Origin of the sequence: Pseudoalteromonas sp. S4492 (assembly GCF_005886115.1) — a bacterium.
In the GTDB taxonomy this organism is placed as follows: domain Bacteria; phylum Pseudomonadota; class Gammaproteobacteria; order Enterobacterales; family Alteromonadaceae; genus Pseudoalteromonas; species Pseudoalteromonas gelatinilytica.
In genome coordinates this window covers 1-83436 of sequence record NZ_PNCP01000026.1, presented here as the reverse complement: position 1 = coordinate 83436, position 83436 = coordinate 1, and the positions used below count along the sequence as shown (strand labels likewise).

Below are 83436 nucleotides of genomic sequence, written 5' to 3'. Positions count from 1 at the left end.
TTTATATTGTTAAAGAACGTTTGAGATACTTTTGCGTCTCAAGGGCTGTGCATTCTACGCAAGCCGTTGTTTTTGTCAACACTTAATTTTGAGAAAAGTTTATTTTTTCAAAACCCAGTCTTACTTGACTCAACTAACTCGTCGTTTTGCTTTTTTGTAAGCAGTCCGCCGTGTCGGTGGATGCGCATTATAGGGAGATCCGAATTGAGATCAACTGTTTTTTGAAGTTTTTATGAAAAAAATGACTGTTCGCGCAAAATACGAACGAAACGCGCAAAAATAGCACTAAAAAAGGCCCTAAAGGGCCTTTTAACGTTATTTTACTATGAGCTTCCAACCTACTTTTGCTTGTAACTTGGACTCTAGTTGCAGTTCACTGGCCATTAATGGGTGATATTTTAACCAATCGCCATCAAATGTCAGTGTGAGGGTGTTTTCATTAACACTAAGATCTATCGCTGGCAGTACATCATCTTGGCGACGCATTGATAAGATCACGGCGATCCGCACAACTCTTGTTAAACATTCTGCGAGTACTTGATGACAACCTAAGTGAGCAAAGCTGTTTTTAACAAGATCAGCACGATGTTCATTAGCAACAGCTGTGATCAGTTTATGCTCAGATTGTGAGAATCCTGGCATATCTGTGTTTTCTATAATGTAAGCTGTGTGCTTATGATAAAGCTTATACTCTATCAGTAAGCCAATCTCGTGCAGTTTTGCAACCGTTCTTAATAATGCGATTGCGTTATCATCGATTGACTGCCATTGCCCCATGACGCTTTTTGCCAATTGCTCTGCTAGTTGCGCCACACGGCACGCTTGTTTTTGATCAACATGATAGCGATTCATTAAGCCATCAACAGTTCGTTTTCGAATGTCGTGGTTATGAAGCTCTGGCACCATGCTGTATAAAACACCTTCGCGTAATGCGCCGCGAGCAAGACCCATTTGTTTTATATCTAACGATTCAAACAATGCGATCAAAATAGCGAGGCCAGAAACAAACACTAGACGGCGCTCTTCGCTCAAGCCTGCAAGCTCAAGATCAGCAATAGTGTCAAATTGTACTGATTGTTCTTTAATGGCGAGGAGCTTATCGAGCGTTAAAAGCTCATCTTGGTTTTGTGCAACCATGATCTCTTGAATAGCTTGCACAGTACCCGATGCACCGCTCGCTATTTGCCAGCCCGTTGCTTTGTATTCATCAACAATTTCAGCAACCACATCACTAGCCGCTTTAATTGCTGCAGCAAAATTTTCGTTACTGAGTTTTTGATCTTTAAAGTAGCGTTCTAGGAAGGTAACACACCCCATATGCAGACTTTTGTAGTGCAGTGCATCAAAACCTTGGCCGATCACGACTTCAGTACTCGCGCCGCCAATATCGATCACCAGTTGTTTGCCGCTACAAGCTGAGGTATGCGCCACACCTTTATAGATTGTCTTTGCTTCTAACTCACCGCTGATGACATTGATTTTATGACCAAGGATCTGTTCAGCTTTTTGCTTGAATACATCAGCGTTAGTAGCAAGACGTAAGGTTGCGGTCGCAACAATTGTGATGTTTTTCTTTGGTATGTCTTGTAGACGTTCAGCGAACAATGCTAGGCATTCCCAGCCTCGTTGCATAGCTTCTGTACTTAGGACGTTGTTTTCATCAAGTCCTGCAGCAAGCCTTACTTTACGTTTGACTCGACCGATCGTTTGCAGACCGCCAGCAATCGATTTAGCGATCAGCATATGAAAGCTATTTGATCCTAAGTCGATTACTGCATACACATTTTTTTGCGGTTGAAGTTGCCCCACCGTTCAAAAACCTCTAGTTACTACTAAGTCTTCAACAACGGTCGCTTATTACGACCGTGATTTCTGGTAACTATTATTTGGTCGACGTCCGTTGTTATTACGACTACGTGGGCCTGTAGAATAGTTCCGCTTTTTCTGAATAGTAGGCTTAGTTAAATCATCAAGCAATGCACTTTTATCATAATGTGATAATGGAATGCTGTGTTCTATATATTGCTCAATTTCGTGGAGATTATAGGCATACTGTTCACAGGCAAAGCTAATAGCGTGTCCTGAAGCACCAGCACGTCCTGTACGGCCAATACGGTGTACATAGTCTTCACAATCATCTGGCAAATCAAAATTAAATACATGACTTACTTCTGGAATATGCAAACCACGGGCAGCAACGTCGGTTGCTACTAAAAAGTCTAAATCGCCTTTGGTAAATTGAGCCAAAATTGATTGACGTTTTTTCTGATTTACATCACCGGTTAATAACCCAACTCGATGACCATCCGCTTTCATCCATGCATAGACATTCTCACAACTGTGTTTCGTATTTGCAAACACAATTGCTTTCTCTGGCCATTCTTCTTCAATTAAAGTTAACAGTAACTTAATTTTGTCATCTTGTGATGGATGGAACAGCTCTTCCTGAATACGCTTACCTGTTTTTACATCAGGCTCGACTTGTACATGCTCAGGGTTAGTCATATGTTCAAACGCTAATTCCTGCACGCGATAAGACAAGGTTGCAGAAAATAATAGGTTTAAACGCTCAGACGTTTCTGGCATACGTCTAAACATATAACGAATATCTTTTATGAAGCCTAAATCGAACATACGATCTGCTTCATCAAGTACCACAACTTCAATTTCATTCAGGGTGTAACAGCCCTGTTTATAAAGATCGATAAGGCGTCCGGTGGTCCCAATTAAAATATCCACGCCTTTTTCTAGTTGTGCACGTTGTTTTTCGTAATCTTCGCCACCATATACTAAACCTAAGTTAAGATTACAGTGTGGCGCTAAAATTTTTGCATCTTTGTGTATCTGAATCGCCAGCTCCCTTGTTGGGGCCATGATCAGGGCTCTTGGATGTTTACTAGGTGCTTTGCTAGATTGTAATAACCGATGGCACGTGGCAGTTAAAAACGCCAACGTTTTGCCCGTACCCGTTTGTGCTTGGCCCGCAATATCGCGGCCTTCACAAATAAAAGGTAGGCATTTCGCTTGAATGGGTGTGCAATATTCAAACCCATTTTCGGTTAAACCGGCAACCACTTCCGGTGCGATAGCAAAGTCTGAAAACTTTTTATCGGTCAAATGTGTCTTAGTCATAGCGTTTAAGCATAACGTTTAAACTTGCAATAAGAAACAAGAGTGTTTAAATACGCATTAAATATTTCGCCTAACTAATCGGAGATCGCAATGAGCGAGAAAATTATTCAATTAACTGACGATAGCTTTGAAGCTGACGTACTACAATCAGACAAACCTGTACTTGTTGATTTTTGGGCTGAATGGTGCGGACCTTGTAAAATGATCGCCCCTATTCTTGACGAAGTAGCTGGCGAGTTTGATGGCCGTGTTACAGTTGCAAAACTTAACATCGACCAAAACGCGGGCACACCACCTAAGTTTGGTATCCGTGGTATCCCTACATTACTTCTTTTCAAAGATGGCCAAGTTGCAGCAACTAAAGTTGGTGCTCTTTCTAAGACTCAATTAGTAGAGTTTTTAGAAAACAACATCTAATGAAAATATAAAAAAAGGGCTTTTTGCCCTTTTTTTAGCTTTATTTTGTTTAAAGACTGGACGCCTTGCTAGTGACCTGCTAGTTTATAAAGCCAACTAATCCTTAGTTATACCAACAAACCTCACTCATGTATCTAACGATGATTTTGAGTATGACAATTGTAATAAAGAACCCACCAATATGCATTTACGCGAATTAAAAGACAAGTCTATCAAAGAGCTTGTAAACTTAGCTGAGTCCATGGGGCTCGAAAACGTAGCCCGTTTAAGAAAACAAGACATTATTTTCGCCATTTTGAAAGCGCACGCTAAAAGCGGTGAAAACATCTATGGCGGCGGTGTTTTAGAAATCTTACAAGATGGTTTTGGTTTCTTAAGATCATCAGAAGCATCTTACTTAGCCGGTCCAGATGATATTTATGTATCACCGAGTCAAATCCGTCGATTCAGCATGCGTACTGGTGACTCTATTTCAGGTCTTATTCGTCCACCTAAAGACGGTGAACGTTACTTCGCATTATTAAAAGTAAATGAAGTAAACTTCGACAAACCTGAAAACTCTCGCACAAAAATTCTTTTTGAAAACCTTACCCCACTTCACGCAAACGAACGTTTACGTATGGAACGTGGTAACGGTAGTACTGAAGATATCACAGCACGTGTACTTGATTTAGCCTCACCAATTGGTAAAGGCCAACGTGCGCTAATCGTTGCTCCGCCAAAAGCGGGTAAAACGATGCTACTGCAAAACATTGCACAATCAATTAGCTACAACCAGCCTGATTGTGAGCTTATGGTTCTTCTTATCGACGAGCGTCCAGAAGAAGTAACAGAGATGCAGCGTCTTGTTAAAGGTGAAGTAATTGCTTCAACATTTGATGAGCCAGCGAGTCGTCACGTTCAAGTTGCTGAAATGGTAATTGAAAAAGCGAAGCGCCTTGTTGAGCACAAAAAAGATGTGGTTATCTTACTTGATTCAATCACGCGTCTTGCTCGTGCTTACAATACCGTTATCCCTTCATCAGGTAAGGTACTAACTGGTGGTGTTGATGCAAACGCTTTACACAAACCAAAACGTTTCTTTGGTGCGGCGCGTAACGTAGAAGAAGGCGGTAGCTTAACAATTATTGCAACAGCCCTAATCGATACGGGTTCGAAGATGGACGAAGTTATCTACGAAGAGTTCAAAGGTACTGGTAACATGGAATTACACTTAAATCGTAAGATTGCTGAAAAGCGTGTATTCCCAGCGATTGATTTTAACCGCTCAGGTACGCGTCGCGAAGAGTTACTCACTAAACCTGATGAACTTCAGAAGATGTGGATCTTACGTAAGATCGTTCATGAGATGTCAGAAATTGATGCCATGGAATTCTTAATTGATAAGCTTTCAATGAGCAAAACCAATGATGAATTCTTTGACTCAATGAAACGTCAGTAACTATTACTAGTTTTTAAAAAATGCCTGTTTAATACAGGCATTTTTTTTGCGTAAAACTAAGGACATAACACCTTAATAGTTATACTTTTACAGAATAAGTTTATTGGTAATAAATAGAAATTTGTTCTATACATTATAGGATTAAAAGGTAAGGATCCCCTCAATGACTCGCATTAAAGTAGCTGTAGCTCTATTCTTAATAAGCTTACTTAGTTGTATTGCTAGTTTTACCGTATTTGAATTATCTGCAACAGCAATGGCTGTATTTGCGCTTATTGTTGTCGTTCCTTGGCTTACTATTATTGCTTACGTTTATACTACTGAGCATAAGCAACAGGATCACTTAAGTTATTTTGTTTCTAATATTACTTCTGAGCAAGGCATCGATTTCACTTTTCGTTTTGACGAAAATGATCGTCAATTACCGCAAGCTTGTCATGCCCTCAATGCCAGTTTGACGATGGTTGAACACATGCTTGGCGAAATATATTCGTCATCTGCCCGCTTATTACCTATGGCCGATGCACTGCGTGACACGTATGCATCAATGACTCAAAAAGCCACCATACAAGATGCTCATGGTATTGATTTAGCGGATACCATTACCCGTACGATTGAAGTATCGAAAGAGTTAGATAGAAGCCTTGAACAAATTTTTAATTCAGTATCTGATGCCACCCGTTCTGTACAACAAACCCGTTTAGACACAGATAAAAGCCAGGCGAGTCTTATCAAGCTTGCCGATAATATCAATCTAACGAGTGAGCAGATTATTTTACTTAAACAAGATAGTGATGCGATTGGCTCCGTCATTGATGTCATAAATAGTATTGCCGAACAAACTAACTTACTTGCGCTAAATGCTGCCATTGAAGCTGCACGAGCTGGCGAGCAAGGGCGTGGCTTTGCGGTAGTCGCTGATGAAGTAAGAAATCTGGCTGCCCGCACCAGTAAATCAACACAAGAAGTGCGTGAGATGGTAGCTAAAATCCAGCACAGTACTGAACAAGCATATCAATTAATGCAAACGGCACTAAAAGAAACCGAGCGTACGGTTGAGTTGTCTGAGGCTTCAACCAAAGAAACCAATAAAATTGAACAAGCAATGCTTGAAATTAATGCGTTTTCTGAGAGTGTTCATGAGCAGGTGGCGATGCAAAGCCAAATGTCGGATGAAGCCCAAGCAAGTATTGATGCGATGGTGGAGCTCAACTCTGATGCACTTTCAAGTTCACAAATACAGGCTGTATCGAGTAAAGACTTGGTTCGCCTTGCCCACACCATAGACGATAAGCTGTCGATGTTTCATATCACGCCACCCGAAACCGATCACGAACAGCGAATTGACCGCTCTCGTTTCGATACCAATCAAGAAATTGAAAAAATTCAAGACGGTGATATTGAACTGTTTTGATCAACCGAAGCATTATGTAGTTGCTCAAGTAGTTGAGCAACTAAACCTGTTAAATCGGTAAGTTTGTCTTGCTTTAACGCCGACTCAAGCGCCATAGCACTCATTGCAACATCATCTAGTGCAAACATTTTAGCCGCACCGCCAATTCGGTGAGCATCTTGCTGTAAGTTAAACAACTCATGAGCTGCAAAGTGCTGTTGTATCAATACGCTTTCATGCTCGAAGCTATTAATAAAGCTTGCCACTAAGTCGCTCATATCATGCTGAGACTTAGTTGTTGCCCCATCCTTTTTACAATGCTTAGCTAGTTGCGTGTAAAATACTTTTTTATCAATCGGTTTGGCTAAATATCCTGTAAAGCCGGCTTCGAGGTAGCTGTCAATTTCATGGCTAATTGCATTAGCTGTTAATGCATAGACAGGCTGAGTAAAGCCACATTCTTGTAATAGCTTGAGCGCCTGTAAGCCATCCAATACTGGCATTTGAATATCCAGCAGCACCACATCTGGGAATTCCTTGAGGCACTGCTCAACAGCTTGCTCACCATTTTCAACCGCAATCACCTCAAGGCCCATCGACTCTAAATAACGAGAAATTAAACGGCGGTTATCTGGGTGATCTTCAGCAAGTAACACTTTACCTGATAAACCTTTTGTCACTGGCTGCACATACTTTGTAAGCTCAACAGTTTCAGAGCTTGGCGTATGCTCTTTACACGGCAAGTAAAACGAAAATATGCTGCCTTTATTTAGTTCACTTTCAACACTAATATAGCCACCCATCATCATCGCAAGTTGTTGTGATAGGCTTAAGCCAAGCCCGGTCCCACCAAAGCGACGGCTGATGCTGTTGTCGCCTTGCCTAAAACATTCAAATATTTGCTTAAGCTGCTCGGCGTTCATACCAATGCCCGTATCAGCGACACGAAACCAGACGCCTTGCTCTACTTGAGAGACTTTTAACTCTACTTCACCTTGATTGGTAAATTTAATTGCATTAGCACATAGGTTGATAAGTATTTGTTTAATGCGGGTAAAGTCGAGTTGACTGTAAAACTGCTCACCCAACTCATTGTGAAAAGCAAAGTTCAGCCCTTTATCTTTAGCCTGACCACTGAGCATGGAGTGGACGTCAGTAAGTAATCGAACTAGATCACCTTCTTTTAGGCTTAACTCAAGCTTATTAGCCTCAATTTTACTAATATCGAGTACATCGTTAATCAGTTCTTTCAAGTGATCACTTTGTTTTTGAATAACCGCAAGCTCATCGTTTAACTGCTCTGGTTTATAAAAACCATTCATTAAATTATCGGTTTGCCCCAAAATTGCGGTTAAAGGTGTACGGATTTCATGGCTGATATTTGCTAAAAACTGACTTTTAATTTCGTTAGCACTACGTAATTGCTCTGCGGTTTCTTCAAGCTCTTTGGTGCGTTTCGCGACCATTAACGAAAGTTGCTCTTTGGCACCTTTTTCTATACTACGGCGATAAATAGTAATCCCCGTTACCACTATCATCACAAACAAAATAAATAACATAATGCCCAACTGGCGCTGTTTAGACATTTCGAGCTCTTGCACATGTTGTAGCTGCTTTAGCTCAACAATTTCTTGATTAAGCTGACTTGCTTGAATTTGACTTTGCAGCTCACCCATCGACTTTAATAATTGTAAGCTTTGCTCGCTTTTGAATGAACGTACAAACTGATCAAAACTAGCAACGGCCCCTGCATAATCTCCTTTGCCAGATTTAATTAAGGCCATCATTCCTGCGCCGTCTTGTACTCTCAAATCATCTTTATATTGTTTAGCCATAAAGACCGACGTAGTCAGAGTTGCTTCAGCTTCAGCGAGCTTTCCTTGTAATAACTCGATTTTTGCTTGCGATAATAAACCGGCAAGCTCTAACGTTTTATTATCAATTTGTTTTGCAAATTCAACAGCTTTCTCTGCGTGGCTTAAGGCAAGTTCTAAATCACCAGTGCGCAGATAAACATTGGCTATGTTTGCGTGGCGCGACGAAAGAAAATAAGCATTATTTGTCTCTTGGTAGTATCGCAAAGCTCGCTGATAGTAATGCAAAGACAGCTGATATTGACCAAGCTCAGAGTACGCAACGCCAATATTGCCATAGGATTGAGCAACGCCGTCTTCATCCCCTAATTTTTGGAAAATCTCTAGCGTTTCTCTATACATATCAAGCGCAATGTCATAGCTCGACAAACGAATATAAATACCCGCTATGTTGTGTAAGATATCTGCTTTATCTTGTTCACTGCCATGCTCTTCGTATATGTCTTTCGCTTCTTTGTAATACTTAAGCGCTTGATCCATATTGAACATATCAAAATAAGCAAGGCCAATATTACTAAGTAAGTTCGCTTCGGCAATTGGCTCTGGTAGCTTTTTCGCAACGCTTAATGCCTCACTGTAAGCAAGCACAGCTTGTTGCATCAAACCTTGATAATAGTAAGTAACCCCTTGCATTTTTAAACTACGAAAATACCGTTTTGGGGTTGCAGCAAAGCTTGTCGATTGCTCTGCCAATTGGTAGTTCTTTACAGCCGCCGAAAAATTGCCCTTATCAAGCGCAAAATCCGCAAGTTGCAGGTATATATCGAGCCTTTGTTCTTGGTTAGTTGAATCTTGCTTAAGCAGTTTTTTGGCAAGCTGTTGCTTTTCTTGCCACTGCTCGGATTCACTAAATTGTTTGAATAATGAAGAAATAGCAAAACTTGGCTGCGAAAAGAGTACACTGCAGCCGATCAGGATGGCTGTAAGCAAGCTAATACGCAGTGATGTGAACATATGACGAAATCCCTTAATATCAACTTAGCCTGAAGATGCAGTTAGTAAGCTTGGCTAAAAGTATTCCCTAGTATCTAAAAAACAATAGCGTAGTTTCATAAAAGCAGCTGTGATAGCGTATACCACTGTAGATTACACTAAAGATAGGCTTACGAACAATGGTTAACCCACTGATTGATGAGATTTTTTACCTTCTTTTGGAACAACCAACGTGGAAGGTTCATACGCTTGCCAGCGCTCTCAGTGAATCAGGAAAAATTGAACCATTAGACGCTGACCCACAAAAAGATCTGTTTAAACGCAACTTTTTAGTTATGAATGGCCTTTATCAGCTGCAAACACAACTCGCACCAGAGCAACAACTACAAATTGCCTCATTACATATTGAGCTTGTTAATGAGCAAATAAGTAATGCATTAGAAAGTCACGATCCGCTACGGGATTACTATTTAGATTGGCAAAACTTTGATACAAGCAGCGAAGAAATTGATGCGTTATTAACTGATTTTTGGCAGCGTTTTTCGTCATTTAGCCAAAAAAAGGGCATTCACCCGTTATCTCAGCAACAGCTATTAGACTTACAGCAGGCGTGGCAACTACCGGTGGGGTTTTCTTTAAAAGAGTTACAGAAACGCTGGCGGCAGCTCGCATTAAAACATCACCCAGACCGCCAAGGCTGTGCAATTGAGTTTAAGAAAATACAACTCGAATATGAGCAACTTAAAGCAAGCTGCTCATAATTTACCAATTTATCTGCTCAAACGTCGTGCGCGAATCTTACGCTTTTTAATATTACCTTCAGTTAATTTACGTAGCGCAGGTTTTGCAGCAGCTCGCTCTACAGCAATAAAGGCAACATTATCAAGCACATTAATTTTACCTACTTGATGACCAGCAATACCTTCTTTACCCGTTAATGCGCCTAAAATATCACCAGCACGAATTTTTTGCTTCTTGCCAGCATCAATCATAATGGTTGCCATGGTTGGCTTATAAGCGGGCTTTTCTAGCAAGCTAAATGGCGGAATTGGTTCCGGGTCAAAGTCACGCTCGTAGTGGTCGCCAATTTGTGCCACTTTAAATTGCTCAGCTTCACCATAAATAGAGCATGCAATACCCTTTTTACCTGCTCGACCGGTACGACCAACACGATGTACATGGGTTTGTGGGTCATGTGCAAGGTGATAGTTCACTACCATGTCCATATCGTTGATATCTAAGCCGCGTGCGGCAACATCCGTTGCAACCAGAATACAGGCGCTTTTATTAGCAAAGCGAATTAAAGTGCGCTCACGTTCACGCTGATCTAAATCACCGTGTAAGGCAACTGCACTAAAACCCTCAGCATAAAGATCATCACAAATCTGTTGTGTTTCAACTTTGGTGTTACAAAAAACCACACAGCTTTCTGGTTGGAACTTCAGTAGCAACAGCTTCAATGTATTAAAGCGCTGTTTGTTGTTATCAAGCTTGTAAAAGTATTGTTTGATTGTGCTCTTTGTTTGTTCTTCTTCAACCTTAATCATTTCTGGATTGCTAAGCACTCGCTCTGCAATCGCTGCAATTGATTTTGGATAAGTCGCACTGAACAATAATGTTTGGCGTTGGTTAGGAATGCACTCAACAATAGCATCAAGGGTATCCTGAAAACCCATGTCTAGCATTTGATCAGCTTCGTCTAACACTAAAGTCTCGACATCATCTAAGCGCAATGTGCCTTTGCGAATATGGTCATCAACACGACCAGGCGTGCCAACAATGATATGCGCACCATGTTCTAGTGAGCCAATTTGTGGACCAATAGACACCCCTCCACATAAGGTTAAAACTTTAATATTGTGAATGCCACGGGCAAGCTTACGAACTTCTTCAGCAACTTGCTCTGCTAACTCTCGGGTTGGACATAAAATGAGAGACTGAATACGAAACCTTTTCACATTTAACTTAGCCAATACACCTAGACTAAACGCAGCCGTTTTACCCGACCCGGTTTTGGCTTGGGCAATAATATCTTTGCCTTGCAAGATCACTGGCAAACTTTGCGCTTGCACAGGCGTCATTTGCGTATAACCTAAAGTTGATAAGTTATCGGTTAACTCTTGCGGCAAAGCCAAAGATGAAAAAGCAGTAGCAGTCACAGTAATATTCCAAACTTGATAATTGAGGGACATCCTCGAAGATGTTGTGGATCATAGCAGAGAATGTACTGTTTCTCTAAACGAAAACACTGTTCGACTCGTTTAATTCATATTTAGTTACAGTTTGACGCTTTCTAACTCTCTGCATTTGTTCTAGTTTATTGATAGCAATATTCAGGAAGAAACGATGCTTCTATTTAATACCGCACCCGCTGATGTTTTTTATAAAAAACAAAAAACGTGTCCACATTGTCATAGTGAACATTATTCTTTAAGCAATCACAGTAGAGTGTTGCGCTTTACCATTTTGCCCATCATGCCACTCTCTATTAATTATCAAAGGCAATGCGATGACTGTGGCTATGTTACTCCTGCACCTTGGTATTCCCTGCCAGCTCTAGAATTAGCCTCATTTATAAAATACTTTATTGGTCTATTCATCATCGTTTACCTATTCACAAAGGCATTACTTGGTGCGAATGAACAAACTGAGAACGAGCAAACTTACCTAAGCGAGCCTAAGTTATTTGATACCTATTTTGTGTATTCAGATAAATTCACTGGTAAGCCAAAACGTATTAACAATTTGAAAGTGGCACAACTCGTTGAGTTTGACGATAAGAGCATGACATTTAGAATTGCTAACTACACATACAAATACAACAAAGACATCGAGATTGCGATGCGCACCAGTCTGTTAGTGCAAGATGATTACTTTTCTAGTAAAACTCTAACCTTCAGTAAACAACAAATTAAACAGCTGTATGATGACGGCAGCATATATAAAATCATGCGACCTGAGCTTTATAGCTTATTCGGTGGTTTTGTGATGCACCCACCAAGACCCAAACCCTTATACGCAGGTGTGAAGTTAGATAAGTACAATCAACAAGGCATTACTTACTTCAAAGATGGCTTATACAAAGAAGCACTGAATAGCTTTACGCTGTCAGCTGAAGGTGGCTATTCATGGGGACAATTAAACTTAGGTCAGATGTATCGTGACGGCCAAGGCACAGAAATCAATAACGAAAAAGCAGCTTATTGGCTTAACAAAGCCACCTTACAAGGGAATCCGAAAGCGAAGATTGAACTTGCAGAGCTATGTTTGAGTTACGATTGTAGTAAATTAGACACTCAATAACCAATTATCCATAAACATCACTCAGAAGAAACCAAGCTAATAATATGACTCTCGCTATTTACTTTACTTTTGTTATGTTATAACATTTTTACGTGGCGCAGTATTTATATTATTTTGTTGGTTTTATAAATGCGTGTTAGCAAAAGCAGAGTCACTCTCCCTACTCTGTTTTAAATTGCAACTGGGCTGCATTGCTTAATGAACGAATCGTCTTTTGAGTTTGTATAACTTGAAGGAAGACCTTGCACACTAGCACGCTTACGTTCCCGTGCTAAATCTTTGCCGGCGAGGTATCTCGCCGGCATTTTTCTTTTAAAGTTTTAAATGGTCTTCTAAGAAAGCCAGTACTTTTTTATAGTAAAGAGTGCGGTGCTCTTCTTTATAAAAACCGTGGCCTTCATCATCTAGAATAGTAATTTCATATGGGTGCTTAGCTTTTTTCAACGCAGCTTCTAATGATTCTGCTTGCTCAATTGGGGCACGTTCGTCTTCACCACCATGCACAATAAGTACAGGCGCTTTTAGCTTATCAATGTTGTAAACCGGCGAGAATGCTTTTAACTCAGCCTCATCAGTACCAATCACTGTTTTTAGGTAATTAACTCCATAGCTTCGGGCTTGCGTGTCACCCTCTTCATACATAAGAGGCAAGTCGTAAACCCCCATCAGACCTATTGCACACTTGAACATATCCGGCTCGATAATCGCGCTTTGTAATGCAGAGTAACCACCGAAGCTGGCTCCCATAATACAAATATTATCTTTATCAACTGTGCCGTCATTAATTAACAGTTTTACACCATCAATAATATCGTGCTGAATATTTTGTCCCCACTGGCGATAGCCAGCTTCTCTAAAATTCTGTCCAAAACCTGGTGAACCACGAAAATTCACCTTAAGCACTGCCATACCTCTATTAGCTAGCATTTGCGCTTCTGGATCGTAACCCCAATAATCTCTTGCTTGGTAAGGACCACCATGTGGCATAACAACGAGTGGTAAGTTTTTCTCAGCTTTGCCATTTGGCACAGTTAAATAAGCAAGAATTGTTAATCCATCGCGGCTTTTAAAACGCAGTGGTGTGGTTTGCGCCATATCATCTTGGTTTATCCAACCACGCGCAGAAAATAGCACTCTTAACTTATTCTTCTTTGCGTCATACAGATAATATTGCCCAGGGTTTATATCACTTGATGCAAAAATAATATTTTTTGAATCGTCTTCGGTACTGCTGACTAGCTGCACTTGACTACCAGGTAATGCACCTAACATATCTTTAAGACGCTGAGACTTTACTGAGCTACTATCTACAAAAGAGTAGCTTGGATAGTCAGCCTCCGTTTCTATTGCAAATAACTCTTTAGTAACTTCATCAACCCAAATATGTGATGGTGACACATGCTTATCTTGGAAGATTTTCGTTACTTCTTTGGTTTTTAGGTTAATTTTAATCAGGCTTTCTGCTTCGCCACCCTTTGATGCGGTGGCATATACAGACTCACCTGATTTATCAAATGCCTTTAATGAAATATCGGTGTAATCAATACCTTCTAAATCAAGCTCTTTCCAAAAACCGCCCTCAGGCTCTCGAACATGAAGTGTCGCATTGAGGTAATCGTCACTTGATACAGCGATACGAACGTTACCATCATGGTCTGTTAGAAATTCACCCATTGGTGCAGGTGATCGCGTAATTAAAGTGCGCAGACCGCGATATACATCGACTTCATAAACAACGGTAGTTGGCTCATTGGTTGCAGTCCATGGGTAAGTGACAACCAAAACTTTTTTATCATCATGAAGTAAGGGATCTAAAAGATATGAAGTCCCCTCTACAGGTGTTTGTTTTTTTAACCGAGTACCTGTTTGCTGTTCACCATGATAACCAATTACGTATGCGCCACGGCTACCATCAGCGTTAACAGCAAATAACTCACCATAATAAATAGGAGTATCTTGCCAGCCTTTTAAATACTCTTTTTCAAGAATAACACGTTCGTTGTTAACCCAGTGGTATTCGCCAACCTGTGCATTACCCGGAAAAGCAACCGCATGGGTTACGGCAAACTTGGTTGTATCAACAATAATGAGTGAATTTTTACCTTCGTGCTTTTTAATAGCAGCAACGTAATTGCCATCAGGAGAGATGGTTACACGACTAAAGTCATTGCCTTTACTAAAATCTTCTACCGATAATTTTGCAGATTTAGCGAAACTGGTAAATGACAGCGTAAATAACGCTAGCCCCAGCATAAAAGTGAGGTATCGAGACATGATTAACTCCATTTAACGATTTAATTGTTATTTTTAGCTGAGCAATAATAAAGCAAAGACCCTATTTAAGCTACAATAAATTAACAAACCCGAGTTAACAAATGCTATTTATCGACGAATTTTATGCCAAAGTTCAACCACTAATACGACGATCACGCCGGCAACAACGCCCAATAAACCATCAAATATAATTGGCGTAGCCAGCTCACCGGTTTTACCAAGTAAACCCGTTACAAACTCAGTGCTAACCTGCTGGGCGTGATGCAAAACAGGGATCCCATGTACCAATATACCTCCGCCAACTAAGAACATAGCAACCGTTCCTGCAAAGGCTAAAAAGCGCATTAACTTAGGCGCTGCAGCAAGTAAAAACTTACCTACGAGCTCTTTAAACTTACCGCCACTTTGCTGCGCTTTTTGCAGTAAATACAAACCAGCATCATCAAGTTTAACAATCCCTGCAACTAACCCATACACGCCAATGGTCATAATAATTGCGATTACACTGAGCACTAAAGCTTGATTAACCAGCGTTGCGCCAGCAACCGTGCCTAGCGTTATCACGATGATTTCTGCTGAGAGGATAAAATCAGTGCGGATCGCCCCTTTCACTTTTTGCTTTTCGTATTCTTGTAAGTCTTGTTGTTCAACCACACTTTCATCTTCTTGTTGAGCGTGACCAAACAGTTTTTCGATAATTTTCTCTGCACCTTCAAAGCACAAAAACAGGCCGCCAACCATTAACAGCGGAGTGATTAACCAAGGCAACCAAACACTAATCAATAACGCTGCGGGCACTAAGATGGCTTTGTTAATAAACGAGCCTTTTGCTACAGCCCAAACCACTGGTAACTCTCTATCGGCAGTTACCCCTGTGACTTGCTGGGCATTGAGAGCGAGGTCATCACCTAATACCCCTGCTGTTTTTTTTGTTGCGACTTTACTCATCGTCGCAATGTCGTCTAAAAGTGTTGTAATATCATCAAGTAAGGTTAGTAAATTTGTGCCTGCCATGGTGGTTCCTTGCCCATTAAATACACTATCAACATAACTTATCCTGCCATTTTCACCAACGGTTAATTTTTCTTTGTTAGGCTTATAGCTCATTCAAAAATAGAGGTGTTTCTATGATTAAACCACTTCTCTCGGGACTCGCTTTAGTTACCTTGTGCGCGTGTGCTGAGCAAAGTGCACCGAGCAATTATCTGTGCGATGAGACCCTTAGCGCCAGTATCGTTGAATACAGTGATGATGAAGCCAGACTGACATTTAAGGACGCTGAATTTTCACTCAATCGCCAAGTAAGCGGCTCAGGGGTTAAATACAGTGCAGATAATGTACTGTTTTGGTCAAAAGGCGATGAGGCCATGCTGATTTTAAAAGGTAAAAAGTACCAATGTAGCTTAACAAAGTAAGAGTAAATGCTTTCGTGGCTAAATTAGCTTAATCAGTGGTTTTGAGTATAATAGCGACAGTTTATTCAGCGTTTAAGCGGCTATAATGAAATACAAAGATCTTCGCGAATTTATCGAGTTATTAGAACAAAAAGGTGAATTAAAACGGATCAAACAAGAAATTGATCCTTACCTTGAAATGACCGAAATTGCCGACCGCACGTTACGTGCCGAAGGCCCTGCTCTGTTATTCGAAAACCCTAAAGGTCACACCATTCCCGTTCTTGCTAACCTTTTTGGTACGCCCAAACGTGTAGCTATGGGTATGGGCCAAGATGATGTCAGTGAACTGCGCGAAGTCGGTAAGTTATTAGCTTTTCTAAAAGAGCCTGAGCCACCAAAAGGTATTAAAGAGGCACTAGGGCAAATCCCAGTATTCAAGCAAGTATTGAATATGCCTGCAAAAGAAGTAAAAAAAGCACCTTGTCAGCAAGTGATACTTGAAGGCGATGATGTTGACTTAACGAAGTTACCTATCCAACATTGCTGGCCGGGTGATGCAGCTCCTTTGATTACATGGGGCCTAACGGTTACTAAAGGGCCTTATAAAAAGCGCCAAAACTTAGGTATTTACCGTCAGCAGCTACTGGGTAAAAACAAAATTATTATGCGTTGGTTATCGCATCGCGGTGGCGCATTAGATTTTCGTGAATGGTGTAAAGAGCACCCAGGTGAACCCTACCCTGTATCAGTGGCATTAGGTGCTGATCCTGCGACAATCTTAGGCGCTGTAACACCCGTCCCTGATACCCTAAGCGAATATGCGTTTGCTGGTTTACTACGCGGTAGTAAAACTGAAGTCGTAAAATCGATTTCAAATGACCTACAAGTGCCTGCTACTGCTGAGTTCGTGCTTGAAGGTTATATTATGCCGGATGAAACAGCACCAGAAGGCCCTTATGGCGATCACACCGGTTACTACAACGAAGTAGACGAGTTTCCGGTGATGACGGTGACTCATATTACACATCGTGAAAACCCAATTTATCACAGCACTTATACTGGCCGTCCACCAGATGAGCCAGCAGTACTCGGGGTTGCATTGAACGAAGTGTTCGTACCAATTCTGCAAAAGCAATTCCCTGAAATTGTAGATTTTTATCTGCCACCTGAAGGCTGTTCTTATCGTATGGCTGTGGTCACCATGAAAAAACAATACCCGGGTCATGCTAAGCGCGTAATGATGGGGGTGTGGTCTTTCTTGCGCCAATTCATGTATACCAAGTTCGTGATTGTTTGCGATGATGATGTAAACGCACGCGACTGGAACGACGTAATTTGGGCCATTACCACACGTATGGACCCTGCTCGCGATACGACGATGATCGAAAACACGCCAATTGATTATTTAGATTTTGCATCGCCAGTTTCTGGCCTTGGTTCAAAAATGGGCATGGATGCGACTAATAAATGGCCTGGCGAAACAGATCGTGAATGGGGTGAGCCCATTGTCATGGATCCAAAAATCAAAGAACGTGTTGATGAATTATGGGACAGCTTAGATATTCTCTAGGCTGTGACTATGTTAAACTGCTCAAAATTTAACGGTTATGAGTGCGATTCATAACCGAATTTGCTTCTGTGCTTATAAAGGTAAACTATGCAAACATTACTCGCTGACGTTGTTGCGATCAGCCCGCTTACAGACCACGTACATAAGGTCATTTTGAAACCACAGCAACCTGTGTCATTCGAGGCAGGCCAATATATGCAACTTGTATTAGGCGAAAAAGATAAGCGCGCCTTTTCTATTGCAAGCCGCCCATCACAAACTGAGCAAATTGAACTACACATTGGTGCCGCGGGTGCTGATTCGTATGCGATGCAAGCGCTTGATCATTTACGTCAAGCACATACAGAGCAACAGCAAGTTAATGTTGAAGTAGGTTTAGGCGTATCACAGCTGCGAGTTGAGGGTGAGCGCCCAATTATTCTACTCGCTGGCGGTACTGGCTTCTCTTACGCTAAATCAATGGCTGATCACCTTGCTGAAATTGGCTGTGAGCGTCCTGTATTATTTTACTGGGGTGTACGTGAGCAAGCTGCACTTTATGCTCATGATGAAATGCAAGCATGGGCAAACAGCAACCCACATTTCCAATATATTCCTGTGGTTGAAAATGCACCGCAAAGCTGGACTGGCAAAACCGGTTACGTCCACAAAGCCGTTATGGAAGATATCGTGTCTTTAGAACCATACGATATTTACATGGCAGGCCGCTTCGACATGATTGGCGTGGTTCGCGATGATTTTATTAATCATGGTGCGGTACGTGAGAACATGTACGCCGATGCATTTGCATTCATTAAATAACTTACTCATACAGGTTATTTTTAAGGCATCCAATTGGATGCCTTTTTTATTTGTTTTACCTATCGCCTTAATCCATCTAAACGATTTCACAAACTGCATTTCCTTGACCATACTCTGATTAGAATAACGATGGGGAGAGACCCAAATGCTAAATACAAAAGTACAAGATTTTATGCAACGTAAGTTGCCACACATTACGCCTGAAACTGAAATGACCACCGCAATTAGCGAGCTACAAAAGTTTAAATTATTGGGCGCACCGGTATTTGATGATAACAAAAGCCTAGTCGGCTTTATTTCTGAACAAGAGCTGCTGCAGCCGCTTATGCAAAACAGTTATTTCTGCGATGGCGTGGTAAAGGTAAAACAACTCATGCGCACCGATGTTGTTACCGTGAGTAGCGATCAAAATATCATTGAGTTGGCTGATGCCATGAAAACGGGTAAGCCAAAGAATTACCCAGTTATCGAGGGTGGTAAGGTTGTTGGCATGATCAGCCGAGGTGACGTGCTCAAGGCATTATATGAAAACTACGTTTCATGCCAAGAGCACCAAGTATAGGATGACGAGTTAGCTGCTTAACGATTAGCAGCTAACTGTTTTAAAGCCGCTTTATCAGCATCGCTTAAATAAGCAATTTCAAGCGCATTAGCTTGCGCTTTTTCCATATCGGCTGGGCTTAAACCTGCCGCAGGTGCTGCTACTTGATACTCATAGGCTATTTCAATACCTTCAACTGCCGGATCATCGGTATTAATTGATGCCAAAATACCATGGTCTAAAAAGGTTTTTAACGGGTGTTTAGCAAGCTCAGCAACAGTACTAGTTTGGATGTTACTGGTTAAGCAAGACTCGATACCAATGCGCTTATCACGTAAATAATCCATTAGCGCAGTATCTTCAATCGCTTTTACACCATGACCAATACGCGTTGCACCAAGCTCGTTAATTGCTTGCCAAATACTTTCGCTGCCTCGCGCTTCACCTGCATGAATAGTGGCTGCTAAGTATGCATCGTGTACTTGCTTAAAGTGATCAACAAATAACTCGCCCGGAAAGCCAATTTCATCGCCAGCTAAATCAACCGCAACTAAATCATTTTTAAAAGCTAGTAGCGCATCAAGCTCTTGCTGACAGATTTTAGTGCCATATGTACGCGACATAATGCCGATTAAGTTGGCTTTGATTGGCGCGTTTTGACACGCACTTTTAACACCATCAACCACCGCTTCGACAACACCTTGCGGATGTAGGCCTTGGCTTTGCGCCATATAATATGGACTAAAACGAAGCTCAACGTAATCGAGGTTTTGGGCAATCGCATCTTCAACATTTTCGATAGCAATACGACGACAAGCATCGTAATCACCCAGTACTTTTACACCCCAATCTAGCTTTTGTAAAAACGCCACTAAATTTGGCTCAGGGTCGATAACCTGTACGTGCGGAATAAGCGCTTCAATGTTATCAGCAGGTAATTCAAGATTAAACTGACGACCAAGGTCTAAGATCGTTTGTGGGCGAACATTACCATCTAGATGACGGTGAATATCAAGCAAAGGGAGTTTGTTATTGATCATAATTAGCACTCAGGTTCAGTAAATTTGCGCGGATCATACGTACCCACGGCGATATTTCAAGTTTAGATGATTTTATTTACTTTTTTGAGGTCAAATGTCTGCTTTAATGGCTGCTATCATTATGCAAAAAATGCCACAAGGTTTTAAAAAGTTTATCAGCATCAATTGGTTTAGTTAAATAACCATTCATACCACTGGCTAAGCCTTTCTTAAGGTCATCATCATGGGCATTTGCCGATAAGCCAATGATCGGTAAATCGGTTATCAGTAATTCATTGCGAATAACCTTGGTCGCTTGTAAGCCATCCATATTCGGCATTTGAATATCCATGAGCACAAGGTCATAGCTTTTTTCACTGATCATCTTAATAGCCTCATGGCCATCTTTCGCGATATCAGGTTGGCAGCCTTTAGTTTTTAAAATCGAACTCGCCACATGTTGATTCAATGGATTATCTTCAACCAATAGAATTGCATCATCGGCAAATGACACAGCAGTCACATCGATATCTGCTAACTCATCGTCACTATGAACGACCTCTTCAAGAGGTGATTCAAATGGCAGCGAAATTGTAAATGTTGATCCTTGCCCTTCAGTGCTACTGAGGCTTATCTCGCCTCCCATCATAACAATGAGTTTTTGACAAATACTCAAGCCTAAACCTGTCCCGCCAAAGCGACGAGAGGTTGAGCTATCGGCTTGTGAGAATGGTTTAAACAGGCGCTGTTGTGCCTCTTTACTGATGCCGATACCCGTATCAATAACACTAAAGTAAGTAAATTCGCCCTGCTGCCAAATACGTAATGTAATCGTACCCTCTTGGGTGAACTTCACCGCATTATTTAACAGATTCAACAATATTTGTTTTAAACGAATTGGGTCGGTGTGGAGCAGTAAGTGTTCAGATGCATCAAACTCAACACTAAATTCTAACGAGCGAGAGTTAAGTTCAAACTGCAATAAGTTAGTCAGCTCACTAACCAACGCATTCACATCTATGGGTTCTTGATGTAGCTCCAATCGCCCAGCTTCAATTTTAGAAAAATCTAAAACATCATTTATTACCCGTAATAGTACATTCAATGCACCATCTGCTTGATCAATATAACCACGAGCTTGTTGCCAGTCTTGCTCTTGCATCGCTAAATAATGCAACCCCTTAATACCATTAATAGGCGTGCGTATTTCATGGCTCATATTTGCCAAGAACTCACTTTTAATTTGGCTGGCTTTATCGGCTTTTAGTTTTTCTTCGCGAAGGCTTTGAGTTTGTTTCGCGACCTGCTGACGAATTTGAATATTTGTGCCGGTTACTGAAATCAAAAAAGTGATCAATAACCAAACAAACAGCATACCCACTATTTGCGCCAGCCAATAAGGCAGCCATGATGATTGTGCTACTGACTCCCATAATTTCACCTGCCATACACGCTCACCAATAATAAAGTTAAAGCTCGCAATGGCCGTTGTGCCAACACGTTGGGGGTTATAAATTTCGACTGGGTTACTGCCGTCGGTAACATCATAGAAGCTGGCATCAATCTCTGTGTTCTGATTAAAGTTAAGTGTTTGTGCTAACACTTCTAAATTGACCACTGCAACAACATAACCTCTAAACCCGACTTGGTGATTAATGTCTGAATAGACAGGGTTGAAGAATAAAACGCCCTTTTCGTTGCCATCACCTTGCATCAGGGTAATAGGCTCACTGACGGTAACATTTTTAATTAATCGAGAGTCTGTTAATGCTTGTTTGCGTAATTCGTTTGAGGCCAAATCAAAACCTTGCGCGGGTTCGTTCCCTGCTAATGGGTGAATATATTGCACCGGAAAATACACAGCTCGCTGACTCACTGGCTGCCACTGCCCAGCAGCATTTTTTTCTTTCACGTAGTAATCAGCGCCCAATTCATCACGCAATAAGTTTTGATAGTTGTTTAGTTGTGAGTGAATAACTTTAGGCGCCCACTCAAGAGCAAGGATTTCTTCGCTGTATTGCATTTGTCTTGCTGTAAAGCGCTTAAACTCATCAAAATCAACTACGTCACTACTAGCAAAAAAAGTGGCGAGTAAGGCTAGGTGCGACTTAATTTCATCAACTTGGTGTTCAAGATTAGTATGAATCGCACTAACTTTGGCTTGCTGGCGTTGTAAGTCTTTGTCTTTTTTTACACTGGCTGCACCATAAAAACTGACACAAATAACCATATAGATTAATAGCGACGGCACAATAATTTGTAGTCGCTGGCGGGTATGATGGTAACTAAATGCAGCTAACACTAATGGCGTGAAAATCAGCACCCCAATACTGTCGCCAATCCACCATGCAATAAAATTATTAAGTGCCGCATAACTCGGAATAACATTATTAATGACCAGCAAGCCTGTGCCAATTGAAGCCGCAATCAAGCTACACAGAGGGCCACCAATCATTAAACCAAGCACACTTTGCTTTAATGACGATAATTCAATCGGGCGCTTAGCGACATGAATAATAATGTAATAGGCAAGCCAAGCTTGGAATGTTGATGCAGTTGTTACACCAATAGCCTGCAGCATCATTTGCCAATGGAAAATATCGGTAGCTTTATCAAGGTGAATGAGGTTTACAAAGAGCGCCCCTAGCAAAACTCCTGGTAGGACTCGATTTCGAAGTAGCAAGATACTGGCAAGCGCAATACCAGAAGGCGGCCATGCAGCAACCGCATAACCATCAATCGCCAGCAAAGAATTACTTAAATACCCTGTAAGAAAGTAAGCTAGTGCAATACTTATTGTCAGTGTAAATAAGTTCTTCAAGCCATCGCTCCTTTGCTGGCTGGAGTAAAATTATTGATAGAGTACCAATGCTTTTTCTGGCTGGGCACTTTTACTATAACTGAGTACCGCTTGCTGCAAATAGGCATGGCGATTATTTGCATTAAGCGCTTTATCAAACACTCGCGCAGCTAAGTCATATTCACCATGAGCATTCGCTAAACACGCAAGAGCTAGTAGCAAATCTGTATTCTCGGTGTCTTTTTTCAATACATCTTGCAAGCTTGCTTGTAGCTTGAGTGCATCGCCAGCGCTACTAGTACGTAAAATACGTGCTAAGTCTTTATGCTGCAGCGGTTTTTTGATCATTTTAATTAAGCTTAGCTCAATTTTGTTTAACTCACCTGCTTTTGCCATCGCTGCTAAATAGCTTACCTCAGCATATGGTTTCAGGTTTTTGGCTAATTGCTCATATCGTTCAGATAAATCCGCGTTTGACTGCGCTGCAAAGTAACCGTCAAACAGTTGTTGCCACTCTTGCTCAGAAAGTGCTTTTTTACGTAATAAACGCGGCATAAAGTCATTCAATGCTGCCCACTTTTGCTCTTGCACTAAAACATGGGCATACATCTTAAGCTCTAAACGAGTGGCTTTTTTACGCTCAGCTAAGGCTTTTAGGTCAGCAAAAATAGTGCTGGTTTCGCCACTGGCGATCCATAAATTAGCGACTTTTAGCTGCTTATCTTGGCTTATTTTATCAAGAAAGCTAATTGCTCTTTCGCTGTCATTGTTTGCGAGTGCTGCTTTAGCAAGAAGCGCGTAACGTACATCGCTCCACTTTTCTGCCACGCTATTGTTATCAAGAGCAAGCTCCAGCTGTGCATAATCGTTATTGATTAAGCTCCATACACCTTGCTCAATAGCCGCTTGTTTACGCTCTTCACTGCGCGCAAAAAAACCATGGCGTGTATGGCTATATAAAGACATTACGTAACGACAAAGCTTATAAAGCAAAAACAGTGCGGCAAATGCTAATATTAAAAGTGCTGTGATGCCCCAAATAGTGCCTTCAATGGTCGTTTTATTAAAGGCAATTAAGACATAACCTTTTTGGTCTATAAAAAAGGGGGCTATCCCCAAGCAGCCTGCAATTGCAATAATGATTAATAAAAAGCGGATCATTGTGCCCACTCCTTCACCTGCTCAGTACTTTGCAGTGACACTTTTGGGCTAAAATCGAGTTGCTCTTTAGAAAGCTCAGCAAGGCTTTTTAATGCCGCTTTTGTTTGTGCATCATCTTGCTTAAAGTAATCTTTTACCAAGCTATGTGCAGCATCAACAGCACTAAAATACACACTGCTTTGCTTACTTAATACCGCATCTTGCGCTTGAGCTAAGTATAAACTCAGACGTTGTTTTACTAAGTGACGCTCTTGTTCACTTAAAAATGGTGCGATAACCATATCTTCACGTGTGCGCACTGTAACAAAGAAGTCTTTAAACTGCTGCCATGACTTAGCAAGGTTCTGACGCCACTCACTGACATTTTCACTTAGTTGATTTGGGTCTTCTTTGACGACTTCTTCAGGTAGAGAAATAGCATTAAATAGAAGTTCATCCACTTTTTGATTAATGCCATGCAGTTTCAAATAAATTGCTTCAACAGCAACAGGCTCTATGGCATTCAAGGTTTGTAAATCTTGGTGAATTGCTTGGCGAATAGCCCCTGTACCTGGGTGTTCTGCAAGCAAGCTATCTAAGCGCGATAACACAGCTGCAGCCCCTTGATAATCGTGCTCAGCCCATAATTTAAATTCGGCCATACGTTGCAGGCTTGTGACTTCTTGCGGATTAAGCGTGAAAGTTTGCTGCTCGGCGCGCTTTAAAGCCGCTTGTAATTGCTGCTGAGTTTGCTCAGCACTTTCATTCAGCGCATCAGTGACCTTTTGCTCACTGTTATAAAGTGAATGTTGTAATGTTTGCTGTGCGCTTTTTAATGCATCAATTTGCTGCTGTAAGCGTAGGTTTTCATCTGTCAGCTCAGTTAATGCTACAGCCGATTGCTGATCGCTATATAATTTGTGATAAAACTCATAGCCAACCGCAGAAGCCACTAAAAGTGAAATAAGTAACGCTAAGCTACCTGTTTTGCTGATGCCTTTTTTAGCTTGCACAGGCGCTTTCGCCCCACTATTTGCCGTTGTTTGCGCTTTTTTCTCTGGCTGTGCAGTCACTGCTTTTGCGGGTTGTTTTGATTCTGCTTCACTCATTTTGCTACCTTGCTGATTAATGCAGGTGAACATAGCGCTATCGCTCGCCCCTGCAGCAATATGTATCTGTGTTCTTGCGACATTTTGTTGCTTTAAATAGTCAGCGATACGCTCACTGGCAACGAAAAATTTCCGCTCTTTCAACCATGCACGCTGAGGCTCATTTAAGCCATTAAAAATGGCATCCACCGCTGCATTACTGGTAATGACTATACCTTCTACATCAATTGTTTGCCAGTGGTCCATCCACTTGCCCGGTTCGCTCTCAATTGCGCTCCGCTTGTAAACAACCAACTGATTTAACAAAGCACCACGTTGTTTTAAAGTTTTTGCTATGGTCGTGCGCCCGCCTTCACCTTTCACTAAAACAATGTTACTTAGCTCAACATCTTGCAGCGTTTTTAATTCAAGCAAACCTTCTGAATCATGCTGTTTGGGTACTGCAGCACGACGCCCAAAGGCTTCATAAACCGCATCAGCAGTTTGCTGACCGACCGCATAAAGTTGCGCTGCTTTGTTGATGGTTGGTGTGAGTTTTAACAAGGCATGCACGGCATCTTGCGAGATAAAAATGATTTTATCGGCATTTTCTAGCGGTGCGAGTTCACTACTATTAACAGTGAGATAATCTAAGGTAAGGACTGGACACAGGGTTGTTTGATAACCCGCCTGCTGAAGCTCAAGAGCAAGCTCAGTGCCTTTTCCTTCTGGACGAGTTATCAAAATATGCATATTAAGCGTCTCTATATACTTCAGCTAAAATTTTATCAGCACCTTGCTCAAGTAACTTTTCAGCAAGTGTAATACCTAACTGCTCTGCGTCAGCCACTGGACCTGTCACTTCATCACGTAGCATTTGGCTGCCATCAATAGCGCCCACTAAACCACGTAAATGAACTTGCTCACCCTCAACCAATGCAAATGCACCAATTGGCACTTGGCAACCACCTTCTAAACGGCGATTCATAGCACGCTCGGCATTAACACGAATACGAGTTTCAGTATGTTCGAGTGGCGCTAATAATGCTTTTGTTACTTCGTCATCAATACGGCACTCAATACCCACAGCACCTTGACCATTTGCAGGTAATGATACTTCTGGCTCGATAAAAGCTGTAATACGCTCAGGCATTTCTAAACGAATTAGACCCGCTGCAGCTAGAATGATTGCATCATATTGACCATCATCTAGTTTTGCTAAACGCGTATTAACATTACCGCGTAAATCACGAATGTCTAAATCTGGGCGAGCTTCGCGAATTTGGCATTGGCGGCGTAAGCTTGATGTACCAACAATAGCACCTTGTGGTAACTCATCTAAGCTTTTGTAGTTGTTTGATACAAACGCATCGCGTGGGTCTTCACGTTCACAAATAGTGTGTAATGCTAGGCCTTCAGGAAACTCAACAGGCACATCTTTCATTGAATGCACCGCAATATCTGCACGGCCATCTAGCATGGCTTGCTCAAGCTCTTTTACGAATAAGCCTTTACCACCAATCTTTGCCAGTGGCGTATCAAGGATAATATCGCCTTGCGTCGACATAGGAACCAACTCTACCGTTACGTCGTCATGGAAGTGCTCTAATTGAGCTTTTACAAATTCTGCCTGCCATAAAGCAAGTGCACTTTTACGGGTAGCGATACGAACTAGTTTTGTTGTCTGTGTCATGAAAAATCCAATTAATTATCAGGCTGATACTAAATATTACTCAGCTAAAATTCTAAATTCTTTTTGGGCCAGTAAGTTGCCCTCTGCGTCAATAACTTCAACACGCCAATCACCCAATTGCTCTGGCATGATGTTTTTCGTTGAATAAGTACGAAAACGTGGGCTACTTACCGCTAATTCAATTGAAGCAAGCTGTTGATCTTGGTAATACCATTGATGACGAACAGTTTGCCCTTGCATATTTCTAAGCTCGCTAAAAAAGCTCAGGCTATTGCTAATTTGCGCTAATTTTACATCGTTTTTAAGAACGTTTACTGGTTCTCGATCAACAACATCGGTAGTTAATACTGCGCGGCTTACTTTATCTGTGTCTATTTTAGCGCCAATTGCGACACTGGCAATATGTGCTGACTGTGAAAACTGCTGCTGAGCATCGGGCGCTGCAGCAATCTCTGCTTGCTGTTCTGTTTGGAGTGGCTCTTCATCAAGAGTGACCGCTGATGTTTCCGGTTGTTGCGCGTCAACAACCTGTTCACTGTCGATCTCAGCCTCTACTGTCGTAACCTCAGGTTCTACAATGTTTGAGCTCACAACCTCTGCTTTAGCTGTTTCTGTGTTATCAGCCAGCGGTGTTTGCTCATTCATAGACGGTGCGACGATTTCTTTTGGCTCTTCTTGCTCAGCGTCATTCAAAGGCGCTTGTAGCTCAGCATTTGCAAACTCTGATTGCGGCTCATCTTGCGGTGATTGCTCTGCATTTACAACGCCAATAAAGCTATACACTAATATAGCCAGCGCAACTAAGATAACACTGCTAACCATAAAGATGCGTCGCCAATGCCATTGATAGGTCACTGCCGTCGGCGCTGAGTTAACCGGTTCAACGGTATTCATATTTGCTGTAATTACAAGTTTCTTTGTCATGTTGGCCTCTAAAACCAAAAATTAACTCAAGCGAGCAATTAACCACTCTCGAATAGCCATTAGTTCTTCACCACAAACTTGGTGCGCCATCGGATAGTCTTGCCAGCTTACTTCCATGTTATTTGCGCTAAGCACGTCAAATGCTTGTCTGCCTGCGCTATGCGGTACCACATCGTCAAATCGACCATGTGCCATAAAAATATTTAACCCCTGCTGCTTGGCTTCATCGGCTAATTTTGCAGGCACACACATGTAGGTTGAAAGTGCCATTACACCCGCTAATTTATAATCTAGACGTGGCGCTAAGTGCAGCGATACCACACCCCCTTGCGAAAAACCGGCAAGAATAATTTTGTTAGGAGCGATACCTTTTGCAATTTCTTGGTCAATAATTGCAGCCACTTTTGCAGCAGATTCACGCACTCCTTGCTCATCAGCACGCTTATCTAAATCCATTGATTTAATGTCGTACCAAGAGCGCATTGCCATCCCACCATTTAAGGTGACCGGTTGCACTGGCGCATGTGGAAACACAAAACGCACACCAAGCTCTTTTGGTAAAGCAAGTTGCGGTGCAACGGGCGCAAAACCATCACCTGAATCACCTAAACCATGTAGCCAGATAACCGTTGCTTTGTGATCACCTTGCGCTGGATATTCAACAAACTCTAAACTCATAGTTCAGAACGCCATTCAATTGTTTGACCTGCTTGGCGAGTTGCTGCATCACACATAAATTGCCAAAACTCTGCACCTGAGCGGTTATCAATCCACTTATCGTCGCGTAGTTCAAAATGGTGACCGTTAAATTTAGTCGCTACCCAAACTTGGTGTAATGGTGCTTGCTTGTTGATCACTATTTTACTGCGATCAGGAAAGATGATTTCTAAAATACCTGACGCTGATTCATAGTCTAAATCGGCATCACATTCATCGATTTGCTCTTCAATAGTTAGCATTAATGCATCGGCTAGTGTGTGGTATTCATGATCAGTCATTTTAGTGTCCTTTAACTGGCTTTAAGCCTAGATCTGGGGGCAGATTGTGTACATCAAGTGTAACAGGAATAAATTCATCCGCGAATAGCTGCATTTTTTAAATATTCTGTTACTCTGCGATTATAAAGCCAGCAACCGTATTAATCTAATGAAAGAGACTCATAGCCAAAAATTAAAAACCATTTTACCTCTAAGCGCCCTTCTACTAACCCTAGCAGGTTGCGGACAAAGTGGTGCTCTTTATCTGCCAGATGATACTAAGCCGCCTGCAAAGTCTCAGCCACAAGCTGATCCATCCGAACAACCAGAGCAAAAACAGGACCAATAGATGGACTTTTTTAACTACAATAATAATCAGCTGTTCGCTGAAGACATCGCTGTCAAAGAGCTTGCCGAACAATATGGTACGCCTTGTTATATCTATTCTCGCAAAACCTTTGAACGTCATTATTTAGCATTTGCAGACGCTGCTCAGTCGCATAAGAGCTTGGTGTGCTATGCCGTAAAAGCCAACTCAAATATTGCCGTGCTGAATATTTTAGCGCGACTTGGTTCAGGTTTTGACATCGTTTCAAAAGGTGAGCTTGCGCGTGTTATCCAAGCAGGCGGAGACGCAAGTAAGGTTGTGTTTTCTGGCGTTGCAAAAACCGCTGACGAAATTGCCTATGCACTTGAATTGGGGATCAAGTGTTTTAACGTTGAGTCAGTGGCTGAGCTTGAGCGTATTTCAAAAGTGGCAACGGATCTTAACTTAGTGGCACCGATTTCGATTCGCGTAAACCCAGATATAGATGCAAAAACGCACCCTTATATCTCAACCGGCTTAAAAGAGAATAAGTTTGGTATTGATATTCAAACTGCGGTGACTGTGTATCAACATGCAGCATCATTACCCGGTTTAAAAATTACCGGTGTAGATTGCCACATCGGTTCGCAGCTAACGGAAATAAAACCTTTCTTAGCAGCACTTGAAAAAGTACTGACTCTTATCGAAGAGTTAAAAGCGGTTGGCATCAAGCTAACTCACCTAGATATCGGTGGTGGTCTTGGCGTGCCTTATAATGGCGAAACGCCTCCTCATCCAAGCGAGTATGTTGATAAAATTACCGCTCGATTAGCAGACTACCAAGATTTAGAACTTATTTTTGAACCTGGTCGTGCGATTGCAGCCAACGCAGGTATTTTAGTTACTAAAGTTGAGTTTATTAAACAAAACCAAGATAAGTTCTTTGCTATTGTTGATGCAGGCATGAACGATATGTTGCGTCCATCACTGTATCAAGCTTGGCAAAGTATTGTGCCAGTTGAACCTCGCGCAGATGATACGCCTACTTACAACTACGACATTGTCGGCCCAGTCTGTGAAACCGGCGACTTTTTAGGCAAAGACCGTGAGCTTGCACTTCAAGCCGGTGACCTTTTAGCGCAGCGCAGCGCTGGCGCATATGGTTTCACAATGAGCTCAAACTACAACTCACGCCCGCGTGTTGCAGAGATTATGGTGGATGGTCAGCAAAGCCATTTAATTCGCCAACGCGAAACCTTAGAAAGCCTTTGGCAAGGTGAGAAAATTTTACCATAAACGTTTTTATAACCGCCCTGCTCTGTGGCATGATTAGCTCAGAGCAAACCCGAATTAGAGCGTTATGTTAGTTAATTTTTCAAAAATGCACGGCCTAGGTAATGACTTTGTCGTTATTGATAACATTACTCAAAATGTTTTTTTATCACGTGATCAAATAAAGAAGCTGGCAGATCGCCATTTCGGCATTGGCTTCGATCAACTGCTTATGGTTGAAGCCCCTTACTCTCCTGATCTCGATTTTCATTATCGTATTTTCAATGCCGATGGTAACGAAGTTGAACAGTGCGGCAACGGTGCGCGCTGTTTCGCCCGCTTTGTACGTATGAAAGGCCTAACCAATAAGCATAAAATCTCGGTTTCAACAAAGTCTGGTAACCTCACGCTTTATATAGAGAAAGATGGTCAAGTAACGGTAAATATGGGCCATCCCAATTTTGAACCGAACAAAATCCCATTAAAAGCCAGCAAGCGTGAGCTGACCTATATTCTTCGCACGGAAGAACATACGGTATTTAGTGGCGCAGTATCGATGGGTAACCCGCATTGCGTGTTAGAAGTTGATGACATTCATACCGCAGAAGTCACCACCTTAGGCCCACTGCTTGAAAATCATGAACGCTTTCCACAACGCGCAAATGTTGGTTTTATGCAGGTAATTTCGCAAGATCACATTAAACTAAGAGTGTGGGAACGTGGCGTTAGTGAAACCTTAGCCTGTGGTACAGGTGCCTGTGCTGCGGTCGTGGTTGGTCAAATTCAGAATAAACTTGCTACTACCGTACAAGTTGACTTGCCCGGCGGCAGTTTACAAGTACGTTGGCAAGGCGAAGGCCACCCTGTACGAATGACAGGCCCTGCTGAGCATGTTTTTGATGGACAAGTGGCACTATGAGCAAACTAACAGAACAACAAATTGCTGAATATTTAAAAGCACACCCTGATTTTTTTATTAAAAACCCTGATGTGCTCGCTGAAGTTGAACTACAACAGCAAACGGCGGGAGCAACGTCTTTGGTGCATATTCAACAGCGCCAATTACGTGAACACAATACGTTATTAAAAAATAAGATTGAGCAGCTCGTTGAACAAGCAAAAGAAAACGAGTTAATTTACCGCTTATTTAGCGACTGTCATCGTCAGTTATGGACTAACTACGACTTTACGACACTGGCTAGCAACTTGCGCAATATTATCTGCACGAACCCATCCATTAACGAATGCCACTTAGTTAAGTACGATAAAAAGTTTGATGAATTAATTGCTCATCGCCTGCAAAACGACGGCATTTACTTGGGTCGAGTAAGCCAACAAGAAAGAGACTTACTGTTTTCAGACACGACTCAATCGACTGCTTTATATCTAATTGGTAACACGAAACACCCTGTGGCAATTTTGGCGTTTGGTAGTGATGACGTAAATCACTTCGAACCGGCAAAAGACAGCTTTTTTGTCCTTGAGTTTGTGCGCTCATTGCAACTGCGCTTATTGGAACTTGCATGAGCGATGTGACGACGCCAGACATTGATGAATTAAGTGATGCTTGGCGAACACCCATCCAACTATTTGCAGACTACTTACGCTACGAAAAACAATACTCAGCGCACACAGTAAACCAATATACTAGCCAGCTAGGCTTCGCAGCTTTGTACTTTAGTAAACTATGTGAAGACTGGTTTGCTGTTCAAGGTGAGCATATTCGCCGTTACAGCATGCAAATGCGCAGCAAACAATTAAGTGGTCGCACAATCAGTTTAAAACTAAGTTGTATTCGCAGTTTATATAAATTCTTAAAAGCCAAAAATATAGCCAGTCAGGCACATTATCACAATCCGGCAGAGGCCATTAAAGGGCCTAAATTTTCCAAGCCTTTACCCAAAAATTTAGACGTAGATCAAATGGCTAAGCTACTAGAACTGCCAGATGATGAGCCTTTAGCTATTCGTGACAAAGCTATGATGGAATTAATGTATTCTTCGGGTCTGCGTATTAGCGAGTTAGTTGGTGCTAACTTACAAGATATAAACCCGACTGAAGGCGAAATTTTAGTCCGTGGTAAAGGTAACAAAGAACGTTTATTACCTGTAGGCAGCAAAGCGCTCAGTGCATTAAAAGCATGGCTGAAAATTCGCCCTCAATTTGCACATCCTGATGAAATAGCCGTGTTTGTTAGCAGCCAAAAAAAGCGAATTTCCGTACGCCAAGTTCGCTTACGGATGCAAGAATGGGGAATTAAGCAAGGGATCAGCTCGCAAGTGCATCCGCATAAATTGCGCCACTCGTTTGCATCACATATCTTAGAATCATCAGGGGATCTGCGTGCCGTACAAGAACTGTTAGGACACAGTAGTTTGTCTGCAACTCAAGTTTATACGCATTTAGATTTTCAGCATTTAGCTAAAGTGTACGATAACACCCATCCACGCGCTAAAAAGCGCTCAACTTCAGAGTAAACCCTTGTCATTATGATCCGATTTAACCGTGCCCTATCGCCAGTTTCTGTTTTAAGTTTTGATTTAGACGACACACTTTACAACAACCATCCGATCATAAAGTCAGCCTTGCAAGCACAAGCTGATTACCTCGAAGCGCTAGAACAATGGCCCACCGATAGCATGAGCTACTGGTTAACATGCCGCGAGTGTGCTTTAAAACATGATGCAACTTTAATTGATGACGTTACACGCTGGCGACAAGCAGCATTACACTATGCCATGACCGATCTGGGTTTTTCAGCAGAGCAAGCTCAGTTGCATGCCGAAAATGCTTATCAGGCATTCGCTGATGCCCGCAGTCAAATAAACGTGACTGATGAAGTACTTGAATTACTTACTAATCTCAGTAAACACTACCGCCTCATCGCCATCACCAATGGTAATGTTGAAGTAGAAAAGTTTAACCTTAATGGCGTGTTTGAGTTAGTTTTACAAGCAGGCCCACACGGAAAAGCGAAGCCGCATAGCGCCTTATTTGATAGCGCAGCCAAACACTTAAAGGTGCCTCACAAGGAAATTTTGCACATTGGCGATAGCCTAGATACTGATGTGCAAGGCGCAAATAATGCCGGCTGCCAAAGCGTTTGGCTTAATAACCAAGCAACGCAATATCGTTATCAAGGGTTAGCTGATATTGAAATAAGCAATATCATGGCGCTCAATCATTTAGTTAAAAAGTAACGACTTTCAAAAATTTGTTTTATGCTGAGTAAGTAAACAACAAAGATTAAATGATTGGGCAAAACGGATGAATGCTTTTCTTAAATTATTATTGCTATGTTCTCTTAGCTTAAACGGATACTTTATTTGGCAGCTGTTTAACCCCGTGAAGCCAAAACAAATTGAGACTGTAGCAACCACTCCCATAGTCAAGAAAAGCGCGGTTTTACCAGCCCATTTTCAACAAGCTGTTGCGCTATTTAGCAACCAATTATTCGACAAAGCGGTGGCCGAGTACACCCAATTGCTTGTTAATGAACCTCGCTATGCAAGGCAACTTAAACAAATTTGGCAACAACAACTTGAGACATGGCTTTCCCATCAAAAATTCACCTTAAGTGAGCAATTTTTAACGGCCTTTTTAAATAGTCACCCTTACGATGTCACCATGCTTGAACTTGAAGCTAAGCGTTTAATCGCACAAGGTGATACCCAACAAGGTATTATCAATTTACTGGCTCTTAGCAACCAGTTAGACAGCAATGATAAGCAACAACTTAACAAACAAATAGACGAGCTAAGCACATCCTATATTGATGAACTTAGTGCGGCGCAACAATGGCAGGCATTGCTGAATAGCAGTCAACAGTGGCTTGATTACGCGCCAGGTAACGCGCATTACTTATATAATCATGCATTAGCTAACTATCATTTAGAAGATTATGTCGCGAGCCAAATAACCCTAGATCAACTGCCTGAAGATCATGAATACAAACAGCAAGCTGAGCAGTTACATCTGTTGATTCAACAAGCCCTCGCAGGAGTTGAAGTTATAAAATTAACCGCTCGAGGTTCACACTATTTAGTGAACAGTATTATCAACGATGATATCGAAACCGAGTTGATGATCGACACGGGCGCGAGCTTTACAGTCATAAATCAAACGCAATTAAACTCGCTGAATAGTCCTGCCAATTACCTTGGCACACTAGAAGTAAACACAGCTAATGGCGTTGTTGAAGCGCAGCGTTATCAACTCGAGTCGTTTCAAGTCGGACAACAACGTATTCGTAATTTTGAAGTGTTGGTAATAGAAAATCATGTTGGCTATGGCTTGCTTGGTATGAACTTTTTAGAGAATTTTAAGTTTAATATCAATCAGCAAGTGAATGAGTTAGAGTTGATAAAGAACAATTTTTAAGGACAAGCAATGACTCTGAACGATTTCCTGGCAACATTAGCAAACTCACCACAACAAATTGAATTTACCGACACCATGGCGGTCATAGACAACAATTATGACTTTACCCCAAGCGCTTTTAATAATCATGGGCTGTTAAGTGCGGCTAATGAAAATAATGGTTCGTGTAAAATTTTTGCCTTTGCAAAGCTTAATCAACTAAGTAAACAAAACACCCTAGATTGCTTTGGCGCGTTTTATCGTGATGACGTATTACACAATCCTGAAGGGCAAGACCACATGAACATCCGCACTTTCATGCTTGCCCCAGAAGCAACACCTTTCTTAGGTGTTACTTTTACCGAGCAAGACGTGCTTAAAGCGAAGTGAGTAAAAGCTGATATTTAAAGGCTTTTTTCCATAAAATAACGGCAGCCGTCGAGTGGGTAGTTACGCATTTCATATTTGACTTGGTAGCCGTTGTTTTCGTAAAAGGGTTTAGCTTGGAAATCGAGCGTATCAAGTTGTGCGGTGTTTGCACCAAGCGCTTTAGCTTTACACTCTAATTCAGCGAGTAATCGTGTCGCAAGCCCTTTACCACGCGTCTTATCATCACACCATAGCCAACTAATAAGCAGCCAATTTCCAAATACCTGGCCATGAATACCAGCAACAACAGTGTTTTGTTTATTAACGAATTTAAATCCAACGGGAATACGCTCGGCATTAAAATGCACGGCGTTGAAAGCAACAATTTGTTCTCTTAGCTGGTTGTTGAGATCAGCTGAGTCATCACTTTTTAATTGATACATAGTATATATACCCAAGCCACCTCAAGATGCAGAATTCAGCGTTTCACAGGTGCTTAATATCAAGGCGTTACTTTGCAAGAATGGCAGTCCCTTTTAAGAAGTAACAACGATGAGAGTAAGTGCCTGTGAAGCGCCCAAAGGGTTGGTTTAAATGCAATTTATACTGCGTTATTGATTTTAACAATAGAAACACTATTACTTGCAATCAATGCCTTGCCTAAATCGCATTTAATTCCAACTGAAACTCGCATCTTGAGGTGGTTTGGGTATATAAAATGTTATGACTCAGTATACGCTTATATCGTTAATCAGTATAAGTGGTTCTTACCATAGGGTACTTCAAGCATGTTGCTGGCCAGCTTTTCGGGCTGACCACACATCTCATCATAAGCACTGGTGTGGCGTAAAACCATATCACCATAACTTAAGTGATCGAGGCGCTTTTGAATGTGCAACGGGCTAATATCGCGAATAAACTCACCTTGCTCATCAGTGACATAATATTCAACGTTATTGATCACCACAGACACCTGATACAGTGCCATTTCCAACGAATGAAGGATAACCTTTTGCAGTGGTTGGTGCGCTGCAAGTTCAGATAACTTAATTGCCATGTCGAACCCCTTTTGTATGTAGTACTTCTTATACGCGGGTTTGATATACTGTGATCAAATTAACTGTACAAAAATCACTCATGCTAGAAAAAGTACGACTTGCTAAATTTATTGCCCATGCAGGTGTTTGTTCTCGAAAGCAAGCATCACGCTTGATAGATCAAGGTGAGGTAACAGTAAATGGCCGTGCTGCAAATCACATAGATCACGTTAATGAGCACGATGATGTAATTGTACTTGGCGAAAAAATTTCAGCTAAAGCGCCACTCACCTACTTTGCATATCACAAGCCTGTTGGTATAGATTGCAAATTAAATGCTGACGACCCAACAAGCCTTATTCATAGCCTGCCTAAAACCACTCGCGTTTACCCAATTGGCCGGCTCGACAAGGACTCTCGTGGGTTGTTAATTTTGACTAATGACGGTGAGTTTTGTAATCAACTGATCCACCCTGATTACCACCAACCCAAGCGCTATTTAGTCACCGTAGATAAACCTCTTGATAGTGATTTTTGTAAAAAAATGGCAAACGGTGTGCCTGTAGATAAACAAATAACCCTTCCTTGTGAGGTGACTCAAGTCACCGAAACACAGTTTTGCATCGTCTTAAAGCAAGGTTTAAACCGGCAAATACGTAAAATGGCACGTTTTTGTGGCTACAAAGTCATCGACCTGTACCGCACAGATATCGCAAAACTGTCACTCACCACGCTGAATTTGCCCGAAGGGCAGATAGTCAGTATCAAAAAAAGTGACGTTCTCTAACAAAAAAGTTTGCATTATTTGATTACGCGTGTAATCTTAAATTAAAGATTACATCTGTAGGCATAAAAATGATTGAACTTTCTAAAGCTGAATTTGAAGTATTAGATGCGGTATGGCTTGGCTACCCAGCCACGGCTAGTGAAGTAATTGTGCGTTTAAGTGACGATAAAGAATGGCACGAAAAAACCATTAAAACGCTATTAAGCCGTTTAGTTAAAAAAGGCGCACTAAGCTTCGAGAAACAAGGTCGCCAATATAACTACACCCCTTGCATTGCTCGTGAAGAATACACATTAAAAGAAAGCCAAAGCTTTATTGAACGCTTTTTTAATGGCCGAATTGCGCCGCTGGTGAGTGGCTTTGCTAAATCAGAGCAACTCTCACAACATGATATTGATGAGCTGAAAAAGGTTATCGATGATTGGGAAAAACAGCAAAAATAAGGCGTTGTTATGTTAGATGCATTTTTTAATTGGTTGTTAGATCAACAACTTTTGATCTCATCTGCAATTATGTTTTTATTGCTGCTAGAGCGAAAGTTACTAAGCCAGCTATCGGCGCGCTTGGTTTATACACTGTGGGCGCTTTTACCAATTAGTTTATTGTTAGCGAACCTACCAGAGCACTTAAAGCCAATTCAAAACGACTTTATCAGTAAGCTGACTATCACGCCAAACACAGCAATAATGCCGCAGTTTACGCTCACTTGGTTTGCTATTTATGGCTTTATTAGTGCCGCACTGCTGATCACTGCCGTATATTTTCATTACCGTTTTCTAGCAAAACTGCAATTAGCGCCAATTACCCTTGATCAGCACAGCAACCAAAGCATGCGCTTGTACCAAAGTAATCAGGTGAGTTCACCAATGGTTGTAGGGGTTATAAACACCAAGCTAGTGCTGCCAACAAACTACCAAAGCCATTACAACAGCCATGCTTTAGCACTTATTTTAGAGCATGAATCAGTGCACATTAAACGCAAAGATAACCTAATTAATGCCATCGCTTTATGTGCCACTATTTTGTTGTGGTTTAACCCTGTCGCTTGGCTTGGTTATGCAAGTCTGCGCCGCATTCAAGAGCTTTCATGTGATGAGCAAGTACTCAAAAATAAATCAACTGAACAACGAATTTTATACAGTAAGGCATTAGTGCACTGTGCAAGCTTTAGCAGAACAGGCTTAATGGCTTATTCACAATACGGAGATAAAAACACCATGTTACAACGTCTAAATCAGATCAAGCAGATCGACAACAGCTCATTTATTGCAAAAACAGCGTTAGTTATTTTTACAATGGGCATGCTTAGCAGTTTTGCCATTGCAAAACAGCCGATGTCCGTTGAAAAGACAAAAGACTATCAAGCGGTAATGCGCGTAGAGCCGATATACCCAATTCAAGCGGCAGAGCAAGGTATTAGCGGTTCAGTCGTTTTGAAATACGATATTTTACCAAGCGGCGCCACCAGCAATGTTAGTGTGGTGAGCGCAGAGCCTGAAGGTGTTTTCAATCGAGAAGCGAAAAGAGCCTTAAAACAATGGCAATATGCGCCGTCTGAATCTGGCTTTAAAAATGCCTTAGTGCAACTCGACTTTGCCTTAGATGAAAACTATCAAGCAAAGGATTTAATAGAGAAAATTAAAGTTAGCTCTAAGTAAAAGTAACCACTTAAGACCCTAAAGCAAGCGCCTTATTTAAGCCGCTTGCTTTGTGGTTTTTAACTCATTGGCTTGTGACTAAAGGCAAACAGCAATCATCGCCACAGCACAAACATAACCCACTAGCCAGACTAATGAGCGCAGAATATCTTGGTTTATGTAGTAGAAAATACAATACAACACGCGGGCGATAACATGCATAATTGCTAAGGTTTCTGTCACCTGATAGACATTATTGCTACCTATTACAACTGCCAGCGCGACGGCAAAAATAATTAGTGACTCAAAGCTATTTTGATGTGCAGCCAATGCTCGAGCACCAAAGCCTGTTAGTTTAGCTTGTTGTTCACGCGGATGTTTATTGTCATAGCCTGACAACTTATTTTGTGCAAAAGCCACGGGGGCTTTAGCTAAATAAGGTATGAGCACTGCGATGAGTGCGCAGATAATCAATGTGGTCATGGTATTTCCTTATCTTTTAACTGTAATAGCTCACCCTACCGCAAACAAAAAAAAGCCGCTACTTAAAACAGCAGCGGCTAGCAATAGCATCATTGTCACTATAGCCTAATGACAGCATAAAAGCCCTGCGGCATATTGTCACAGCTGAGTTTTTCTCAAGTTGGTCGATAAGCTAATGCTCTCATACTTTGGTTTTGTTACTCTAATTGCCTCTCCTCATTAATTTATTTTCAATATGACTTGGATTTTCTTAACTATTTTTGCGGCATTTATGCAGTCGTGGCGCAACGCTCTGCAAAGTAAACTCAGTGTAACTGTGAGTGTTGCCGGGGTAACACTTGCTCGCTTTATCGTTGCCAGCCCAATTGCTGCCTTGTATTTATTTGCACTTTATCAGTATCAAGACGCCGCACTTCCTGATTTTAATCTCGCTTTTATTGGCTACATTGTTGGTGCCAGTATCGTCCAAATCGTTGCCACTGGTTTGATGGTAAAACTGTTTAAAATGAATAACTTTGCAGTCGGCGCAGGGCTTGCCAAAAGTGAAGCACTGATGGCGGCGATTTTAGGTGTAATGTTCTTTGGCTCAGCACTGTCATTGCTAGGTTGGGTTGGCGTATTTATTGGTGCAATTGCGGTATTGCTATTAAGTGGCATCGCGAATGTTAAACACTTTAATTTGGGCACCGCACTGCTTGGGCTTGCCTGTGGTACTTCATTTGCTCTTTCATCGTCATGGATCCGTGAGGCAAGTTTAAATTCAGGACTGACTTTTCCACACTCAGCAGCTTGGGTGTTAGTGCTGATAATTAGCTTACAAACACTGATGCTGTGCGTGTATATTGCATTAAAAGAGCGCGATACATTTAAGAAAATGTGGCATCACAAAGGCACCACGACCGCTGTTAGTGTTTGTAGCTGTTTAGGTTCTATTGGTTGGTTTAGCGCCATGAGCTTGCAGCATGTTGCTTATGTAAAAACATTGGGGCAGATAGAAGTATTCTTTACCATTTTGGTATCGATTCTTTGGTTAAAACAACCGCTAAAACGCCAAGACACGGCGGGGCTTGTGTTAATTGCACTGGCAGCCATTCTGGTAATGCTACCCAATTAGGTGCGTTTCTAGTCATTAAAAAAGCGGCTATTGCCGCTTTTTTAATGACTAATTTTGAGCGTTATCACTCCGCTAATTATCAGCAGTACTCCGGCAATGCGGCCAAATGTGGCGGCATCACCATAAAATAAAATACCGACCAAGAAAGTGCCCGCTGCACCGATCCCTGTCCATACAGCATAGGATGTCCCCATCGGAATATCCTTCTGCGCCAACCACAACATAAAGCCACTAGCGACCATAAAGGCGACGGCTATTGCAATGCCTAACCAGCGGCTGTCTGCCTGTTGAGACATCTTAAGGCCAACAGGCCAGCCAATTTCTAACAGACCTGCGACAATTAAATACAACCACGCCATTATTGATCTCGCTTTTTCAAGATCACGTCATACAAATCTTCACGGCGGTCTTTTAAGTTTCTTACCGTACCTTCACTGTGAAGAATTTTCAGTTTATCCATATCTAAATCACTGAATAACAGCATTTCGGTATTCGGTGTTGCTTCATTCAAGGTCGCATCATGCGGGAATGAGAAATCAGATGGGGTAAGCACTGCCGATTGTGAGTACTGTACATCTAAACTTTCTACCTCTGGTAGGTTACCAACCGAGCCTGCAATCACAACATAACATTCATTTTCGATTGCACGTGCTTGCGCACAATGACGAACACGTAAGTAACTGTTTTTAGTATCCGTCCAAAATGGCACGAACAAAATATCCAGCCCTTGCTTAGCGAGAATACGCGACAGCTCAGGGAACTCAACATCGTAACAAATTTGAATACCGACACGACCCGCATCCGTTTCAAATACCGCAATTTTGTCACCGCCTTGGATCACCCAGTCATTTTGCTCATGGGGCGTAATATGAATTTTGCGCTGCTCATCAATTTTACCGCTACGGTGGCACAAATAGCTGACATTATAAATCTTGTCATCTTCTGCGAGCGGCATTGAGCCGGTGATAATATTGGCATTGTATTCAACCGCCATGCGCGACATCGCATCACGGAATGTTTCTGTGTATTCGGCCAGATAGCGAATTGCTTCCGTTTGATTACTTTGCTCAGTGAGCCCCATTAATGGAGCATTGAAAAATTCCGGAAACAGAATAAAGTCACTTTTATAGTCAGACACCGTATCAACAAAATATTCCACCTGCTTGAGCAGTTCTTCCACAGACTCAACACAGCGCATTTGCCACTGTACAGCACCGACACGCACAATTGATTTAGTCGACTCAAGTACCGTATCAGTGGGCTCAAACATAATATTATTCCACTCTAGTAAAGTGGCATAACCAACGGATTCCTGATCTTCAGGAAGATACTTTTTAAGTAAACGTTTAACTTGGAAATCATTAGATAGCTGAAAGCTTAAAATCGGATCGTACAGCTCTTTGTGGTCAACTTTTTCGATGTACTCCATAGGAGACATCTCTGCACTGTGATTGTAATATCGCGGAATTCGCCCACCCGCTAAAATAGCGCGTAAGTTGTACTGACGGCACAGCTCTTTTCGTGCATCGTATAAACGTCTGCCAAGTCGCATCCCTCGATGAGTCGATGAAATAACCACATCCAAACCATAAAGTGCATCACCCTCAGGGTCACTAAATACTCGGTCGTGACCATCAACAATGTCTTCGTAGGTATGAGGGTTAGAAAAGCGCGCGTAATCTACCTGCACACTCAAGGCGATGCCCACCAAGACACCATCATCGACGATGCCTATTTGCCCTTCCGGAAACTGGTCTATCAGCCTAAAAATAGTGTGGCTAGGCCAAGCCCCACCAAGCCCTGGATAGGCTTGATCCATCAGAGTTTTGATTTGTGGATACTGTTCTTTAGTGAGATTACAGATCGCTAAATGCGTTTTTTCCGCCGGCATAGATACTCCTTTTTTAGGCACGAGAGAATAATCACAGCAAACATTGAGTCAGTATGTTTCTTGATTTGCTTTAACTAGAGTGGCATCAATTGCAAACTCTGCCAAGCCCTAAGCTTAGCAAACTCGATGTGAACAAACGCTTAGCCTCATTCATAAACAGAACCTACCTAAGTTTACAAAGCAAAAGCGAGCAATTATAAACCTGCATTGTTCAGCTTTTAATCTATAATTATGCTACTTCCATGTGTATTAGAGGTTGGATTGATCAAACATTTATTAAAACAATCAAAGCAATCTGGCTTAGAAGAAATTGAACACGTTAAATTTCTGATTATTTCCAAAATCGCATACTTTGCGCTAATTGTTCATGCTTTGCTGATCCCCGCATTTGCCCACATAGGGGCGAACATGCTTGCGTTAGTTAATATTTTGAGCGTGTTTGCTTGGGCCAGCGGTATCTTCTTAATTAAGCAAGGACTGACTTCGCTAGCACTCAGAGTATTTTGTCTAGAAGTAATTATTCATGCAGTGATTGTCTGCGCCACCCTAGGCTTAGGTGCAGGCTTTCAATTTTACTTGTGGACAGTGTCTTGTATTTTAATGATCGATTATCAATTAACCTTTAAACGCGCTGCTTTTTATAGCCTAATGATGATTGCGACATTCGCCCTGCTGTATGTATTTTTTGCAGATGTTCAGTACAGTTTTGCTTACCCTGAACTCCTCCCACACGTGAATGTGATCAACATCATTATTGCTGGCTTACCTATGGTCTACGGCATGGGTCTAATTAGAGAAATCACCTTGTCACAACGTGTTGAGTTAACCGACATGGCCGCTCGCGACCCACTCACTAAACTCTATAACCGCCGTTTTGCAAAAAAGCTGATTACTGCTGCACATCAAAAAAGCATCGAGCTTGAGAGCAACCTTTGCATTGTTATGGCTGACATCGATAAATTTAAAAATATTAATGACAATTACGGCCACGAAAAAGGTGATACGGTGCTCATTAATGTCGCAAGGCTCATTCGCCAATTTATTGATGATGACGATATTGCGGTACGTTGGGGGGGTGAAGAGTTTTTAATTTTATTAACCAATACAGATGCAAAACAAGCCTTTGCAAAAATTGAAGCGCTACGTTTAAAAATCGCCGAATTAGAGGCGCATCACGAGTTTCCTGATCTCAATGTCACCATGAGTTTTGGGCTTATTGAATGGCAACCGCTCGCTTCAATAGAAAAAATGCTACAGCACGCCGATGAGGCGCTGTATAAAAGTAAGCATGCAGGGCGCAACCAAACAACCGTTGCCAAAGGCCAACACCCTGCTTTTAAAGATGCTGATGCGGTTAATTAACCGCATCGATAGTGATACTGTGGGCAATCTCTTGCGGCAATAATGGTGTTAAACCATTACTGACATAATCATTAAATCCTGCGCGGTAAAATTCTGACAATGGGTGCCCAGACTGCCCTCCCGGAATTGCCATAATTGCTTTATCTAAGTGCCCAGGTTGGACAATAAAGCGCTGCGAAGCGCCAAAGCTACGTCCTTGCACCGAAGGCATAAAGGTATCACCAAACCCTGGCGCTGTTGGCATATTCAGTAAACTTTTCAATGCGGGTATTTGCTTAGCAAATGGGTGCTCAATCACTAATTCGTTAACCTTGCCCCACTCCCAGCTGTGCGGGTTTTTACCGTATTGCTCGGTTAGTTTGGTGATAACGCGATCAAAAGCTCCTACCATTTGCTGTTGCCAGTTTGCATACTCAGGATTTAACCATGCCTGAGGCTGCTCTTCGATAAGTTGCCAAACAGCGGGCTCTAAGTCTCGCTTTACTGGTTTTAAGCTACTATCGAGGGCTTTTAGCTTATTCTCTAACGGACTAAATAAGCCATTAATCACTTCACTGCGGTAGCGTTTGACTAGGGTGTAGCCAATTGAGTCGCTACAAGCACACGCCTGCCAATTATTTAGCTCTTTTAAATACAGGGCATATTTATCGCCGGCAGCGCTAAGCTGTTTGACCAGCAGTTTATGCCAAGCCGTTAAGAAACGCGCTTCGTTATCATGTTGTAAGTCGTAAAAATCGTGTTCGTTAAACTGCTGCTTTTCAAATAGGCGATCGCGAATTTGTGCCGAGCGAGCCCCCATTGCATAACCACCATTACCAAAGCGCTGATCATCCTCTGCTGAAACGACTCGTGAGTTGCCTGTCCATAATCGGCCACTTTCTGGATTTTTTACAAATGGACGCTGCGTTTCGTTATCATGCCATGCTGCAGGATACGCTTGCTCTGAAACAGCTAATTGATGCGGAACTTTACGGGCAGGCACAGCCCCCATATTCTTCCAAGCTGCATTACCTTTATCATCAACGACCATTAAATTTTGTACAGGAATTCCCACCTCAGCAGCAAGTGCTAATGCATCGTCAACAGTGTTTGCTTGCTCAAGCTTAAGTAATTCCATATCAACCGCATACTCATGGTGAGCAACCCAACTTAGCGCATAAGGTTTGCCGTTAATTTCTTTAACCGGGCCGTACTCACTCATGGTTAAAGCGTAATTTTCGCTGTTGCCGTCATTGAGTAAAATTGGTTCATCTATTTGCCAGGTTTTCTCTTTACTCTCAAGTGCGACCCAATCCGCTGTATCTAAATAACCGTTAGTGAATCCCCACGCAATTTTATTATTGGTCCCAACAACAATGGCAGGAGCGCCTGGTAAAGACACACCAGTGATTTGTTGCATTTCGCCATTGAGAGGGTAATTAAGCTGAGCACGGTACCAAATGATTGGCACTGCAAATGATAAGTGCATATCGTCAGACAGCATGGCTGCACCGGTTTCAGTTAGCTGCCCAGTTACAGCCCAGTTATTACTGCCAAGTTCTTTTCGGTCGGCAATCTCTGTCATAGCCCATTGAGCGTCTTTAAGATTAGGAATACCGCCGTCATAAGGCGCTAATTGGCTGTTATCGAGTGCAGCTTGATAGAGGCTAGGCTGCGTAATAAAGTCAACCATCTCCTTGCCATATAAATCTTCGATTTCGATCAATGCTTTGTCACGCTGAAACGTCGTCGATTGCAAATCAAGGTACATGCTAAAAATGATTAGCAAGCTATCTTCACTTTGCCAAGGCTTTGCTTCAGCGCCAGTGAGTAAATACTCAAAACTATCATAGCCAACTTGTGCATGGCCTTCATTGACTCCATTCGCATACGCTTTTAATAGCGCTTTATCTTTAGCGGGTAATTGTGCAACCGCAATCTGACTACGTTTACGTAGCTGATGAAAGCGCATTTTTTTATCAAGTCCAATAGCGGCTTTACCAAATAACTCGCTGAGTTCGCCAGCAGCATTACGGCGCAGTAAATCCATCTGAAAGAATCGATCCTGACCATGCGCAAAGCCTAATGCATAGGCCGCATCTAAACGGTTTTCGGCATGAATAACAGCTTGCCCCAACGTATCTCGCTCGATCTTGACAGACTGCGCAATAGCGCCACTTTTACCACGGCCATCAAGTGCCGGTAAACTTAAGTTTAATACGCCATAAACAAGCCCGGTTGCGAGTAACACCACCACGAACAAACCTATGAGTAACCATTTGATTATCTTAAACATGCCAATTATCCTTGCGCTAAAGTAACACTATATTAACCTGAGTTTTGTGAAAGAATAGTGTTGCGATACAAATAATTGCAATTAGTACTCTTAGTCTACTGTTCATTGTTAATTACCACAGAAATTGTCTATAGTAGGTAGAAAGTATAAAACCCGATATTTCTCATGCCGCTAGCCACCGAAACAGATAATAAAAAGCTGCAAAAACTGAAGCTAGCCTTCTGGGTTTCACTCGCCTGTGTGGTGGTAATTGGCTTCGTCATCGACCAAATTAATTACAGCCGTGAGAAAGATGCTTTTCGGGCGCAGGAGCTTGCAAAAATCAGCGCCTATCGTGCAGAGCTCGAAGCCACCTTAGTATCTAACATTCAACTTGTTAGGGGCCTTGCCGTTGCCGTTGCTGCCGAACCCAATTTAGACCAAGCTCGCTATGAGCAAATAGCCGCGCCCTTATTCGCAACCTCTTCAGAACTTAGAAACATCGGTGCAGCACCGGATATGATTATCCAAATGACTTATCCTCTCGCAGGCAACGAAAAATCCATCGGGCTAAACTTTTTAGAAAATCCAGCACAGCGTGATGATGCGATTAGAGCTCGAGATGAAAATCGTATTGTTATGGCAGGCCCTTTGGAGCTTGTACAAGGAGGCCAAGCGCTGATAGCAAGAATGCCGGTGTTCATTCCTCCTGAGAACACTTTTTGGGGACTCCTCTCGGTCGTACTCGATGTAAATAAAATCTATAGCAATTCGGGTTTGATTGCGCTTAGCCAGCATTATGATGTTGCACTGCAAGGCCGTGGTGGTCGCGGTTTACAAGGCGATTTTTTCTATGGCTCAGAAGATATACTTAACACAAAACCTCTAAGCTTTACGATAAACCTGCCCGGTGGTGAGTGGCGCATGTATGCCTCGCCAAAATCTGGCTGGCAGCCACCAAGCTCTGCTGTTTGGCCTCTAAGATTCGCCATTATTTTGTTCTGCATTTTGTTTGCTTGTGCTTCACTATTCTTTTTGCGCATGGTTGAAAGACAGTACAAAAGCGAACGCATGTTAGAAACCATGAGTAGCCTTGCCAAAGTGGGTGCATGGTCATTTAACCTTGAAACAAAAACCGTGTATTGGTCAGATATGACCAAGCAAATATTTAAGTTTCCACTGAATGTTCAACCTGAGTGGCCTGCTAACTTTACCCATTTCAAAGCTGGCGAAAGCCGCGATAAAATTCGCCGTTTGAACGAGCGCGCAATCAAGTATGGTGAAAGTTTTGAAACACAAGTTGAGATCATCACTGCAGAAGGTGATGAAATTTGGGTGCTGCTACATGGTGAAGCCGAACACAAAAATGGTCGTTGTATAAAACTTTTTGGCTCACTGCAAAATATTGATACCCGTAAACGTGTTGAGCTCGAAAATAACAAAATCGCCTTACATAACGAGATTTTAGCGTCTCTCACCGTCAATGATGCGGTACTGACAGGTAATCTAAACCTCTCCAAGCATGTTATTGTGCAAGCCATTTGTCATGCATTTGATATAGATCGCGCCAGTATCTGGCTATTCAGTGACGATCGACAATCGCTCAACACCTTTGCCATTCACGATCAGAGCCAACCCGAATTTAATGAAGCCATATCGTTGCAACAAATTGAATTTCAAAACTATTTTGATGCCATTAATAATCACGCAGTAATTAATGCCAGCGATGCCCAGCAACACCCTCTGACAAGTGATCTTCGTAGCAATTACCTAGATTGGTTTAATATACGCTCAATGTTAACGGTGATTATTCCCACAGGGAGTAAAAGCATGGGGGTGGTGTGCGCTGAAAAATGCTTTACACGTAGGCATTGGAGTAAAAATGAAGAAAGCTTTTTAATTGCCGTTGCCGCACTCATTGGTAGTTTGCATGCCAGCCAACGTCGTATAGAGACCGAACAACAACTCGTTCAAGCAAAAGAAGCTGCAGAACAAGCCGTAAAAGCCAAAAGTGAATTTTTAGCGAGTATGAGTCATGAGATCCGCACCCCGATGAATGGCGTGATCGGCATGCTCAATATCATTAAACAAAGCAAGCTAGATAGCCAACAAAACCACCATCTTGAACTTGCGCAATCATCAGCAGAGTCTTTACTGCATATCATTAATGATATTTTAGATTTCTCTAAAATTGAGGCTGGTAAACTCGATATTGAAAATGTCAGCTTCAACGTGTCTAAATTACTAGGCGACACAATCGAATCGTTTGCTATTAAGGCTGAACAGAACAATACCAAACTACTGCTTGATACAACGAATCTTCATCACGGGTTTATTATCAGTGACCCCAATCGGATTAGGCAAATCATCAATAACCTAGTGAGCAACGCGGTTAAATTCACAAAAGATGGTGAGATAATTGTTATCGCCAAGCTCGAAACTAGCAATGAAGAATTGTTCTTGAACTGCTCTGTTATTGATTCGGGAGTGGGAATTAAGCCTGAAAAGCAAGCCACTTTATTTGACTCATTCACGCAAGCAGATGCCTCTACCACCCGTCAATACGGCGGTACGGGGCTTGGCCTTGCAATTGTAAAACAGCTTTGTCAGTTGATGGCTGGAGATGTCAGTGTCGTTAGCTCATACGGAGAAGGCAGCACCTTTAATTTCTCAGTAAAGGTTAAACGTGATCACACGAAACATGCGCCAGAGCCAAGTCATATTATTGATAAAAAACATATCTTAATTGCTGATAGCTGTAAGCTCAGCAGCAATATCGCCAAAAAGCAATTGCAGTTGTGGGGAGCTGAGGTAGAAACTTACAGCGATATGCCAAACTTATTAAATCGCGCAGCCATGCCTGATAATAAGGGCTGCGATGCAATTCTAATAGATTATAAGTTTTATAACAGTGCTACTAAAGAATTGCAGAAAGAGTTCTTAAACTACTTCAATGCCACCAGCTGCAAGCGTATTTTAATGGCGCCTATGAGCCTAACAGAAAAACAAACAAGACAAACCTTAAAAGTTGAGAGTATTATCTTTAAACCATTAACGCAGTCTGATTTATTTAATGCTCTTGCGAACGACAAGTACATTGAACAGCAGCAGGTTAATAAAGAAACCCTAATTACCAAAGTGATGACAAACAGCGGTAGCGCTGAGTCGCAAGTGTTGCTGGTTGAAGATAATAAAGTAAATCAGATGGTGGCAGGTTCGTTGCTAAAACAAGCAGGCATTAGTTTTGATATTGCCGAAAATGGCCTTGAAGCGATTGCAAAACTTTCAAGCCGAGAACAAAGCCCCTATCAATTAGTGTTAATGGATTGCCAAATGCCAGAAATGGATGGTTACCAAGCAACACGAGCCATTCGGGCAGGTGAAGCAGGCGCAGCTCATCAGGGAGTTAATATCGTCGCACTCACTGCAAATGCGATGCAAGGTGACAAAGAGCGTTGTTTAAACGCAGGTATGAACGACTATGTTACCAAACCCCTAAAATTTGACTCGCTCAATAAAAAGTTAACAGTGTGGCTAACCACTGAAGAATAAAGAAAGAGAGTAAAACCATGCAATTATCATCAATTCAACAACGTGTTATTGGCTGTTTACTCGAAAAGCAAAGTACAACACCCGAACATTATCCATTATCTTTAAACTCACTGACTAATGCATGTAATCAAAAATCTAACCGTGAGCCAGTATTGTCTCTCACTGAAGCGCAAGTCCAAGATACACTCGATGAGCTTATTGCATCACGCTTAGTGACGGTTGATGAAGGGCTATCAGGGCGTGTAAATAAATACGCTCACCGCTTTTGTAATACCGAATTTGGCAGTTTGCAATTTACTGAGCAGCAACGAGCCATAATTTGTTTGTTACTGTTACGTGGCCCGCAAACACCAGGCGAACTGAGAACTCGCAGCAACCGCCTCGCTGAGTTCAGTAACGTCAATGAAGTCGAAGCCGCATTAAATGCACTTATAGAGCAAGAACATGTTGCGCGCTTAGCACGAGAGCCAGGCAAGCGAGAGAGCCGCTACATGCACTTATTTGTTGACCCAGACAGCATTACTGAAGACATGGCAAGTAACGAGCCGATGCAGGATAACAGTAGTGAAGTGCAACAATTACGAAGCGAAATCGAAGATCTTAAGCAGCAAATTAACGCAATAAAAGCGCATTTAGGTCTTTAATAAAAACTGCGCCCGTAACATAATGTACTAAACGCTGACAACCACAACGAAAAATAGGAGCTCTACCATGCGTGCCGACATTCTGGCGGAAATGAAAGTCCAACCAACTATTGATGTAAAAGCGGAAATCACCCGTCGTGTTAACTTTCTTAAAAGCCGACTTATTGCTGCGCACTCTCGCTCACTTGTATTAGGGATCAGTGGCGGTGTTGACTCATCAACCTGCGGCCGTTTATGCCAATTAGCGGTGGATGAATTAAACCAAGAACATAACACCAACGAATATCAATTTATTGCTGTGCGCTTACCTTACGGCGTACAAGCAGACGAAGACGAAGCACAACTAGCCGTTGATTTTATTCAACCGAGTAAACGTATGACGGTTAACATCAAAGCGGCTGTCGATGGCATGCATGAACAAGCAATGGCCGCGGTTGTTGGTGGTGGCGCCGAATTGCCAGAACAAGCTAAAATCGACTTTATCAAAGGTAATGTAAAAGCACGCCAGCGCATGGTTGCACAATATGAAATTGCCGGCTTCTGCCAAGGGTTAGTTGTTGGTACCGATCACAGTGCAGAGAACATCACTGGTTTTTACACAAAATTTGGTGACGGAGCGTGTGATTTAGCCCCCCTATTTGGTTTATCAAAACGTCAAGTTCGTGCACTTGCTGAGCACTTAGGTGCGCCAGCAGTACTTGTGCATAAAGCCCCGACTGCCGATTTAGAATGTGATCGCCCAGGCCTGACTGACGAAGAAGCGCTTGGCCTCACTTACGATCAAATTGATGATTTCTTAGAAGGTAAAGACGTCAGTAGTGAAGTTGAAGAAAAGCTGACTGGCATTTACTTACGTACTCAGCATAAGCGCCAAGCGATCCCAACTGTTTACGATGCGCTTTAAACAACACTCAGCAATTCATAAATCGTAAATGACACCTCGAGGGCAATGAGTAGAAATAAAAAGCTAATGAGTTGCCCGCTTTTCACTTTTGCACACACATAAGCACCAAGCGGTGCGCCAAGCACCACAACAGGAATTGCAGCTAATAAGTAGGCTTGAATTTGTGAGTTAATTGTCTCGAGGTAAAAATAATTCACGATACTTGCAACGACAGACGTCACAGCCATAATGATCACCGTGGTTGCCGTTGCACGTTGGATATTCGCGTTATAAGCAATAACTAACAGCGCAAAAATAGCAATATCGGCGCCCGACCCTACCAACCCTGATGCAACACCACCCAGCGTTGCAATCAACGCGACCCGCGTTTTATTCACAATAATCTTTGTTTGGCTACAAATATGCTGAGCTCGGCGATAAATACGCCATGCTAAGGTCAACGCAAAACATAATAATAGTGCGCTAAAGACCCCTTTCACCGCTAACCTTGGTAAATGATCAGCAATGAACAATAAACTCAATACAGCGCCTAAAATAGCCATTGGCGTCGCGATTAACACCACTTGTTTGTAGTAAGGGATACGGCTAAAAATAATTGTTAAAGCTGCTGCTGTCATACCAAAGCTTTGGATAGCAAGAGAGAACACTTTCGCTGTCGCAGGTTCAATTGCTAATAGTTTGGTCATTACCGGAAACGCTACCGCACCGCCTCCTAGAGCCGTGCCACCAGCAACAAATGAGCCAACGGCCATCGTTGCAGCAATACTCAATTGCGCCACAAAATTACTCACCGCATTAGCAGGCCCTTGCGAAAGCAATAAAGTACTGTAAACAGCGATTATAAATAGCCATGGCACAGTCCGTAGCCAGCTAAATGATTTTATGACAGCAAACATAGTGAAAAAGAAAAGCATCAAGTATGGCTATTATGCCTGAGACAGAAAACCGAGCAACTGATCTATGTTTGACAGTATCGCGTAGAAAGTTTGGCAACATGATTGCAGTAAAGATGAAATAGTTCTGTAATTTGGTTTATAGTTGTTACAGTTATAGCCATTAAATACATTACATTTCGTATTAAAAATCTAAGGTTTTATATTATTTTATGTCATCGCCCATATTAATTACTGGCGCAGGCCAACGTATTGGACTCGCTCTGGCCGAGCACTTTTTAGCGCAAGGGCAAGAAATCATAGTCACTTATCGTACCCGCCATGCAGCAATAGATGTGCTTGCAGGAAAAGGTGCTACTTGTCTTCATGCCGATTTTAATAGTGACCAAGCTATCGGGCATTTTATCGAAGAATTAAAAACCCATACCAATCAGCTCAAAGCAATTATCCATAATGCGTCTAGCTGGGATTGTGAGGAAAATAACCACGATTACGCAGACCTGTTTGATAACATGATGCGTATTCACGCCAAAGCGCCTTATTTAATTAATCTAGCAGCTTCTGATTTGTTGCTGCATTATCAGCAAAACAGTGGCCAAGCCGCAGATATTATTCACCTAACCGATTATGTGGTTGAAAAAGGTAGCCCTAAGCACCTTGCTTATGCAGCAAGTAAAGCGGCGCTTGATAATTTAACCAAGTCGTTTGCCGCTAAATTTGCACCAGCCATTAAAGTGAATGCTATCGCTCCCTCGCTTATCATTTTTAACGAGCACGATAGCGACGAATACAAAGCAAAAACATTAAAGAAATCGCTAATGGGCATTGAGCCCGGCTGCGCCGAGATTATTAACAGCGTAGAACTATTACTAAACAGTCACTACATCACAGGTCGCTCTATGCCTGTTGATGGTGGCAGACATTTAAAATAACGAATTACTGAGAAAGCTATGCACGATGATTTAAAAAACAGTTACCAACAAATAATTAGCGCAGTGGGTGAAGATCCTGCTCGTGAAGGACTACTCGACACACCAAAACGCGCAGCAAAAGCAATGGAATACCTAACTAAGGGTTATCGTCAAACGTTAGACGAGATCACCAATAATGCGGTATTCACTTCAGATGCCGATGACATGGTATTGATCCAAGACATTGAGCTTTACTCTATGTGTGAGCATCACTTGCTGCCATTTGTTGGCCGCTGTCATATCGCTTATATCCCTAACGGCAAAGTACTTGGTTTATCTAAGTTTGCGCGAATTGTTGACATGTATGCGCGTCGTTTCCAAATTCAAGAACAATTAACCCATCAAATTGCTAAAGCAGTTGAAGAAGTAACTGGCGCGAAAGGTGTTGGCGTAATCGTTGAAGCAAAACACATGTGTATGATGATGCGCGGCGTTGAAAAGCAAAACTCAAGCATGCGTACATCGGTTATGTTAGGTAACTTCAGAGCCGATCCAAAAACCCGTAACGAGTTTTTACAACTAGTTAGAGGGTAATGATGGCCAACGCAATTATTAATGTCACTAACCTCAGGCTACGAACCTTTATAGGTTTTAACCCTGAGGAACGTGAGAAAAAGCAAGATGTAGTGATTAATTTAGAAATTCACTATCCCGCTGATCAAGCTTGTGAGACTGACGCAGTCGATAAAGCACTAAACTACAAGACCATCACCAAAGAAGTGATCAGCCTTGTCGAAGAAGGCCACTTTTTGCTGTTAGAAAAATTGGTTGCTGAAATTTTAGCAATTTGCCACCAGCATCAAAGTGTTCACTATGCCAAAGTACGCGTCGATAAACCTCATGCGCTGCGCTTTGCTGATTCAGTATCACTGACCCTTGATTGGCTAAAAGGTTAAAATAATTTATCAAGTCCAAGAGCAAAGGCAAGCACAGCTAAATAACGTGCGCCTTTGCCTAGGGTCACGAGTAACAAAAAGATTGAAAACTTAACCCTAAAAATTCCGCCAACAACCGTTAAAGGGTCGCCGATAATAGGCAGCCAAGCAAACAACAAACTGTAAACACCGTACTTATTAAATTGCTGTTCGGCTTTGTCTATCGAGTTTTGTGAAACAGGAAACCATTTACGGTCTTTAAATCGCATAACCTGCGTGCCCAGCCAATAATTCACACAACTCCCAAGCACATTACCCACGGTTGCACTTAGCCATAACAACCAAAGTAGATAGTCACCACTGGCTATCATTGCAGTCATCACTAATTCTGAAGAGCTAGGTAATAAGGTTGCGGAAATAAACGCGCTGAGAAATAACGATAAGTAGGCCATAAACATCACATAAAAAAGCTCAGCAAATGGCTGAGCTTTTAGTATATGGCAATTAGTTTACTTTATAAATTCTATCGCCATAGGGTATTTAACTTCTTTACCATCGTTGGCTTTAATCGCCGATACGACCACCATAATCAATGAGAATAGCGCAACCAATGGCAACAGAATGACACCAACGACAACAAACATCAGCATAAAGCAGACAATGTAGGCGATCATCATGGTTAATTGAAAGTTTAATGACTTGCGTCCATGCTCAGCTACAAGTGGCATTTCTTCTTTTTTTACAAGCCAAACAATCAAAGGTCCAATCACTGAGCCGAACGGGAAAAGCAAGCCGGCTAAGGCACTTAAGTGACAAAACATTGCCCATGTGCGCTGCTCTTTATCTGCCACAATTATTTCAACTTTTTGATTATCATCCATTTTAAATTCCTTGTTATGGGTCTGTTTGTCTCTCTACTATAAACTGTAATGACCTTTTACCCTAGCTAAATTGGTTAAATTTAATACTCCAAACCAACACTAAAGACTGTAATCAACGCTGTGATAAAAATGTGATAACTTTGTGAGAGTTTCTGGATATTGCTATTCGATACTGGTTTTGAATCATCAAAAACAGGAATCTCACATGAAAGCTTTACCTTTAACTTTGTTCGCTGCATGCGCAGTAACTAGCCTTGCAAGCCAAGCTGCTGAGCTTGATATAAAACTAACTAACCTCACGCAAGGTTTACACTTTACCCCTATCCTCATTACAGCTCATAACAGTGATAGCAAACTTTTCAGCGTTGCTATGCCTGCTTCTACAGCCCTACAAACTATGGCTGAAGGTGGCAATCTCGAGCCATTAATGACTGAAGCCACAGCCGCAAACAGCGACATGGTTGCCAATCCAGCTGAAGGTTTACTGGCACCAGCAAGCTCAACGATGGCGAGCTTATCCACCAAGGATGGCAATAACTACTTATCTCTAACAGCCATGCTACTGCCTACCAATGATGGCTTTGTAGGTTTAGATAGTTGGATGATCCCAACAGAAGCTGGTACCTACACTGTTTATCTCAATGCCTATGATGCGGGCACCGAAGCCAATGATGAGCTTGTTGTTGAAGGCTCAGGCATGCCGGGCACGCCAGGTATTCCTGCTGCACCGGGTGGCAATGCGGGTATGAATGGCAGCGGCGTCACCAGTAGCGAAACGAATATGATGGTGCATATTCATCCGGGTAACTTAGGCGACGACGATTTAGAAGCGGGGATAAGTGACCTCGATAACACCGTACACAGATGGTTAAATCCAGTTGCGATGCTAACAGTTACGGTTAAATAGGAGGTTATTATGCGCTTTTCAAAAAGCTTAATTATCCTCGCATTGAGTGCCAGCCTTGCGGCCTGTGGGGATTCAGATAATAACGAGGTGGAAGTAACAGATCCTGTAATGCCCGTTATGAGCTATGAATTTACAGTACAAGTTACGAATTTAACCAATGCCCAACCATTGTCACCGATTGCAGCCATTGCTCACTCTGAGGGTATGCTTTGGCAAATAGGTGAACCAGCTTCTGCTGCGCTCGAATTAATGGCTGAAGGAGGAGATAACAGTGAATTATTAGCAACTGATTTTGCTATGGCCTCAAGCTCAGCTGAGAGTCCACTCCCTCCAGGTGAGCAAGTCACTTTAATGCTGAGTACTGAGCAGCTTGATTCATTAAAAATCAGCTTAGCGACCATGTTGGTGAATACAAATGACGCGTTTACCGGTCTTAATGCAATAGACGTGTCTTCGTTAGCGGTTAATGAGTCACTGTCTCGCACTAGTTTTGCCTATGATGCAGGCACAGAGGCTAACTCTGAAGCACAAGGCACGATCCCAGGCCCTGCCGACTCAGGCGAAGGCTACAACGAAATGCGTGACGATATTAACCGTGTTGCAATGCACCCAGGTGTGGTTAGTCAAGATGATGGCCTGACAAACTCAGTGCTCACCAGCCAGCATAAGTTTGATAACCCGGTTGCTCGGATCACGATAACGCGGACGCAATAATAATCGCACTCCTTACACAGAAGGTCATAAGGATGTGCCTCTGTGATTTGGAGTGAGCCATGCGCCAAGAAAAATTATTAATCGTCGAAGATGATAGAGCAATCCGCCAACTTATTAGCACACAATTGCACTGCCTAAACTTACATATTGATGAAGCCTCGAGCGCAGAAACTGCAATAAAGAAGCTTGCCAGCTCAAGTTATGGCTTAGTACTGCTTGATATTAACCTGCCACAAATGGATGGCTTGAGCTTATGTCGCAAAATTAAAGAGCACTACCCAAGTATTGCCGTTATTTTACTGACCGCACTCAGTAGCGATATGGACAGAGTGATTGGTCTGGAAATGGGCGCTGATGATTACATTTGCAAGCCGTTCTTCGCTAGAGAGTTACAAGCACGAATAAAAACACAATTACGGCATAGGTCACAACTTATAGCAGCTCAATCACACCATGAAGATAGCGCTCAAGCGGCAATTCAACTTGGAGAGCTACACATTGAATTTGCCAGCCACCAAGCATTTTTAGCTGACCAAGTAATTAACTTAACCGCCACCGAATTTGATTTACTGGTCTACTTTGCCAAACACCCAAACCATGTTTTTAGCCGCCAGCAGCTACTAGACCAAGTATGGGGCTATCAACACAGCGGCTACGAGCATACGGTTAATTCCCATATAAACCGTTTACGCAGTAAGTTTGAGCAACATCACTCAGCCAATTTTATCGAAACAGTTTGGGGTGTAGGCTATAAATTAAACCCCGGTCAATTGAGTGCAAACTAATGAAATCAATGACGCTTTATCAAAAACTCGCTTGGTCATTAGTGATTATTTTTAGCCTGTTGTGCGCACTTGTTTTAAATTGGAGTAAGCAATTAGAGCAAAGCTCGGTACACCATGCTCAGCAAAATTTGCACCTCCAATTAGCCGAACATTTAGTGCATGATAACCCACTGATCCAGCAAGGTGTGTATGACTATAAGGCACTAGAAAACTTATTTCACACGCTGATGATACTTGGTCCGGCATTTGAATTTTATTTTGTAGATCCAGAAGGTCATTTACTGACTTATTCCGCCAAACCGGGGCAAGTCGTGAGGCAACAAATAAACTTAAGCCCGATACAGCAGCTGCTCGACAACCCCACTGCCACGCCAATTTATGGTGACGATCCACGTAGCAACGATGGCGTAAAAATTTTTTCGACCGCACCAGTTTATAATCAGCAACAACTGCAAGGCTATTTGTACGTGATAATTGGCGGGCAAGCTTACGATACAACCCTTAAAAACATTAAAGCCAATGATAACCTTTGGCTAGCCGCAATGTGGTTTATAGCCGCCTTAGTTGCGCTCTTTATTGCGATGTTGCTGTTATTTCGGTTTTTCACCTTACCGCTCAAAAAACTCAATAAAGAGCTTAATAAAATAGAAGCGGCTAACTACAGCCTAACCAAAATGTCATTGGACTCTAGCTATACAGCTGATGATGAAATTGGCAATTTAAGCAAAGGCGTCAATGCCATGCTGGCGCGTATTGATGAGCAATTTCAGTCATTACAGCACGCTGATAGACAACGCCGTGAGTTGCTCACTCATTTATCACACGATTTACGTACGCCACTCTCTTCACTGCACGGCTTTTTGGAGGTGATCAATAAACCGGATAGCCACTTAAACGAGCCTGAGCAACGTCATTATCTCAACCTTGCAATGGATAACTGCCAGCAACTAAAACAGCTGATTGAACAAATTTTTGAGCTGGCTAATTTAGAGTGCGGCCAAGTGAAAATACAATCCGAGACCTTTAATTTGGGCGAGTTGATTTATGATTGTGTGGCAAAGCTTGCTCTAACAGCGCAATCAGCAGGTATTTCGCTCAAGGTTATTCCCGAAATTTGCGATTTTACCGTGACAGCAGATATTGCAAAATTAGAGCGGGTGCTTACAAACTTAATCGAAAATGCCATTCGGCACACCCCAAATGGCGGTGAAATAGCCGTTAAAGTTAGCCAGCAAAGTGATCAGTTATACGTGGCAGTGTCTGATACCGGGGTTGGTATTCATGAGGATGAACTCAATGCGATTTTCGAACCTCATTATCAAGCACGTAATAGTATAAAACGAGGCTCAACAGGCTTGGGACTTGCTATTTGCAAGCAACTGCTCACCCTAATGGATAGTGAAATAAACGTAAAAAGTACCCTAGGAAAAGGCAGTGAATTTCGTTTTAATTTAGCAATGCAGGCATCCGCTTAATCACGGATGCCTGTGTTGTTATTATTTTTCGATACCCGCTAAATCGAGCATAAAGGCGTAATATAAAGCGGTATCTTGCAAGCTTTTAAAGCGCCCAGAAGCACCACCGTGCCCTGCTTCCATGTCGGTTTTGAACAGCAGCAAGTTATCATCGGTTTTATATTCACGTAGCTTAGCAACCCATTTTGCAGGCTCAAAATACTGAACTTGAGAGTCGTGTAAGCCGGTGGTGACTAACATATTTGGGTAAGCCTGCTTCTTAACTTGGTCATACGGCGAATATGACAGCATGTAATCGTAATAGACTTTATCATTCGGGTTGCCCCACTCGTCATACTCATTCGTTGTCAGTGGTAAGCTGGCATCTAACATGGTCGTGACTACATCAACAAAAGGCACTGCTGCAATCACCCCTTTATAAAGATCAGGCGCTTGATTCACAACAGCCCCCATTAGTAAGCCACCTGCACTGCCACCCATGGCAAAGATATTATCCTTATCACCATACTTTTGAGCTGCTAATGATTTAGTCACATCAACAAAGTCATTAAAGGTGTTTTGTTTTTTCAGCAACTTGCCGTCTTCGTACCAAGGACGACCCAGCATTTGTGAGCCACGGATATGCGCAATCGCAAACACAAAACCACGATCAAGTAAGCTTAATCGAGAGCTAGAAAAGCTCGGATCCATGGTCGCACCATACGAACCATAACCATATTGCATAAGCGGATTCGAGCCGTCTTTTTTGAACTTGTCTTTACGATAAACAAGGCTCACAGGAACATCGACACCATCTCGGGTGGTCACGTAAACTCGCTCAGAGGCATAATTGTCAGGATTAAAATCACCTAACACTTTACGCTGTTTAAGCAGGGTTTTTTCGCCACTTTCTAGGTTGATATCGTAGCTGCTGCCTGGCGTCGTCATACTTGAATAGTAAACACGTAAGTTAGGGTTATCTAACTCACCATTACCATAACTAAAGACCATATAAGTTGGGTCATTAAACGCTACGACTTGCTCTTGTTGGTTACGAAGGTCACGAATAGTGATACGGGTTTGCCCCATTTCTCGCTCTTCGTATACCAAATGATTGTTAAATAACTCGATGCCTTCAAGCTTTACGTTATCACGACCAGCAATTAGCGTTTGCCATTGCGCTTTATCATGCGCTTTATCGCGGTGCACTTTCATAAGTTGAAAGTTAACTGCATTTAAATTAGTAACAATGTAATACCAATCGCCTAACTTTTTGATGTCATATTCAAGCCCTGCTTCGCGTTCAATAAAACGTTTTGGCATTGCTTTGACATCATTAGCATCAATAACCGAGACGCCAGATGCACTGGTGCTACCATGACTAATATAGATCTCTTGTTGGTCTTTGCTCTTGTAAATACCGGTGTAATAACTAGTGTTTTCCTCTTCGTAAACGAGTTCATCGTCAGCTTGCGGGGTGCCTAGCGTATGGCGATATACTTGGTAGCCTAACAGCGTTTGTAGGTCTTTTTTGATGTAGTAAAAGGTTTTGTTGTCATTCGCCCACACGACATCACCTTCTGTGCCTTCAAGGCTTTCTGTGAGCATTTTACCTGTGGTTAAATCTTTTACTTTAATTGTGTAAATACGGCGACTCACGGTATCTTCACCATAAGCAAGCAAATTGCCATTTGGGCTCACAGCTAAACCGGTTACGGCAAAATAGTCATGATTTTTAGCAAGCTCATTCACATTTAAAATAACCTGCTTATCTTCTCCTAGGCTATCTTTGCTGCGCACATAAACCGGGTATTCGTCATCACCGCGCGTTTGTGAGAAGTAGTAATATTCCCCTTTTTTTGTCGGTACGGTATCGTCATCTTTCTCAATACGCCCTTTAAGCTCTTCGAATAGGGTGTTTTGTAGCGTTTGAGTATGTGCCAGTTTACTTTCAACATACGCATTTTCAGCATTCAAATGAGCAATAACAGCGGCATCTTTGCGTTCATCATCACGCATCCAATAGTAGTTATCGATACGTGTGTCACCATGAATGGTCATTTCATGAGGTATTTTTTTGGCGACGGGTGCTGCAATCTGAACTTGCTCTGTAATAACAGCTTGTTCTTTATTATCTGGGACTTTATTACACGCTGATAGAACAGCTAAAGAGAGTGCCGCAAGGCAAAGTGAATGGCCAACTTTCATGGGATTCCTGTGTTCGTTTTTATTATTCCGTCTCCAATATAAGTAAAAAAACTGCAATATATAAGTAGCCTTTGTGAAGCAATGTAAAAAGGGAGCCGAAGCTCCCTTTTATCAATTACTTATCAAGTAATTACTTTTGCTTACGACGACGCATAAATGCGAACGGTGCAGCAAGTAATGTTAACCATGCTAGTGAACCTGAAGAAGATTTCTTCTTCGGCTCTTCAACTACAACTGGTTGCTCAGATGCTTCATCAGCTAGGTTGTTAACTGTAACAGTTACCATCGCAGACTCTGAAACATTACCTGATCTGTCAGTTGCAACAACTTCAAGCTCAATTGATGTTAAACCAGCGTCATAATCAAGTACGTCTTGATTCATAACTACAACATCACCTGAAGATGTTACTGACACAGCCGTTGACGTTGAGCTAATTACGATAAACTCAGTTACAGGGCTTGCTAAGTCAGCACCGTAAGTTGCTTCTAAGGTACCAATTACCGTACCGTTTTCTGCATTTTCATTTACTGAGAACTCAGCATCAGCAACAACTGGTGGAGTGTTTGAATCAGATTCAGGTGTTGCAGCATATGCTTTAGAACCTGAGTCTGAAAGGATCATGAAATCTTCACCTGCATTGTATAATGTCGCTGAAGCACCTGGTTCAATTGAACTAACCACTTCACCAGCGTCATCAACAAGCATTGCATATACATCGCTTGATGCATCAGTGAATGTGTAAGTACCCATTGCAACATCACCTTCACCTGATGCAATTGGCGTCCATGTTTCTTCTTCTGTACGGAAACGAATGCTTGCACTCGCTTTACCCATATCTTCAGCAGTTAGACCAAATGCTTCAATACAGCTTTGCATTGTCAGGTGGTTATTACCGATGATTTGGTAAACATTGTCTAAGAAACCAGACGCGCTACCGTAACCGTGTGTAAAGGTAATTGCTGTGCCTGGCTCAACATCGTAGAACCATTCTAACTTACCATTTTGTACCGTTACATCGTATTCGCCATCTTGGTCCATATCGAAGTCAGCCATGAAGCCACCCACATAAGAGTGTGTAATACCTTCATTTAGAACAAGCGTCGTTAATGTCACAAAACCGCTTTCACAGATTTCAGTTGATACAGCAAACGTTTCGATTGACGCACCCACTAAGTCAAAGCGTTGGTCTTCATCAACATCATCAGTCATTACTGTTGGCGCGAACACTGGCTCAAGTGCTACAGCACCTGTATTTGTCACTTCATGTGCAACACCATTATCTGTTACCACAGGCATGAAGCTCATTGCTGCATTTGCTTTTGGTAATACGTGATAAACAAGGTGGAATGCTTCATCACTACCTTCAGAGAAGATTAACGCACCATCAAGTTCTAGGTTAGTTAAATCAGCCGTTGCATCTTGTGAGCCGATATTGTCATCCGTTAATGTCCACTCTGGTAACGTTGCAGGATCAATTGTCGCAGTTACGTCGAATGACATTGTTTGACCTGCAGGCACTGTGATTGACTCTGGGTAATCAAGAGCGAATGAACCACGCTCAACATCATCTGCATAACGTTGTTCAAGAGAAAGCGTGTACACTTTATCTTCGTTAGAGAAGTTCTTAACTTGAACTGTTTTAGTTAGCTCAACGGTTTCTGATGCATTCACTAAACCAAACGAAAGTGCTGCTTGTTTAGTATCTGCAGCCCACGCTGCAACTGGTAAGTTAGCCGCTTTGTTTACATCAACAAGACCCGCACCGATGTAACTAATTGGTGCAAGCTCAGCATCAGGGTTGATTGCTAATGGCTCCATAGTCACATTTAGGTTTGCAGTGTTCATTAACGTCGCTTTGATTTCAAACGCGTTACGCTCTGGTAGCGCTTCTTTCAATAAGCTCACCGCACCTGCTGTGATAGGACCAGAGAATGATGTACCCGTTGCGCCTGTAAGGCCATCACCAAGACCTGGATGAGCAGTCATGATGTTAACACCTGGTGCAGTAATTTCTGGTTTTAACAGACCGCCCATTGAAGGACCACGCGATGTGAAGTCTGCAATCGCACCAGACATAACAAGACGCTCAACCGTTAAATTAAATGTACCGCCCGCTTTAAGCGCCGTACCTGCTGCAAATGTTACGCCTACTGAAGGAATAGTAACAAGTGGCTCAGAACCACCCATAGGTGCTGGCGTACCATCATCAGTGTTGTTTGCGATAATAACAAATACTGCGCCTTTTTCTTGTGCGTAATATACTTTCGCACTGAAGTTACACGCACCACGGTCAAGAATTACGCCTTTACCTGTGAAATCAACATCATCAGCAAACGCTTCACATGCTGTTTGGTTTGCGTCAGGGTAAACTAGCTCAAGGTTGTCACTGGTGTAACTGAATGCGGTTTGTGGACCGAAGCTGGCTGGTTGTACAATCGCTTCTTCACCATTAACTGTACCACTACCAACTGATTCTTCACCTGTAGGGTGAGTCATTGCACCTACTGAAAGAGCGTTTTCAGTTGTACTTGGACCACCAACGATGAACGGGTATGCACCGTCATTACCAGCAGAGATAACAACGTTTGTGCCAAGCTTAACCGCTTGGTTGATGAATAAGCCTACAGCATCGTTGGCAATATCACCGTAATCACCACCTAGTGACATATTTACAACGTCAACACGGTCGCTCATATCACCGTCACCATTCGGATCCATTGCGCTTTCAAGTGCTAATAATTGCGCAAGACCTGGACAGCCACTATTACACACAGAGTAAACGAATAAATCTACGTTTGGCGCGATACCGTTCACAGAGTGAGAAACGTGTGTACCGTGGTTAGTTGTCACATCGATAGGGTCAGCATCATCATTAATAAAGTCGTAGCCGCCTAATACCTTACCTTGTGGCCAATCTACAGAAGCAGGGTCAGCAATCGCTGCAGCATATGCTTCATCTGTACCCGCACCGCCAAAAGCAGTGTGAGTGTAGTCAATACCTGTATCAAGTACAGCAACACGAACACCTTCACCTGTTGCTAAACCATTAGAAACTAAAGGCGTTGCTTCAATATAGTCAGCGCTGTCAGCAACATGCAACTCATAATCGTATACTGGGTAAATGCCCTCAACTTGAGAATTCGATAGTAACTTAGCAACATCTTGCTTGTTACCATTCACTACGATTGAACTTACTAATGTTGATGTTTTAGCAACAACTTGTACTGGTAAATCCATGCTATTAATAGCTTGTTCTACGCTTGCTTGCGCTACTTTTGCTTGCGCTTGAATCGATGCTACATCTGCACCCATTGTTTTCGCATTAATTGTTGCTGGAGCATTTAATTTTACTAGCCAGCTTGTCGCTTCACGATGAGCTTTCTGTTCTTTTTTAGTGACGGCGCTCGATTTAATTAATTTTTTACCGGCAAGATTATATTTAGAAAAGTCATTAGCTTGTGCACTAGCGCACATTGCACTGGTTACAGCCAAAGCAACTGCAGTTCTTTTTATTAGATTATTAGACATGGGTTCCCCTGGGATATGTTATGTTATCGTCTAAATAGTGATTGAAACTACGTTTCAGTCCCAATATAAAACGGAAAGCCAAACAAGAACAACATTTCCGTTACATTAGCGTTACATTCAGTACGCAACCGAACAACAAAACAGCTGTAAGCATATGTTTTTTTGAGGTTTAAACATGCAAGCTAGAGTTGTAAACATTTGTAAATGAACATCATGTATTGAGTTTTAATAAATAGAGTACGGTTAAATGAATTCAGAAGTAATCAACATTCTTACTATGGCAAAAGTGATTCAAACTGCTGTTGCACCGGTCTTTTTAATTACCGGTATTGCTGCAACGTTAGGCGTGCTTTCAAACCGCTTAGCGCGTATTACCGATCGAGCGAGACAGTTAGAGCGTAAGCTTAAAGTCAGTACCGATGAAGACTTCAATAAGTCGCTGACAACAGAGTTAAGAGCACTGTTAAAACGCTCACGCTGCATTCATATTGCATTTAGTCTGAGTGTACTCAGTGCTTTATTGGTGTGCGCCGTGGTCATGTGCTTATTCTTATCACACATTCAATCAATTAATTTAAGCGTGACGATTGCTAGCTGTTTTGTGGCTGCTATGGCACTGTTGATTTGTGGTTTTTTATCTTTATTAGGCGAGGTTTTCTTAGCAACAAGAAGCATGCGCCGCGGTATGATCTTCGCCGATATTGATATTAATGATTAATTAAGATTAACCGCAATACACTTGAATATTATATTGGGCTAAGATACAACTCAGTTAGTTTACTTTTATGACATCTTAAGGGGCAAAAGGAATGAAATTAAAACAATTAGTACTAGGTGCAATGCTTTCAACAATGGCACTGGGCGCATCAGCAAATTCTGTATTTGAAGAACCAAGCGATGCAATCGAGTATCGTCAGGCAGCATTTTCAATGATCCGCGTACAAATTGGTGACATGGGCGATATGCTAAAAGGAAAAGTACCTTTTGATGCAGAACGTTTTCAAAAGCGTGCAAACAATGCAGCGGCATTATCAAAAATGCCTTGGGAAGCTTTTGTAGCGGGTTCCGATAAAGGTGATACATCTGCACTTGCAGCTGTTTGGAGCGACAACGAAACCTTCATGAAAAAAGCAGTCGCTTTCCAACAATATGCTGATGAGCTAGCAGTAGCTGCACAAAGTGGCGACCAAAAAGTAATTGGTAAAGCATTTGGCGCATGGGCTAAAGGTTGTAAAGATTGCCATAAGTCTTTCAAAGACTAGTCTAGTAATCATTTAAACTAAAAAGGCGCTTATTAGCGCCTTTTTTCATGTTTTGAAGTTGCTACCCAAGCAAATAGCTGAGCGGCTCTGCGCCCCACGTCGTAAATAACACCACTAAGCATACTGCAAAAATAATAAAAGCGAGTACGGGTGATTTAGTGACTGGCTCAGTGACCGATACCTGATCGCTACTGCCCGTTAGCATGGGTTTTACTAAGTTCTTACCCTTGATACGGTAAATCACAATCGCCAGAATATGTAACACTATGGCATACAACAAAATATCAAAGTTTAGATGGTGCAACCAACCAGCAAGCTCTACGGTGTCTGTTGATACATGCGCCACCAGCGGGCCATCCGTTAAAATATCGTCACTAGTCATTAAGCCCGAGGTTAACTGCACAATAAGCAAAACAAAGAAAGCGATCACCATATAACTACCCGCCGCACCATGACCCGCCTTATGCTCACTGCTTTTAAACGATTTTATTGCCGCAACAGGCGAATGAATAAGTGCAGAGAGTTTTGCCGTTTTGCTACCAACAAGGCCCCAAACAAGGCGTGTAATAATAAGCGCCAAGGTAAAGTAGCCTGCAGCAAAGTGCAGCTCCAACATACCTTCTTCAGCACTAAAATAGAGTGTTGCGATGGCCGCAACTAATAACCAATGGAAGCTTCTTATAAAGCCATCCCATACTTTAACTTTAGACATTGTAACTTTCCCTTTAAAAGACGCTTATAACTTGCAGATATGAAATTTCAGCAACGGGTTCGGCTATACATTATTGCAAACTTCAGTTATTTTGACACACCTCTATTTCAGCCGTTTTGATCTGAGCCATAACAACAAACATGAGCGATAAGATGCATAAATCAACAATAAGAGCCTTGCTAAAAGGATTTTTCGACATGCTCCCCTTATGCCTTGCGGTGTTACCTTGGGGGATTTTATGTGGTTCGTTAGCTGTTCAAAATGGCTTCAGTGCTTTAGAAACACAAGCTATGTCGTTGTTGGTATTTGCAGGCTCAGCACAACTCGTTGCGATTGAATTAATGGCCGGCAATACCCCGCTTTTAACTATCTTATTTACCACACTCATTATTAGCTCACGGCACTTTTTATATGGTTTAGCTATTCGTCACAAAGTCATTGATCAACCCTTTCGTTGGCGCCTGCCTGTGAGTTTTGTATTGACGGATGAATTATTTGCTTTTTCGCATCATCGCAAAGCCTATCGCACAAAAGTGCGCCTTATTTATGCACTCAGTGCCGGGTTTAGTTTTTATATTGCCTGGAATATCTGGACCCTGCTTGGTATTGTCGCAGGAAGCCTCCTCCCCGATTTAACACACCTAGGGCTTGATTTCGCCATCGCAGCCACGTTTATTGCTTTAGTTATTCCGGGTGTAAAGAACCTTGCAACACTGGCTACTGTGATCACCGCTGGCGTTGTTGCAACGCTATTAAAAAATCAGGGCTTTCAACTTTGGCTTGTCACTGCGGCTCTTATCGCTATGACAGTGGGTTACCTAATTAGTCGCTGGCAGGCAAAAGAGGAGCATACACAATGATGACCACCATTTTATTAATGGCGTGTATCACCTTCTTCACACGTTACTTATTTTTGCACCGTGCATTACCGTTTAAAGTCGGCCCCAAAATGCAGCAATTCTTAAGTTTTAGCGCCCCAGCAGTACTCACCGCAATTTGGGTGCCCATTGTGTTTATTAATGACGAAGGGATAAATCTAGATTGGCAAAATCCCTACCTAAGTGCTGCTATCGTATCTGTTATCGTGGCTTATAAGACGCACAACATATACTACACAACACTGGCAGGGATGGGATTATTTATAATCTTAAGTTAAACGCTCGCTAGTAAAATCGCGCGGCTTTTTTCAAGTGTAACTTGCTCACGCTCACCAAGCGCCGTCATACCATGGCGCTCAAGCTGCGCAACAAGTTTATCTGCAACACTTTCATCTAGCTTATAATCGCTTAAACGAGTTGGCATTTTAACACTATGGAAAAATGCTTCTGTTGCAGCAATGGCGTTATCAATCGCCGCATCTTCATCGCTGATATCAAGACCTAACACTCGCTCTGCGTATTGTAATAGCTTGCCACGCTTCGTGTCTTTTTGCTCTGCCATCATACGCGGTAATACAATCGCTAATGTTTGTGCGTGGTCCAAGCCATACACCGCAGTCATTTCGTGGCCAATCATGTGGGTTGCCCAGTCTTGTGGTACACCTGCACCAATCAAACCATTTAATGCCATAGTTGCTGACCACATTATATTCGCACGCACTTGATAGTTATCAGGCTCAGAAAATGCTTTTGGCCCTTCTTCGATAAGGGTCATTAAAATCCCCTCAGCAAAGCGGTCTTGTAATTTGGCACCCACATCATATGTTAAGTATTGCTCCATCGTGTGCACAAACGCATCCACAATACCATTCGTTACCTGACGCTCAGGTAATGAGAATGTCACTGCAGGATCAAGAACTGCAAAACGAGGACGCACAAACTCACTGGCAAACGGCAGTTTGTCTTGAGTTTCTAAGTTTGATACAACACTGAACGTGTTTGATTCTGAGCCAGTTGCAGGTAATGTCAGTACAACGCCAAGTGCTACTGCAGATTTAACTTCAGCGCCTTTTGCTAAAATATCCCATGGTTCGCCAGTAAATTCTGCCGCAGCGGCAATAAATTTACTACCATCCACCACTGAACCACCGCCTACAGCTAAGATATAGTCAATTTGCTGCTCTTTAACCAGCTCTACCGCTTTCATACATGTTTGGTAACTTGGGTTTGGCTCAATACCCGCAAATTCAAACCAAGTATGCTCACTTAATGCGGCTTTAACTTGATCATAAACACCGTTTTTCTTGATGCTGCCGCCACCATAAGTAACAAGCACCTTGGCATTTTTTGGGATCTCATTTTGAATTTCTTTAATTTGTTGCTCACCAAAATGAATTTTGGTTGGATTTTCAAAGCTAAAATTTAACATGCTTACTCCCTTATATTTGTGAGTATTAATCAGTGACTCGACTATTGTAGTTGTTTTTATATAGGGATAAAGCCAGCAAATAGATAATCACTTTTGCAGACATGCAACAATAAACGACCTAAACTGCTATTAATTTACTGAGGCATTCTAGGGTACAAGATAATGTGGCAAGGCTTAGAGGAATTTTTATATGTTGTAGAGCACGGCAGCTTTACTCATGCAGCAAAGGCTATGGAAGTATCAACTTCACATATTAGTCGGCAAATACAACAACTTGAAAACCGTTTAGGCTCGGTGTTATTTCAACGCACCACTCGCAAAATAAGTCTTACCGATGCAGGCCGTGAATACGCAGTAAAATTAAAAGCAATTCGCCAAGAGTTAATCGATGCAAACAATCAATTACAAGGTGAACAACGTCAACCCAAAGGGCTAATTCGCATCACAGGAGCAGGCGAGTTCGTGGCAAACCAAGTTGCACCGAAAGTGGCTGAGTTCGTAAAGCGTTATCCTGAGGTAGAAGTCGATCTCGACTTTAATAGCCGCAACGTCAATTTAGTTGAAGAAGGCTTTGACTTAGCTATCCGCTTTGGCAGGATGCAAGACTCGAACTTAATTGCCCGCCCGTTATGTAAGCGTGCTATGACACTTGTTGCTAGCCCAGAATATTTAGCCAACCACACTCCCCTCAAAACACCTTACGATCTGGCTGAACATAATTGCTTAATAACCATGCGAAAACGTTGGCGATTTAATATTGACGAAGAAATCAAAGAAGTTCGTATTGATGGTAATTGGCGCAGTAACCACCCACAGGCAATTTTAAATGCTGCTGTAGCTGGAGTTGGCATCGCCCACTTAGCGTTAGATATTGTGGAGCCTTACTTAAAAAATGGCCAATTGGTTAGTATTCTGGATGAGTTTCAGGTTGGTGATAATGCATCTTGGTTAGTCTACCCAAGAAAAGATCTATTACCGTTTCGTGTACGTTTACTAATAGAACACTTAACCAATGCATTTGCTGATTAAAATTTACCCTTTTAGAAAAATGCCAAGCACGTTAGAATCACTGCAACAATAATAAAAAGTTATCACTATGAGCGAATTTCACCAACTCTCTGCTACCAGCCTACAAGGCCAAACCGTTGACTTTTCTGATTTTGAAAACAAGGTCGTACTTGTTGTAAACACTGCAAGTAAATGTGGCTTCACTCCACAATATGAAGGCTTACAAACACTGCATGAAAAATATCAAGAGCAAGGCTTAGTAATAATTGGCTTTCCTTGTAACCAATTTGGTAAACAAGAGCCTGGGGATGCGAAGGAAATTAAAGAAGGCTGCCTTATTAACTATGGCGTTAGCTTTTTAATGATGAGCAAAGTCGATGTGAATGGCGAACATGCTCACCCTGTCTTTAGATACCTAAAATCAGAGTTGCCGGGCTTTATTACCCGCAAAATAAAATGGAACTTCACCAAGTTTTTAATTGGTAAAGACGGCAAAGCCATTAAGCGATATGCGCCACTAACAAAACCTGAGCAGCTCGAGTCAGACATTGTTACTGCACTTAGCAAGTAACAATGTCTTAAAGCAATAAAGAGGCAAATTGCCTCTTTATCTAAATTTATGCTTAGTCGTTCAAGTACTCGTCAAAGTCGTCATCGCCTAAGTTTCTACGCAAGCGTTTTTGTTCAAGATAGTCTTCCAACTTCTTCTTAACGCGTTGCTTTTTCTTGTCGTGTTGATTACGCCCGACCATTTCGTACTCGTCTTCAACAAAATCGTCATCTAGCGCGTCATAACTAAATGTCTTACCCACAACCCACTCCATAAAGTGTTTGAGACCAATTCAGGAGATTAAAATTTGCTCGATGAATTGGCAAAGATTAAAAAGCTCAGTAGTAATTTAGTATCTAAAAAACCACCAAAATAAAGCCATACACCCATGCTAAATAGGCCATATGTCAATATTGTGAATAAATAGCGCTAAATTCGATTTCTGAAAAGTGAGAGTTTTTTATCGTTTCGATAAAACACATTTATGCATGTATATTTTTTAGTGAATTTGACTAAAAAGTGGTTAAAACTTTATTTTCATCACTTTGGTAAAAACAGCCAAAACAACACAACAATTTGAAATATATGAAATTATTAACTTTGGCATCTTAATTGATTATGTATTTGTGTCATTTCAAACAGGAAAGAAAAAAATGAAAAAGTTATTGTTAGTAAGTTCTTTATTTATCGCTACCAGCGCAATGGCTCATAACGATAATGATACAAATATTTCATTCAGCGGTGAGCAATGTGATGTTGAATTTAAAAATGATGTACGCATCACACCTAGCGAGTTAGAAGTATACACAGCCGATAATCGCACGATGAAAATCATCGATCAGCACACTTTGTATATCGATGGTCAAAGCGTATCGCTTGATGCTTCACAACAGCAAGCAATTGCAGATTACTCAGACAGCTTACGCAGCCAACTTCCTGAAGTAGCAAATATTGCGCTTGATGGCGTAAAAATCGCAGGCGTAGCAATTGAAGAGGTATCAAAAGCCTTCAATATTGACGGCCTAAACGACATTTCAGAATTAATGGACGATATCAGCGTAGAAGTGCAAAACGCTTTCTATCAGCAAGGTGCGTTCACCATGGGTCAGCAAAATTTCGAAAAATTTGGCCAAAACTTTGAAGACCAATTTGATGAGCAAATCGAATCAGCAGTCGAGTCAGCCATGATGCAATCGATGGGCAGTATTTTAGTGGCGCTAGGTTCTGAGCTTTTAGGCTCAGGTGGCGACATGGATGAATTTGAACAACGTATGGAAAACATGGGCGCACAAATCGAAGCGCGTGTAGAAACACAGGCAGCTCAACTGGAAGAGCGCGCAGATGCATTATGCGGCAGCTTTGCAGATATCGCTCACAAAGAACAAGAGTTAGTGGCGCTAGTACCAGAGCTAAGAGAGTACCAACTATTTACTTTCAAACAGAACGCAGAGTAATTGACGAATTAACATCCCTGAACCAAAAACTTGGTCCTTTCGCGCAGAGCTTGCTCTGCGCTTTTTTATTTTTTGGCCAGCACAGTCAGTTGCGATAACGTTTTAATCGCCTGCTCTAAGTTTTCAGACCAAGGCAAGCCATAACTTAAACGAAAACAGCTACGGTACTTTTTACCCGCTGAGAATATCAACCCTGGTGTAATGCTGATCCCCGCCTCTAGTGCCAAATGGAATAACTTTACCGCATCATATTGGCTACCAAGATCAACCCAGATAACACAGCCCCCTTGCGGGTTACTAATACGCGCACAATTTGGCATATATTGCTGCAGGCACCAAATCATGCGCTCTTTGTTGGTGCTTAAGCGCTGTCTAAGCAAACGAATGTTACGGTCGTACTCTCCGCTGGCTATAAACTCATACAAGGTCCACTGGTTTATAAGTGGCGCAGAGCAACTAAGCGCGCGTTTATGCCGTCTTGCTTGTTCTGCAAACTTACCGGCAATGATCCAACCTATGCGGTAACTGGGGGCAGCTGTTTTTGAAAACGACGCGCAGGTGATCACTAAGCCCTTTTTTGAATAGGCCTGTGCAGGCGTCGCACGCTTGGCTGTAAAATGTAAGTCGCCATAAACATCATCTTCAATAAGCACCACGTCGCGCTGCTCCAAAAGTGCCACTAATTGCTCACGCTTGGCATCAGGCATAAAGCTGCCAACAGGGTTATTTAATGAGGTAGAAAACACACAGGCTTTTATATCATGCTCATCGAGTGCTTGAGCCAAGTCATCTAGCCATATTCCTTCATCAGGACACAGCGGTATTTCCAGTGCCTTTAAACCTAAGCTTTCAATTAACTCGATAATGCCAAAATAACAAGGCGACTCGATTGCAATAACATCACCGGGTTTAGCGACACACTTAAGGGCAATCGCCAGTGCCTCTTGAGCACCGTTGGTGATCACTAATTCATCGCTATCAACCCCAATACCAAAGTCCAGATAGCGATGAATGAGTTGCTTTTTAAGTGGTGCAAAGCCATCCATTGGGCCGTAATTAATTGCCGATGCGCCAGCCAGTGTCATTACTCGGCGCATTGTTCGTGCCAGCGCTTTATCTGTTGGAGCTGCGGCCACAGGGTTGGCGATACCAAATGGCACCACATTAGCTTTATGGATAGCGCTGTAGACTTGCTCAATCAAGCCTTGCTTATTGACTGTGGTCGGCTCTCGACTGAGCCTAACTCGCTTTGGACGAGACTGATTTAACTGTGAAGACTTTAAAAAGTAGCCTGACTTTTCTCTGGCTTCGATCAGCCCTTGCCCTTCAAGTAATTGATACGCTTGCTTTACCGTTGGAATACTAATGTTGAGCTTATCAGCCATTTTTCTGAGCGAAGGTAATTTTTCACCCGGTAATAACGAGCCTTGCAAGCAAAGATCTCTAACTAGCTGAATAACTTGTTGATATAAGAACTCACTGTTACTACGACTGATAACTTGTGACATAGCCCACCAAACTGTATAGGTTGCATTTCTAGTTTTCTGTATATGTTAAGTATACAGAAGCGAACTAAAATGAACATACTTTCAATTTTTAGGTACTAACTATGAAAAGCGCCGCTCTCTACCTTGCTACAGTATTGATCTGGGGATCGACTTGGCTAGCTATTGAGTTTCAACTGGGTGATGTCGCTGTTGAGGTCTCTTTATTTTATCGCTTTGCCATTGCAGCCATTTTAATGTGGGCCTTTGTGCTGGTAAAAAAACTCCCTATGCAATATTCACTGCGTGATCACGGATTTTTTGCATTATTGGCTTTATTTAACTTTGGTTTAAATTATTTAGTGCTGTATTGGGCGCAGAATTATCTCACCTCAGCAATGGCCTCAATTGCCTTTTCGATGTTGCTATTAATGAACATTATTAACACCCGCTTGTTCTTCGCCAAGCCAATTGCAAAACGAATTTACTTTGGCGCACTACTTGGCGTAATGGGTATTGCCAGCTTGTTTTGGCCACAAATTCAGCAATTCGACTTGAGTAATGGTGCGTTGGTCGGGTTACTACTTGCGCTGTCAGGGACCTTTGTGGCTTCATTGGGAAATATGGTCAGCGTTCGAAACTCTCAGCGTAATATTGGCGTACTTCAGGGCAATGCCTGGGGCATGTTATACAGCGCTTTAGGGCTAGCTGCTTATGTTTTAGTAAGCGACGTTGAGCTGACATTGAATGCCCCAACCAGTTATTGGGTATCGCTCTTCTATTTAGCAGTATTTGGTACCGTAATCGCATTTGCTTGTTACTTCGCGCTACTTAAAAATATCGGCCCTGAGCGAGCAAGCTATGTAATCGTATTGTTCCCGCTGGTTGCAGTGGTTTTAAGCACCTTATTTGAAGGATTCGAATGGCAAGCGAATACCTTTATGGGATTTAGCTTGGTGCTATTCGGAAATGCTATCGTGCTAACTCCAACTCGACAAATTAAAGCATTTTTTGCTGCACGTAACCTACAGCAAAAAAGCTCCATCCCCAGTTAGAAGTGACTATGTCGCCTCTAACACCAAGCGCTGGCAAATTTTGCCGGCGCTTTTTTATGGCACATGAAAACGAAGTGCTTGTTTGTGAATCTTAACTTTAGCCGGAGTAAAACCAACGAGCTCACCATCGGCTTCTATAGCCAGTCCTTTCGAGGTGATCTCGGCAGTCGTTAAACGGGTATATTCCAGCGCGTGCAAACTATGATGCTTTACGAGCAGTAAATACAAAAAGCTGAGCAGGTTTTTCAATAAACCGCCAGCTGGCATGCAGTAGCAATCAAGCTGACCATCATTTAACTTTGCCCGAGGGGCAATCTTTAAGCCACCACCAAAGTAATGATGATTAGCAAAAATCGTTGCTAAATTACTGTAGTTGAGTGCTTTACCATTAAACTCACCCTGAAGTGATCGTGCCCGAAATGAAAATAGCTGTTTGATGCCCTGCCAAGTGTAGCCAAACGAGCTAAAACTTCCGGCTTTATTTAGTTTAGTCACGACTTCAGCGTCAAAACCTATTCCCGCCACATTAATAAAATAGCGTTGATTGATTTGTCCAACATCGATTAATTCTGTACGGCTATTAAAAACAGCTTCATACCAAGCCTGTTGTTTACACGCAAAGCCACGAGCAAAATCATTTCCTGTGCCTGCTGGAATTAACGCGATAGAACAGCGACTCGTCATTAATGCATTAACGGCTAAATGCAGCGTCCCATCACCACCAATCACCACAACTTGAGTCTGGTTATTAGCCAAAAGCGCAATATCAGCGCAATCATTCTCAAACTTGCCTGTGGTTAAATACAATTCAGGCTCAATCTGTCTTTTTTTACATTCTTTTAGTAGCCAATCAACACTGTTTTTATGATTTTTTTTGTCACTTGGCTTTATTATTATCAACATCAACGGTTACTTCTTTTCTTGCATGGCAAAAACACCACGCTCGTTCAAATTATATTAATCTGAATAATTAATCACTTTCTCACTCTAAAAACGCATAAATAAAAACACCAAAAGCTAAAAACCTTTATTTACTTACACTTCAACGCAAATGCAATTGCATAAGCATGCAGAGCAATGTGTATTTAAAAACTTAACCCCATGTTAATAAAAGGCTTTCAGATTAGAAAAAGTTATCCGATAGACTCAATTTTTATCGTTTTATTTTTGTCCAGTTTGGTTGCAAAATACTCACGTTTTCAACCAAACACAACCCGGAGCAAAGTAATGAACCCAATTAATACATTAAACCAAAACGCTGCAGCTCATGTTGCCGTAAAACCAACAAACCGCAAAGCAAAAATGTTGGCAAAACTAAATCGCTACGGCAAAAAGTTAGCTCTTGGCGGCGCAGTACAACACAAGTAATCCCCAACCATGGTTACTTTATCGGTGCAGTAAACACCCAACCACTAACGAAGATCCTTCTTTAGCTCCTCCGTTTACTGCCCCAACCCCCTTCTTTTAAGTTAAAAACAGCAAATAATTAAACCTTTTTACAAAAAACCCCCTCTTTACGCTCAAAAAACAAGCAAACAAACTTTTTCCTATTTACACAGCCGATTCAGCTAAGTATTATTCTCGCATCACGATGTGGAGAGATGGCAGAGTGGTCGAATGCACCGGTCTTGAAAACCGGCAGGGGTTTGTAGCCCCTCTAGGGTTCAAATCCCTATCTCTCCACCACTTATTTTTATTTGTTGATTTATTTCAGCAAATTACAATCAGAATTATGCGCTGGAGAGGTGGCCGAGTGGCCGAAGGCGCTCCCCTGCTAAGGGAGTATAGGGTTTGTAGCTCTATCGAGGGTTCGAATCCCTCCTTCTCCACCATTTTATTATTAAAAACCGCTTTTAAGCGGTTTTTTTATGCCCGAAACCTTGCACACTTCATTATATTTCATGCATGCTAAGTATCTATTTGCTACACAAAGTGATGCTATGTTTCGTTTTGCATTTTTTACTCTTGCCCTATTTGCCAGCGCCAACAGTCAGGCCACTATTTATAAGTGCATGATTGACGGGGTTGCCACCTTTACAGAGCAGCCTTGTGGTAAAGACGCAGTAATCGTGAAAATTGCACCGCCACCAGCAACTAACCAACCCCCAGCCACAGAGCAGCCGGAAAAACCACAAAAGCCTGCGGACTTAAGTGTTGAGGATTATTTAAAAATTCAAAAAGCCGATCGCGAAATAGACCGCCTTCAGTTAGAAATCAAAGAACTACAAAAACAACAAAGTGAACGCATCGATAAACTCAATAATATGACGCAAGATGCCGCAAACAGGTTAGGTGCGCCTTCTATTGAAGATGCTATCAGCAAACAAAGTGAGCGTATTAACGCTTATTATAAAAGCCAAATCACCATCCTCGAAAAACAGGTAGCACAGTTAGAAGAAGGCAAGAAACAGCTAACTGAGCAAAACAGCCAGTCCAATTAGTCTAGCTTACCAAAACTGGTCAGACATGATATAACAGGTTTGCTGATTAAGTTTAGGGATCAATCGTTTTGCAAATTCACACGCTCGAAGGTTATATTCAAAATATCTATTTGGTTGAATATCCAGATAAATTGATGCTGCTTGATGGGTGTTGCCGTGCTGATGTGAATACTGTATTTGACTATATTACCGAGCAACTCAAGCGCCCCATCACAGACTTAAAACTGATAGTAGTCACCCATATGCACCCCGATCATGCCGGTGGAGCGCATGCATTAAGAAAGTTAAGCGGTGGCAAAATAGCTACGTCGAACGCCCCTGGGCAATGGTATAGAGGCATTGCTGGTTTTTTAATGCATTTAACCGATATCGCTTTGGCTTGGTGGGTCGCCGGTAGGTTAAATAAAAAACGCCACAATCTTTGGTACAGCCGCCATTTAGATGCAGATTATTACCTTGCCACAGATGCAACCCTACCGGGTTTTGACGATTGGCAAGCACTGCATAGCCCAGGTCATACAGACCGAGATATTAGTCTGTATCATATTCCTAGCGAGCGAATTTACATTGCTGATTTATTGGTAAAAGTAAAAGGGCAGCTTGTGCCACCCTTTCCTGTTTTTTACCCAAAGCTGTATTTAAACTCTTTGTTAATGCTAAAAGCGCTGCAACCAAAACGAATTATGTTTGCCCACAGTAACGAAGTTAGTATTGATGACATCGACTTTGAGCAAATTTTAGCGCTGGTCCCCGAAAAACCAATGACGCACTGGCGTTCCGTCAAAGCAAAGGCCCGACAAGCACTTAATTTAAAGCGCTTTTCACAGTCTTGATAAATTTATCAATATCCTGCTGCTCATTATAAATATGAGCTGAAACTCTTAAACCTAAGTGACGTTCATCAACCGCAATATTCGCTGCAATAAGCGCAGCTTTTACAGCCGCTTGTTGCTCGCCAAAATGCATAATGGCCGTTCCAGAGCATTTGTCAGCCTGTATTGGTGAACGCATATAATCAGCTAATTGATCATGAAACTGCGCGAGCATTGCTAAGTTATGAGCGCGTACTTTCTCAATACCAAGATCAGCAAAGTAATTAATACTATGCGAAGCCAAAATATAAGGTGCAACTGAGGGTGTGCCACCCCAAAAGCGCAACGCGGTTTGATGATAAGCAAAGTGCTTAATATCAAACTCAAACGGATTTTGATGAGAAAACCAGCCAACATCTTGTGGCTGACAAAGTGATAGCTGCTTGCTGTTAACCCATAAATAAGCAGCACCCGGTCCACCACATAGCCATTTGACACTCGAGCCCAACATAAAGTCGGCATCTAGCTTAGTTAAGTCGACCTCTAAAATACCTGCAGACTGCGCAACATCAAGTAAGCTCAATGTGTTGTGTTGTTTCGCGATATTTATAATTTCATGAATAGGCGCTTGCTGACCCGTGTTTGAATAAACATGGCTAATAAAGACTAAATCAATATCATTATTCGCTAAATATGACTGCCAAACCTGCGCATCGGTTAAGTCTTCATGCTTATCAATAAACACGATTTCAGCACTTTCAGGTAGGGCTTTTTGCATTGCAAAACCCATGCTTGGAAAATCACTTTCTGCCATCAACACTTTGCAATTTTCTTGTTGCAGTCGCTGGTGCGACATCAAAAGCTTAGTTAAACCACTCGATAAGTTAACTTGTGGGCAAAATAGCTCACTGTGCGAGTTAAATAATTTAGCGAGACTACTCGTAAATGCCTCGACACCTTGCAGCCACTGTTGCCATGGTTCTTTATTTTCATGTTGCCAAGCGGCAAAAAACTGCTGATGAAAATGCTGCTCAGCAGATTTTAATGGTCGCCCAACAGAGTGGTTAAGCAAATAGCTGCCTTGTGGAATTACAAAATCGTTTTTGTTCATTACTTAATCCACTGTTTTAACTTAGTTAAGTCATCGAAACGAGTGCGAATATCATCCCGCTTTACTGCCGCACGGCGATCACGCAACTGCTCTAGTGAGTTTAGTAACACATGCAAAGGCGGCCCACTGGCTGTGACTTTATCCATATGTTGTTGCTGCATTTGCTGTGAAGGCTGCGCAATATATTTACTGACCAATTGATTATGATGGCCAATGGCAGTATCACCATGCAGTTTACACACTTGAATGAACAGCTTTAAGTTAGTTTGTAACCATTCACTATCGCGCTCAGCTTCTGCCGCTAAGAAGTCATCCATAATACTTGTCATACGCATGCTCTCACGCAGGATCTGCTGATCTTCAGGCATCATATACAAGAATTTATCCACCAGCATTTGCGAGTAACTAGGTTCATTAGCAAAGCAAAGACCAAGTAATAAATCGATGACATTAATGCCCGCAAAATCACCGGCATTCGCACCTCGATATACCTCTTTACCTACTCGGTACGGCTTGTAATACGGACGTACACAATAGAAAAAACGGTCTGTGTCGAGCTTGTTATATAGCGCATTATTCGAATCAATCACATCAAGCAGCGCTTGTTTTGCTACTGCCAGTAAATCAGCCGTGATAGGGTGCGATATCCCTAACGGCTGAATTTTTAATAAAGCATCTGCCGCGCGCTTATACGCTAAAATGCCCTTGGTGTTGTAATCGACAAAGATTTTCTCATCTTCAAGGTCAGTAAAGCGCTTATACAAACCATCAACCGCTTTATTGTGGGTGGTTAAATGCGCCGTTGCAAATCGCGGGGTTACACCAATAGATGCACCGATGTGCATTGCCAACGCAGAGGCTTCAACAAGCGGTGAGCTTGTTTCACGAGAAGGCTCAGTGATTTCATGTCGACGGCATGCCGCCATATACAAACCAACATTACCTAATAAATCGAAGGCGTTATCAAAGCCTTCATCGGTATTGCCCTCAGCCAGTAAAGCACAAATATGCTCATTACCCTCTTGCTCTAATTGACGTTTAAGGTGCTCACCGACACCCTCTACATTCGCTTTATCGTCTTGTTGCCAATATAGTTTTTCTAATTCGCTGTTGATTTCAACAAAACGGGTGCGAAGCCAGCTATCAAATGCCTTGGTGTTCTCAGTCACAGGCTCACTCCAAAATAATTATATTGCGATAATGTTAACAGAGTTCAATGAGTGCTAATCGCCAAAATATAGACTAGAATCCACCTAGATTAGTGAAAATCACTCAAATTAAAATGAGATTAGACAAAAAAGACCAACAACTACTTAATGCTCTACAAGACAATGCAAGAACTTCTGTCTCGGAGCTGGCCCAGTCTGTTAGCCTGTCAGATACCCCTTGCCTTCGCCGCATTAAAAAGCTCGAATCAGCAAATGTGATCAGCGGTTATCATGCTGCCATCAATCCTAAAGCCGTTGATTTAAATGTGTCTGTGTATGCCTTTGTTCGCTTAAACCAAAACTCTGTTGCCGCTGCTGAGCAATTTGAACAGCAGGTTGAGAAGCTTGAACATGTGCTTGAGTGCTCTGTTATTTCAGGCAGTTATGACTATCTACTCAAGATTATTGCCGCTGATTTAGAAAGCTATGAAAGCTTTGTGAAACATAAATTAGGTAGTATTGATTGTATTGCTAACATCGAGTCGACGGTGGTTTTAAAACAAGCGTTCACTAAGCGTCATTTACCGCTCGCTTGACGCAGCTTGCTTGCAAATAAAACATAACTCGATAAGCTAAAAACAGGCTTTAAAAGGATGCTTAAAATATGAAATTCATCAACTTAGTTGCTCTTTCTTGGGCCATCAGTGGACTATTTAGCAGCCCATTAATGGCACAGCAACAAACCTGCCTTACTCAGCTTGAAGACCAAGCACTAATGATGAAAAGTAAGCGCGAAGGGCTATTTAGAGAACCATTACCAGGCAGCCATAGCACCTTTAGCTATAATATCGAGCAAGCATTTAGTGACTATTTAACCGCTGCGTACCTGCAAATTAGTAGCGAAAATCCGCGTGCTAGTTTGCCATGCCCTGTCTACACCGACACCTATCAGCAGCTTGTTGCACAAGGCGCTCGACCAGCTAACGCGACTGTTGCTGATTTAATAAGCCCATTTGAACTTAAACAGGCCGATAGCCGTAAAGCCGTGCTCTTGATCCACGGTTTAACCGACTCACCCTTTACCTATCACGACCTTGCACAGGTGTATTATCAACAAGGTTATACGGTGCGCACAATTTTACTACCTGGGCATGGTACCGCTCCTGCAGCACTTAGAGACATCGATGCCGATGATTGGCAAAAGGCTAGCGTGTATGCCATTGAGCGCACATTAAAAGACTTTGATCAGGTGATATTAGGGGGCTACTCAACGGGTGCTGCACTGGTTATTGATTACTTAACTCAAGGCCCGGTCGATAATAAAATTACGGCTGCTATGTTGTTTTCACCCGCAAGCGAGCCACACAATAAAAACGGTTGGCTGGCGAAATGGGTCGATGCGATTCCATTTGTGAATTGGATTGATAAAGATGCGGACCTTGATTTTGCCAAGTATGAGTCGTTTCCATTTAGTGCTGCCTCAGCTAGTCACGAAGCAATGAGCCGTATTAGCCTTGATGAACTACGTCATCGCCAACTGCCTAATTTAGCGATATTTAGTACCTTTAGTGATATTGACACCACAATAGATAACCAAGCAACCTTTAAGATTTTAACTAAGCTGCACGACCCAAAAACGCGCAAAAATAACCAGCTTGATCGCCTTGTATACTATGGGGATGACAAAAACATCCCAGCTAGCTTTCCAGCTGATTACCAAATAATTCGTGATGACTGCGACACCGATGACTGTAAAAAAATCAAAGGGATGTCACACATTGGTATCGTTAATAAACCCAGCAACCCTTACTACGGTCGTAAAGCTTTGTATCGCAATTGCGGCAGCTACTTAGATGACGACACGCTTTATACAGCCTGCAAATACCAAAAAGACGTTGTGATGGGTGAGCGCACAGCCGAAAATTTACAAGCGCACAAGCCCTTTGCGCGACTCACGTTTAACCCTTATTTCGATAAGCTTGCTATGCATATCAACGATTTTATCAAAGATATTGAATCGGCTGCACAATGACTGAGTTTAGCCACCGTTGGTTTAATCAAATAAGCGAGATTGATGCCGCTCTTTGGCAATCATTTTTTGATGATACGCCCTTTACAGAACACGCTTTTTTAGCTGCTTTAGAACAAAGTGGCTGTGTGAGTGAAGAGTCGGGCTGGCAACCCATGCACCTAGCAATTTACCAGCAAGAACAAGTCATAGCCCTACTTCCCGGGTATTTAAAACACCACTCTTATGGTGAATATGTATTTGACTGGGCTTGGGCTGAAGCCTATCAACAACATGGCCTAGAGTATTACCCTAAATGGCTGTGTGGCGTACCCTTCACACCTATTGCAGGGCAACGAATTAGTATAAATCACAATAAGCCCGCTGAAGTCTATGCGTATATTCAGCACATACTCACAGCAACGGTAGCGCAATTAAACTGGTCAGGTTGGCATATAAATTTTTGCCACCAGCAACAAGCGACAGCATTAACTAGCGACACCGTAATGCAACGTCATGGCGTGCAGTTTCAGTGGTTTAATGAAGGCTATAATGACTTTGAGGACTTTTTAGCTTCACTCACCGCAAGAAAACGTAAATCGCTCAAAAAAGAACGCGCTAAAATAGCTGAACAACAGATAACCATAGAATGGCTCGAAGGCGCTGACATCAACAAACAGCATATGCAGAAATTTAGTCATTTTTACCGCCAAACCTATTTGAAGCGCTCAGGCCACAATGGTTATTTGAATACCGCCTTTTTTGAGTTATTACAGCAAAGCATGGCCGACAAACTGGTGTTAATGTTCGCTAAGTATCAAGGAGAAGTGATTGCCGCCACACTCAGTTTTAAAGATCAGAACTGTTTATATGGTCGATACTGGGGAACAAATTATGAGCTTGATAGTTTGCACTTTGAGCTTTGCTATTACCAAGGCATTGAGTACTGCATTACCAATAAACTTAAAAAGTTCCATTCTGGCGCGCAAGGTGAGCATAAAATAAGCCGCGGTTTTAAGCCCGTAAATACCTATTCATTGCATCATATTCAGCACACTGAGTTTGCAGCAGCGATTAGTGATTTTATTACTAGAGAACGCCAACATATGGCGCTCTATAAAGCCCAATGCGAAAGCTTACTGCCTTTTAAACAGCAATAATTGGTTATTCGCTGGCATTTGCACATCTTCAACAAAGGTTAAGCCAGCTTGCTCTGCAAGTTGGCAAATCGCTTCAAAATCACGGATTGCACTATGTGCATCTTGCTGTTTTAAAAAAGCATCGAATTCTGCATTACTGGCACTGGTATACTTACCTTGGTATTTAAATGGTCCATAAATACACAATTTACCTTTAGGCGCTAAATGCTTTGCTACACCTTGGAAAAAGCGCTCCACCAGTGGCCAGCTAATAATGTGCATTGTATTCGCAGTGAAAATTGCATTCACTGTTTCAACCGGCCAAGGATCATTAAGGTCAAGTGTGAGTGGTGCATGCAAGTTAGTTAATGCAGCTTCTTGATGCCATTGTAAAATCCCAAGGTGATTAACCTCGCGATCACTACAGTGCCACTGTAAATGTGCTAAATGCGTTGCAAAATGCACACTATGTTGCCCTGTGCCTGAGCCGACTTCTAATACATCCGTCACATCAGAAAAGAACGCTTCTAATACGTTTAAAATAGGTAATTTGTTGTTTTCACAGGCTTGAGAGAAGGGTTTATCCATACAAATTAGTGCACCATGTTTGGTAATTAGTGCACAACAGTAAAGCAAAAATAAATAACAAAGTCGCGGTGAATTTATTAATTAAAAATATAAAGCAATAATTTTCAGCTAGTTACGAACTTTTATCAATATTGGTACAGCTTATGCTTTTTCATATGTGAATTAACCAATAGGAGCAATATTATGTATATCTCACCCTACACCGCTGTAGATGCAGCGATTGCAGCCAGCGAACGTGCTGAAAGCGAAAAAGCCGCCTTAACAAGTTGTGACGACAGAGCAACCGTGATCGATCTTCTTTCTCAATGTAACAAAGAAAATGTACAGGCGCCGAAAAAACATGAAACAGACCAGATTTTTATTCTCGGCTACAATTAATCACACACAGTTAATCCATTCAGTCTTAGCTTCATTATATAAGACTTGCACTAAAACCGATTAACTGTAATGA

General features: G+C 42.1%; 80 protein-coding genes and 2 tRNA genes. 49 read left to right on the top strand and 33 right to left on the bottom strand.

Annotated features, from left to right (window positions below; translation table 11 throughout):
- Positions 1-315 precede the first annotated feature (315 nt).
- Complete coding sequence (gene gppA / locus CWC28_RS08145) at positions 316-1809, bottom strand: guanosine-5'-triphosphate,3'-diphosphate diphosphatase (RefSeq protein WP_063700705.1); 1494 nt, start codon at positions 1807-1809, stop codon at positions 316-318.
- 48 nt (positions 1810-1857) lie between these two features.
- A complete protein-coding gene (gene rhlB, locus CWC28_RS08140) occupies positions 1858-3132 on the bottom strand; it encodes an ATP-dependent RNA helicase RhlB (RefSeq protein WP_063700702.1) in 1275 nt (424 codons plus the stop codon).
- Between the two features lie 90 nt (positions 3133-3222).
- On the opposite strand from rhlB, the gene trxA reads away from it, so the two are divergent.
- The 3 genes from trxA (at position 3223) to CWC28_RS22650 (ending at position 6404) form a co-directional block, all read left to right on the top strand.
- Positions 3223-3549 carry a thioredoxin TrxA gene (trxA, locus tag CWC28_RS08135; RefSeq protein ID WP_063700701.1) on the top strand — a complete coding sequence of 109 codons (327 nt, stop codon included), beginning with the start codon at positions 3223-3225 and terminating at the stop codon, positions 3547-3549.
- A gap of 181 nt (positions 3550-3730) precedes the next feature.
- Positions 3731-4990, top strand: a complete 1260-nt coding sequence (gene rho, locus CWC28_RS08130; protein ID WP_062566226.1) for a transcription termination factor Rho — start codon at positions 3731-3733, stop codon at positions 4988-4990.
- Between the two features lie 163 nt (positions 4991-5153).
- Positions 5154-6404, top strand: coding sequence for a methyl-accepting chemotaxis protein (locus tag CWC28_RS22650; RefSeq protein WP_063700699.1), 1251 nt, complete (start codon positions 5154-5156; stop codon positions 6402-6404).
- Here CWC28_RS22650 and CWC28_RS08120 read toward each other — a convergent pair.
- A complete protein-coding gene (locus tag CWC28_RS08120) occupies positions 6377-9211 on the bottom strand; it encodes a tetratricopeptide repeat protein (protein WP_138624963.1) in 2835 nt (944 codons plus the stop codon). The two genes, CWC28_RS22650 and CWC28_RS08120, sit on opposite strands and share 28 nt — an antisense overlap.
- 158 nt (positions 9212-9369) lie before the next feature.
- Here CWC28_RS08120 and CWC28_RS08115 point away from each other — a divergent pair, with 158 nt between their 5' ends.
- Positions 9370-9951 carry a DNA-J related domain-containing protein gene (locus tag CWC28_RS08115; protein WP_063700695.1) on the top strand — a complete coding sequence of 194 codons (582 nt, stop codon included), beginning with the start codon at positions 9370-9372 and terminating at the stop codon, positions 9949-9951.
- A gap of 9 nt (positions 9952-9960) precedes the next feature.
- Here the strand turns inward: CWC28_RS08115 and dbpA are convergent, their stop codons facing one another.
- Complete coding sequence (gene dbpA, locus CWC28_RS08110) at positions 9961-11349, bottom strand: ATP-dependent RNA helicase DbpA (protein ID WP_063700692.1); 1389 nt, start codon at positions 11347-11349, stop codon at positions 9961-9963.
- Positions 11350-11536: 187 nt separating this feature from the next.
- On the opposite strand from dbpA, the gene CWC28_RS08105 reads away from it, so the two are divergent.
- On the top strand, positions 11537-12493 hold the full coding sequence (locus tag CWC28_RS08105; RefSeq protein ID WP_105174420.1) for a tetratricopeptide repeat protein: 957 nt from the start codon (positions 11537-11539) through the stop codon (positions 12491-12493).
- 312 nt (positions 12494-12805) lie between these two features.
- Here the strand turns inward: CWC28_RS08105 and CWC28_RS08100 are convergent, their stop codons facing one another.
- Positions 12806-14767 carry an alpha/beta hydrolase family protein gene (locus CWC28_RS08100; RefSeq protein WP_105174419.1) on the bottom strand — a complete coding sequence of 654 codons (1962 nt, stop codon included), beginning with the start codon at positions 14765-14767 and terminating at the stop codon, positions 12806-12808.
- Between the two features lie 108 nt (positions 14768-14875).
- On the bottom strand, positions 14876-15781 hold the full coding sequence (locus tag CWC28_RS08095) for a DUF808 domain-containing protein (RefSeq protein WP_105174424.1): 906 nt from the start codon (positions 15779-15781) through the stop codon (positions 14876-14878).
- Between the two features lie 113 nt (positions 15782-15894).
- Between CWC28_RS08095 and CWC28_RS08090 the strand changes: the two genes are divergently transcribed.
- The 4 genes from CWC28_RS08090 to CWC28_RS08075 all read left to right on the top strand — a co-directional run bounded on the left by CWC28_RS08090 (position 15895) and on the right by CWC28_RS08075 (position 19097).
- Positions 15895-16182 carry an MliC family protein gene (locus tag CWC28_RS08090; protein WP_063700686.1) on the top strand — a complete coding sequence of 96 codons (288 nt, stop codon included), beginning with the start codon at positions 15895-15897 and terminating at the stop codon, positions 16180-16182.
- A gap of 85 nt (positions 16183-16267) precedes the next feature.
- A complete protein-coding gene (gene ubiD, locus CWC28_RS08085; protein ID WP_105174418.1) occupies positions 16268-17734 on the top strand; it encodes a 4-hydroxy-3-polyprenylbenzoate decarboxylase in 1467 nt (488 codons plus the stop codon).
- A gap of 87 nt (positions 17735-17821) precedes the next feature.
- Positions 17822-18535 (top strand): NAD(P)H-flavin reductase, encoded by a 714-nt coding sequence (fre, locus tag CWC28_RS08080; RefSeq protein WP_058585406.1) that lies wholly within the window; start codon positions 17822-17824, stop codon positions 18533-18535.
- 145 nt (positions 18536-18680) lie between these two features.
- Positions 18681-19097 carry a CBS domain-containing protein gene (locus tag CWC28_RS08075; protein WP_054554669.1) on the top strand — a complete coding sequence of 139 codons (417 nt, stop codon included), beginning with the start codon at positions 18681-18683 and terminating at the stop codon, positions 19095-19097.
- A 17-nt stretch (positions 19098-19114) separates the two neighbouring features.
- Here the strand turns inward: CWC28_RS08075 and add are convergent, their stop codons facing one another.
- The 8 genes from add to cyaY form a co-directional block, all read right to left on the bottom strand.
- Positions 19115-20116 (bottom strand): adenosine deaminase, encoded by a 1002-nt coding sequence (gene add / locus CWC28_RS08070; protein ID WP_105174417.1) that lies wholly within the window; start codon positions 20114-20116, stop codon positions 19115-19117.
- Between the two features lie 103 nt (positions 20117-20219).
- The gene (locus tag CWC28_RS08065) at positions 20220-22916 is read right to left on the bottom strand and encodes a CHASE domain-containing protein (protein WP_138624962.1); all 2697 of its coding nucleotides are present in this window, start codon (positions 22914-22916) and stop codon (positions 20220-20222) included.
- A 30-nt stretch (positions 22917-22946) separates the two neighbouring features.
- Entirely contained in the window at positions 22947-24056 is a 1110-nt protein-coding gene (locus CWC28_RS08060; RefSeq protein ID WP_105174415.1) for a heme biosynthesis HemY N-terminal domain-containing protein, read from the bottom strand.
- On the bottom strand, positions 24053-25876 hold the full coding sequence (locus CWC28_RS08055) for a uroporphyrinogen-III synthase (protein ID WP_105174414.1): 1824 nt from the start codon (positions 25874-25876) through the stop codon (positions 24053-24055). Before CWC28_RS08055 ends, CWC28_RS08060 begins: the two co-directional genes overlap by 4 nt.
- Position 25877: 1 nt before the next feature.
- Positions 25878-26816, bottom strand: a complete 939-nt coding sequence (hemC, locus tag CWC28_RS08050; RefSeq protein WP_105174413.1) for a hydroxymethylbilane synthase — start codon at positions 26814-26816, stop codon at positions 25878-25880.
- A gap of 36 nt (positions 26817-26852) precedes the next feature.
- Positions 26853-27740 (bottom strand): DUF2914 domain-containing protein, encoded by an 888-nt coding sequence (locus tag CWC28_RS08045; RefSeq protein ID WP_138624961.1) that lies wholly within the window; start codon positions 27738-27740, stop codon positions 26853-26855.
- Positions 27741-27761: 21 nt separating this feature from the next.
- Positions 27762-28418, bottom strand: a complete 657-nt coding sequence (locus tag CWC28_RS08040) for an alpha/beta hydrolase (RefSeq protein WP_119854054.1) — start codon at positions 28416-28418, stop codon at positions 27762-27764.
- A complete protein-coding gene (gene cyaY, locus CWC28_RS08035) occupies positions 28415-28738 on the bottom strand; it encodes an iron donor protein CyaY (protein WP_054554661.1) in 324 nt (107 codons plus the stop codon). Before cyaY ends, CWC28_RS08040 begins: the two co-directional genes overlap by 4 nt.
- Positions 28739-28886: 148 nt before the next feature.
- Between cyaY and lptM the strand changes: the two genes are divergently transcribed.
- The 8 genes from lptM to CWC28_RS07995 all read left to right on the top strand — a co-directional run bounded on the left by lptM (position 28887) and on the right by CWC28_RS07995 (position 35045).
- Complete coding sequence (lptM, locus tag CWC28_RS08030) at positions 28887-29066, top strand: LPS translocon maturation chaperone LptM (RefSeq protein WP_054554660.1); 180 nt, start codon at positions 28887-28889, stop codon at positions 29064-29066.
- A complete protein-coding gene (lysA, locus tag CWC28_RS08025) occupies positions 29067-30320 on the top strand; it encodes a diaminopimelate decarboxylase (RefSeq protein WP_063700667.1) in 1254 nt (417 codons plus the stop codon).
- Positions 30321-30384: 64 nt separating this feature from the next.
- Positions 30385-31215 carry a diaminopimelate epimerase gene (dapF, locus tag CWC28_RS08020; protein ID WP_063700665.1) on the top strand — a complete coding sequence of 277 codons (831 nt, stop codon included), beginning with the start codon at positions 30385-30387 and terminating at the stop codon, positions 31213-31215.
- The gene (locus CWC28_RS08015) at positions 31212-31823 is read left to right on the top strand and encodes a DUF484 family protein (RefSeq protein ID WP_063700662.1); all 612 of its coding nucleotides are present in this window, start codon (positions 31212-31214) and stop codon (positions 31821-31823) included. Before dapF ends, CWC28_RS08015 begins: the two co-directional genes overlap by 4 nt.
- Complete coding sequence (locus CWC28_RS08010; protein WP_063700661.1) at positions 31820-32773, top strand: tyrosine recombinase XerC; 954 nt, start codon at positions 31820-31822, stop codon at positions 32771-32773. The genes CWC28_RS08015 and CWC28_RS08010 overlap by 4 nt, the downstream gene beginning before the upstream one ends.
- A gap of 12 nt (positions 32774-32785) precedes the next feature.
- Entirely contained in the window at positions 32786-33496 is a 711-nt protein-coding gene (locus CWC28_RS08005) for an HAD-IA family hydrolase (protein WP_063700659.1), read from the top strand.
- 67 nt (positions 33497-33563) lie between these two features.
- Positions 33564-34676 (top strand): retropepsin-like aspartic protease family protein, encoded by a 1113-nt coding sequence (locus CWC28_RS08000; protein ID WP_063700657.1) that lies wholly within the window; start codon positions 33564-33566, stop codon positions 34674-34676.
- A gap of 9 nt (positions 34677-34685) precedes the next feature.
- The gene (locus tag CWC28_RS07995) at positions 34686-35045 is read left to right on the top strand and encodes a HopJ type III effector protein (RefSeq protein WP_063700655.1); all 360 of its coding nucleotides are present in this window, start codon (positions 34686-34688) and stop codon (positions 35043-35045) included.
- 14 nt (positions 35046-35059) lie between these two features.
- On the opposite strand, the gene CWC28_RS07990 is transcribed toward CWC28_RS07995, so the two are convergent.
- Both CWC28_RS07990 and CWC28_RS07985 read right to left on the bottom strand, forming a co-directional pair.
- A complete protein-coding gene (locus CWC28_RS07990) occupies positions 35060-35467 on the bottom strand; it encodes a GNAT family N-acetyltransferase (protein WP_063700652.1) in 408 nt (135 codons plus the stop codon).
- A gap of 308 nt (positions 35468-35775) precedes the next feature.
- The gene (locus CWC28_RS07985; RefSeq protein WP_063700650.1) at positions 35776-36081 is read right to left on the bottom strand and encodes a DUF6482 family protein; all 306 of its coding nucleotides are present in this window, start codon (positions 36079-36081) and stop codon (positions 35776-35778) included.
- 80 nt (positions 36082-36161) lie between these two features.
- Between CWC28_RS07985 and CWC28_RS07980 the strand changes: the two genes are divergently transcribed.
- The 3 genes from CWC28_RS07980 to CWC28_RS07970 all read left to right on the top strand — a co-directional run bounded on the left by CWC28_RS07980 (position 36162) and on the right by CWC28_RS07970 (position 38506).
- Positions 36162-36848 (top strand): pseudouridine synthase, encoded by a 687-nt coding sequence (locus CWC28_RS07980; RefSeq protein WP_063700715.1) that lies wholly within the window; start codon positions 36162-36164, stop codon positions 36846-36848.
- Positions 36849-36916: 68 nt separating this feature from the next.
- A complete protein-coding gene (locus tag CWC28_RS07975) occupies positions 36917-37291 on the top strand; it encodes a BlaI/MecI/CopY family transcriptional regulator (protein WP_063700649.1) in 375 nt (124 codons plus the stop codon).
- Between the two features lie 9 nt (positions 37292-37300).
- Entirely contained in the window at positions 37301-38506 is a 1206-nt protein-coding gene (locus CWC28_RS07970) for a M56 family metallopeptidase (RefSeq protein WP_063700647.1), read from the top strand.
- 78 nt (positions 38507-38584) lie between these two features.
- Here CWC28_RS07970 and CWC28_RS07965 read toward each other — a convergent pair whose 3' ends face one another.
- A complete protein-coding gene (locus CWC28_RS07965; protein WP_063700644.1) occupies positions 38585-38968 on the bottom strand; it encodes an MAPEG family protein in 384 nt (127 codons plus the stop codon).
- A gap of 235 nt (positions 38969-39203) precedes the next feature.
- Between CWC28_RS07965 and CWC28_RS07960 the strand changes: the two genes are divergently transcribed.
- Positions 39204-40082, top strand: a complete 879-nt coding sequence (locus tag CWC28_RS07960; RefSeq protein ID WP_082873973.1) for a DMT family transporter — start codon at positions 39204-39206, stop codon at positions 40080-40082.
- A gap of 41 nt (positions 40083-40123) precedes the next feature.
- On the opposite strand, the gene CWC28_RS07955 is transcribed toward CWC28_RS07960, so the two are convergent.
- Complete coding sequence (locus CWC28_RS07955) at positions 40124-40441, bottom strand: DMT family transporter (protein ID WP_054554646.1); 318 nt, start codon at positions 40439-40441, stop codon at positions 40124-40126.
- On the bottom strand, positions 40441-41973 hold the full coding sequence (locus CWC28_RS07950) for a carbon-nitrogen hydrolase family protein (RefSeq protein ID WP_063700640.1): 1533 nt from the start codon (positions 41971-41973) through the stop codon (positions 40441-40443). Before CWC28_RS07950 ends, CWC28_RS07955 begins: the two co-directional genes overlap by 1 nt.
- Before the next feature lie 261 nt (positions 41974-42234).
- Here CWC28_RS07950 and CWC28_RS07945 point away from each other — a divergent pair, with 261 nt between their 5' ends.
- The gene (locus tag CWC28_RS07945; RefSeq protein WP_233999161.1) at positions 42235-43335 is read left to right on the top strand and encodes a GGDEF domain-containing protein; all 1101 of its coding nucleotides are present in this window, start codon (positions 42235-42237) and stop codon (positions 43333-43335) included.
- Here the strand turns inward: CWC28_RS07945 and CWC28_RS07940 are convergent.
- Entirely contained in the window at positions 43328-45610 is a 2283-nt protein-coding gene (locus CWC28_RS07940; RefSeq protein WP_063700637.1) for a penicillin acylase family protein, read from the bottom strand. The genes CWC28_RS07945 and CWC28_RS07940 overlap by 8 nt on opposite strands.
- 165 nt (positions 45611-45775) lie before the next feature.
- Here CWC28_RS07940 and CWC28_RS07935 point away from each other — a divergent pair, with 165 nt between their 5' ends.
- The 3 genes from CWC28_RS07935 (at position 45776) to nadE (ending at position 50689) form a co-directional block, all read left to right on the top strand.
- Positions 45776-49141, top strand: coding sequence for a response regulator (locus tag CWC28_RS07935; RefSeq protein WP_063700635.1), 3366 nt, complete (start codon positions 45776-45778; stop codon positions 49139-49141).
- Positions 49142-49158: 17 nt separating this feature from the next.
- Positions 49159-49785, top strand: a complete 627-nt coding sequence (locus CWC28_RS07930; RefSeq protein WP_063700634.1) for a YceH family protein — start codon at positions 49159-49161, stop codon at positions 49783-49785.
- Positions 49786-49852: 67 nt separating this feature from the next.
- Complete coding sequence (gene nadE / locus CWC28_RS07925; protein WP_063700632.1) at positions 49853-50689, top strand: NAD(+) synthase; 837 nt, start codon at positions 49853-49855, stop codon at positions 50687-50689.
- Here nadE and CWC28_RS07920 read toward each other — a convergent pair.
- On the bottom strand, positions 50686-51546 hold the full coding sequence (locus tag CWC28_RS07920) for a sulfite exporter TauE/SafE family protein (RefSeq protein WP_249324951.1): 861 nt from the start codon (positions 51544-51546) through the stop codon (positions 50686-50688). The genes nadE and CWC28_RS07920 overlap by 4 nt on opposite strands.
- Positions 51547-51794: 248 nt before the next feature.
- On the opposite strand from CWC28_RS07920, the gene folM reads away from it, so the two are divergent.
- The 3 genes from folM to folX are packed head-to-tail and all read left to right on the top strand — an operon-like array spanning position 51795 to position 53449.
- Positions 51795-52514 (top strand): dihydromonapterin reductase, encoded by a 720-nt coding sequence (folM, locus tag CWC28_RS07915; protein WP_063700630.1) that lies wholly within the window; start codon positions 51795-51797, stop codon positions 52512-52514.
- 18 nt (positions 52515-52532) lie between these two features.
- A complete protein-coding gene (folE, locus tag CWC28_RS07910) occupies positions 52533-53087 on the top strand; it encodes a GTP cyclohydrolase I FolE (RefSeq protein ID WP_063700628.1) in 555 nt (184 codons plus the stop codon).
- A gap of 2 nt (positions 53088-53089) precedes the next feature.
- Positions 53090-53449, top strand: a complete 360-nt coding sequence (gene folX / locus CWC28_RS07905) for a dihydroneopterin triphosphate 2'-epimerase (RefSeq protein WP_063700626.1) — start codon at positions 53090-53092, stop codon at positions 53447-53449.
- Here the strand turns inward: folX and CWC28_RS07900 are convergent.
- Both CWC28_RS07900 and CWC28_RS07895 read right to left on the bottom strand, forming a co-directional pair.
- A complete protein-coding gene (locus CWC28_RS07900) occupies positions 53446-53880 on the bottom strand; it encodes a YqaA family protein (protein WP_063700624.1) in 435 nt (144 codons plus the stop codon). The genes folX and CWC28_RS07900 overlap by 4 nt on opposite strands.
- A 57-nt stretch (positions 53881-53937) precedes the next feature.
- Positions 53938-54309 (bottom strand): DUF4870 domain-containing protein, encoded by a 372-nt coding sequence (locus CWC28_RS07895; protein ID WP_054563699.1) that lies wholly within the window; start codon positions 54307-54309, stop codon positions 53938-53940.
- A gap of 205 nt (positions 54310-54514) precedes the next feature.
- Between CWC28_RS07895 and CWC28_RS07890 the strand changes: the two genes are divergently transcribed.
- The 4 genes from CWC28_RS07890 to CWC28_RS07875 are packed head-to-tail and all read left to right on the top strand — an operon-like array spanning position 54515 to position 58190.
- On the top strand, positions 54515-55216 hold the full coding sequence (locus CWC28_RS07890) for a spondin domain-containing protein (RefSeq protein WP_063700620.1): 702 nt from the start codon (positions 54515-54517) through the stop codon (positions 55214-55216).
- 9 nt (positions 55217-55225) lie between these two features.
- Entirely contained in the window at positions 55226-55930 is a 705-nt protein-coding gene (locus CWC28_RS07885) for a spondin domain-containing protein (RefSeq protein ID WP_054563701.1), read from the top strand.
- A gap of 59 nt (positions 55931-55989) precedes the next feature.
- Positions 55990-56715 (top strand): response regulator transcription factor, encoded by a 726-nt coding sequence (locus tag CWC28_RS07880; protein ID WP_063700619.1) that lies wholly within the window; start codon positions 55990-55992, stop codon positions 56713-56715.
- Positions 56715-58190: a sensor histidine kinase gene (locus CWC28_RS07875; RefSeq protein ID WP_063700617.1), complete on the top strand. Its 1476-nt coding sequence runs from the start codon at positions 56715-56717 to the stop codon at positions 58188-58190. The genes CWC28_RS07880 and CWC28_RS07875 overlap by 1 nt, the downstream gene beginning before the upstream one ends.
- Positions 58191-58211: 21 nt before the next feature.
- Here CWC28_RS07875 and CWC28_RS07870 read toward each other — a convergent pair whose 3' ends face one another.
- A complete protein-coding gene (locus CWC28_RS07870) occupies positions 58212-60377 on the bottom strand; it encodes a S9 family peptidase (protein ID WP_063700615.1) in 2166 nt (721 codons plus the stop codon).
- A gap of 130 nt (positions 60378-60507) precedes the next feature.
- Entirely contained in the window at positions 60508-63906 is a 3399-nt protein-coding gene (locus CWC28_RS07865) for a S8 family serine peptidase (RefSeq protein WP_063700614.1), read from the bottom strand.
- A 247-nt stretch (positions 63907-64153) separates the two neighbouring features.
- Here CWC28_RS07865 and CWC28_RS07860 point away from each other — a divergent pair, with 247 nt between their 5' ends.
- Together CWC28_RS07860 and CWC28_RS07855 are read left to right on the top strand one after the other, a co-directional pair.
- Positions 64154-64624, top strand: a complete 471-nt coding sequence (locus CWC28_RS07860; protein WP_063700612.1) for a DUF2721 domain-containing protein — start codon at positions 64154-64156, stop codon at positions 64622-64624.
- A gap of 91 nt (positions 64625-64715) precedes the next feature.
- Complete coding sequence (locus tag CWC28_RS07855; RefSeq protein ID WP_063700610.1) at positions 64716-65168, top strand: c-type cytochrome; 453 nt, start codon at positions 64716-64718, stop codon at positions 65166-65168.
- Positions 65169-65229: 61 nt separating this feature from the next.
- Here the strand turns inward: CWC28_RS07855 and CWC28_RS07850 are convergent, their stop codons facing one another.
- Positions 65230-65880 carry a cytochrome b/b6 domain-containing protein gene (locus CWC28_RS07850; RefSeq protein ID WP_063700607.1) on the bottom strand — a complete coding sequence of 217 codons (651 nt, stop codon included), beginning with the start codon at positions 65878-65880 and terminating at the stop codon, positions 65230-65232.
- A 152-nt stretch (positions 65881-66032) separates the two neighbouring features.
- Here CWC28_RS07850 and CWC28_RS07845 point away from each other — a divergent pair, with 152 nt between their 5' ends.
- Both CWC28_RS07845 and CWC28_RS07840 read left to right on the top strand, forming a co-directional pair.
- Positions 66033-66740 carry an AzlC family ABC transporter permease gene (locus CWC28_RS07845; protein WP_063700709.1) on the top strand — a complete coding sequence of 236 codons (708 nt, stop codon included), beginning with the start codon at positions 66033-66035 and terminating at the stop codon, positions 66738-66740.
- The gene (locus tag CWC28_RS07840) at positions 66737-67036 is read left to right on the top strand and encodes an AzlD domain-containing protein (protein WP_063700605.1); all 300 of its coding nucleotides are present in this window, start codon (positions 66737-66739) and stop codon (positions 67034-67036) included. The genes CWC28_RS07845 and CWC28_RS07840 overlap by 4 nt, the downstream gene beginning before the upstream one ends.
- On the opposite strand, the gene CWC28_RS07835 is transcribed toward CWC28_RS07840, so the two are convergent.
- Positions 67033-68187, bottom strand: a complete 1155-nt coding sequence (locus tag CWC28_RS07835) for an iron-containing alcohol dehydrogenase (protein WP_063700603.1) — start codon at positions 68185-68187, stop codon at positions 67033-67035. The genes CWC28_RS07840 and CWC28_RS07835 overlap by 4 nt on opposite strands.
- A 162-nt stretch (positions 68188-68349) precedes the next feature.
- On the opposite strand from CWC28_RS07835, the gene CWC28_RS07830 reads away from it, so the two are divergent.
- The gene (locus tag CWC28_RS07830) at positions 68350-69216 is read left to right on the top strand and encodes a LysR family transcriptional regulator (protein ID WP_063700602.1); all 867 of its coding nucleotides are present in this window, start codon (positions 68350-68352) and stop codon (positions 69214-69216) included.
- A gap of 67 nt (positions 69217-69283) precedes the next feature.
- Positions 69284-69766 (top strand): glutathione peroxidase, encoded by a 483-nt coding sequence (locus CWC28_RS07825; RefSeq protein WP_063700599.1) that lies wholly within the window; start codon positions 69284-69286, stop codon positions 69764-69766.
- A 52-nt stretch (positions 69767-69818) separates the two neighbouring features.
- Here the strand turns inward: CWC28_RS07825 and CWC28_RS07820 are convergent, their stop codons facing one another.
- Entirely contained in the window at positions 69819-70007 is a 189-nt protein-coding gene (locus CWC28_RS07820; protein ID WP_082389337.1) for a PA3496 family putative envelope integrity protein, read from the bottom strand.
- Positions 70008-70398: 391 nt separating this feature from the next.
- On the opposite strand from CWC28_RS07820, the gene CWC28_RS07815 reads away from it, so the two are divergent.
- Entirely contained in the window at positions 70399-71199 is an 801-nt protein-coding gene (locus CWC28_RS07815; RefSeq protein WP_063700707.1) for a YggN family protein, read from the top strand.
- 65 nt (positions 71200-71264) lie between these two features.
- On the opposite strand, the gene CWC28_RS07810 is transcribed toward CWC28_RS07815, so the two are convergent.
- Positions 71265-72707, bottom strand: a complete 1443-nt coding sequence (locus tag CWC28_RS07810) for an aminotransferase-like domain-containing protein (RefSeq protein ID WP_063700597.1) — start codon at positions 72705-72707, stop codon at positions 71265-71267.
- A 101-nt stretch (positions 72708-72808) separates the two neighbouring features.
- Between CWC28_RS07810 and CWC28_RS07805 the strand changes: the two genes are divergently transcribed.
- Complete coding sequence (locus CWC28_RS07805; protein ID WP_063700595.1) at positions 72809-73738, top strand: DMT family transporter; 930 nt, start codon at positions 72809-72811, stop codon at positions 73736-73738.
- Positions 73739-73792: 54 nt separating this feature from the next.
- On the opposite strand, the gene CWC28_RS07800 is transcribed toward CWC28_RS07805, so the two are convergent.
- The gene (locus CWC28_RS07800; RefSeq protein WP_138624960.1) at positions 73793-74641 is read right to left on the bottom strand and encodes a diacylglycerol/lipid kinase family protein; all 849 of its coding nucleotides are present in this window, start codon (positions 74639-74641) and stop codon (positions 73793-73795) included.
- A gap of 324 nt (positions 74642-74965) precedes the next feature.
- Here CWC28_RS07800 and CWC28_RS21915 point away from each other — a divergent pair, with 324 nt between their 5' ends.
- The 5 genes from CWC28_RS21915 (at position 74966) to CWC28_RS07780 (ending at position 77012) form a co-directional block, all read left to right on the top strand.
- Positions 74966-75106, top strand: coding sequence for a hypothetical protein (locus tag CWC28_RS21915; protein ID WP_167350231.1), 141 nt, complete (start codon positions 74966-74968; stop codon positions 75104-75106).
- Between the two features lie 227 nt (positions 75107-75333).
- Positions 75334-75424 (top strand) — tRNA-Ser (locus CWC28_RS07795).
- Positions 75425-75477: 53 nt separating this feature from the next.
- Positions 75478-75570: transfer RNA gene (locus CWC28_RS07790), tRNA-Ser, on the top strand.
- A gap of 108 nt (positions 75571-75678) precedes the next feature.
- Positions 75679-76179 carry a DUF4124 domain-containing protein gene (locus tag CWC28_RS07785; protein ID WP_167350230.1) on the top strand — a complete coding sequence of 167 codons (501 nt, stop codon included), beginning with the start codon at positions 75679-75681 and terminating at the stop codon, positions 76177-76179.
- A 68-nt stretch (positions 76180-76247) separates the two neighbouring features.
- Positions 76248-77012: an MBL fold metallo-hydrolase gene (locus CWC28_RS07780; protein WP_063700589.1), complete on the top strand. Its 765-nt coding sequence runs from the start codon at positions 76248-76250 to the stop codon at positions 77010-77012.
- On the opposite strand, the gene CWC28_RS07775 is transcribed toward CWC28_RS07780, so the two are convergent.
- Positions 76984-78102, bottom strand: coding sequence for an aminotransferase class V-fold PLP-dependent enzyme (locus tag CWC28_RS07775; protein ID WP_063700587.1), 1119 nt, complete (start codon positions 78100-78102; stop codon positions 76984-76986). The genes CWC28_RS07780 and CWC28_RS07775 overlap by 29 nt on opposite strands.
- Positions 78102-79271, bottom strand: a complete 1170-nt coding sequence (locus tag CWC28_RS07770; RefSeq protein ID WP_063700585.1) for a PrnB family protein — start codon at positions 79269-79271, stop codon at positions 78102-78104. The genes CWC28_RS07775 and CWC28_RS07770 overlap by 1 nt, the downstream gene beginning before the upstream one ends.
- A gap of 113 nt (positions 79272-79384) precedes the next feature.
- Here CWC28_RS07770 and CWC28_RS07765 point away from each other — a divergent pair, with 113 nt between their 5' ends.
- The 3 genes from CWC28_RS07765 to CWC28_RS07755 all read left to right on the top strand — a co-directional run bounded on the left by CWC28_RS07765 (position 79385) and on the right by CWC28_RS07755 (position 82418).
- Positions 79385-79846 (top strand): Lrp/AsnC family transcriptional regulator, encoded by a 462-nt coding sequence (locus CWC28_RS07765; protein ID WP_063700583.1) that lies wholly within the window; start codon positions 79385-79387, stop codon positions 79844-79846.
- A gap of 68 nt (positions 79847-79914) precedes the next feature.
- Complete coding sequence (locus CWC28_RS07760; RefSeq protein ID WP_063700581.1) at positions 79915-81282, top strand: alpha/beta hydrolase; 1368 nt, start codon at positions 79915-79917, stop codon at positions 81280-81282.
- Complete coding sequence (locus CWC28_RS07755; protein ID WP_063700579.1) at positions 81279-82418, top strand: GNAT family N-acetyltransferase; 1140 nt, start codon at positions 81279-81281, stop codon at positions 82416-82418. The genes CWC28_RS07760 and CWC28_RS07755 overlap by 4 nt, the downstream gene beginning before the upstream one ends.
- On the opposite strand, the gene CWC28_RS07750 is transcribed toward CWC28_RS07755, so the two are convergent.
- A complete protein-coding gene (locus CWC28_RS07750) occupies positions 82395-82985 on the bottom strand; it encodes a DUF938 domain-containing protein (protein WP_063700577.1) in 591 nt (196 codons plus the stop codon). The genes CWC28_RS07755 and CWC28_RS07750 overlap by 24 nt on opposite strands.
- 183 nt (positions 82986-83168) lie before the next feature.
- Here CWC28_RS07750 and CWC28_RS07745 point away from each other — a divergent pair, with 183 nt between their 5' ends.
- Positions 83169-83363 carry a hypothetical protein gene (locus CWC28_RS07745; RefSeq protein ID WP_036974335.1) on the top strand — a complete coding sequence of 65 codons (195 nt, stop codon included), beginning with the start codon at positions 83169-83171 and terminating at the stop codon, positions 83361-83363.
- The last annotated feature ends 73 nt before the right edge of the window (positions 83364-83436 follow it).

Coding starts and splice junctions, on each gene's coding strand:
- rhlB (WP_063700702.1), bottom strand. CDS start 3,132: ATGACTAAGACACATTTGACCGATAAAAAGTTTTCAGACTTTGCTATC.
- trxA (WP_063700701.1), top strand. CDS start 3,223: ATGAGCGAGAAAATTATTCAATTAACTGACGATAGCTTTGAAGCTGAC.
- rho (WP_062566226.1), top strand. CDS start 3,731: ATGCATTTACGCGAATTAAAAGACAAGTCTATCAAAGAGCTTGTAAAC.
- CWC28_RS22650 (WP_063700699.1), top strand. CDS start 5,154: ATGACTCGCATTAAAGTAGCTGTAGCTCTATTCTTAATAAGCTTACTT.
- CWC28_RS08120 (WP_138624963.1), bottom strand. CDS start 9,211: ATGTTCACATCACTGCGTATTAGCTTGCTTACAGCCATCCTGATCGGC.
- CWC28_RS08115 (WP_063700695.1), top strand. CDS start 9,370: ATGGTTAACCCACTGATTGATGAGATTTTTTACCTTCTTTTGGAACAA.
- CWC28_RS08105 (WP_105174420.1), top strand. CDS start 11,537: ATGCTTCTATTTAATACCGCACCCGCTGATGTTTTTTATAAAAAACAA.
- CWC28_RS08100 (WP_105174419.1), bottom strand. CDS start 14,767: ATGTCTCGATACCTCACTTTTATGCTGGGGCTAGCGTTATTTACGCTG.
- CWC28_RS08095 (WP_105174424.1), bottom strand. CDS start 15,781: ATGGCAGGCACAAATTTACTAACCTTACTTGATGATATTACAACACTT.
- CWC28_RS08090 (WP_063700686.1), top strand. CDS start 15,895: ATGATTAAACCACTTCTCTCGGGACTCGCTTTAGTTACCTTGTGCGCG.
- ubiD (WP_105174418.1), top strand. CDS start 16,268: ATGAAATACAAAGATCTTCGCGAATTTATCGAGTTATTAGAACAAAAA.
- fre (WP_058585406.1), top strand. CDS start 17,822: ATGCAAACATTACTCGCTGACGTTGTTGCGATCAGCCCGCTTACAGAC.
- CWC28_RS08075 (WP_054554669.1), top strand. CDS start 18,681: ATGCTAAATACAAAAGTACAAGATTTTATGCAACGTAAGTTGCCACAC.
- add (WP_105174417.1), bottom strand. CDS start 20,116: ATGATCAATAACAAACTCCCTTTGCTTGATATTCACCGTCATCTAGAT.
- CWC28_RS08060 (WP_105174415.1), bottom strand. CDS start 24,056: ATGATCCGCTTTTTATTAATCATTATTGCAATTGCAGGCTGCTTGGGG.
- CWC28_RS08055 (WP_105174414.1), bottom strand. CDS start 25,876: ATGCATATTTTGATAACTCGTCCAGAAGGAAAAGGCACTGAGCTTGCT.
- hemC (WP_105174413.1), bottom strand. CDS start 26,816: ATGACACAGACAACAAAACTAGTTCGTATCGCTACCCGTAAAAGTGCA.
- CWC28_RS08045 (WP_138624961.1), bottom strand. CDS start 27,740: ATGACAAAGAAACTTGTAATTACAGCAAATATGAATACCGTTGAACCG.
- CWC28_RS08040 (WP_119854054.1), bottom strand. CDS start 28,418: ATGAGTTTAGAGTTTGTTGAATATCCAGCGCAAGGTGATCACAAAGCA.
- cyaY (WP_054554661.1), bottom strand. CDS start 28,738: ATGACTGATCATGAATACCACACACTAGCCGATGCATTAATGCTAACT.
- lptM (WP_054554660.1), top strand. CDS start 28,887: ATGAAAGAGACTCATAGCCAAAAATTAAAAACCATTTTACCTCTAAGC.
- lysA (WP_063700667.1), top strand. CDS start 29,067: ATGGACTTTTTTAACTACAATAATAATCAGCTGTTCGCTGAAGACATC.
- dapF (WP_063700665.1), top strand. CDS start 30,385: ATGTTAGTTAATTTTTCAAAAATGCACGGCCTAGGTAATGACTTTGTC.
- CWC28_RS08015 (WP_063700662.1), top strand. CDS start 31,212: ATGAGCAAACTAACAGAACAACAAATTGCTGAATATTTAAAAGCACAC.
- CWC28_RS08010 (WP_063700661.1), top strand. CDS start 31,820: ATGAGCGATGTGACGACGCCAGACATTGATGAATTAAGTGATGCTTGG.
- CWC28_RS08005 (WP_063700659.1), top strand. CDS start 32,786: ATGATCCGATTTAACCGTGCCCTATCGCCAGTTTCTGTTTTAAGTTTT.
- CWC28_RS08000 (WP_063700657.1), top strand. CDS start 33,564: ATGAATGCTTTTCTTAAATTATTATTGCTATGTTCTCTTAGCTTAAAC.
- CWC28_RS07995 (WP_063700655.1), top strand. CDS start 34,686: ATGACTCTGAACGATTTCCTGGCAACATTAGCAAACTCACCACAACAA.
- CWC28_RS07990 (WP_063700652.1), bottom strand. CDS start 35,467: ATGTATCAATTAAAAAGTGATGACTCAGCTGATCTCAACAACCAGCTA.
- CWC28_RS07985 (WP_063700650.1), bottom strand. CDS start 36,081: ATGGCAATTAAGTTATCTGAACTTGCAGCGCACCAACCACTGCAAAAG.
- CWC28_RS07980 (WP_063700715.1), top strand. CDS start 36,162: ATGCTAGAAAAAGTACGACTTGCTAAATTTATTGCCCATGCAGGTGTT.
- CWC28_RS07975 (WP_063700649.1), top strand. CDS start 36,917: ATGATTGAACTTTCTAAAGCTGAATTTGAAGTATTAGATGCGGTATGG.
- CWC28_RS07970 (WP_063700647.1), top strand. CDS start 37,301: ATGTTAGATGCATTTTTTAATTGGTTGTTAGATCAACAACTTTTGATC.
- CWC28_RS07965 (WP_063700644.1), bottom strand. CDS start 38,968: ATGACCACATTGATTATCTGCGCACTCATCGCAGTGCTCATACCTTAT.
- CWC28_RS07960 (WP_082873973.1), top strand. CDS start 39,204: ATGACTTGGATTTTCTTAACTATTTTTGCGGCATTTATGCAGTCGTGG.
- CWC28_RS07955 (WP_054554646.1), bottom strand. CDS start 40,441: ATGGCGTGGTTGTATTTAATTGTCGCAGGTCTGTTAGAAATTGGCTGG.
- CWC28_RS07950 (WP_063700640.1), bottom strand. CDS start 41,973: ATGCCGGCGGAAAAAACGCATTTAGCGATCTGTAATCTCACTAAAGAA.
- CWC28_RS07940 (WP_063700637.1), bottom strand. CDS start 45,610: ATGTTTAAGATAATCAAATGGTTACTCATAGGTTTGTTCGTGGTGGTG.
- CWC28_RS07935 (WP_063700635.1), top strand. CDS start 45,776: ATGCCGCTAGCCACCGAAACAGATAATAAAAAGCTGCAAAAACTGAAG.
- CWC28_RS07930 (WP_063700634.1), top strand. CDS start 49,159: ATGCAATTATCATCAATTCAACAACGTGTTATTGGCTGTTTACTCGAA.
- nadE (WP_063700632.1), top strand. CDS start 49,853: ATGCGTGCCGACATTCTGGCGGAAATGAAAGTCCAACCAACTATTGAT.
- folM (WP_063700630.1), top strand. CDS start 51,795: ATGTCATCGCCCATATTAATTACTGGCGCAGGCCAACGTATTGGACTC.
- folE (WP_063700628.1), top strand. CDS start 52,533: ATGCACGATGATTTAAAAAACAGTTACCAACAAATAATTAGCGCAGTG.
- folX (WP_063700626.1), top strand. CDS start 53,090: ATGGCCAACGCAATTATTAATGTCACTAACCTCAGGCTACGAACCTTT.
- CWC28_RS07900 (WP_063700624.1), bottom strand. CDS start 53,880: ATGGCCTACTTATCGTTATTTCTCAGCGCGTTTATTTCCGCAACCTTA.
- CWC28_RS07895 (WP_054563699.1), bottom strand. CDS start 54,309: ATGGATGATAATCAAAAAGTTGAAATAATTGTGGCAGATAAAGAGCAG.
- CWC28_RS07890 (WP_063700620.1), top strand. CDS start 54,515: ATGAAAGCTTTACCTTTAACTTTGTTCGCTGCATGCGCAGTAACTAGC.
- CWC28_RS07885 (WP_054563701.1), top strand. CDS start 55,226: ATGCGCTTTTCAAAAAGCTTAATTATCCTCGCATTGAGTGCCAGCCTT.
- CWC28_RS07880 (WP_063700619.1), top strand. CDS start 55,990: ATGCGCCAAGAAAAATTATTAATCGTCGAAGATGATAGAGCAATCCGC.
- CWC28_RS07875 (WP_063700617.1), top strand. CDS start 56,715: ATGAAATCAATGACGCTTTATCAAAAACTCGCTTGGTCATTAGTGATT.
- CWC28_RS07870 (WP_063700615.1), bottom strand. CDS start 60,377: ATGAAAGTTGGCCATTCACTTTGCCTTGCGGCACTCTCTTTAGCTGTT.
- CWC28_RS07865 (WP_063700614.1), bottom strand. CDS start 63,906: ATGTCTAATAATCTAATAAAAAGAACTGCAGTTGCTTTGGCTGTAACC.
- CWC28_RS07860 (WP_063700612.1), top strand. CDS start 64,154: ATGAATTCAGAAGTAATCAACATTCTTACTATGGCAAAAGTGATTCAA.
- CWC28_RS07855 (WP_063700610.1), top strand. CDS start 64,716: ATGAAATTAAAACAATTAGTACTAGGTGCAATGCTTTCAACAATGGCA.
- CWC28_RS07850 (WP_063700607.1), bottom strand. CDS start 65,880: ATGTCTAAAGTTAAAGTATGGGATGGCTTTATAAGAAGCTTCCATTGG.
- CWC28_RS07845 (WP_063700709.1), top strand. CDS start 66,033: ATGCATAAATCAACAATAAGAGCCTTGCTAAAAGGATTTTTCGACATG.
- CWC28_RS07840 (WP_063700605.1), top strand. CDS start 66,737: ATGATGACCACCATTTTATTAATGGCGTGTATCACCTTCTTCACACGT.
- CWC28_RS07835 (WP_063700603.1), bottom strand. CDS start 68,187: ATGTTAAATTTTAGCTTTGAAAATCCAACCAAAATTCATTTTGGTGAG.
- CWC28_RS07830 (WP_063700602.1), top strand. CDS start 68,350: ATGTGGCAAGGCTTAGAGGAATTTTTATATGTTGTAGAGCACGGCAGC.
- CWC28_RS07825 (WP_063700599.1), top strand. CDS start 69,284: ATGAGCGAATTTCACCAACTCTCTGCTACCAGCCTACAAGGCCAAACC.
- CWC28_RS07815 (WP_063700707.1), top strand. CDS start 70,399: ATGAAAAAGTTATTGTTAGTAAGTTCTTTATTTATCGCTACCAGCGCA.
- CWC28_RS07810 (WP_063700597.1), bottom strand. CDS start 72,707: ATGTCACAAGTTATCAGTCGTAGTAACAGTGAGTTCTTATATCAACAA.
- CWC28_RS07805 (WP_063700595.1), top strand. CDS start 72,809: ATGAAAAGCGCCGCTCTCTACCTTGCTACAGTATTGATCTGGGGATCG.
- CWC28_RS07800 (WP_138624960.1), bottom strand. CDS start 74,641: ATGTTGATAATAATAAAGCCAAGTGACAAAAAAAATCATAAAAACAGT.
- CWC28_RS21915 (WP_167350231.1), top strand. CDS start 74,966: ATGAACCCAATTAATACATTAAACCAAAACGCTGCAGCTCATGTTGCC.
- CWC28_RS07785 (WP_167350230.1), top strand. CDS start 75,679: ATGTTTCGTTTTGCATTTTTTACTCTTGCCCTATTTGCCAGCGCCAAC.
- CWC28_RS07775 (WP_063700587.1), bottom strand. CDS start 78,102: ATGAACAAAAACGATTTTGTAATTCCACAAGGCAGCTATTTGCTTAAC.
- CWC28_RS07765 (WP_063700583.1), top strand. CDS start 79,385: ATGAGATTAGACAAAAAAGACCAACAACTACTTAATGCTCTACAAGAC.
- CWC28_RS07760 (WP_063700581.1), top strand. CDS start 79,915: ATGAAATTCATCAACTTAGTTGCTCTTTCTTGGGCCATCAGTGGACTA.
- CWC28_RS07755 (WP_063700579.1), top strand. CDS start 81,279: ATGACTGAGTTTAGCCACCGTTGGTTTAATCAAATAAGCGAGATTGAT.
- CWC28_RS07750 (WP_063700577.1), bottom strand. CDS start 82,985: ATGGATAAACCCTTCTCTCAAGCCTGTGAAAACAACAAATTACCTATT.
- CWC28_RS07745 (WP_036974335.1), top strand. CDS start 83,169: ATGTATATCTCACCCTACACCGCTGTAGATGCAGCGATTGCAGCCAGC.